The following is an 89391-nucleotide window of genomic DNA, read 5'->3' as shown; positions in this document are numbered from 1 at the left end:
AGCTTTCGGCTCAATGAATTCTGATTGCTTTATCAACCGAAGCTGACAAAGTCTTTGTACATATTACTATGAACATTCATCGTTGCATTGAGTTTAAATTTTTTGATTATCTAAAGCAGTTAAACTGATTTAAATAATTGTCGAATAACTCAATACCTGTGAATGCCCACACAGATTACTTGATAAATTGTTAAAGAGCGGACCTGGTAACTAGCGTTAAACGCTGCGTTCCGTGTCAGTGGGGTGTATTATAGGGAAAACTTTTTATAGCGCAAGAGCTTTCTACGGTTTTTATGACTATTACGACCCAACTGCATACTATTTGAACTTAAAGCCATATTTATTGAAGTTTTTGCTGACTTTATAACCATAAATGGCTCGCTACAACGAACAGCAAATTTATTTTATCTACCTATATAAGGCTTATTATGCGGCTCAGCGTGGTTTAAGTGGCTAATTTAGCTTGTTGAGACCAAAACATAACTGAAACGGCGTTAATTTCATGTTAACTTCGTAGCAACTTTTAGTAGCACGAACGATTTGGCGTTAATGGATGACATATCTTTATTTGGATTAGGGGTTTGTTAGCAACAAAAATATGCTGACTAGTATATAAAGGAAGAGAAAGTCTAAAACTAAGTAATTGTTACACTGAAAATCTCTGTTCATATATAAGTCGGTGAAAGCTTATATATGAACAGTTGAAATGATAGCTTTGCATTGGCTATTCTATTATTTTGTGAGTAATTGACTTAGCAGACTCGGAACGTCAGCGATACTGTCAACCACTGCACTGGCAAGTTCAACTCCGGCTTCGTCTACTACTTTACCTGAACGAACCAAAATGGCAGTGTTAATGCCAGCCGCTTTTGCTGCGCGCATATCATCAGCTTTATCACCCACCATTACAGACTGGCTCATATCGATTTTCAAGAATTCTGCAGCATCGAGCATCATGCCGGGTTTTGGCTTTCTGCAATCGCAATCTTGCTTATATCCACCTAGGCCTTTTTGTGGATGATGCGGGCAATAGTAGATACCATCAAGTTCGACACCTTTATCGGCAAAGTTCCAATCCATCCATTCCGTTAAATGATGAAAATCATCTTCACTGTACATGCCACGAGCAATGCCGGATTGATTGGTCACCACTATTAATAGGTAACCCATTTGCTTTAATGCAAGACACGCTTCAAATACACCGTCGATATACTCAAAGTCGTCCACTGTATGAACGTAACCATTGTCTTTATTGATCACACCATCACGATCGAGAAATACTGCTTTATTCAACCTAACACTCCTTAAACTCTTTCTTGTGTCGATTATCCCATTGAGATGAATTTGGGGCCAGATAATCTGAATATTTTTATTAATTTGTTTATTTACCCCCATTTTATGAGCTTAATCTGCATAATTGTATAGGTTTCACTTTATAAAGCGGCGGCTAAGCGTTACCCTTGCTCGAAGAAATTAGTGATTATTATAGAATACATGAGCAATATACCTCCTATTATTCATAAAACGCGTACGCAACTTGTTGTAGAGGCGCTCAGAGAACGGATCCTTTCTGGTGATATACAAGGAGGAGAACCGCTCAGGCAGTCTGCTATTGCAGAACAGTTAAATGTAAGTCGCATTCCCGTTCGTGAAGCGTTAGTTCAGTTAGAAGCTGAAGGCTTAATTAATTTCGAACCGCATAAAGGCGCGACGGCAACATTGTTATCTGTTGAGCAAGTCACTGAATTATTTGAATTGCGCGCTATGATCGAATCGGATTTGTTGGCTAAGGCCATCCCTAACCTATCTGACAATGATATTGCCGAAGCTGAAGCCGTACTGGTTAAACTTGAATTGGCATTTAAACTGAAAGAATCAGTAGCCAGTTGGAGTGAGCTTAATACTCGATTCCATACTCGTTTATACCAAGCGGCTAATCGACCTCATACAATGGAAGTGGTTAACGGTTTAAACACCAATTGCGATCGCTATATTCGTCTGCAGTTGTTATTTACTGGCGGGATCCCTATCGCCGAAAGAGAACATCGAGTGTTACTCGAATTATGTAAAAAACGTGACATCGCAAAAGCCACTACTTTACTGCGTGAGCATATCTTGCATGCTTCGGCTTCAATCACGAAACTGGTAGAACAAAAGATTAAGTCATAATAACAAATCTTAGTCATGACCATTTAAGCATTTAATATCAACAGATTAATTTTAAGCTGTTGTTTTTGTATATAAATTTAATTAACTATTGAAACGTATTGAGAGAACTTCTTATGCAGTATGCACACATTACCGGTTGGGGGAAGTCAGTTCCGCCCGCAACATTGACCAATGAAGATTTAGCCACATTCATGGAAACGACGGATGAATGGATTAAAACACGTACTGGTATTAGTAAGCGTAACATCAGTCACGTCAATACTTCTGAAATGGCGTCGGTTGCAGCTAAGCATGCACTTGCCGCTGCAGGGATTGATGGCAGTGAATTAGATTTAATTATTCTAGCCACCGCCAGCCCTGATACCTTGATCCCAAATATTGCATCTACGGTACAGGCAAATATTGGCGCTACCTGCGGTGCATTTGATATTAACGCTGCTTGCAGTGGATTTTTGTATGGCGTTGGCTTGGCTAGCTCAATGATAAAAAGCGGCCAAAGTAAGAAAATTCTGATTATTGGCGCTGAACGTTTATCTTTTTACCTTGATTGGTCTCGACGTGAAACCGCTGTGTTATTTGGTGATGGTGCTGGTGCTGTTGTGCTAGAAGCCAGTGACCAACCTGGTGGCGTATTAGGTTATGAATTAAATAACGATCCTGAAGGTCGCGATATTTTAAAGTCTAACTTTGGCACCCAGATGGATAGATTTGACAATGACTCATTGGATTTTTACATTCATATCAATGGTCAAGATGTGTTTAAACGTGCGATTCATGGCATGGGAAGTTTAAGTAATAAGGTATTAGACAAATGTGGTATCAACATCGATGATGTCGACTTTGTTATTCCGCATCAGGCAAACGAACGTATTATTGATACTTTAGTAAGCCGAATGAAAATTCCAAAAGAAAAAGCTTTCGTCAATATCGCTGATTATGGCAATACATCGGCTGCCACTATCCCGATTGCGATTTGTGATGCGTTATCTCAAGGTAGAATTGAAGCCAATCAAACGATTCTATCTTGCGCGTTTGGTGCTGGATTAACCTCGGCTGCCTTACTGCTAAAATGGGGCGAACGCACCACACCAATTAACACCAGTGATGCAGCATTACCGCCTTGCGATAAAACCGCACTTGAATTGATTAAACCTGCGGTTGATTATTTTTTCAATAAAGCTAAAAACGCAGAATAAGCGATATTGTGCGTTTAATAGAAAAGCCAGTCTCGATGACTGGCTTTTCTTTTCTAGCGAAATACATTAATTAAGTCTTTAACCGACAACTTTTTAATATCGCCCATCGCTGCCACTTGAGCCAACAATAACTCTGCACAAGATAATGCATCAATAAGCGCATTGTGAGCAGAATAAACGGGTAAACGGTAACGTTCACGGCTTGCATTCAAGCGTAACGAGCCTTCTTTCAATACCGATTGTTGCATTAAACAACGTTTTTTTTCTATGGCCAACGTATCGATAAATACCAACGGAATTGATTGACCAAAACAGCGTATCAACTGCTGCTGAATAAACTGTATGTCTAATGGTGCATGGTGCGCCACTAAAATATAGCCCTTTGTTTGTGATAAAAACCAATCAATTGCCTCGGCTAACGTTAACGCCATATGCAATTGATTATCCACAATACCGTGAACCGTCGCGCTATGACCCACACTGCCACTAATGGATATCATCATATGTTGTGCTTTTTCAAGCGGAATGACACCGTTGATAATTGGTACCAAACCGATACTGATGACTTGATCATGGATTGGATCTAAGCCAGTCATTTCAAGATCAATCGCCATCAATGGAGCATCTAGAAATAGGGTTGTTAATGCCGGCGTGATTGCTTCTAAATATGTATTTAATGGCGACGGTAAAGTGGTCATCTTTTTACGCCACAACACCGTTTTTACCCACCAAAAATTGACCACTAGAAACTCCTCATGAACTTAAGCTTTATTCCTGCTTGTGCATCGTGCACCACTTTAAATGCATCACGAAGCTGATGACGCATTAATGAAGAAAGATGTTGTGGTTTAAGATAATTGTTCACTGGTAAATTATTGGTGGCTTGGTAACCTTGATTAGCTAGACGCATGTGCGCAATGAACTCATGGGCGTCCGCCAAATTAAGTGCATCTTTACGATTAATAATATTAGCGTCCATTAACGCTCTGATCCGCTTAGCTGTATTAACCTCTTTGATACCTGCACTTAACGCATACACTCTGGCAATGTCATTAATTAATGCACTGCCCTTATGCTTTAAATCCATACCTTTCACTTCACTTCCATCACGCTCAAGGACAAACTTCCTAAAAAAGCCCAATGGCGGTGATTCAGTTAATGAGTTCCCCGCCATTCCGGCAAGGAAAATATCGTTATTTTGTGTAGCGGCTAAAACATCATCTTGCAGTTCACTGAATAAACTCAATGGCCCAAACACTGGGCGCATGTCGAAAAATATACTGGCATGCATTAAAGCTTTTGGTTCCGGCGTGTTTACCCATCTAGAGAAAAGCCCTTTCCACTTCACCAGTGACAAGCGCCATTTGGGATTTTGCGCCATAATGTCACCAGGGCAATAAATATAACCACATTCATCTAAGCCCTTACATACCGCTTTTGTTAATGCTTCAAAATAAGCACCAGCAAATTCATCGGGTTCATGTGCCAGCAATAAGCCATTATCTTGGTCAGAACAAGCAACCTGATCTTGCCTGCCTTGGGAACCAAAAGCCAACCAACAAAACGCCATTGGTGCCTGACCTAAAATCTGTTGATTCAATTCAATCAGCCGACGCGTTAATGCATCAGTTACCGAGGTTAATACTCTACCTATCTCTTCAGCTCTAGCATCGGCACTGATTAAATTTTGTAATAGTAGCGGGATTTGCTTACTCACTTGAATAAGTTTCTCTATATTTGCTTGCCGGCCTATTTCGCCAATAAGCAGTAGAGGTTGTGAGCTTTGCGAACGCAAAATATCAGTACTCGTGATCATCCCTAACGCACGGCTTCCATCAACCACAGGTAAGTGGTGAATATTATGTTCACTCATCGCCAACATTGCTTCGAATACTAGCGCGTTGGCATGAGTTGTCACGGGATTGATGGTCATGGCGTGACTCACCAGCGTATTGACATCTAAGCCTTCTGCGATAATTCGATTACGTAAATCTCGATCGGTCAAAATACCGGTTAATTTTTGATTATCGATAACGAGCACCGATGAGACCCGGTGTTCACGCATTAATTTAGCCGCATCCATAACACTGGCATGAGCGTCGATGATAATGGGCTGAGATGACATAATTGAAGTAATACGGCTAGTCGTGGTCAAGTCTTTAGCGGTAAATTTAGTTTCATTGCGTAAGCGTTTAGCAAAAGCACGAGCAAAAAATTGATCAAAGCTGCGATGTTCAGAACGTAATTGGGCAAATACTGATTGTGGTAAATGATAAACCAAACCATCTTCTAAAATGGCCACTTTATTAACGACCTTTTCACCCGATAATAAGGTGGAAAAACCAAAACATTCTCCTTCGCCAACACGGTCAACCAATACACCTTCAGGATCGCGCACTTCAAATGCACCGCTGCGCACAATGTACAATTTCGGATTGTCTTTATCGAACTCAACAAAGGCAGACGCTTTACTGTAATAACCGACGCTAATCTTTCTCGCACAATATTGAATACTATCTTTAGGTAGCGTGTCGAAAGGCGAATGTGCTGCTAAAAACTGCTCTACGGGTTGTAACTCACTGGCATCCATTAATCATTTCCCTATTGTGCATGGGCGAACAATATCACTATAACAAAGCGTTTCGCTTATCTGCTATAGGACTAAAGCCCAACAAAAAGAGCGCCTAAGCGCTCTTTTTAAACAGTGTAGATTACAGCAGTTTAATGATCGTGTGCTTCGCCTGACCCTTTAGGGAAACGAATAGACTCAACCATTGCGACTATTTCGTCAGGAATTTTAGCAGTAACTTTACTGACAGCAAAAGCGACACCAAAGTTAACCATCATTCCCACCATACCAATACCTTCTGGTGAAATACCAAATAACCAGTTTTCAGATGTATTCGATGCAGGATTAATAAACTTGAAGTAGGCAATATAACTAGCAGTAAATAATAGCCCGATCACCATACCTGAAATAGCACCTTCTTTATTCATGGTTCTAGAGAAAATCCCCATGATAATAGCAGGGAATAACGAGGCTGCTGCGAGACCAAATGCAATGGCCACCACCGCGGCTACGAATCCAGGAGGATTAATACCAAAGTAACCCGCCATAACAACCCCGAAACCAGCAGCTATCCGTGCATACATTAACTCTTTCTGATCCGAAATATCCGGCATTAGATTTTTCTTGAGTAAATCGTGCGACACAGAGGTTGAAATTACCAGTAATAAACCCGCAGATGTAGACAATGCTGCAGCTAAACCACCCGCGGCAACTAATGCAATAACCCATGCAGGAAGATTGGCAATTTCAGGCGTGGCAAGAACCATAATATCGCGGTCAATGTTCATCTCATTTTTTTCACCATTGGTGTAAAAAATCTTGCCATCGTTGTTCTTATCGTCCCATGTAATTAAACCCGTTTTTTCCCAGTTTTTAATCCACGTTGGCGCAGTTTCATAAGGCACGCCAGTTGATTCTGGTCCATTGATGGTTTCAATCATATTAACGCGAGAGAAAGCAGACAATGCAGGAATAGTGGTGTACATAATAGCGATAAAGACTAAAGCCCAGCCCGCTGAAATACGCGCGTCTTTTACTTTAGGAACAGTAAAGAAACGTACAATCACATGCGGTAAGCCTGCTGTACCAAACATTAATGCACCGGTAATAAAGAACACATCTATCATCGACTTGGAGCCTTCGGTATATTGGGAGAACCCGAGTTCTGCCGATAATCCATCGAGCTTATCGAGTAAATACACCCCCGTACCATTACCTGCGGCATCAATCATCTCAGCGCCAAAACCAATTTGCGGTAATATGTGACCTGTCATCATCACTGAGATAAAGATAGCAGGAACCATAAAGGCAAAAATAAGAACGCAGTATTGTGCTACCTGTGTGTAAGTAATCCCTTTCATGCCACCTAATACAGCATAAAAGAATACGACTGCCATACCAATGTACACCCCTGTTTCTACGTCAACTTCTAAGAAACGAGAGAACACTACGCCAACACCACGCATTTGGCCTGCAATATAGGTAAAACAAATAAAGATGGCACAAATAACAGCGACAGTACGTGCCGTCTGAGAGTAGTAGCGATCACCAATAAAGTCCGGAACCGTAAATTTACCAAATTTACGTAAATAAGGCGCCATACATAATGCTAATAGCACATAACCGCCGGTCCAACCCATTAGATAAACTGAGCCATCATAACCAGTAAAAGATACAATACCGGCTAATGAAATAAACGATGCTGCTGACATCCAGTCGGCTGCAGTTGCCATACCATTTAGAACAGGGTGAACACCACCACCTGCAACATAAAACTCTTTAGTTGAACCAGCTCGAGTCCAAATGGCGATCCCGATGTACAGCGCAAAAGTCGCGCCGACAATTAAATATGTTAGTGTTTGAACATCCATCTTAGTGCCCCTTAGTCTTCCTGAACATTGTATTTTTTGTCTAATGTATTAGCTTTCGCCACATAAACAAAAATCAGCGCCACGAATACATACATTGCACCCTGCTGCGCAAACCAGAAACCCAGTTTGAATCCCATAAAGGTAATTTCGTTTAACACATCTACTAATAGAATACCGCAGCCAAATGACACTGCAGCCCAAATTGCAAGCAAGCTAAGTACTAAACGTAAATTCTCACGCCAGTAACCCGCTGCCTTATCGTTATTTTCGAAACTCATTGCGACTCCCCTAAGTTATTTTTTGTAAAGCCATTGTTAATTTAGCAATTCAGGGGGCCATCACAATCAAGACCTTAGTCGTACTTGATTAACAAATGTTAACGTAAAATATTAAAATGCATACAAATCAGATGATTGAGAAATAATGAATTGAAATGAACTTCTTATTTTTCAATTTAATTAGACCAAGGTCGAACAAGATTTCGCCATTAAAAGATTGAGATCTGCATCACAAAAGATAAAAAGGAATATTTGTGAGTAAAAAAAACTTCGTTTGCGTTGAAATCTGTTCTATTTCCTGAGATAAATGCTTAGATAGGAATAAATCTTTTTAGAATACAAATAATAAGGATATTTTTTTGACATTGCCTCGCATTAATCAACAACACCTTTTATTCTCGATTATCTTGGGAGTAATAGGATTGTTCATCAATTGTTACCCGATACAATTTTTTGCTAACGTGCAATTTGTATTAGGTAACACGGTGACTGTCATTGCTGCTGTTTTATTGGGGCCTTGGTATGCCTTTTTGACCGCAATGATGGCATCAACAGGATTAATGTTGATATGGGATAGCCCGCATGTTTACTTATTTTTTGGGCTTGAAGCATTATTTTTAGGCTATGCCAGACGCCGTGATATCTATGCCTTATATGCCGATGCCGCTTATTGGTTATTTATAGGTGCACCAATGGTGTATTTATATGTGGTTCTATTGATGGATATACCGCCATCTCACTTAGGCTTTATTATTTCAAAGCAAGGCATCAACGGACTGATATATACCAGTATTGCATCATTACTTATTTTAGCTATTCCAAAGTTATGGTTTTTAAAAGACAAAGTTAAAGACCGCAACCGTAGACAATTAAGCGCGCAACTGACTTATTTCTTCACCTTAATGGTGACGTTAACATTATTGTTTTCAGCGTTAATCTTTAATTTTTACTTTTTAGAACGTCAACAAGTCATGTTAAAACAAAACATGACGGAAGCGGTCGCTCACCTATCGACCTCAGCACAAAATTATATCAAAAACCATCAAACCGTGATCCAAAATACAGCAAGTCAATTAGATTTAGTTGCCGATAAACCAGAGCAATGGCAAGGTATTTTATCAAGTTCACATCAAAACTATCCCGGTTTTATCAGTATGTTGATCGCCAATCCGGCAGCCAATATTGTGGCAGCCAGCCCAGTATCAAGACTATTAACACAGCAATTACCAGAACAAAGTATCAACATTAACGATAGAGATTATTTTATTGAGTCATTCTATAACCAGCGCCTATTCGTATCATCTGCCTTTCTGGGCCGCGGTTTTGGTAATGACGCGATTATTGCCATGAGCGCTCCCTTTTATCTCGATGAGCAACGCACACAAGTAGCAGGAATAGTAGAAGGTTCGCTTGATTTAACTCATTTTTCACATATTGATCAAGTTAATGAATATACCGAAGATGAATCTGTAGTGATGGTTGATGAACAAAATCAAATTATTTATGCTTCCAAAAAACTCGGTTTAAAACCACTTTCACAATTTAATTTTGCAATAAATAAAGGTGTGTATCGTGCCAATCTTGAGTTAATCAATATTCACAATACTACCTCAATTGTGCCTGAATATATGTATGCTCACCGGGAGCTCGATAATGGTTGGACAGTGTATATTTTAAAAGAATTTTCGCCGCTACTAAAACTCGCTGAAGAACAAATGTTCAGTAGTTTTATCATGCTGTTGATTGCATTATTGGGTACCTTCTATATTTCAAAAAAGCTCAGCGCGTTGTTAACGGTGCCATTAGAAGCTGTCGCCAATCAATTCAGTCAGTCATATTCAAGTCCAGAAAAAACCTCGGCAATTGACGATAGTTCACCCAGAGAAGTATTCAACCTGTATCAACGATTAGCAGCCAGTAAGCAACAACTCATCGCGCATCAAGTCGAATTAGAAGAGACTGTGGCTAATCGTACCGCGGAATTAGAAAAGGCCAACAAAAAACTCACCGAGCTGGTTGATAGAGATCCGTTAACTGGCTTATATAATCGCCGTTATGCTGAACGTAAATTTGGTGAGTTAGTGGATTTTTGTTTGCGAAGCGATCAGGCCATTACTGTTGTATTGCTTGATTTAGATTTCTTCAAAAAAGTAAATGACAATTATGGCCATTTAGCTGGAGATGAGTGCTTGCGGAACGTGTCGCATTTATTGCAGAAATACTTTAAACGCGACATTGATATTGTGGCTCGTTACGGCGGAGAAGAATTTTTGCTTATTCTGCCTTTGTCCAATACCTTACATATTGAACACCATCTCAATGGCTTTAGAGAAGCACTGTCGCAATTAGAAATCACCTCACCCGAAGATAAACAGTCATTCAACGTGACGGTCAGTATTGGTGCTATTACGGCCAGTGCTGATTATGAAGCTGAACTCGATAAGTGGATTAAAGTCGCTGATGATAATCTCTACCAAGCAAAACAACAGGGACGTAATAAAACAATTATTAGCATCATTAGCGACTAATGTTTACTGGTTTACTGGTTTACTGTCTAATGGTGACTCAGATTGATGCCCTTGAGTAAACTCATCAATGCGAGTCATCATATAAGGATAAAATGGATTCCACTTCTGACGCAACATGTCATCGGCCGTCACACTGAAAATGCCCCGTTCACCTTGATAAATTGCTCTGCCAATTTGGATTTTATCCGAATCAATACCTGGTAGAGGCCCGTAAAGGGTATCTTCAATCGGAAAACTTAACGCCACATGAGATAAAGAATACACATCATTAGGCCAAGTTAAACTTAACGCTAACACATCATCGGTTATCGATTTATCAGCTAGCTCCCTGACTTGAACATGATTATCCCGTTGCGGATCATTTTCAACCAAACTTAAACGGTAAGGTAATTGCTTTGGTAGCCAAAATGGAGCAAAAGTCGCCAGTGGATCTTGAAACAGTAATTGGTTGTTACTCTTCGTCCTATTGACATCAAAGAGCACCAATTGATGGCCTTTGTTTAGCGGCAATTTTTGATATAGCAAATCAACCACAGCAAGTGAAGAGACCGTATCATCAACAACTGACTGAAACGTTAATATTGCAGGAATAGCATCAAACTGTTGCGGCGATAATGACGCTAATAAGGTCTGGTTACGCTGAGTTAACTGATATACAACATCGCCAGCATTAACAGCAAAAGACCGATATTTAAAGGGATCATATTCCGTTTGAATGCTGTTCCAATACAGTTTATCTTGGCCGAGTAATTTACCCAGTTTAGCTTGCCAATAAGCGCCTGCTGCAATGGGAGCAAGACCAATGGCTGGTGATAACATGACCATACCGGCAAAGCTTGTAGGCTTATCTAAACTGATATTCTCAAGTTCATGGTTTAATGCTAAAGCAGCACCTGTCGAAAACCCGACCACATAAATCGGTTTACCGGGTAATTGGGCAGACAAGCGGGCAACAGCAAGTGATACCGCCCCAGCAAGATCAGGCCAAGTAATGTCGGTTAATCCTGACGGAATGGTACCGTGTCCTGGCAAGCGCAACCCTAAAACATAAGCCTGATGTTGATAATGCTGCGCAAAATGCGACATCACATAAGGTGAGTCGGACATGCCGTGTAGTAATAAAAGGCCAAACTCAGCTTGGGGGTTTTTCCATTCGAAAGAACGATTCCAATTTTGTTGCCATAACCCAGGATCAGACAGGCTATTACGCTCATAACGATTAATAGGGGATGCTATTTCAGGTTGATATTGACGGTAAACTTGCTTTTCTACTTCAGCAAAAAGTTTATCTTCTAATTGTAAATATTGGCTAAAATCAGTTAAACCAGACTGTTGATGGTATTCAGAGGTTAGATGTGTCGTGTGCCATAATGATAAATTAGGCCGCGCATTAAGCATCCAAACAGCAGTAATAATTAACGCTAACCCAATACCTAAAGCACCATAAAATGCGGCAAATAAAAAATGTTTTGTCGATCCAATCACGATTGCACGCATAATTACCTTAAAAAATAGATACCGAATACAAACAAAAATATAGCGTAACATTTACTGCTGAACTGTCAGGCACTTACTATTCATAACAATACTGGAAATAATATGTCATCAGGTTTATATAGCCATATATGGGGACCGATGAATCCCGATATCATTTTTTATTTACCTACGCCTCCAGAGCTACCCGCGCACTGGCAAGCCACGCATCCCGATGCAATCACACAGCTGGTCACATTAAATGGTAATCACTGGCGGAAAATTGTCACCATAATGGCGAAGATTTGCAGTTTAGAGCACGATATTAATGCTAATAAAGGGATTAATTGGAAACAGATCCGTGACCAATTATTTAATGAACATCATGATCCACAAACCGGAAAACACATCAACACTCCATCACGCTTGCATTGCCAATTACGTATTGTTAACCCCAATATTGAACATCACGACGAGGTAGTATTTCTTCCTGAATTTTGGCATATTTTATGTGGTAAAGAAGCCCAGCAACGTATGGGAATATCCGATCCTCGGCAGTATACATCACTAGATGAAAAGCAAAAAATACAGCACCAGCACACGGTGTTACTGACGCCATATTTAGATTATCGACAATATGCTAATGCGCTAATAGAACTCACCCGACAACACATCACCTTAAGCAAAGTGTAAGATATTAATCGTAAATCGTCGGAATAGGCTCACGTTTATGTTGGGTACGTTTATAGATACTCACCAATTTATCTTCCACAGACTTAGCAACATCTTTACCTTCTAAGAAGTCATCAATTTGATCATAGGTCAGCCCTAAAGCGACCTCATCTTCAAGTTGAGGCTTATTGTCTTCTAAGTCCGCCGTAGGGGCCTTTTTGACCAATATCTCTGGCGCGCCTAAATGGGCTGCTAATTGACGTACTTGACGTTTATTTAAGCCAAATAACGGCGCTAAATCGCAAGCCCCATCGCCCCATTTGGTATAGAAACCAGTAATATTTTCCGCACTATGATCAGTGCCCACAACAAGGCCGCCCATAGCACCTGCGATATCATATTGGACTATCATGCGCATTCGGGCTTTAACATTACCCTTGAGAAAGTCAGTCTTAGCAGCATCTGTTGATGCTAAACCCGCGGCGGTGAGACCCACTATAGTGGCATTATGGATGCCAACAACACCATCATGAACATTCACGGTCACCTGTTTTGAAGGCTGAATAAACTGACAGGCTAGCTGAGCTTCAGCTTCATCTTGCTGGACATGGTAAGGTAAGCGCACTGCAATAAACTGATACTCGTCACTGGTTTTTTCTTGATTAAGGCTATTCACTGCCAGTTGGCATAAACGTCCAGCAAGTGATGAATCAACACCGCCACTGATCCCCAAGACTAAAGTTTTGCTGTGAGCATCTGATAATTTTGCCTTAATAAAAGCAATTCTGCGTTGGATCTCAAACTCAGGCTCAATAGCCTTAAGTACATGCATCTCTCTTAAGATTTGTCCTTTCACGTGACGCTCCTGATTGCTTATTAATATTCTGACTTTCGGTGCCTATTCTATAAAAATCTACACAAAAAAAAACGATAATGATGCATCATTATCGTTTTATTTTTATCGATGACCAATCATCGTTCCCAATATGACTCTTCTAGACTGTCTTCTCGCTCTGGTAAACCACGAGATAAACGTGGACTATGCTGCGCTAACACTTCGTATGCAACGCGATTAGCGTATTTACACACTTGTGAAAACGACGAATAACATAAACCATCTCGTTTATGTTTACTCGAACCAGGCACATTGGTTTTATGGAACGTATTGGCTGATAAATCATGAAGCAACGCAGACAAAGCTCCATCACCAGCACCATTGGTATTACGAATTAATTCTGGTCCACCCATGTAAGGGGCAATGTGAGCGTACACTTTTATTGGCGTATCGCAATCCACTTGTAATTTAGGGCGAGAAAACTCATAACGGTTAAATTCAGGAATGGCGCCCGGTAATAAGGTATGGCTGGTTTCACGCTTTTCAGCATCTTCAGTATAACCCGCAGTATAAAGCCCTATCGCACCCGCCGTGGTTAGCACCATGTCACACCAATCTAGCGCCATTTCACTGGCAAGCAACGGGTCTTTAAAACCCGTTAACGCTTCACCTTCGTCTTCATTCATGGCTAAAATAGTGACATGCTCATTAATAAAATTTTGCCACCATTGCGGATCTTCTTGAATTAAAAAGCGTGTCCCTAAGGTTAACACCACTGGTACATCGGCTTCTTTAGCGTAATTAATGGCCGTCATTGCCGCATCAGTAATGCCATCACCTTCGCTTGCTCGCATCAGGTATGCCGTTAATACTAACGCCGAACTGCCTTGTATCACCTCTTTATCGATATACTCAGGTGTTAGCTTATCCATCGCGCCTTTACTGATAGCAAACGTGCGTTCACCACAATCGGAAATTAACGTAAAGCAGCGACCGATAGGACCATCGACAGGTTGTAAAAAGTTGAGGTCAACCTTTGAGGAAGTGTTACATAAATAGCGATATGCATAGCTACCCACCATAATATGCTGGCTCATAACCCCAAAAAGCACTGAGCGGTCATCGGCTAAAATCGAATAATTATGGACGGTGTTACCAATAGTGCCACCGGCAAATTCATCGCTGATCATCTCATTGGATTTAAGTTCATGGTACAAATTATGGGCTTGCTCATCATTAATGAGAGTAGAGTTGCCTTTAGGTAAGCCATATCGCTCAAGTAACTCGTCTTCTACTTTAGCCTCGATATCAACCAAGGTTTGATCGATACCGCAAATGTAAGTAGAAAAAGGTTGAGGCTGCTGCGTAAGTTGAGCCAATAACGGATCACGACTGTTTACAGGGAAATAGTGTTTGGACTTACGTTGACCAGGAAACTTCATATTGGGCTCTCATAGCTTGGCGTCCGTGCAAGTGTGAAATTAATTACCACTGACACTCATTCAATTTTATATGAGTCGTCATCCGCGAAAATGGCGGCAGATTTTATCATAGGTAAGCGTCAATCCTATATCACTTTTATCACATTCACGGCCTAAATATGTTCCGTTGAGGTCATCAGTCTTATTTTATTAGTTTTTGACCTACGCCGATATATTGCCTCTGGCTAAATCAACTGGACAATATTAGTCCGTTCAATCACACATTAGCCTCAATAGTGCTGTATTGAATAACTTAAGTTTGGGCTGATAGATTGGGTAAATCGAGTAAAAGGACTGTTCAACAGTCATGTGAAACTTGCCATTGTATGACTATCAAGGCGCATGAAGACTTCAATAGCGAGCCGATGCAATGGTGGCATTAGAATTTGATAATCGTGTTTACAATCTCGAGCGGAGGTTAAATAAACATTGATTAAATATCAGTGATTCAATATTAGTGAAAAGTATTCCCACTAATATACAGCAACGGTTAGGTTATTCTTTAGGCATAAAAAAAGCCTGCAAAGCAGGCTTTTAATGGCGGAGCTAATCAGCGATTATTTTAATACGCTGGCTAGTTGCTCACTCACTTTAGCGACAGATTGAGTACCATCATACTTGTTGTACTGAGTCTTACCGGCAGCAGCAACTTTGCCATAATAATCAACTAATGGCTTAGTTTGCTCATGGTAAATGCTTAAACGCTTGCGTACGGTACTTTCTTCGTCATCTGGGCGGATAGATAAATCTTCGCCAGTGACATCGTCTTTACCTTCCACTTTCGGTGGATTGAACACCACGTGGTAAACACGACCAGAACCAGAATGAACACGACGTCCGCTCATACGCTTAACGATTTCTTCATCAGGCACATCGATTTCGATAACATGATCAATCTCAATACCATTTTCAGCCATAGCATCAGCTTGAGGAATTGTGCGAGGGAAACCGTCAAGTAAGAAGCCTTTTACGCAATCTTCTTGAGCAATACGCTCTTTCACTAACCCAATGATAAGATCGTCTGAAACTAATTGACCTGCATCCATTACTTTCTTAGCTTCTAAACCTAATGGCGTACCAGCTTTAACAGCGGCACGTAACATATCACCAGTTGAGATCTGTGGGATACCATACTGTTCCATAATGAACTGAGCTTGGGTACCTTTACCGGCACCTGGGGCACCCAATAAAATAATGCGCATCTCAAAAGTCCTCTTTTAAGTTTGTGTTCTTTTTAGGGCGGCGATTTTCGCACATCTGCCGCACTTTTAATAGCGCTTTTGTTATGACATTAGACCAAGATCTAATAAGGGTTGTAACAAAACAGCTTCAATTTGTTTAATACAACAAGGTATACAATTTACGGCGATATTGATTGGCTAACGTATTGCCCTGACCTATCGCGGTTAGAATTTCCATGAAGACTTGTTTAACTTTGCCATCAGCAGCACTCATATCTTTTTGTAAAATAACAAACAATAATTCAAGGGCTTCTTCGTTACGTTGAGCAACATTTAATGCTTTGGCTAATATAACAACTGCGTCTAGATTATCAGGTTGCTCTGCGACATTTTGTTGCAGCTGACGAATTTCTGGAGTATCTGCCGCATCTTCCGCTAACGCTAATTTAGCCACTAAATTATGATAGTAACTATCTTGATCCGCTAAACCTATACGGGCAAGTAGCCCTTTGGCTTCTGCGAGTAAACCTTGCTGTAACGCCACATCAGTCATCACCAATGCAACTTCAGGTGCTTGTTGTGAATCGATAAAAATTGTTTTTAACTGGTCAGAAATTTTAGCTAAATCTTCTGGCGATAACTCACATTGGGCTAATTGCTGCTTAACATCATCAAACTCTTGTATCCACATTGGCGGTAAATGTTTGTCGAGCAAATCACTAATTTGTTCTTGGCTTTGCGCCCCAGAAAAACCATCAATGGGTCTACCTTTATCTAAAATCAATGTGGTCGGTACGTTCTGAATTTGGAAGTAATTCGCAATTTCTAACTCAGTTTCACAATCCACTTTAGCGAGAATAAATCGCCCACCTTGGCTATTGGCAAGATGCTCCAGCGTCTGCAACATTTGTACACTTTCGGGCTGTTGTTGCGCCCAAAATGCTAATACCACCATTTTTTGCATTGAGGTATCAACAACTTGTTGAATATTATCTTTAGTAAGATTAATGAGGTAGTCCATATTGCCTCCGCAGAATGACAAAAACAAAAGCGGACTTATTGTCCGCTTTTACTGCTTAAATCGAGTTTACTTTACACTCGCCAATAACATTTGATTGGTCAGTTTAATAAACGCTGAAGGGTCAGCCAAACTGCCTTTCTCGGATAACAATGCCTGTTGTAATAACAAGTTAGCCCAATCAGCAAACAATTGCTCGTCAGTTTCGTTATTCAAATGCTCAACCAAAGGATGCGTTGGGTTAATCTCAAATGTTGGCTTAGACTCTGGCACAGGCTGACCAGCTGCTTGCATTAGCTTAATCATCTGCGTCGACATTTCACCTTCACCCGCGACCACACACGCTGGCGTGTCAGTTAGACGTGAAGTAACACGAACCTCAGAAACGCTGTCTGCTAACGCAGCTTTAACACGCTCAATTAAACCTTTAGACTCTTCGGCTACTTTGTCATGCGCTTCTTTATCAGCTGCATCTTCAAGTTCACCTAACTCTAAATCACCACGTGTCACTGAATGCAACTTCTTGTCTTTGAACTCAGTTAAGTGATTAACTAACCACTCATCGATACGCTCAGACAATAACAATACTTCGATGCCTTTTTTACGCAGTAACTCAAGATGAGGACTATTAGCAGCAGCTTCATGACTGTCAGCAACGATATAATATATTTTGTCTTGACCGGCTTTCATGCGCTCAATATAGGCCTCTAATGACACTGTTGTTGCGGCAGAGTTGTCATGAGTAGAAGCAAAACGCAATAGTCCTGCAATGCGCTCTTTGTTAGCAAAGTCTTCTGCAGGGCCTTCTTTTAATACTTGCCCAAATTCAGCCCAGAAAGACTGGTATTGTTCAGGCTCATCTTTAGCCAGTTTTTCAAGCATGCCTAACACACGTTTGGTGATACCCACGCGCATTGCTGTTGTTACTTGATTATCTTGTAAAATTTCGCGAGATACGTTTAATGGCAAATCATTTGAATCGATTAATCCACGTACAAAGCGTAAGTATGTAGGTAAAAACTGTTCCGCTTCATCCATGATAAATACACGTTGAACAAACAATTTCAAGCCATGCTTATGGTCGCGATTCCACATATCCCAAGGCGCTTTAGCTGGGATGTACAGTAAACTGGTGTATTCTTGCTTACCTTCAACACGATTGTGAGACCATTTTAATGCGTCGCTGTAATCGTGAGAAATGTGCTTGTAAAATTCTTGGTATTCTTCTTCCGTGATGTCTGACTTATTACGAGTCCAAAGCGCTGTCGCTTTGTTCATCACTTTCCACTCACCTTCCGTTGCCGCGACTTTTTCGCCATCAGGGCCGTCTGACTCAGGCGTACCTTCATTCCACATTTGAACTGGAACAGAGATGTGATCAGAGTACTTAGTGATAATTGAGCGTAAACGGTAATCGTCTGCAAATTCAGTTTCTTCGTCACGTAAATGCAGCACAATTTCAGTACCACGTTCATTTTTAGTGATACTTTCTACATTGAATGAACCTTCGCCTTCAGATTCCCACAAGACACCTTCGTTAGCAGCATGGCCGGCAGCGCGAGTGCGTACAGTAACTTTTTTCGCCACGATAAAGGCCGAATAGAAACCCACACCAAACTGACCAATTAATTGTGAATCTTTTGACGCTTCGCCTGAAAGATTATTAAAAAACTCTTTAGTGCCAGACTTGGCGATAGTCCCTAAATGTTCGATAACGCTATCGCGGGTCATGCCAATACCATTATCTGAAATGGTGACTGTGCCCTTTTCTTTATTCGCACTCACACGAACGCGTAAATCACCGTTACCTTCATATAAGGTATCGTCAGTTAGTGCTAAATAGCGAAGCTTATCTGCTGCATCGGCCGCGTTTGAGACTAGCTCACGTAAGAAAATCTCTTTATTCGAATACAGAGAGTGGATCATCAATTGCAGAAGTTGTTTTACTTCGGTTTGAAAGCCATGAGTTTCTTGTTGTGACATGAGTATTTCCCTTGGTGTTACGTTTAAACAATCACGAGTCGAAAAATCCACTCGCCTAAAATTCTGTGTTAACCAAGAGATGGGGGACGTTACAATATTTTCAAGGGGCAACACCGCCTTGTTGAATAATAAATCATCAGATAAGACCAAATCGGCTCAATATGACACATTTTTGTAGCCTGTATTCCTCATGACTCATCCAAGATTGAATAAAAAAATGCCAACAAATCTAATTTTTGACTTGCTGGCATCTTGGTTTCTAATCAGCTATGGGGCTATTACAGCGGAATACGACCATTAAAAGATAATGCTAAAGTGGTGCTATCAACGTATTCAAGCTCACCACCCACGGGAACGCCATGTGCGATACGACTAATCACCACATTGTGTCTTCTGGCCATATCAGCAATAAAATGTGCAGTTGCATCACCCTCAACGGTCGGATTGGTAGCAAGAATAAGCTCGCTCACGTCATCTGATGTTAAATGGCGTTCAAGTAACGCTAACCCCAACTCTTCAGGACCAACACCGTCTAACGGCGACAAGTGCCCTAACAGCACAAAATAACGGCCATTAAAATGACCACCAGCTTCAATAGCAAGCACATCAGCAGGCGTTTCAACCACGCAAATGATCCCAGTATTGATGCGACGATGGCTACTGCATATAGGGCATAAATCTTGTTCGGTAAACGTACGACAACTTTGACAATGTCCCACCTCAGACATGGCTTTTTGCAACGAATCTGCGAGCTTAAGGCCCACTTTACGTTCACGCTCAAGTAATTGAAATGCCATACGCTGTGCAGACTTAGGGCCGACGCCAGGCAACGCACGTAAAGATTGAATTAATTCATCGACCAAAGGACTAAATTTCATAAAATTGCCAATACCTTAATAGCTAAACTCATTGTAATGTCATGGTGAAACCGTCTTGTGATCGGCTAAGCCAATATGCGGAAACACCAAAGCAGTGCGATTATTGTCTGTGCAGCGTTTGAATGCAAAGATTAATACCTCTGTTGCAATAAATGAAGCCACAATCGACGAATTAACAGTGTTCTTATTGAAAACGTTAACTCTATATGACCACAGCCATCGTAGGTAGGTGAATTGCTCAACGATTACTTTTAGTAAAAAATTACCGTGATTACGGGAGCAGATTAATAATGAAACAACCTGTATCTACATCAATTTAAAAACCAACTTAAAGACAACTCTATTGACTCATCTTTATGGCTTTAGACACAACCGCAAATAAGGCGTTAATTAACTTTTGAAAGCCATCACTTTTTTTGTTCAATCCATCTGATATTCTACTATTCAGAACTTAATATTGCCGGTGAGGACCTAAGGAGGTCATCCACGATAATATTAAAAACACCTCCAAAAACATGAGTTTTCAAATTAAAGTGTCACCTATGCAAGGACTCAATATGCAAGATAGTTTACCATTTTTAGCTAGTGGGTTGGTTATTTGCGGAGCGCTAATACTTGCAATGGCTATCACACCGGTATGGACGATATTTAGCCGACTTCCAACCGGCGAATTACGCCACAGTTGGGGATTTCTTATTCTGCTGATCCTGTTTTTCATCACAGGTTATGTCATTTACGCTAAATTTTGCTTGGTTACATTTTCTCAACCACTCGATTTAGTAGTGCCAGTGATATTTTTTTGCGGAGCTATTTTTGTATTTGTTGTGTGTAGCCTATCCCTCAAAACCACCAGTGACATTATGCAGATACATGCCCTTAAACAAGAAAACATCACCGACTCACTAACAGGGATTTTTAACCGTCGATACTTAGACCGTCGCCTCAAAGAGGAAACACAAAGGGCGCAAAGTTATTCTAAACCACTATCCATCTTCCTTATCGATATTGACCATTTCAAAAACATTAATGATAAGTATGGCCATCAGATTGGTGACTTAGTTTTGAAAAATATCGCCCAGAACATTAAAATGTCGTTAAGAGAATCAGATATAGTGGCTCGTTATGGTGGTGAAGAGTTTATCGTCATCCTTCCTCTAACCCAAGTCTCCACATCTTATACACTTGCTGAACGACTCAGAACGATTATCGAAAACACTCAGTTAGTACTGCCTGGTGAGTCTGAGATAGATATACTTCCCATTGGTGTCACTGTGAGTGTAGGTGTTGCTGGAATGACATCTGAATGTAAAGACTACCAGTGTCTGATTAAAAATGCAGACAGAGCACTCTATCAATCAAAACAAAATGGCCGTAATCAAGTGAGAGTGGCTTAGACAGGACGCAAATAACGTAACAAAAGGCTGTTTGAGGGGATTTTATTATCACGTGTTTAGGTTACTTACCTGAACGATAAGTAAAAACCTTATCCAACGGTAAATTAAACACCTCTGCAATTTTAAACGCCACTTCAAGTGTTGGAGAGTATTTATTTGACTCTATTGCCATCACCGTTTGACGCGTCACACCAATTTGTTCGGCCAGTTGCTTCTGCGTCATTTCGTTATGTAAAAAGCGTAACGTACGGATAGTATTTGAAATCCCTACTTTTACATCATCCCGATTATCCATAAATATCACCAGTGCGCCCCTTATACAATTGCACTCCGTAATGTGCCAGCTCAGCAGTTAGAAAAGCCACAATTAAAATATGCAGTGGTAAATACGGCACAGTCCGTTGTTGCATAAAATCAAAATCTTGGGCGGCGATATTATACTGAAAAATGGCAAATACAACGCCCACTTGCAAAATGATAGCCGAATATTTATAACCGACTAAACTGATTTGTTTTTCTCTCACATCCATCGGTTGTGATAACTCATCGTCGCTAATTAACGCTAATAAAACATAACTGACAACCATCAGTACAATTGAGTAAATGATGGTCTCAAGCAGTAAACTTGATAACCATTCAATAGATGCAAATTGCTCTGGGGTTGCATTAAACAACTGGCTCAAATAAAGATAGAAAATATAACCTGTTACCAAAAAATCTATCGATAGCGTTAGCTCGCGAAAGCTGGTTTCTTGCAACCATTGGTGTACTTTTTGTTTATTACTCATGTTAACCCCAGCGAACTCAAAGTAAAAAATATTTAACTCACCTCATGATAGTTTGATGTCAATCAATGTCAAATATTTTTTACTTTGAGTTAATATTTAAATGCTTTACATAAGGGTAATAGCAAAGTCTATGGCTGCATGAACCGACACAAGGTTGGTTATCTAAATAGATTGCTTAGATTGGTCAAACTCATAACTTAATGAGTAAAATAACTAAGTTACAGAATAGAGAATAAATAACTTATTGATTATATTTAGTTTTTATTTTGGCGTATAAATTGCTATAACTAGATGAGTTACTCATGGATTTATAGAATAATATTAAGGACATTATTGTGAAAAAATCATTCTTATTGTTGCTGTCGTCTAGGTTACTTTCTCAACCTCAAATTTGTTGAAATCGCATACTCATTAAGTTTCACTGAATTGAAAAAAGAAACTCTATTGATTGATGACCAAAAAATGAAAGTGAAATGTGACTCTTATGCTTGAGGTATTTTTGATAAAGTTAAACTTGAAAATAAGTTTCAGTAATGCACTAATGATTACTAAGCACAAGGCTATGTGATTATTGACCAACAAGCTGCGATGAAGGCGGTTTAGCGCTGCAAATAAAAAAGCTCAAGCATTAATGCTTGAGCTTTTTTATTAATTAACGACCCGATTAAAATGGCATTTTCATTCCAGGTGGTAATTGCATACCACCAGTCACTTCGGCCATTTTAGTCTTTTGATTTTCTTCTATACGACGGGCTGCGTCATTACACGCTGCGGCGATAAGATCTTCTAGCATCTCTTTATCGTCTTCCATCAAACTTGGATCAATTTCAACTTTACGCACATTGTGGTTACCTGTCATGGTTACTTTAACCAAGCCAGCACCCGCTTCACCCGTCATTTCTGTGCGTGCAATTTCTTCCTGCACTTTAGCCATTTTATCTTGCATCATTTGGGCTTGTTTCATTAAATTGCCCATACCGCCTTTTCCACCAAACATAGTCGTCTCTCTCTAATTAAGGTTGTTAGCAAGTCGTCATAATGGCGACAATCTTACTGAAATAAAATCGATTGGCAATATTACAGATACATTTTTGAGATGAAGATATATTCATTTTCTGTAAAACCACCCTATTTGTGTACTTATGAAGCGCTGATGAGTGCAATATCCTGCGCTATTTGCCCTAGTTGCTCCGATGGATATTCAATAGTGTCACTGTCTAACTGAGCCGATAAGTGCTGGATCATCCACTGAACTTTATCATCAAGCAAAATAGATTGTTGCGCTTGCGCAATAAGCTCCCGATGAAAACGTTTACGTAACTCAAGCGGTGTTTCTCGTTTTTGCACCACACCAATCTGTATCTCAACTTCAGTTGGTCGCTCAAGGTACTCAGATAACGCTACTTGTAATTGATCGATAGCAGTTTGCGCAGACAAATGTTTCTGGTCTGGTTTTAACACCAATACTATTGGGTTTGACAATGTTGGGCACACGGAGTTCACCCCTAATTGCCTAACCCTTCCGCCAACGGACACATTAGTCATTATTTTATACCAATGTAAATCAACTTCATCGCCTTGAATGCTGTGTGGTTCAAATTTGGCGAGCACATTAGATTGAATCACCGGCTCTGCATTAATGTTTTGCGGATCAGCAGCCAGTGAACGGGTTATTTGTGCGCTGGCCGGTTTTTGATGTTGATGACCAGCTTGCTGACTGACTGAACTCGATGGTTGAAATGTTGCTTCAACTGCTGGTTTAGTCTCTTGATTAATATCTGCAAACGCATTAACGATCTCACCCTCTTTGGGCGCGACCCAAGGAGGTCTATCATAATCGGCCACAACTTTAGACTTGTCTATTCCGTTGAGCGTTACAGATGATGCTTCGTTGGCTGTAGGTGCACTAAACTCAGCCTGTTCTGACTTATCAGAAGACTCATTAGCGGCCGTTGTTGATGTTGATGCCGCAGCCGCTTTGCTCACTCTAGAACTGATTGTTTTTGTAGACTCTTTTTTGGCAAGTTCTTCTTGTTGCTGTAATACACCAACATCTGCAATGAGAGAATCTCGGCTGGCTAACACTTCATCTAAAAAGTCGTCTAAGTTATCATCTTCACTAGCGAGGTTTTGACGTGCATCATCACTCATCAAGTCGCTGTTATCGTCAGCGAGATGATTAACCGTTTTCGGTTTAGACATCGACTCCGAAGCTTCAGTAACATGGTTAACGTCAGTTGCCTCACTTGAAGCAGAAAACGCAACATATTCGTCATGATCAGAGGGTTGATATTCCATTGACGGATCATCTGCTTCGTTATAATCCATAAAAGAATAGGCATCAAGTGAGCTATTATCTGCACTATCACTGGATTGACTATTTTCTACTGAATTGGTGTCTGCCGTACTTGGCGCCAATGCAGGTTGCTCTGCAACTTCTTCAGACTCGATAACATCGCTTGTCACATTTTTAGTACTGGATTCATCCGTTGCTTCAGCATCTGCGCTATGAACAACATTATCAGATGAAGTTGCATTAACAACGTCAGCTTCGGGATCATCATTAACAAGCTGGTCAGTGTGCATATCGACACTTTCTAGCGGCAATGAATCAAACCCTAAGCTTTGTGCTTGGTCCAACAATAAAGCTTGCTCAGCCACCAACGAAGGCTCAACAGCGATATCGTCGAGAGGATCAGCATCTTCAACTTCGGCAGTCGGCAACACTTCAGCCTGAATAGCGGTTGCTGCTGTCGTTAAACCATAATGCGCTTGAGGCAGAGCATCAGGCTTTGGGCCTGTTTCAATGACCTCTTGTGTTGAAGTTGATGCGTGATCGATAACGCTTAAATCAATATTAGCTGGTGTCGTTGTTACCCAACGTTTTACTTGTTTCTCGGGCGTAAAGGCTATCGCACGAAGCAGTGCCATTTCCAAGCCCGATTTAGGATCGGGAGCAAAGGGTAAATCTTTACGGCCGTTAAGCAGCATTTGGTAATAAAGCTGTACTTGTTCAGGCGCTAATTGCTGCGCGAATGCCACAATTTGCTCACTAAACAGCGATTGTTGTGCTGCGGCTGGGGCAAATTGAGTTAAGGTGATTTGATGTAATAATTCTAATAAGCTGCGTAGTACTTCTTCGGCATCTGCGCCAAATGCCAATACTTTTGCCACGGTTTGCATTAATGGCCCAACATCGGCATCACACAAGGCTTTTAATAACGCGAGCACATGTTGCTCATCAATACTGCCCAACATGGTTTGCACTTGTGTAAGCATCACTTGGCCACTGCCAAATGCTATGGCTTGATCCGTTAAACTGAGCGCATCACGCATACTGCCATTGGCCGCTTTGGCTAATAAACTCAGTGCTTGCGACTCAAATGGTAACTTTTCTTGAGTGATAACATACTCAAGTTGCTTGCTAATTTCGTCCTGCGATAAACTTTTCAAATTGAACTGTAAACAACGAGATAGCACAGTAACCGGCAGTTTGTGCGGATCGGTTGTCGCTAATAAAAACTTAACGTGCTCAGGAGGCTCTTCTAAGGTCTTTAGTAGTGCGTTAAAACTGCTGCGCGACAACATGTGTACTTCATCAATTAAGTACACCTTAAAACGACCACGGGATGGGCGATACTGTACATTGTCGAGAAGTTCGCGAGTATCATCAACTTTGGTGCGGGAAGCGGCATCGACTTCAATTAAATCAACAAATCGGCCTTGGGCAATTTCAATACAACTAGAGCATTCGCCGCACGGCGTAGCAGTAACGCCTGTTTCACAATTAAGACCTTTAGCAAACAAACGTGCCAAACTGGTTTTACCCACGCCGCGCGTACCGGTAAACAGGTAAGCATGATGTAAGCGTTGTTGGCTCAGTGCATTGGTTAATGCCATTAATACATGGGATTGGCCGACCATTTGTTCAAATTTAGCTGGACGCCATTTGCGGGCGAGTACTTGGTAAGACATGAAATTCCCCACAGAGAGCTATCGGGAGTCAATCCCTTTAAAGGGGTTAACAATAACATGCCAAGGGCCGGCATGCTATTGTTGAGCAAGCATTTGATAGAGCAAAATCTAGTTAACTGCTTAATAAAATGGCAGTTTATTTTACTTTACTTACTCGCCGTCAAACTCGCATAAACTTAACACTTCAATTCCCATACCTTGTAAGCGCTTCTCGCCACCAATTTCTGGTAATGAGATAACAAACGCAGCATGGCTCACTTCACCGCCTAATTGACGAATAAGTTTTACAGTCGCTTCAATCGTGCCACCGGTGGCTAATAGATCATCAATAACGAGCACTTTATCATTAGCATTAATCGCGTCGACATGAATTTCTAAGGTGTCTTTACCGTATTCTAAGTCATAAGTTTGGCTTATGGTTTTACGGGGTAATTTACCCGGTTTACGTACAGGTACAAAACCAACGCCGAGCTCTAACGCAAGTGGGGCACCAAATAAAAAACCACGCGCTTCAGTACCAACCACTTTAGTGAAACCTTTTGATTGATAATGAGCGACTAGAATCGCAATCGTGGCTTTATAAGCTTCTGCATTTTCAAGCAAACTGGTGACGTCACGGAACATGATGCCTGGTATTGGATAATCAGGAATGGTTTTAATGCTCTGCTTAATAAGCGCTAAACTGTCTTGGTTCATCATAATGTAGTTAACTCTATCTGAAAGTGATTACGCAATAAAAAAGTCCACGTCAATGGTGGACTCTGGTAAAAATACTGGTGTGATCTTATGCCCGTTTAATCTCAGTTGCAACAGGCATGCATTAACCAGGCTATTTATTATTCTAACTCTGGGATCCGCCACAAGAAAAATAATAAAACAAGCATCATGCACAACAACATAATTTTCACCCATATTATCGGTACAATCATAATACTAATCGTAAAACTAAGGCCGCTCATTAACATGGCTTTTCGCTTGAGCGATCGGCTCAACGCACGTTTCGATTGCCACTGAGAGATACCTTCAGCAAACCAAGGGTGATTGATTAGCCAATGATGAAGGCGATCACTAGATCGAGCAAAACAAAACGCAGCCAATAAAATAAATGGCACGGTAGGTAAAAGAGGCAGTGCAATGCCAATAATGCCTAACACTAGACTGCACAAACCAATAATGAGAAAAAATCCGCGTTTCACTGCCATATGCGCCCTCATACAAACAAAAAAACCACTCTATCCGAGTGGTTTAATAAGACAATATCATGACAGGTTAACCTGAAGTAAGCGTTAAATTAATCCTGTTGCTTTCAACCATGAAAGACTCGCGGGTAATGTTGGAATTAATAAAACCAAAATAAAACCAATAAAATAAAAGATGTTAAACGGGTCTTTAAACGGCTGACTCATGATTATTCCTAGATTAAGGTGATGTTGTGACTGCGATAACTCACGTCTTTCATTTGTTATATTATGCCAACTGTTGAGTGAGCATAGCGCACAACAGACGTGAAGCACATCACAAAAAGTGGCTTATTTTAGACCCATCTTCACAAAATAAAAACCTTAAATATATTAAGCCTATTATGACTCGATTGATGAAATAACAATGCCCTTTTGTGCCAGTTGTTGCAATAAAGGCAAGCAGCCTGACAACAAGGTGTCATTTGGCATTTGTGGATAATGCTCACTTAACCAACTTATAATGGCATCGACTGTTACACCCTGTTGAGAATGAGTCATTTGTTCAATGTAAGCTAACACTTGCGCACTTAATGGTGTCAGCTGTAAAAATGCGACGTCATCATCAGCACCTCTAAATACACAAAAAAAGTTCGCTTGTGCTGTCGGCTCTATAGGCTGGTAGTCAACACTAATATGTTGAACGTCAAAGGCATATTGCGCCACTTTGGCACAAGCTGCTAGGCATAACCTATGCTGGTTTAGTTCGATGGTATTGATCGATTGAGCTGCGGGAGTATCTGGCGCGACGGCGACACATAATTCTAACCATTCATAATGTGCTAACGGCAACATAAAAACAGGATCATCTTCTGTCATCTGGTATTCATGTTGTAAAAACGCTAAAAACTCACCGGCTATTTCAACAAATATTGGTGTCTTACAATCGTGGTTTACAAAAAATTGCTGTACTAAGGCCTGCCATTGGTCGTCCTCATATACACTTTTCAACACCGGAAACGCACTCGACACAAAACCTGCAATATTATTAAAAAATAATTCTCGATAGATTTTCATGCGCCTAGGTTCAATCCCCTCGGGCAATGGCAAACTAGGATCGCGGATATAGTCCATAAATTGTTGTTGTACTTCAATGAAACCCATTATGCCTTCCTCAATATTGACTGCTGCGTTAAGGCATTTTGTTGATACTGATGAATTTGATTAATCTCATTAAGAAGTATGTCTGTTTTAGGAATATTAAAGTCACGCTCAAGCAAGGTCGGGTGCACGCCATGTAATTGGTAACACTGCTGCAATAAGGCCCATACAGGATCGATAATATCCGCACCGTGAGTATCAACCATTAAGTCGGCCTCTTCTTCATAGTGCCCTGCAATATGCAGATAAGCGATTCGTTTGGTAGGCATAGCCGCTAAGTAAGCTGCAGCATCGTATTGATGGTTAATTGAATTAACGTAAATGTTATTTACATCAAGCAGTAAATTGCAGTCGGCCTCTTGCAGCACCGCATTAACAAACTCTTGTTCGGTCATTTGTGCACCTGGCGCCGCATAAAATGACACATTCTCTAAAATAAATGGACGCTCGAGTATGTCTTCAACTTGCTTTATCCGCTTAGCGGTATGGATGACTGCATCATCAGTAAATGGGATTGGCATCAAATCATACATATGGCCAGTACCAGAGCAATAACTTAAATGCTCTGAATACACTTCTATATTATGCTCATCTAAAAAGCGTTTTATATTTTGTACAAATTGACTATCAAGCGCTGCAGGACTACCAATGGATAATGAAAGCCCGTGGCAGAAAAAAGCATGTTGGTCAGTTAATGTTTTAAATTGACGCCCAAACTTGCCGCCTAATGTCATCCAATTTTCAGGCGCCACTTCGAAAAAATTAATGGCAGATGGTACCTGCTGACAAAATTCATCCAGCATTTCACGGCGAAGTCCTAAACCGACACTAGCCTGACCCTGTGCGTTGCGATGCTGAATAGACATAATGCGTCCTTAAAAATAAAAAACAGATAAAACTAAGGCCTGAATCTCAGGCCTTAATTGTGTCAGATAAGCCAAGGCATTATCAAATAGAAGTCATTAATTATTTCTGACCGCCACACTTACCTTCACCACACTTACCTTCTTTGGCTTTCTCAGCAGACTTTTTCATGTCACCGCCACATTTGCCTTCGCCGCACTTACCTTCAACCGCTTTCTCAGCGGATTTTTTCATGTCGCCGCCGCATTTGCCTTCGCCACACTTACCTTCAGCTGCTTTTTCAGCAGACTTCATTTTATCGCCGCCACACTTGCCTTCGCCACATTTACCTTCGGCCGCTTTCTCAGCAGATTTTTTCATGTTCTCGCCGCATTTGCCTTCACCACACTTGCCTTCTCCGCCATCAATTTGATAACCAGAAGTTAATTGTTGAAAACCAAATGGGTTAGCTTCTACTTGAGCAGAAAAGCCAGCAGTCATTACAACAGAACCTAATGCAACCGCTAAAGTAGTTTGTTTGATTGAATTCATAATAATTATCTTCCTATATCTTAATTGTGTATGGTGACCAACATCATTGCCGGCTTGGTTAAAGAGACCTGTAGTAAGTAAATTTTATTGCAAAAAAATTAAAAAAACGTGAAAAATGTCTATTTATTTAACACAAATACTTGCTAGGCAGCCTCAAAACTAATGCCATGTATATTTAACATAAATACAACAAAATCGCTATCAATATGATTATTAGCAATAATTTGATTAGTTAATCGACAAAAAAACGCGCATAGCAATTTAGTACTGATATCAAATAATAAACACGCTAAAATAGCGCACTTTTGACTTCAGCAAGGTGTACTGTGCGCGTTATTTTAGCTCCAATGGAAGGTGTGGTTGATGACCATATGCGTGAAATATTATCTGCCATCAATCCATTTGACCTGGTTGTGACGGAATTTGTCAGGGTCGTCAATCAACTCATACCAGATAAAGTGTTCTATAAATTGTGTCCTGAGCTACTCCATCAAGGGCTAACCGCATCAGGAACACCTGTACGTGTTCAGTTATTAGGCCAAGAACCTGAGTGGATGGCACAAAATGCCATAAGAGCTGTAGAACTAGGTTCAAATGGCGTTGATGCAAATTTTGGGTGTCCAGCTAAAACCGTCAATAAAAGCAAAGGCGGCGCAGTATTACTCCAATATCCTGAGAATATTTACAGTATCGTCAAAGCCATGCGCGACGCAGTACCGTCTGAGCATCCTGTTACTGCTAAAATCCGTTTAGGCTACGAAGACAAGTCGTTATTTATGGAAAACGCTTTAGCGGTATATGAGGCTGGCGCTACAGAGCTTGCAATTCATGCTCGTAGTAAAACCGACGGTTATAAACCACCGGCATATTGGGAATACATTACTGAGGTGAGACAGCGCCTGCCTATTCCTGTTATCGCTAACGGAGAGATTTGGAATGCCGCTGATGCTCAGAGATGCATGGATGTCACCGGATGTGACAGTATAATGATTGGCCGAGGAGCTATTTCTTTGCCTAACTTAGGCGATACGATTAAAACCGGCGCGACCCCATTCAGTTGGCAACAAACCCTAAGCTTACTTATGGCCTATACCGATAAAGAACTCAATGGGCGTAAGTCCGATTACTACCCTTCACGGATTAAACAGTGGTTTAGTTACTTGAACCGTCAATATCCCGAAGCAGATACTTTGTTTAGAGAATTACGAATATTCAAAACTACTGAAGAAATCGTTAAGGTTCTACAGCATGCTCATAGATCGCTCATATAAGCTTGCAACAACGCACCAACTATACTATTTCGGATTAAATCAACCTTGGTGAAAATGTGTCATCAAGGTTATAAACCGTATTAATCCTAAGTCATCACAAAATAGCGAAATTATCTTTTTTTGTGTTCAATCAGCTGCGATTAATTAACCATATATATGCGACAATCAATCATAGCTTATCGCTAAGACAGACACATAACGTTGGCTGAGATGAATAAATGATAAATTATTATTCATGTTTTTATCACAGAAATCTTATCGAGAATTGATCTTCGTCATAACGCCTGCTTTATTTGTGCCTAAAATAGATTACCTACATTGGCATAGTCAGTTAAGGTTATCTCAGTTGCACAACACTCAGGACATACAGCAAAAACTTCAACAACTTGAACTTATTTTGAGGCGTGAGTTAATGCTGGTTATCAAGGATTCATTAAAAGCTACTGAAGTTGCTCATATTTCAATGGAAACCCCTCTGGTGAAAGTGATTGATTACCTACCACAAGTCAAACTAATCAATACTGATATTTTTACTAAGTTCATGAAGCTAGATGCTGCTTATTGTCAGCTTGAACTGGGTTTATATGGTCTTTGCTCTGATTGTGAAATGGACATAGAACCGCCCCGCTTAATCGCCGATCCGACAGAACAACGTTGTACCGGTTGTGAACAGAAATTCCGTCGAGAACATCGACATGAATTACGCTTAAATCACTAGATTTCTATATTATTGACATAAAAATCAACGTAATAAAAAGGCCTACAATAATGTATAATGCTATTCGGATAAGCATTACTGTTTATATTTAAGTGGATAACGGCTAGGTATATAGAGCACTGAGCGTGGATACGTTCGGTGCTTTCTTTTATCTGGAAGGATAAAGTGTTTTATATCGGCTCGCATTTGCTTAAGTTTCGCTGGCAGCTTTCCATCTGGTGATAAAGCAAGCCACCTTAATTGTGTATCTATCAAGCTTATTGCCGCGGTAAAACTGATACGGGTTGGCGCAACTTTAGCTTCCTTTGCTATCGCTGTCATTTCTAAACGAACCAGATTATAAGCGATAAGCACTCCCCACAATTCTTGCTTAACACCTTCAACAAATTTGCTTCGTAACGTCACCTTGCTTTGTAGCTGGGTTTGCTTAAGTTCACCGTATCCTTCTTCTATTTCCCAGCGTTGCCAGTAGATATTAAGTAGCTTGTCCAGCGGATACTTAACGGGATCAACCAATGAGGTGACGAAGCCTTTTATTTCACCTTTTGGCTCTTGATAAGCAATAAAACGGGCACGCCATGTTTCGGGAAGCTCGGGGTTTTTCTTTCTCGCTTGGGGAGAGACTGGCATATCAATGAGCAAATCATTATTCGCAAACTCTTCGACCACCTCGTAACGCATTTTTGACTTTACGGGTGTCAGCCAATGTCGCTGTACTCCAGAGCTTTGCCAATTGACTAATAAGTCAGCAGAGAAATAACAACGGTCAAATAGGGTTAAGGAGTTATCAGGTGTATCTTGAACTAAACGCTGTGCGAGTGTGATCTCTCCTACGTGACAACCATCAAAGGCAGCACCTAATACCATTCTGGTTTCAGTAGATATAAGGCTGACTAATCGAAGTTGAGGATAGGGTTTGTGTGTTTTTGAAATAAAACCAAACTCATTGGCATTTTCTTCAGAGTCTTGGCAACGAAACACCGTTCCATCAACGGCAAGAGTGGTAAGCCCTAGTGTATTTTGGTCCCCTAACGCTTGCTCAAGCCAGGCTGATATAGTGGATTTAAATAAGTAAGACATTGGGGCTTCACCTAAGCGTCGTCGGCAATCCGTCAATACACTCGGTGCTACACGAGACCAGGTGGAGTCTCCAGATTGAAGTGCTATATCCATCGAGCTACAGACTTCTTTGATGGACTGGTTACGTATTAATCCCATCCAAAGCACTAGCCAGACTGCCTGCTGCGCAGGCAGACGGCGATTACGGATACTCGCCTTGTTAGCTGAAAGGAGTGATTGTTCGATCCACTCAGAATCAATAGCCTCCATTACAGAACCATAAGACCCACTTTCTTCAACAGACTCATGAACTAATTCAAGCTCTTGCTCAAACATAAAAAATCCCCACCAGAATACTGGTAGGGATTATCTTTCATCTGCAAGATCGGTCAAGTGCCCTTAAACGATCGGCATTGTACAATAATGTAGGCCTTTTTATGTCAGACAATGTAACTGTCACATTGTCTGATGTTTAGCTCAATAACTAAACGGTTATTTAGAACTTAACCGTTACACCACCGTAGTACTGGCGACCAATAGTGTCATACACTTCTGGTACCGTACCACCATCACTACCATTTGATACGCCTGATGGCTCTTCATCAGTGATGTTTTTCACACCAGCGCTTAAGGTAATCATGTCAGTAACATAATAAGTACCGGCTAAGTTGTGATAAAGAATCGAATCAACTTTATCGCCTGTATTTAGATCGTCCATTTCACCAATGTAACGGTTGAAGTAGTTAACACTCCAGCTATCTTGACCGGCTTGAATGCTGAAGTTGTTACGAACTTCTGCATAAGCACCAAAGTTACCATCGATCTTGTTGGTGTAATCATTGTCTTCTTGTTCAAAGTTCAACAAGTAAGTTGTGTCATTGCTGATTTTCCAATCTAACGATAAGGCTTCAAAGTTATAGGCTAAGTTGAAATCTAAACCGCTAGTGTCTTGGCTACCTACGTTTGTTAACGAGTTAGTAAGATTAGACAAATCACCGTTTGCGCCAATGTTAAAGGTTTCACATGCAGCAGCTGAAGCATTAGCAAAACATTCTTCTAAACCAGCTTGAACATCTAAACGAGTGATTGCGTTGGTCACTTTAAAGCGCCAGTAATCAAGTGTTAACGATAGACCTTCAACATAGCTTGGTGAGTAAACTAAACCAGCGGTATAAGAGTCAGACTCTTCAGCTTTTAGATCATCATCAGACGTGTAACGAACTAGAATCTGTGGGTCCTGAGCATTGCCCCATGGATCATCCAAGTAGTCGTAAGAACCAGTGTCACCACCAAATAACTCGCTGATGCTTGGTGCACGGAAACCTGTTGCCGCTACAGTACGAAGCATCAAATCATCACTAGCTTCATAAGTTAGACCTACTTTCCAAGTAGACGCTTTACCGAATGTTGAGTAATCGTCATAACGCAGTGCAAATTCACCGGTTAATTTTTCAGTGAAAGGAACACTGACTTCTTGGAATACAGACAATACATTGTAATCACCGTCTGTAGCATCTTGCTGTGCAGCAGTACTGTCGCCAGCAACTGTTACAGGATCTGGATTGTAAAAACCGCTTTCATAACGGTATTCAGCACCAATAGCGAATGCAACTGCACCAGCACTTACATCAAACAACTCACCATTTAGGCCAGCAGAAACAACATGTTGCTCATTTCCGCCGTCAGCATTATCAGTAAAGCTAATGTCATTAACGATTTCACCTGTTAATGGAACACCTGTGAACCATGCATCTTGGTTAGCATAAACAGATTGCTTAAGATTGGTTGCATTGATAGAGTTCTCAACACTTGAATCAGCCTTGTTTTTGCCATACGTGTAAGCGATATCCCAGTTCATGCCTGTATTGATATCAAGTTCACCCGCTAATGCAGCAGAGATACGGAAAGTATCAGTGTCTTGAGAATAAATACGAGGACCGGCATCGGTAGTACGACGACGATAATTTACACGACCAGTATCATCAGCAGCAATTTCACCGTCTGTCATAGCTTGGTCAAGTGTTATACATGCTGCACCAGCAGCAACACCTGGAGCACCACATACGTTTAACATAACGTCAGCAGGTTGCGGAGCTAATTGCTGATCAGACTTACGCTTGGTGTAAAGCACGTCGCCTGTTAGCACTAAATTATTGTCTAATTCTTGAATCATGTTTGCAAACAAGCTGTAACGCTCATTTGGTGTTTGGTAATAACTGCTAGTGGTGTAGTCATAACCTGTAGAACGAGCTACCCATTCACCAGCGTCATTGCGCACTTTTCCGCCTAATGAACCGGTAGGTAAAAATGAACTTGCACCTGGCTCTGTCCAACTACGATCTGACTGAATAACACTTTCACGCTTTGAATACGCAGCACCAATAGTGTAGTTACCACCATCGGTGTTGAAACCGTATAAACCACTTAACTCGCCAGTTTCACCATCACTTTCACTGGTAGTACTACCGTTAAGATCTAGTTGGAAACCTTCGAAATCTTTCTTGGTGATGATGTTAACAACACCAGCGATAGCATCTGAACCGTATACTGCTGATGCACCATCTTTTAAGATTTCAACACGAGAGATCATCGATACAGGGATAGAGTTCAAATCGACAGAGCTGTCTGCACCTGAACCAGAGTTAACCATCCGACGACCATTTAATAACACTAGCGTACGTTGTGAACCCATACCGCGTAAGTCAACTTGCGCAACACCGTCTGAACCGTTGTTTGAACTAGAACCTAGAGCAGCACCAGCCATTGACGTTTGAGCTTGAAGTAGTTGGTCAACTGAAGTGAAACCTTCTGCGCGAATAGCTTCAGCTGAAATGATGGTTACTGGAGAAGCAGTTTCCATGTCTTGACGTTGAATACGAGAACCGGTGACTTCGATTCTTTCAACTTTCTGTTCATCGGCAGCAAATGCTACTGAAGAAAATAAGCCTGTTGTCGCGACACTTGTTGCTGCTACAGCTAATAAACTGCGGCGAATTGCCTTAGCAGTTAATGTGACTGAACTCATGAATAAACTCCCTATAACTTGGAATGAAATAAAACAAGTCGTTATATTTTTAATTATGAATAATTGGTCAGTGCCAATTACTGAAAAACATTATTAATGAATAAAAAACCTTTAGTCAATAAGGGCAACATGTGAACAACATCACATTTAACATGTGGATTGATAATTAATTTGACTTAAACCGATTCATTTAAAATCAATCAGTTACTTAATTTAACGGTAATTATCAAGATTGTTAACATTTTAAATCGCAAATAAAAGCACAAACAAAACACCATTAAAAAACAAATAAACACACCAATAAAAACAAAAACAAAACATTATTAACAATTTAAAAACAATCGATCATTAAATGTATCAAAAATTAATTCTCAATATTTTAAATATAATTGACTATTTGTCGTAAAAATCGTCAGAATGACATTTCAATATTACTGAGTATTTATTCAGAAAATTAACTTGTTAGCATTTTTATAAGCTAATCTATTCAAAATAGCCCTAATATCGGTCCTGACAAGCCCTGTTTATTAAACGGCAAAAAAGCCTGTTTGGTGATATTTAGTATAAGATAAGGAACTTTCTGACGGAGTACAGATACCGTATTTAACACAACATCAACATACTAGGTCGCAATCTTATTGTTAATTAAATGTAAAATAGACATGGTGTTTTGACATGGACTTATTAGCGCATTAAAGAAAAAGATTAACTAGCTAAAGTGATAAACCTCTGAAGAGCGAACACAAAAAGGAGCCGAAGCTCCTTTTTTATCAACTTACAGCAACGATTAACGAGTGCGTGGGCACACTTCGTCAGCGCTGAAGAAATAAGCAATTTCGCGTGCCGCTGATTCAACTGCATCAGAACCGTGAACTGCGTTTTCGTCGATGCTTGCAGCATAGTCAGCACGTAAGGTGCCACGAGCAGCTTCAGCTGGGTTAGTTGCACCCATGATTTCACGGTTAGCTAGAACAGCGTTTTCGCCTTCTAACACTTGAACCATTACTGGACCAGAAGTCATGAAAGAAACTAAAGCACCAAAGAAAGGACGTGCGCTATGTTCAGCGTAGAAACCTTCAGCTTGTTCTTTAGATAGTTGTACCATTTTAGAAGCAATGATCTTAAGACCAGCTGATTCAAAACGGTTATAAATAGCGCCAATGTGGTTTTTAGCAACTGCATCTGGCTTGATAATAGAAAATGTGCGTTCGATCGCCATAACTAGCTTCCTTAATGTGAGCAAGTTTAAAAAATTCGCGCGGATTATACGTAATTTAGCCATATATTCCTAGCCTTATCCGCTTTTACGGTGATATTTCATCACTAAATTGAGTCATTTTTATTAACATGACCCAATTTCTGCTCTTTGGTAATCGCTAAATCTTATTGTGCTGACTTGATGGACTTGTTGGCATTCTTTTCCATAAAGCCAATAATGGCGTCGGCAACGTCTTTTTGAGTCGCTTTTTCAATGCCTTCTAAACCAGGAGATGAGTTAACTTCCATCACAACCGGCCCATGGTTAGAACGTAATAAATCAACCCCAGCAATATTTAACCCCATTGTTTTTGCAGCGCGAAGCGCGACTGATCGCTCCTCCGGAGTTAATTTAACCAAAGTAGCACTGCCGCCACGATGTAAATTAGAACGAAACTCACCCGGCTTTGCTTGGCGCTTCATCGCAGCAATCACTTTATCGCCCAGCACAAAACAGCGAATATCAGCGCCTTGTGCTTCAGCAATATATTCTTGCACCATAATATTAGCTTTGAGTCCCATAAAGGCCTCAAGCACGCTCTCTGCAGCTTTGCGGGTTTCAGCTAATACCACGCCAATGCCCTGAGTACCTTCTAACAATTTAACCACTAATGGCGCACCGCCGACCATATCAATCAAATCAGGGATATCGCTGGGTTTATTGGCAAAACCAGTGATCGGCAAGCCAATACCTTGACGTGATAACAGCTGCATTGAACGCAATTTATCTCGTGAACGCGCAATTCCAATTGAACCATTAACCGCATACACACCCATCATTTCAAATTGACGTAATACTGCAGAACCGTAGAAGGTCACTGAAGCACCAATACGAGGGATGACAGCATCAAAATGACCCAGATCTTTACCCGCCATATGAATGCTAGGTTTGGTCATATTGATATTCATATAACACTTTAATGGATTAATAACTTTGACTTCGTGTCCGCGGGCGACAGCAGCTTCAACTAAGCGTTTAGTAGAATATAATTGCGGGCCTTGAGACAGTATTGCGATGCGCACAGAGTGCTCCAAAATTGGAATTTTCGCGCATCATACGCTGAGTTTATTTAAAATCAATGACTGGAATGACCACAGATAAAAAAAGAGCCAATCTAGCAAGATTGGCTCTTTTTTTTGTGATCAATTACCCGCTATAAATGGGATTATTGATACACTAATACTTCGGCAAACACTAACCTTCGCTGACCATATTGACTGTGTATTTAGGAATATCGATAATCATATCGCAATCCACCACTTTAGCTTGGCAAGATAAACGACTTTCAGGCTCAAGTCCCCATGCTTTATCTAGCATGTCGTCTTCTAGCTCATCACTTTCGTCAAGCTGTTCAAAACCTTCACGCACAATGACATGGCATGTAGTACAAGCACATGACTTTTCGCACGCATGTTCAATATGAATACCGTTACGCAGCGCAACGTTTAAAATGGTCTCACCCACTTCTGCTTCAAGTACTGCGCCGTCTGGACAAAGTTCTTGATGGGGTAAAAATACTAACTGTGGCATCATTTCACCTATATGTTGTCGACCGACTGCCCTTTTAGCGCCGCTCTAATAGAATTATCCATACGTCTTGACGCAAAATCTTGGGTTTTATCATCGAGATTTGCAATCGCTTTTTCAATGGCATCAATATCATCTTGCTGTGCTACGGCATCAAGTTGGGCAATCGCAACGACTAACTCTTCGCGTTCTTGCTCATCTAGAAGCGCTGCATCTTTTGCCAAAGCAGCATTAAGCGATTCGATCACCCGCGCCGCTTCAACTTTTTGTTCAGCCAGCATACGACGAGTAATGTCATCTTTAGCATACTTCATCGAATCTTTTAACATGGTTGCTATTTCAGTATCAGATAAACCAAATGACGGTTTAACTTGAATCGATGTCTTAACCCCGGTGGACTTTTCCATCGCGGTAACACTAAGCAAGCCATCAGCATCCACTTGGAATGTCACCCGGATATGTGCAGCACCTGCCGCTAGAGGCGGAATACCGTGTAAGGTAAAACGGGCCAATGAGCGACAATCATCAACGAGTTCACGCTCACCTTGCACCACATGGAATGCCATGGCCGTTTGACCATCTTTAAACGTGGTAAACTCTTGTGCGCGAGCAACGGGAATAGTGGTATTACGAGTAACCACTTTTTCAACCAGGCCGCCCATGGTTTCAACACCTAGGGATAATGGAATCACATCTAATAGTAACAAATCCGATTCAGGCTTATTACCAACAAGAATATCTGCTTGAATCGCGGCACCAATAGCAACAACACGATCAGGATCGATTGATGTCAATGGTGTCTTTTTGAAAAAAGTTTCAACTTGTTCACGCACCAATGGCACGCGAGTTGAGCCACCGACCATGACGGTTTCAATAACCTCATCCACACTCACGCCAGCATCACGTAAAGTACGACGACAACTGCCGATAGTTTTTTTCACCAACGCGCCAATTAACTCGTTAAGTAAGCTTTTATCGACAATGCAGGTTAATGTCTTTTCAGCTATGACGACAGAAGCTTCAACGCTGTCATTGTCAGTCAACGCTTCTTTAACTCGGCGAGCTTCAATCAGTAATTGACGTGCTAATTGACTGCCTGGTTCTGTTATCTGCCATGCCTGTTGTAAATGGCTCACGAGTAAGTGATCGAAATCATCACCACCCAATGCAGAATCACCACCTGTGGCTAACACTTCAAATACGCCACGGTTTAATCGTAAAACCGAGATATCGAAAGTACCGCCGCCCAAGTCGTAAATGGCAATCACACCTTCTTGCTTTGAATCTAATCCATAAGCAATGGCTGCAGCAGTGGGTTCGTTCAATAAACGTAATACTTTAACACCCAATAATTCAGCAGCGTCTTTGGTACCTTGACGTTGTGCATCATCAAAATACGCAGGTACGGTAATCACAACGCCTTCTAATTCACCACCTAACGTGGTTTCAGCTCGCGCAATTAAAGGTTTTAAAATTTCGGCAGACACTTGAATAGGATTAACTTGTCCCATCGGCGTAGTAAACACTGGCAAGCCGTTTTCACTCGCGTGTAATGCGTAGGGTAAACGATGTACACCAGACTGAATATCAGTGAGGCTACGTCCCATAAAACGCTTCACAGAAACGATGGTGTTTTGTGGTTCTAAAGCCGATTTGTCTTGAGCTTCATAGCCCACTAACACATTGGTTTCGCCATAATGCACCACAGACGGCAATGAATGACGACCTTGCTCATCAGGCAAAGTTAATGCTTGAGCACTTCTTACCGCAGCAACAAGTGAGTTGGTGGTACCAAGATCAATTCCAACCGCAAGACGATGCTGGTGCGGTGCGGCGCTTTGGCCAGGTTCTGCAATTTGCAACAGTGCCATAGTGTTCCAACTTGTTGTGTTATCGATTAGCCAAGCTAATCATAAATAATAAGGTTTAGAATTTAGGGCCAATTAGTCGAGCAAGCCATCTTCAATACGGGCTAACTCATCATGTAATTTTGCCATAAACTTTAGCTTACGAATTTGATCTGCCGCTAATAAAGCATCTGAACTTTCATCACTAATCAATAGCGTCGCTAGCTTAGTGAATAATGTTGACTCAAATTCAGCAAACGAATCATACAATTCATCAATTGATGACTGTGGTTCACTACTATCTTTGATGTCTTCAAGTGCTTCACGCCACTCCATTTGCTGCATCAAAAATGCACCATCTTTCAATGTTGTGGTTTCATGACTTAATTCAATTCCGCGCAAGCTCAACATATGTTCAGCACGGCGTAAGGGATTCTTTAACGTTTGATAGCCATCATTAACTTGTGCAGTACGCTGTACTGAAAGGAGCTTTTGTTGCTCGGTATCATTAGCGAATTTATCGGGATGAACCGCCCTTTGCAGGTCGCGATAGCGCTCTGCAAGTAAGGCGGTGTCGATATCAAAGGCAGGTACTACATTAAACAGATCGAAATAATTCATGGGCAGATATCATGCTTACTGTTTGATATAAAACGGCTTAATTAGATGAACAATGATTAAACGGTGAAACTTTCACCACAACCACACTCACCCTTTGCGTTAGGGTTATTGAACTGAAAACCTTCGTTTAGGCCTTCTTTGACAAAATCAAGTTCAATACCTTGCAAATAAATGAAGCTTTTTGCATCGATGATGATATTCACACCTTCGATATTATAAAGTTCATCATCGTCATTGAGATCGTCAACGAACTCAATGACGTATGCCATTCCTGAACAACCTGATGTTCTCAACCCAAGGCGCAAGCCGAGGCCTTTCCCGCGATTAGCAAGAAACGATCTAACTCGATCAGCCGCAGCGGGGGTCATTGAAATTGCCATCTTAACTCCAGGTATTACTTAGCTTGTCTGCTTTTGTACTCTTCAATTGCTGCTTTAATGGCATCTTCAGCCAAAATTGAGCAATGAATTTTAACCGGCGGCAATGCTAACTCTTCGGCGATGTCTGCATTCTTAATCGTCGCTGCTTCATCAACGCTTTTGCCTTTGACCCATTCTGTTACTAATGAGCTAGATGCAATTGCGCTACCGCAACCATAGGTTTTGAATTTTGCATCTTCAATAATGCCGTCAGCATTAATTTTAAGTTGCAATTTCATTACATCACCACAGGCGGGTGCACCAACCATACCAGTTACTACTGATGGATCGTTCTTATCAAATGAACCTACGTTACGTGGGTTTTCATAATGATCGATTACTTTTTCGCTATAAGCCATGATACTGCTCCAAAATCTGTGTCGTTATCAGTTTACGATTTAATGGTATTACACTCATTTAATAAGATTAAATTAGTGATGTGCCCATTGGACTTGCTCTAAATCGATACCATCTTTGAACATCTCCCATAATGGAGACATTTCACGTAACTTATCGATAGATTCAGTTATCGTTTTGATAGCGTGGTCAATTTCTTCATCAGTCGTAAAGCGACCAATAGAGAAACGAATCGAGCTATGTGCCATTTCATCATTTAAACCCAAAGCACGTAATACGTAGCTTGGCTCTAAACTTGCTGAAGTACAGGCTGAACCTGAAGAAACCGCTAAGTCTTTCAAGGCCATCATTAACGACTCGCCTTCAACAAAGTTGAAGCTCACGTTAAAAATACCACTATAGCGTTGTTCCATATCACCGTTGATATAGGTTTCTTCAATGTGTTTAATACCGTTCCACAACTTATCGCGTAGATGAGTAATACGTGCGCTATCAGCTGCCATGTCCTGTTTTGCAACAACGGCAGCCTCACCTAAACCAACGATTTGATGTGTTGCTAGTGTGCCACTACGCATACCGCGTTCGTGTCCACCACCGTGCATTTGCGATTCAAGACGAATACGTGGCTTACGGCGAACATATAATGCGCCGATACCTTTTGGTCCATACATTTTATGGCCAGAAATCGAAATCAAATCAACTTTGGTGGTTTGAACGTCAATTGGTATTTTGCCAGCACTTTGTGCCGCATCCATGTGGAAAAAGATGCCTTTTGAACGACATAATTCACCAATTGCGTTGATATCATGGATAACACCAATCTCGTTGTTAACGTGCATAATGCTGACTAAAATAGTGTCATCACGCATCGCCGCTTCTAAGCGTTCCATTGGGATAATGCCGTTAGCATCGGGAACAAGATAAGTGACTTCATAACCTTCACGTTCTAACTGACGGCACGTGTCTAACGTTGCTTTATGTTCAGTTTTACTGGTGATGATGTGCTTGCCCTTTTTATGATAAAAATGGGCAATACCTTTAATCGCAAGGTTACTTGACTCTGTCGCACCTGATGTGAAAACAATTTCACGGTGATCAGCATTAATTAAATCGGCAACTTGATTACGGGCGACATCAACCGCCTCTTCTGCTTGCCAACCATAACGATGTGAACGCGATGCTGGATTACCAAACACACCGTCCATTGTCATGTGTTGCATCATTTTTTCTGCGACACGCGGATCTACAGGGGTTGTTGCGGCATAATCTAAATAGATAGGAAGCTTCATAACACACTCCGTACTTAGCAGTCTCAGATGAGGCTACATACAACGTACAAATAATAATTATATATCAATCAACATAGCTGAGTTACAAACTCACTCTATGTTCCTTTTGTATTTCATCTTGCTTTAACGAGATAAATCTTACATCTCGCTTTTGCATTAAACCTGCAAGAGAAATACTGTTTAAAAAATCTGAAATTTGTTTACTTAAGTCACCCCATAAAGAATGGGTTAGGCAACGAGTACCGCTTTGGCAGTTACCTTTTCCTTGACAACGAGTGGCATCTACAGATTCGTCAACAGCATGCACGACCATGCCAACTGAGATATCGACGGCTTCTAAACCTAATCGATAACCACCACCGGGTCCGCGGACACTCGACACTAGACCATGTTTACGTAACTTAGCGAAGAGTTGTTCAAGATAAGACAAAGAGATACCTTGTCTTTCAGAAATATCGGCTAAAGGTACAGGACCAGTAGCAGAGTGAATCGCAACATCCAGCATAGCTGTCACTGCATAGCGACCTTTTGATGTAAGTTTCATAACTTGTACTGCTCCCAAAAAGTATGCAGTAATTTCAACATACCCGAGTAATTTAGTCAAGTATTAATCCTACTAAAACACTCGGGTATTATGGCATTGCTTATAACCAAAAGGTCCATGTTTTCGCAGGGCGTATTTAACCTTTTTATCTTGTAAGATTCAATGCCGACACGGAAATTAATCGCATTATCGGCCATTTCTTTGACTTGAATCTACAATGACTTACGGATTATTAAATACTCGGGTCGAACTTATCAATGTCATGTTTACGATTAGTGGCCGCTTCTCGAGAAGCTTCATCGAATGCATCAACGGTTAACTCTGGCAACTTTTTAGTACAGACTTCACCGCCCATTTGTTGAATGGCATTACACAGTTCTTGTACTTTAGAGTCCATCAAATGCATATGGTCAAGCATTTGCCCAATCGCATTAGCGACCGGATCTGGATTGTCTGGTGACACAGCGTACGCATCAAAACCGTACTTTTTGGCCATTTCGGTGCGACGTTCAGTTTTTTCTTTTGACTGGTTGGTCGGCGAAGCCACTACACGTCCAGGAATACCTACGACGGTATGATCGCTTGCGACATCTTTAACAACCACAGAATTAGAGCCAACACGTGCACCATCATGCATAGTGATAGGTCCAAGTACTTTGGCCCCTGCACCAATAACCACATTATTACCTAATGTAGGATGACGTTTGCCTGGCTGCCAGGTGGTCCCACCCAAAGTAACGCTATGATAAAGTGTGCAATCATCACCGATTTCAGCGGTTTCACCAATAACGACACCCATACCATGGTCAATAAAAAAACGTCGACCAATCGTCGCGCCAGGATGAATTTCAACACCCGTTAACCAACGCGAAAATGTTGATAAACAACGCGCAGTAAAGCGCCAGTTGGCAAGCCAGAGTTTATGACTAATACGGTGGATCCAAATCGCGTGCATACCGGGATAATTAAATATTATCTCTAAGGTACTGTTTGCGGCTGGATCTCGATGATATATCGATTCAATGTCTTCTTTTAGTCTATCGATGACGCCCATGGTATGTTCCTTTACTGCTTAATCTTGTTTATCCATTTTCTTATCAATGGAAGTCAAAATACCACGAAGAATATTCATCTCTGGTGCTTCAATACGTGCACGAGTGTATAAACGACGAAGTTTAGTCATCACTTGTCCAGGATGATTCTTAATCACAAACCCTGTTTTAGACAACGTCGACTCTAAATGGACAAAGAAACGTTCTAGCTCAGAGGTTAATGGATATTCATCCGTTACAGCGGGTGTTTCTGTTTGCGCTAGATGGGCAACTCGAGTTTCATAACAAATAATTTGTACTGCTTGAGCCAAGTTTAGCGAGCTATATTCTGGGTTTGCCGGAATAGCTACATGGTAGGTACATTTTTGTAACTCTTCATTACTTAAGCCATGATTCTCACGACCAAAAACAATAGCAACAGGGCCATTTAAGCTTTCTTTAGTGAGTTTCAAACCCGCTTCACGAGGATCAAGCATCGGCCAATCAAGAGTACGGCTGCGTGCACTCGTGGCAATGACTAGACTACAATCGGCTATGGCTTCTTCTAACGAATCAACTCGCGTAAGGTTTTTCAGAATGTCTGACGCACCAGCAGCTAGTGCTATCGATTGCCCATCAGGCTCTGTTCTTGGCTCTGCAAGATATAAATTTGATAAGCCCATGGTTTTCATCGCTCTAGCAGTAGAGCCAATATTACCAGGGTGTGAGGTACCAACTAAAACAACACGAATATTACTGAGCATGTAGCACTTTCTTTTAGCTAAAAATATTATCCGTATATTATCACAATCGTTAAAAATTACGTTATATGAAAATCTGCATTTGATATAACTGTCAAATTAAGTATAATGCGGGCGCTATTTTACTCGTTCTTTAACATCCAGGGGATTGCAATGCATCCGATGCTGACTATTGCCACGCGCGCTGCTCGCGCCGCGGGCCAAACTATTATGCGCGCCTATACTGAACTTGACCGTGTTGAGGTAAGCAGTAAAGGTATTAATGATTTTGTGACTAGTGTAGACAAGGAAGTAGAAGCAACTATTACATATCAAATTCGTAAATCTTATCCAGACCACACCATTATTGGTGAAGAAAACGGTGAAAACCGTGGTACTGATAAAGACTACATTTGGATTGTTGATCCTTTGGATGGCACTAACAACTTCGTTCGTGGTATTCCTCACTTCGCGGTATCTATCGCATTACAATATAAAGGCAAAATTGAAGTTGCCGTTATTTACGATCCTGTCCGTGAAGAATTATTTTCAGCAATTCGCGGCAAAGGCGCTAAGCTCAATGATTTCCGTTTACGTGTAACCAACGTAAATGATTTGAGCAGCACCATGATTGGCACCGGTTTCCCATTCAAAGCACGTCAACACACTGAAAGCTATATGGCTATTTTGGGTGAAGTATTCCCATTATGTGCTGATATCCGTCGTGGTGGTTCTGCTGCATTAGATTTAGCTTACGTCGCTGCAGGCCGTTTAGATGGTTTCTTTGAAATTGGTCTTAAGCCGTGGGACATTGCTGCGGGCGACTTAATTTGTCGTGAAGCTGGCGGTACTGTTACTGACTTTATGGGCGGACACAACTATATGGTTTCAGGAAACATTGTGGCTGGTAGTCCAAAAGTGACCACGCAATTAGTTAAAACTATGCGTCCCCTACTAAATGAAGGTTTAAAACGTTAATCGTTTACCTTTATTTAGACAAACCGCTAGAGCATCGCTTTAGCGGTTTTTTTATGTCTATTGAATGGCATGACTCTAGCCTCGTGAAGGATTAATCTGAGCCTAGTAAAGATAAAACGCTAACTAATGACTCATAACGGCGTAAATCATACTATATCGATATTGAGTGGAGAGTATATTAACCACTTATTCTGCAAACCACAGTTTATCTCAAAAAATCGACCCAGATCACTGGGAAATTATGCGGAAGTCGTCAATAATAGTGTTTTGATTTTATTAATGAAGATGACTATGCCATTACTGCGAAAAGTAGGACTAAAATCCTTAAAAAATATCGAACATTTAGTATTATTAATTATCGCACTGGCAACGGTATTTGCTATTGGTGAAGAAATTCTCCACATGATTGCCATTCGAACCGTCGAGCTGGCCGATTTACTATTACTGTTTATTTATCTTGAAGTTTTAGCGATGGTCGTTAATTATATTGAGTCCGGTAAATTACCTATTCGTATGCCGCTTTATATTGCAATTGTTGCATTGGCTCGATACTTGATTTTAGACATGAAAGGCATGGAAGATTGGCGTATTTTAGCCATTTCACTGTCGACAATTTTACTGGCTGGCACGGTAATTGTGATCCGTTGGGGTCAGTTGAAAATGCCTTACCCTAAAAACCAAGACTACGATAATTAATCGCCTTAACTGCCACTCAACATACCGAGTATCGATGGCTCAGCATTATAATGATAATTTTGTCTTGCTTAACAAAGCAGTTATGCTAAAAATTACTAACAGCATAGAAAGGTAAATTTATAAGTCGATGTAAAACGTTAACACTCAGCACTGAATGTTAACGACAACAATAATGAGCTAAACAATAGAATGTTGTAAGGCTAGCGGTAATTAGGCATCTATAGTCTTGATGTTGAATTATCGCCAAACAACAGTTCAAGATGCCGATAGACGGATCATTTCAAGGAGAAACAGGATGGGCCAAGAGCCAACAGGATTCGAAGAGAAACGCGGTTCGTTACGTGTAGATATGGAAGCTGAGCGGATCCGCCTAGATTGGATTAATGCTCATGGAGAATCATGTGTCGACCATGGTATCTGCATCGATCTTGCTCGCAAAGGGGTATTATTTGACTTTAAAACCTCTTTTAAAGTGGGTGATTTGATAGCCTTAACGTTCAATGAAAACACCGATAAACAAAATACCATTAAAGGCCAAGTTTGCCGTTGCACCGAATGCTCACCTCATAGTTACCATATTGCTTTACAGCTAATTTAATTGATTATTTTCATGCAGTCCTTTATGGCTGCTCTATACTCAAGATAAAATACTAATCGATATTTTCGGTGCTACAAAGCGCCTAGCATCAAGGATCACAACATGATATTGCTGGTTGGTGGAGAAAAAGGTGGCAGTGGCAAAAGCTGTTTAGCACAAAATATTGCTGTACATATTAGCCAAAAACACGATGCGAATGTACTTATGGTTGACTGCGATCCGCAACGAACTACATCCGACTGGATCCAAGCTCGTAATAATGACCCCAGCCTAAAAGCCATCAATTGTATTCAGCTTTATGGAAAAATCCGTAATGATCTACTGAGTCTTAATGATCGGTTTGACTATGTCATTGTTGATTGTGGTGGCCAGGATAATCTAGCAATGCGAGCTGCCATGTCTGTCGCAACCTATGTTGTTATCCCACTTCGTCCTAAGCGACGCGATCTTAAAACCTTACCTCATATGGAAGACATGCTCAGTACTTGTAAAATGGTCAATCCTAAAATGATTGCCGCCATTGTGATAACACAATGCCCTGCACTGCCATCTCAAGGTAAACGGATTTTAGAAGCTAAGGAAGTGGTTGAGTCTTTTGGTTTACGCGCACTCAATTCAGTGACGTTTAGTCGTAACATCTATGATGACAGCGAAGAAAGCGGCTCTTCAGTGCTTGAAATCGATCCTAGCGGTAAAGCGGCAGATGAAATTAGAGCCATTGCCGATGAGCTTTTTGCCATTCCACCAGAAAATAGTTATGAGTTTAACTGATCTTAAGCGCAAGAAACCCAAAGATACCCGAGTAAAGGTATCTGTAGACGACTTTATCGAAGATGCTAATAATTATGCGTTAGGTCTTGGGGCATCGCATGGTCAACCCGATATCACTTCAACAACTCAAGAGTTCTTAAAAGGGCTCGATAAAAAAAGCACTAAAATTTATCGTCATGCCACTTTCACACTGACCGAAAAAAGCATTTCACAATTGGATGAGATAGCCAAAACCAGCAAAGTTGCCAAATCCAAAATTCTCAGAATACTCATTGATGAGTTTTATCAGCAAAGTAGTGTGAAACAATCTGATTTATTGCGTAAAACATCACGTTAACAGCAACAGTTTTTGGTTAATATCTTCAGAATATACTGGCATAGATGCGGTCCTGTGATGCACCAAATACCGAAGTTATAGCGTATTACCGATTGTGAGCAATGATATGTTGAGACAACTCATCATGGTCGACTCATTAGTCGTGACAAAACGTGGTAGTTCAGCGATGCATCGAAATACAATATCCCAGTTCTAAAACAACCTTAGTTGATAACCTATTGTTACTATTGATGGCTTTTTAACAACAGACTGAAATTGAAATAGTATGGTTTTATATTACATTCACATTCTGAAAACCAGATGCTGAGAACTAGACTTGACTAACCTGTTAATACACGCTCACAAGAGTCAATAATATATCCACCACAATTTGACTGCGTTTAATTAATCCAAAGAGAATATATGTCGTTAATAATACTGCTAACACAGCAAATGTGTGTTTACTTAGTTATCGTTTACTTAGTCAGTAAAACGCCATTGTTTAAACTTTTCGCAGAAACATCAAAAAGATTACCGCACAAAATTTTTATCTATCTGGTGTTCTCAAGCTTTTGCATTATGGCGACTTACTTTGGTGAGCAAACATCTGGAGCCATCGCCAATACTCGTGCTATGGGCGCTGTGTTGGGCGGATTATTAGGTGGACCAGTCACTGGTCTACTGGTTGGGTTAACTGGTGGATTACACCGTTATTCAATGGGTGGATTCACTGATATTGCTTGCGCCATATCCACCACCTTAGAAGGCTTATCCGCGGGTATGATCAGTTATTACTTCAAAAAAGCCGGTAAATCAGAAATAGTTTATCAGCCAATTGTGGTATTTGGTGTGACGTTTATGGCTGAAATAATGCAGATGTCGATAATTGTATTAATCGCAAAACCCTTTGACCAAGCCTGGGAATTAGTCAAACTCATCGCCCCGCCAATGCTACTGATTAACTCACTAGGCGCGGCGATGTTTATGAGTATTGTTCGCGACCAAAAGGCCATGTTTGATAAACTTTCTTCCAGCTTTTCGACTAAAGCACTCAAAATAGCTGAGCGCAGTGTCGGCTTACTGTCTAAGGGGTTTGATTTAGAGTCGAGCCAAAAAGTCGCCCAGATAGTAATAGAAGAAACCCAAGTCGGCGCAGTCGCCATTACCGACACCACTAAATTACTGGCATTTATTGGGCTTGGTGCCGATCACCATATACCTAATACGCCTATTTCCTCAAAAATCACTCTCGAAGCCATCGCACAAAATAGTGTGATGTTTGCTGATGGTGTCGATACCACTTATTCCTGTTCTATATCGCCCAATTGCAGTTTAGGCTCAAGCCTAGTTATTCCGCTGCGCAGTAACGACGAAGTCATTGGCACCATTAAATTATACGAGCCTAAAAACAAATTGTTTTTAAACATTAATCGTACTTTAGGCGAAGGTATTGCCAGGTTACTGTCTAACCAAATTCTTTATGGCCGCTTTGAACAACAGCAAAACTTATTGATGCAAGCAGAGATAAAATTGCTACAAGCTCAAGTTAATCCGCACTTTTTATTTAATGCACTCAATACAATCAGTGCGATTATTAAGCGTGACCCGCAAATGTCTAAACAATTATTACAGCAGTTATCGCAATTTTTACGCATCAACTTAACCCGAACGACTGGACTTGTGACAATGGCTGATGAACTTGAGCACATAGACGCTTACCTAGCCATTGAACGCGCCCGTTTTATCGACAAACTGCACGTCAACATAGATATTGCTATGATTTATCATCACCAAAAAATGCCTGCATTTACCTTACAGCCTTTGATTGAAAATGCAGTTAAACACGGTACGTCGCGGATGCTCGATGCTGGTGTTATTGATGTTAAAGCCACATTAGACGGCGATGACTTATTGCTTAACGTGACCGATAATGCCGGTTTATATCAACCCTCTAAAAACACAGATGGTTTAGGCATGAACTTAGTCCACAAACGAATTCAAAATTTATTTGGCAGCCAATACGGTATTGAAGTTGAGTGTGAACCCGATGTATTCACCCGCGTTAGTGTGCGTTTACCGTTAAAGGAAATTGACCAATGATCTCGTGCTTAATCATTGATGATGAACCCTTCGCCCGCCAAGAAGTGGCAGATTTACTCGACAAACATCCTGATATCAAAGTCCTTGGACAGTGTAGTAATGCTATTGAAGCACTACAACAAATTAACCTGTTAAAGCCCGATCTGATTTTTGTTGATATTCAAATGCCACGGATAAATGGCATGGAGTTAATCGCCATGCTTAATCCTGAAAAAATGCCACGAGCAGTATTTATTACCGCATTTGATGAATATGCGATCAAAGCATTTGATAACAATGCATTCGACTACTTACTTAAACCCATCGATGAAAAACGCTTTAACCAAACTTTAGACAAAGTACGCACCAACATGACGCCGCAACTAATGACGCAGATACTGCCAACGCAATTAGCCCATTTACCCTGCTACAGTGGCAATAAACTCAAAGTTGTCGCTACCGCTGATGTAGAATTTATAGTCAGTGATGTAGGCGGTATTCACGTGTGCTCCAATAAAGGTTTCAGTCACACCCAATTAACCCTTAAGGTATTAGAACAAAAAACCGCGCTATTTCGTTGCCATAAACAATACTTACTGGCCACAAGTGCTATTTCAGAAATTGAAATCACCGACACGGGTGCAGAAGTCACCACCCATAGCGGGGCAAAAGTACCTGTGTCACGTCGTTATCTTAAAGAGTTAAAGCAGTTGCTTGGATTTCAATAACTAGGTATACGCCACATAAAGCGTGACATGCACCACATTTGCCCAACCACCAACACCGCTCAGGATGACTATTTACCGCTTACTCAGCCTTTTTAACCTGTCACTCAGTTAGTCCCAAATACCCTATTTTGATGTTTTAAAATGATGTCACTATAAAAATGGGGAGATAACAAAATGACGTGGTTTTTACTTTGTGTAGGCCTGCTAATTGGCGGCTATTTTATTTATGGGGCTTTTGTCGAAAAAGTGTTCGGCATTAACACCCAAAGACAAACGCCTGCTTTCACTCAGACAGACGGTGTCGACTTCGTACCGATGTCTAAAGGGAAAGTATATTTAATTCAACTGTTAAACATTGCTGGTGTCGGTCCAATTTTTGGTCCGATCCTAGGTGCCCTTTATGGCCCGGCGGCGATGCTATGGATAGTATTTGGTTGTATTTTTGCCGGTGCGGTTCACGATTATTTTTCGGGGATGTTATCGGTACGCAATAACGGTCAATCAGTTCCTAACTTGGCTGGTAAATATTTAGGTAAAAATGCCAAACACTTTATGAACTTGTTTGCCATTATCTTATTGTTGCTAGTTGGCGTGGTGTTTATCTCTGCTCCTGCAGGATTACTAAGCAAACTTACCGGACTAGATGTCACCATCTTTGTTGGTATCATTTTTGTGTATTATTTAATTGCTACCATCGTGCCTATCGACAAGATTATTGGTCGCTTATATCCATTCTTTGGTGCATTACTGGTCTTTATGTCACTCGGACTGATTATAGCGTTAGCATTATCAACCGAACATACCATGTTACCTGGCTTTGAAATGGGTGACTTCTTTAGCAACTTAAACCCAAATGACATGCCATTATGGCCAGCCTTGTTCATCACGATTGCATGTGGTGCAGTATCGGGATTCCATGCAACACAATCACCTTTAATGGCGCGCTGCGTTGAAAATGAATCAAACGGCCGCTTTGTGTTTTTTGGCGCCATGATTGGTGAAGGTGTTATTGCATTAATTTGGTGTGCAATTGCATTATCATTCTTTGGTGGTGTTGAAGGATTGAATGTCGGTATGGCTGGTAACCCAGCAAATGTTGTATACGAAGCATCTAATGGGCTATTGGGTACATTTGGTGGCTTCTTGGCTATCTTAGGTGTCATTGTATTGCCTATCACCTCTGGCGATACCGCATTTCGTTCAGCGCGATTAATTTTGGCAGAGTTCTTTAACATCAAGCAAATTGAGTTACCGAAGCGTTTAATGCTCGCGTTACCATTATTTGTCGTCGGTGCCGTATTGACTCAAGTCGACTTTGGTATTATCTGGCGCTACTTTGGTGTCGCAAACCAGACTACTGCTGTATTAATGTTATGGACCGCTTCAGCTTACTTACTGCGCTACAATAAATTCCATTGGATTTGTACTGTACCGGCTATGTTCATGACCTGTGTTGTGATTAGCTTTATGTTGAACTCATCAACATTAGGTGCAGGTCTACCGATGACGGTGTCAACCATTGCAGGTTTAGTCACTACCGCAATCATTGCGACAATGATTATTATTAAAACCAAAGGCAAAGGGGATATTGACACTGACGAAGATGACAAAGTTGAACTAGTCAACGAGCTATAGAGGTTAATATCATCAATAAACGGCAGCTTCGGCTGCCGTTTTTGTGTTGATATCACTTTGGCAACAATGTGGGTATAATATTGCCAAACTTAATTAGCTCGCACGGCTCATGACACAAGCAAACAATCCGCTTCACGGCATAAAACTAGAAACTATCGTGACTTCACTCGTTGAAAAGTACGGCTGGGAAGAGCTCGCATCTAGGATAAACATTCAGTGTTTCAAAGATAACCCGAGTGTAAAATCAACCTTGAAGTTTTTACGTAAAACGCCTTGGGCTCGTGACAAAGTTGAATACTTATATCGTAAAGCAAACAAGCTGCCATTACCGCCGCCTAAAGAAGATAGCCGTGGATCATTTTCCGCTAAATCTCGGCCAGCCAAAGCCAAAGTGAATGCGGCTAAACCTGCAGCAAATAAAGTCGTTTCTGCTAAAGCTAGCTCAGAGACTGCATCGACAGAACCTGTGAATGCCAATATTTGGGGAACTAGCTCAAATTAATGTATTCACCTATTCACATTGGTAGGGCTTATAGCGGAAATTCAAAAATTAAGCGCCACACTTTAAGCCCACCACCGACTTGATAACTTAATCCAAAATGTTCAATTTCGACACTGTCTAAGCCTATCGCACTCAAGTTGATAGGTTTAGAGAATGCTAGCGTTGCGCCTATTTCATAGGTGTATGAGGTTAGAACATCTTTCCCAACTGGGGTAACAAATTTTAGTTTATCGAAATACCAGTGTCCGGCAATAAACAATCTCGGTTCAACCCGGACATCTTGCCACTGCCAATCATAATTAACCCCAAAATCTACACCTGTTTTAAAAACCGAATAGCCTTCTGTGCTGTCGTTTTGATTACTTTGGTAACCTGCATAATAAATCCGATTTACCCAAATAGGGGTAAACAAAGGCGCATCAAGTTTATAGAGTGCAGAAACGCCAGTGGAAAAAATACCCACATGACTGTAAGTTGAAAAATTATGTCCATAGCCTAAATCAACATAGCTCTCAAGCGTTAACTTGTCGTCCACCAGCCAGTGATATTCAAGCCCAGGGGTTAGAGTAATTGTGCCGACATTGTTAGGAATGCTGCCTTGAGGTAGGTCATTAAAGGAGTAATCAAAAAAACCAAATGATGCAGTAAAGCGTAACTTCAATAAATAGTCATCTGTTGAGTCAAGCACAAATCCCATAGGAATATTGGCGACAGCAGCGCTTTGGCCAGAAGTTCGATACACACCGCTGCCTAGGTAATTGGCAAATGCATAATGAGACGCGTCAGGTTCAGTGATAAGCTCAGGTGGTGTAGTCGGCGTTAATTCAGCAGCATGACTCATACTGCTACAAACAATAAGCAATATCATCAAAGATAAGCGGAAGGTTACATCTATAAAACGCAGGTAATCAAACAATGATGATTCAATAAGCGGTAAGTTCTGCCTTTGTTTCATCATCATTTAGACTATTATTGTTGCAGACTATTCATCGTGGAAATGGTATTCCGACATCATATGGCCCAACTCTGTTGATTTGGTCTTTAAGTATGATTCGTTATAGCGATTCTTTCCCACTTGTAACGGAATACGTTCTGCGACTTCGATACCCATATTTTGCATCGCCATCACTTTACGCGGGTTATTGGTCATCAACTTTACTTTAGTCACGCCAATTTGCGTTAACATCGGCAAAACCATGTCGTATTTACGCATATCAGCTTCAAAGCCTAAACGCTCATTCGCTTCAACCGTATTAGCACCAGCATCTTGCAGCTCGTAAGCTCTTATTTTATTAAGCAACCCAATACCACGGCCTTCCTGGCGCAAGTACAGAAGAAACCCCTGCCCTTGTTCAGCAATACTCTGCATTGCTGCTTGTAATTGAAAACCACAATCACAACGTAAACTAAATAATGCATCACCGGTCAAACATTCAGAATGAATACGACCTAACATGGGCTCTGTGGGATCCAGTTGACCAAATGTCAAAGCAACGTGTTCTTTACCTGTCGCGGTTTCTTCAAAACCGTGCATAGCAAAAACACCCCAAGGAGTGGGTAACTTAGATGTTGCGATATACTTTACCGACATGAATTAACCTTACGACAACTAACTGTAAAAGAAAATATTAGAACTTAGCAGGCGCAAAACCCGTCACATCTTTTATGCCCATTTCACGGCCTAATGCCGTTAAAGGATGCACAACGACTAAACCTTTAACCGACTTGTTTAACTTACCCATATCGGCTTGTTCGGCTTTAGTCAGCACGCGCTTAAATCCTAACGCTTTCAGCGCCACACCTTCTTTGCTGAACTCGCGAGTTTGCTGGCCTTTAATGCTGGCGATTCGCTTAGTCACTGTCGCCACTTCTTTCTTAAACTGCAGGACAATCGTGGCATCGCCACGTGCTTCAGCCGCAGCTAACTTGCGACGAAACTTGTCTAATTTATCATTCAATGTCTGCAGTTCTAGCTTTAAATTCATTTGATTACCTTAAGTGCTTTGGCGTGTTAGTGAATCGTTTACGCTTATACGTTTATCACAACACCGTTTCGGAGGCAGATTATATACCCAAAACCACCTAAGATGCGAATAGCAAACGCTTCATATATGAATGTACAGGCAAAGTTTTTCACCCTGTACAAACAATCTGGATATTATCGCATTACAATTAATCATCAGCGTGAGATGCGGTGCACTTATTGGATAACAAATACTAATGTGTGCTTAAGCCACTTAATACCTAAGCTTTACCATGATTTATGCCCTTTATTGGCAAGTTAACCATGCTCATTCCTCACTCAAATTGTGCAATTGATCAGCAATCAAATCACCAAAATCCATTCTTTGCCACATTTATCACAACACACCATTGCAATACTTATGATAATCATTATCATTCGCAACATTGTTAATAAAGAGCCTAACCCGTTATGACGCCATTACGTTTATCGCTACTCGCCCTTGCTTGTCAAAGTGTACTGTTTCCCGTTTATGCTCACGCACAAACGCCTACTTCCCAATCTGAGGTTACAACACAACCTGCAGATGATACGACCAATGCATCATCCTCTACCAATTATGAACGAATAACAGTTTATGGCAGACAAAACCAAGTAGTGATGAACTCCGGCTTAGCAACCAAATCTGATATGTCGCTGATGGAAACGCCTGCCGCGGTGGTGATTGTTGATGAAGCATTAATTGATGCCCAAGGCATCACCAACATGCAAGATTTGGTTCGTAACATCAGCGGCGTAACTCAAGCGGGTAATAATTATGGTATTGGCGACAATTTAGTCGTGCGCGGATTAGGTGCCAACTACACTTACGATGGTATGTATGGCGGTGCTGGATTAGGTAACACCTTTAATCCAACTCGTTCACTAACCAACGTGAGTTCCGTTGAAGTACTCAAGGGCCCTGCTACTGGTCTGTATGGTATGGGCAGCGCGGGTGGCGTGATTAACCTTATTGAGAAAAAACCTCAATTTGACAGTAAACAGTTGTTTGAAGCTGAAGTGGGTCAATGGGATAGTTATTCTCTCATGGCCGATTCTACGGGCGGAATAACTGACGATTTAGCCTATCGCCTCGTGGCAAAAACGGCTCGTAGTACAGGTTATCGAGATCTTGGTACCGACCGCGATGAAATATATGGCTCGCTTAAATATGTATTGAATGAAAACCAAAATATTATGCTATCAACAGCATATATTAGCGATGCGATCCCCGTTGATTCAATCGGCCATCCTATCCGCATTTATAACGCAGCTTCAGTCGAGGGGAAAACCGCTGGTGAAGTCAGCTGGCAAGACTTAGTCAACGACCCTACCAGTAATGGTTTACAACTCACAGACGATCAGCGCCAACAATTAACCGACTCGTTAAGCGCAAATGATGGCCTAACACCGTATGAGTTTGGTCATAACGGTCTTATTTCACCAATGGCGAAAGACAATGAAGGCGAAGAGTTGCGCTTTAAACTAAGTCATAATGTGTACTTAACCGATGACTTATTTTTAAACCAACAACTGCAATACCGTAATTACGAAACCAGCTTTGCTCGTCAAACAGGGGCTTATAATTATGTTTATTGGCAACGTAGTGGCGTCATTAACGCTGACCCACGTGCGCCCTTGGTTGAAGATGGCACTCTATACCCTTATGCGGCACGCCGTCAGGAATACCGTAAAGTCTCGGCAGAAGAAAAGTCATGGCAGTATTTTGCCGACTTACGTTATGACTTCGACATTGGCAATATCAGTAACGAATTATTGGTTAATGCTAACTTTGAAGATCGCGATATTCGCTTTAAACAGTATTCAATTTACGACGCCGATTATACCTTGAAAGATGCCGATGGTAATTTGTCATATCAAGGTTCACTACCGTATATTTATGATATCCGTAACCCCAATTGGGGCGAAGGTGAATTTGAAGACTACGATCCATTATTAACCAGTAACTACAATAAATCTGTCACAGCTTGGGGCTTAGGCTTACAACATGTGGGTTATTTAGGTGGCGGGTTTACTAGCCGTATTGGTGTCGCATTCAATGAAATTAAACAAAGTTATGAACACTTGGGTGTCGATGCTCGTTACAGTAGTAGCTTAGCAGACCCTCAACCAGAAGCGGATACCACAGATAACGGTGTAACCTACAATTTAGGCCTAACTTATATGCCTACTGACGATATCTCTATTTTCGTTAATCATTCTAAAGGCCGTACAGCATACAGTGTGTTAGGCGATGTAAAAGGCAATGAAGCAGACCGTGAAGATTCTCAATCTATCAGTAATGATTTAGGTATTCGTGCCAAAGCATTTGATGATCAATTGCTCGCATCTTTGGTCTTTTTCAAAACATCACGTACTAATGTGGCTTATACCAATCCAGAATACGAAAGCAGCGAAGCAACACCTGATATCTTCCCGTATTTTTACGACGGCAGCGAAGATACTAAAGGGGTCGAGTTAGATCTGAATGCATATTTAAGTGACCAATGGAAAGTCAACGTTAACGCGGTTTACCAAGATGCTAGAGACAATCAAAATCCAAATAGTAGTGATTATGGCCAACGCCAAAAAGGTGTACCTTACGTCACAGCGGGCGCTTGGGTAACTTATGCCGCAGAATTTGCCTTACCAGCACCGGTATCAATCAGTCTTGGGGCTAAATATGTCGATGAACGCAGCACACACTCTAGCTCATTTGGTATTCCAGATGGTTATGTGCCAAGTTATACGGTAATCGATTCAGCGATTAGTTATGACGTTGAACGTTATAAAATCCAATTGAACATTAATAACTTATTTAATGAAACATATTACGATAAGGCGATGTTCTTAGGCGGATTACCCGGCGAAGAGCGTAATGCGAAGTTAACCCTAACTTATCGTATTTAAAAACATATCAATCTGGATTTTGTTTGCTCGAAATCTAGATCTCAATTTAGCGCTAAATCTAACGCTAAATAGAGTAACGAGATGATGAAAGCACTGCCTGTGGCAGTGCTTTTTTTATCGCTATCAATGAGGATAATTGACTATCTAGGCTACTTGTAGGATAAACAACACATTAATTCAGCGGCTTACCTTAGGACATTATTTCATGGCTCATACCATTTTCACACCATACACATTGAGCAATGGTGCCATCATCCCCAATAGATTGGTTAAAGCCGCAATGGAAGAAAACCTTGCTAACACCTTACAACAACCTGATGACGCATTGTTCAACTTGTATGAAACATGGGCAAAAGGCGGCGTCGGATTAATGATCACTGGTAATGTGATGATTGATCCCTTAGCCATGACAGGTCCTGGCGGAGTGGTATTAGATCCCAACAGCGCACTTGAGCCGTTCATCCAATGGGCCAAAACAGCTAAGCAAAATAGCGCCAGAATATGGATGCAAATCAATCATCCAGGCCGTCAGGTGTTTAAAGCGATGGGCGGTAAAAACCTAGCCCCTTCTGCCATCGCACTCGATTTAGGCAAACACTCATCAATGTTCTCTCAACCAAAAGCGATGACAACAGCAGACATTGAAGAGGTTATCCAACGGTTTGTTACCACGGCACAATTGGCTCAACAAGCTGGGTTTGATGGGGTGCAAATTCATGCTGCACACGGATATTTGCTAGCTCAATTTTTATCGCCGTTAACCAATCAACGTAATGATCAATGGGGCGGAAAGCTTGAAAATCGTGCCAAGTTATTACTCGAAGTGGTTAAGCAAGTAAGACTTCAATGTGGTGCCGATTTCGACATAGCAGTAAAACTCAACTCTGCCGATTTCCAACGCGGTGGCTTTGATGTCGACGACGCCGAAACCGTCATTAATATGTTGGCACAGTATCACGTTGAAATGGTGGAATTATCAGGTGGCAGCTACGAAGCACCAGCCATGCAAGGTCGCAGTGCTGATGAGCGAACGTTAGCTCGAGAGGCTTATTTTTTAAGTTTAACAGCGCAATTGGTCCAGCGTAGCCCTATTCCATTAATGTTAACCGGAGGTATTCATCGCCTGCCTGTGGCTCAACAAGTTATTGATGCTGGTTTTGCATTATGTGGTATCGCTAGCGCCCTCGCCTTCTATCCTGACTTAGCCAATAGATGGCAAATTCAGCCAGAGTTTGTCCCGTCAATTCCAACAGTGAATTGGCAGAGTAAACCTTTGGCTGGACTGGCGACGATGGCCGTCATTAAACGCCAACTTCGTCGTGTAAGCCAAGGTAAGTCGCCACACACTAATGATTCACCATTGTGGAGTTTATTAATCGATCAATATAAAACCAAACAGCGCACTAAACGTTATCGCCATATTGTGGGTCTTTCTAATCATTAACGGGTTAACGATTAGCGGATTAAACATTTATTTGCTAACGATTAGCGCGCTGACAGTTAACGTGCTGGACATTAAGCGACTCGTCTTAACGCCTTCATATAAAACGCTAGCGCATAAAACGATGGATCTGTTGATTGCTACTGCCGCGCCATAATAGCGCGGGGTCGGCTTTGTCTTGCTCATACTTACCGTCAATCAACACATCCACAAAGTTCACCACAGTTTGTTGCTGCGGTGTAAGTTCAGCCAGTTGATAACCGGTCCACAGCCAAATATCTTTATCGGGACATTCCAGCTTTACCCGCGTAACCAATTTTAGTACGCCTTCAAAATTGGCGGGATGCAGCGGATCGCCACCACTTAACGACAAGCCTCGACGGTAAATACGAGTATCGGTTAAATCATCAATAATCTGATCTTCTAGTGCTTGGCTAAAAATATGGCCAGCATCTACACGCCAAGTACTTTGGTTATAGCAACCTTTACAACCATGCTCGCAACCGCTGACAAATAACGTACAGCGGGTGCCTTCACCGTTAATCACATCAACGCTATGATATGCACTGTAATGCATTATAAATGCTTCACTCTACGCTTAACTTCTTCTTGCTTACCGAAGTTAAATGGTCGTGCATCTGGGCTACCTAAATAACCACACACGCGACGAGTAACAGACACTCGGCTTGGCTCATGATTACCACATTTAGGACACACAAAGCCCTTACTAGTACAATTAAATTCACCAATAAAACCGCAATCGTAACACTCATCAATGGGAGTATTGGTGCCGTAATATGGCACTCGGCTATAACTGTAATCCCAAACGTTTTCGAGCGCTTCAATATTGTGCTGCATGTTGGGATATTCGCCGTAACAAATAAACCCACCATTGGCGATCGCTGGATAAGGTTGTTCAAAATCAATCTTATCAAAAGGATTTACTTTCTTTTCGACATCTAAGTGAAAACTATTGGTGTAATAGCCTTTGTCGGTCACACCTGCCACTACGCCAAACTGGGTAGTATCAAGCTGACAAAAACGGCTGCATAAATTTTCACTTGGGGTACTGTATAAACTAAAGCCATAACCTGTTTGTTGTTTCCAAGACTCAGTGGCTTGCTTTAAATGACTAATAATGGCGACAGCTTTATCACGTAATTGTGTGTTATCAAACACATGTTCAGCATTGCTATATAAAGCATTAATGGTTTCGTGAAGACCAATAAACCCTAACGAAATTGATGCCCGGCCATTTTTAAAGATTTCGCTCACATCATCATCCGCATTTAGGCGCACACCACAGGCGCCTTCCATATAAAGGATTGGTGCCACTCGTGCTTTGACTCCGGCTAAACGGGCAATACGCGTTTCTAAGGCTTTGCGGGCAATTAACAAACGCTCATCGAGTATTTGATAAAAACGCTGTTCATCTTTACCTGCTTCCAACGCTATACGCGGTAAATTAAGACTGACAACACCTAGATTATTGCGGCCTTCATGGACCAATTGACCATTTTCTTCATAGGCGCCCAAAAATGAGCGACATCCCATTGGGGTTTTAAACGAACCGGTGACTTTCACGACTTGATCATAATTGAGAATATCTGGGTACATGCGCATACTTGAACACGTTAAGGCCATCTTTTTGATATCGTAATTAACATCAGTCGCTTTATGATTCACGCCATCTTTAATGGCAAACACCAATTTTGGAAAGACTGCTGTTTTACGATTTTTACCTAAACCCGCCATACGTACAGTTAACATCGATTGCTGAATTAAACGCGACTCCCACGACACGCCTAAACCAAAACCAAATGTGACAAATGGCGTTTGCCCATTAGCGGTATGCAAGGTATTCACTTCATATTCAAGTGACTGGAATGCGTCATGACACTCTTTTTCGGTTTGCGTCATCGCATAACCTTCTACGTCAGCCACTTGCCATTTTTTAGCGACGCTAAGGTGCTTTTGGTAACTGATTTGCACAAACTCAGCTAACACTTCGTCGATACGGTTAATCGTGGTACCACCATAAATATGGCTCGCGACCTGGGCAATAATTTGCGCCGTAACAGCAGTGGCAGTTGAGATAGACTTAGGCGGTTCTATTTCAGCATTACCCATTTTAAAACCATGCGTTAACATGCCGGCTAAATCAATTAGCATGCAGTTAAACATCGGGAAAAAAGGCGCATAATCTAAGTCGTGATAGTGAATTTCGCCTTTTTCATGGGCGGCTACCACATCTTTTGGCAGTAAATGGGTTTTGGCATAATGCTTGGCCACAATGCCCGCTAATAAGTCTCGCTGGGTCGGGATGACTTTGGCATCTTTATTGGCATTTTCGTTTAAAATCGCACTATCCGATTGCTCAACTAAACCGCGAATAGCACAATTTAATTTACTCTGGGTTTCACGGTGTTTATCTCTATCGTGACGGTACTCAATGTAATGACGCGCCACCGACTTAAACGGGCCCGACATTAATAAATTTTCAACTGCATCTTGTAGTTCGTGAATATCAACTTCGGTCTTCACAGCCATTTGCTGCTCTACCGTCTGCGCTAACTGCTGTGCATATTGATGGTCGGCTATACCTGCAGACTCCATTGCTGCCACAACAGCCTCTTTGATTCGACATCCATCAAACGCAGTTCGGCATCCATCCCTTTTCACTACTACAAGCATACAACCATCCTTTACAAGCACTATATATAGCGCTTTAATACACGCACAACACAAGATAGAGTGTATTAGACACATTTACGCGGAGTAATACCTTGATCCAGATCATAATTGTCGGCAGTACTTAATATTGAAAAAACACTTGCTATCAACGATAGATATTGTAGGAATAGCAACTAATTTTGACAGGCTAATACAAGGGGATAAAATCGACATAATTTAGCGATTTGGGATGCTTTGCTGAATCGATAATCTGATGTGCAAACGCCATAAGGGTTGTATTTGACAACTTAAAATGGTGCTGAATGACGGTATTAAGTCATTGATCGAACCTTAAATGGCTAGATCAACAACATAAATAACGTACCCACTGTATCTAATGACTCGGTAGTTATCGTTAGATAATTGCGGGTAGACCATTGCGGATAGATCATTGCGGGCAAGTCACTACTAGATAACTACTCGATAACTACTAGATAATGACTAAAACACTATGAGAGAACCATGAGATAACTACTAGATAACGATGAGAGAGTGAATAATCTTATCAACTACATCAGACTGCGCAGGTTAGACAATGCCCTAGTTGAATAACAAACGCGGATTTAATGACAAATACCGATAAAATAGCAAGCATTCACTTAGCGGCAATCAACGGGTGTATTTATCATAAACACACCACTATACTTGATACCGCTTCAACATTTCTTTAAGGTCGCTTCGATTAAATGTTTAATATCACTTACAGCCTGCTCACCGGCTTTAATCGCTTCTTTAGCGCGATGAAACTCCATGGTGCCAATATCACCCACATCAGGTACGATGCAAATATCAGGAGGCTCGCCCATTAGGCGTGAACGTTTATGGCGTTGTTCTAGAATATCCATCGATTGTGACATCACCGCCAGCATACCCGGATGGGATTTTGAACTTCCTAAAGAGAATTTATCGGTTAAGCCATTCATATAATCTTTGCCTTTACCCCATAGGTCCATAAAGCCAGATTCAAGCTCGCGCTTTTCATCAATAGGTTCAGACTTAGTGGCTTTGCGGCTTTTTACTTGCTCTGGGATTAAGTGCATTTGGCCACGACGATGGCCATTTAAATCCACCGCAATAACCACATCAACGCCCATAGAGCGAGCTAATGATACCGGCACAGGATTCACTACCGCACCGTCCACAACCCAGCGATGCCCTTGCTGTACTGGGGGTAAAAAGCCCGGCATTGAACATGAAGCCCTAACCGCATGGCGTAAGTCACCTTCTTTAAACCAAATCTCTTGCCCAGAATATAAATCTGTCGCGACTGCAGCAAAGGGACGATTCAGCTGTTCAATGTTAAGGTCGCCAATACGATTAGCCAATACATCAAATACTTTTTCACCACTGATAAGTCCGCCTTTGCGCCAGCCTAAATCCATTAACCCGAGTACATCCCAACTTGAAAATCCACTCACCCAGGTTTCAAGTTCACCCAAATGATTATTGGCATAGGCAGCACCCACTAATGCACCTACCGAACAACCTGCCACTTTGTCAGGATAAATATCTAACTTGGCTAAACCATTCAATACCCCAATATGTGCCCAACCTTTAGCGGCTCCACTGCCTAGCGCTAATCCCACGGTGAGCTTTGTCATCTTTCGTTCCTTCCATGCTCGGTATTCAATTTTACGATACGCCCGCCTGAATCGTCCCATAGCGACGTCGAACTCAGGCAATAATATAAAGCTAAAAAATAGCATAACTAAAGCGACTCTTGTTGGCTATAGCAAGGTGAAACAGCTATAATCGTCGGCTATCATTTTTTAGGGGATTTACCTTTGCAATTTACCGATTTTTCGTTGGACAAGCGCCTGCTTGACAGTCTAAAGCACCTTGGCATTTCTACGCCTACCGATGTTCAAGCGCAAGCACTTCCCATTGCCTTATCAGGTAAAGATTTAATGGCATCGTCTAAAACCGGCTCAGGTAAAACCTTAGCGTTTTTATTGCCCGCAATGCAACGCGTGATATCCACTAGAGCATTGTCGAAAAAAGATCCTCGGGTACTTATCTTGTTACCGACTCGTGAATTAGCCCAGCAAGTTTATGGCCAATTACGTTTATTAGTCGCCAATACCCAATATAAAGCCATTAGCGTACTCGGCGGTGAGAACTTTAACGACCAAGCCAAAGCATTGGCCAGAGATCCACATTTCATTGTTGCCACACCGGGACGTATTGCGGATCACTTACAACAGCGCCACTTATATTTAAATGGCTTAGAATTACTGGTTCTTGACGAAGCTGACCGTATGCTCGATTTAGGTTTTGCGCCACAGCTAAAAGCCATTAATGATGCAGCTGATCATAAGCGTCGCCAAACGTTAATGTTTTCAGCTACGTTAGATCATGAAAGCATCGGTGACATTGCAACAACATTGCTCAAAACACCAAGCCATGTCTCTATCGGTGAGTCTTACACTGAACATAAAGATATTGAGCAAAGAATTATTTTGGTTGACCATTTAGACCATAAACAAGCCTTGCTACAGCATATCTTAAGCCAAGAGCAACACAAGCAAGTGATTGTATTTACCGCTACGCGTTCAGATACCGACCGTTTAGCCACGCTATTGGCTGCGCAAGGTTTTGCCACCTCAGCACTCAGTGGTGATTTAAAGCAATCGGCTCGTAACCAAATTATGGATCAATTTGCTCGTGGCCAATCAAAAATATTAGTGACAACCGATGTGGCATCACGCGGCCTTGATTTAATCAACGTATCATTAGTGATTAACTTTGATATGCCAAAGTTTGCAGAAGAGTACGTCCACCGTATTGGTCGTACTGGCCGTGCAGGCGCTAAAGGTGATGCGGTTTCATTTGTAGGTCCTAAAGATTGGGACAGTTTTAAAAAAGTACAATTGTTTTTACGTAAAAATTTCGACCTCACGGTGATTGAAGGCTTAAAGGCCAAATTTAGCGGTCTAAAAGATAAGCCTCAGGCAGGCAAAGCTGGTACCAGTGCAAAAGCAGCTGTGATCAGCAATAGAGTTAGCGCACCTAAAAAACCTAAAGCGGCACCAAAGAGTGATAAACGCTTTATCACTGGCGTCGATGTCGGTGATGCGCCAGTTCGCCGTAAAGTTAAGCCTATTGTCATTATCGAAGACGACGGCACAGCAGAAGACTAAATAGCCCATAAATCGCAGGTAATCTGCAAGTAGATGACCAACAAACTGCGATGACAGAATAATGAATGTAGGGCAGTACACTGCCCTGCAACAAATGAACGATAACGAGCATGCCAACGGCACACTCGTATGAATAAACCAGTAAGGATTAACATGAAAATTTGTGGTGTGGAATTAAAAGGCGGCGAAGCCATTATCTGTTTACTGACCTATGAAGGCGAAACCTATAACGTGCCAGCATGTCGTAAAGTTTCATTCAGTATTTCACAATCAGCTAGCACGGACTCAATTCGTGAGTTTGATTTTGCGTTTAAAAAACTAATGAGCGACTACAAAGTCGATGAAATAGCTATTATTGAACGTGAACAAAAAGGCAAGTTTGCCGGCAGTGCCACCAGCTTCAAACTTGAAGCGGTACTTCAATTAATGGACCTTCCAGTTTCGCTTATTTCTCCATTGATTATTAAAGAGCAATTAAAGCGTAACCCGCCACAAGTTGACTTTGAATCATTGGATCTAAAACGCGTGCAGCTTAATGCATTTGATGTTGCTTATGTTCAGCATAACCGACTCATCTTCGGTAAAGTGTAACCCACCGCTTTCACCGTTCTATATTGGCGTTATCGATACCGACTCAGATAACGGTAACGCCAAAAAATCAGTTGAACTACAACCATGTCAGATACTAAAACTAAAAAACCTAAAGCCCCACCTAAAATGCCAGTCAAGTCGGCAAGCCAATCATTAAAGCCAAAAACAGATCTCAGCCTGTTAGTCACCAGTGCCGACATTAAAAAGCAGCAAAGTGAACAAAGTGCATTGCGTTATTTGAATGGTTATCGTCCTGACGTGGTCGAGAAAATTCGCCAACTCGTTGACGCTAACGCCTTAGCTGCCCACTTTTTAACACGCTACCCAAAAATACACGACGTTCGCACAGACAAAGCCTTATACGATATGGCGCTGACATTAAAAAATACCTATATGCGTCAGTCAGACCCATTAGCCAAAGTCATTTTTGACGAAAAAATCAGCTTAAGCCACCATGCCCTGGGTTTGCATTCTTATGTTAATCGCCGCCAAGGTAATAAAGTGAAAGCCAAAAATGAAATTAGAATTGCAGCACACTTAAAACACGTTCCGTTTGAGCTATTACAAATGGTAGTGGTGCACGAATTGGCCCATCTGCGGGAAAAGGAACACAACAAAGCTTTTTATCAACTATGCAGCTTTATGTTAGCGGATTACCACCAATTAGAATTTGATATGCGAGTATGGTTAGTAGCTGAAGAAGTCGGACAATCGCCCTACGCGAAGTAATCGATAAGCTATTGGCTCAATATTTTGTTTTAAAAAGACCCAGATACTGAGGGCTTGCAAACAGACCCCTCCATACTGAACAGAACAAATTAATCCATAAGTTAAGCACCGACATATTCAAGTTTGATTGTGTTGTAACTCATTTATGGACAAAGGTTAGTTTAAGATCTGGCCTGCAGCCACTAACGTCGCAAATAACCGGATATCAAAAGCCGCATGGCGCGAAGCGGCGCAGTTCTTGACAGTCCGAGTTAATTTGCCTTGTTAGATTTTTGCCTTGCCGGCTTCTGTTGCCTCTGGAACTTCTACAAGGCTTCCAGATTTACAGTCATAAATATAGCCATAAATTGGAATATCACCTGGAACCATTGAGTTACTTCTGATTCGCTGAACATCCTCCAAAACACTTTTTTCTTGATCACTGATAGTTAACCAATTGATGTATTTACCATCGGTTGTACCACCACCAGCATTGCTATCGTGCCAACCCGAGGCATCAACGCTTGCGGTTTTGAGACTACCAGACAACAAACCACCCATAATTTCATTGTTGAATGTTTCCATCCCACAATCCGTATGGTGAATTACAAACCATTCTTTCGTTCCAAGTAACTTATATGAAATTACCAAGGAACGGATGGCATCATCACTTGCTCGGCCACCCGCATTACGAATCACATGGGCATCACCTTCAGCAAGACCTGCATATTTTGCAGGATCTAAACGAGCATCCATGCATGTAAGTATTGCAAACTGCCTTCCCGGAGGCATTGGTAGATTACCTTTATCTCCAAAGTCAGCCACGTAATTAGCATTTGCAGATGTTACTTCCTCTACTATTTTACTCATCATCATTCTCCTTTGTTTTGCCGCCAATTTTTCTCTATTGCTAGTTTCCACGACAGATTATGAAAACCTAACATTTTAGTCTTTATGCGTTGTGTTATTTGCGACGCATTAATCGCTTGTTGGACTTAGCCGATGCCTAGTCAAAGCTAATTGACATACTTAATGCTATTTTTGATGCGGGCTCTGGGCTACAGAGCCGTTTTTTGGTCAATTGATATCGAGTAGTGGGTAAGTTTTCATTGAAATCACTTTTCATAGTATTTTTCTATCATACATCTTTAAGCTTGGCTGATTCAATGAGGGTTATAAACTCAATTGAAACCGAGAATTTTTATGATTACATAACGAGAAACAAAACGGCTAATTTACAAAAGGCAAATTATAACTGTGCTTATGCACAGCATTAAAGGTCTATGCCTTCTATGGTATTTGTTGAAAAAAATAGCATGAAGCTCACATGGTTGTGAGCTTAGCTTTCGCGGTACAGGTCGTTATTTGGCATCCATGCCACCACGACATTAGTGAATCCATTCACATCAGATTCCAATCGAAATCGAAAGCGTTAGCATTTTCACTCTTTACAACAAAATGGGCCGAAGCCGTATTCAAATGAGATTCAACGCTGAATTAATCCCTATGGCGACCTTTTCGCTCTGTTGTTTAAGTAAATAAGGAAAATATTGCGGGGCAGCGGGGCCAATTATTTTGTAAACTATAAGAGGGAACTACCGTTGGTTTCCTCTTGGTCTGGTGTGGTCGAAGCGCCACGTTCGTAGTGGCCGCAGGCCAGGAAATTAACCATGATCCCTATTTCTATAATGAATTAACATAACTACTTTTAGCTTTAATTACGATAGCTTTAATTACGATAGCTTTCAAGATGATACAACTGTATAAATTGAACAGGAATTACTCACAAGCAGAGCGTTAGATAGAAAGTTCTGTCCAATTCAGTAGATTCAAAGCAGTGCTAGTGGTTTGATCCGCCTTGTGGCTTCATCACGGCCAATACTAGCCCTTTTATCACGAGTCCCTTATCACCAACCTAATGCCGCCATTTTATTATTCGCTATGCGCTTATTAGTAACATGCTCAAACATTAATAACTGAGTCACAATTTTCGCACCTAAGTCCAAGGCAAGATATATACAAACTGTAACCACTGTAACTACTGGTATATGCTGCAAACCACTGTTAAATCAATTCCTTATTCGATTTATTCTAAGAGAGTTTCATCATAATGACTCTTTTCAAATAAGCAGTTTGTTACAAAGGTTATGACTGGTAAACATTTCAATTTATATCATCTTTATTGAAAGCATTTATCACAATATTTAGAGTAAATATTGTTCGATTTCAGTGCAATGCTGCTCAGCATTGTACCGCTGTAAAACTAATCTAAACTGCAAAACCAAAAGCCACACTCTCAACATGCTGATTTATAATATAAAAAAATAATAACCACACTTGGCATAAATCTTCCTTTCATATTGTTTGTCAGTGAAATGTGCAAAACGCAGGTTACATCAGCGTTAACCAACGTCGTTTCTTGCAACAACATCGCCCAGTTCTGTCCCAAAGAGCACTATAAGCAGCGTCAACACGCGGTATTAATAAACTAAAACACGCTTTAATACCTGGGTAAATTCGGAGTTCATTACAATCAATCTTGGTTATTAGCTGTGTGAATTGGTGACGTATCACACACAAAACCTATTGGAGTGACATGTTAAACGCGTTAATCCCACTTTCAGCATTACTCATATCTAATGCATTCTTAATTCTTGGCCATGGTTTATTACTGACTCTGCTCCCCATTGCGGCGAGTGAATCTGGTTTTAGCGATACTCAAGTCGCTTTAACCGGATCGGGTTACTTTTTAGGATTTGTTTCCGGCTGTTTAGCCACACCCTATATGCTAAAACGAGTTGGGCATATTCGTAGCTTTGCTGTATTGGCAACATGTTACTCGGTGGTCATCTTACTATTTCCTTTATTACCCGTGTTTTATAGTTGGATGTTATTAAGGTTTTTAATCGGGGTGATGATTTCTGGTTTATACATGATCATTGAAAGCTGGCTAAACGGCACGTCAACAGCGAATAATAGAGGAACAATACTGTCTATTTATACCACGCTAAATTTAATCATGGTGATGTGTGGCCAACAACTGTTCAATTTAGGCAGCGAGCACGAATCGATGCTATTCGGTCTAGCCGCTATATTTATCTCTATCGCAATCATTCCGGTGTCACTGACACGTTCATCAGCACCTGCGGTGGTAAATCACGTTAAGTTGAATATGGCCAAGGTATGGCGGCACTCTCACGTTGCACTGATTGGAGCCGTGGTTGCTGGTTTTGTCACAGGTGCATTTTGGGCATTAGCGCCTATTTACGCTAAAGATAATGGTTTTGACAGTATTCAACTCGGTACATTTTTATCTGCTACCGTCCTTGGCGGAGCTTGTTTTCAAGTACCACTAGGTAAGTTATCCGATAGGTTTGATAGGCGCAGTGTTTTGATGTTTACTGCCTTAGGTGGCTCCTTGGTGTCATTACTCTTCGTCACTCTTCCTTACGTAGTCACTACTTTTGGCGGTTGGCCAGCAGCAATATCAGCCTTTTTTTGGGGAGGGACATGTATGACGCTATACGCAATATGCTTAGCCCATGCTAATGACAACGCCACCGCTGAAGATTTTGTTGAAATAAGCAGTGCCATGCTTATCACTCTTGGGTTATCGTCGGCTATTGGTGCGCCTATGGCTTCACTTGCGATGGGATTATTTGGCGCCAAGGGTCTATATGCCTTTACCAGTTCATGTTTGGCGATTTTCTTCGTGATAGTATTATTAAGACGCCGCAGCCATATTGCCCCCTCAACACTTGCAACAAAAGAAAGTTTTCGTGCCGTCACCGATATGGCAAGCCCAACAGCATATGAAATGGACCCCAGAACTGAGATAGATCCACAAGCGGAAGCACTGCAACGATAAGTAATAACAAGGGACAACCGTTACCGCTAGTATTGAGCACTCGTTAAGTACTGTGATTTAACAACAAAAAATGCAGCCTATATAGGCTGCATTTTTATCGTTCAGAGTTCGCTTACACGCGTTGTGATTAGCCTAAATCCATCATCATGCTACGGCTATGCACCAAAGCTTGAAACGCTTGTAGTTGCTTTTTAGGTAATACAGTAGCTTCTGCAATATTGGCTTTCATTGCGTCGATAGGACGACCATTTACAATAAACTCATAATGTAAGTGAGGACCTGTTGAAGCACCAGTATTACCCGACAATCCAATCGGTTGACCGCGAGTTACACGTTGGCCTCTTTTAACTAAAAACTTCGATAAATGCAGGTAGCGTGTGCTGACCTTATTGTCGTGTTGAATCACAATATAGTTGCCTGCATAAGGATGTTTAGTCACCATAGTAACTATGCCATCTCCCGGTGCTACGACTTGCGTACCTATTGGGGTAGCAAAATCAGTGCCGTTATGTGGACGAATACGACCAGTAATTGGGTGTTTACGGTTAGGGTTAAAGCGCGAACTTAAACGAACTTTTCGATTAAGCGGAATACGTTGAAAAGCAGGCGTTAAACTTTGACCTTCAATGTCGTAATAATTGCCATCGACATTTTGAAACGCGGTAATGTCGCGACGGCCGGTATTAATACGAATGCCTTCAATCGATGTTGTGCCTGTTGGTTCACCTTCAACAAATTGGTCGTTAACCAAAACCGAAAAAGTATCACCTGCGCGCAACTCACGAGAAAAGTTTAATTTCGTTTTTAACAGAGTTTCAACTTTTTGAATTTCAGCGGCACTTAAACCAGCGTTTTTAGCCGATACATAAAAAGAGCCGTTAATTTCTCCGCCAACGATGCGATTTTGCCAAATGCCATCGATGTTAATGTCATTAACACCGTAAGTTCCGTCTTTAAAACGGGAGAATACCACTTGGTGAGCAGGGCTAAAGTACAGTTCTAGCTTATCAAGCTCGCCATTAGCGTTGTCCCAAAATTGGATTCGGTTACCCGGCAGAAGTGTATCTAGTGCTAAGACTTCTAAATCAGCCTCAAGTACTTTATACATGGTTCGTTGGTCGATACCGGCTAATTCAAATAAATGACTTAAGGTATCACCACTTTCAATCACGCGATTTAAAATCGGTGAAATAGGCTTTACCAGCTTCAAAGCGCTATCTTGTTGAGCTATGTGTGGCAATAACGAATCGATATCGATTGCCACTGGAATACGTTGTGATGAAAACTCTTGTTGTGTTGGCCATAATAAAGCCGCCCCGACAACAAATACACTCGCTAGCAAGACTTTCTTGTGCAAGTTTGGCAAGTTCAATTGACTTACCGCTGGCCTTTGGAAGCCCATAATTTTACTCATTAGCAATGTCTAATCCACCCTAAAAGATGACGCTTTATATTTTTTATTTTTCTTTTACTGCAAATTGTTATTGCGATATTGGGCATAAATTCAGTTAACTCTATGCCTTCATGTCGTTTTTTATGGTGAATATGACCCAATATTTGATACTACGGCATCCGGTATAAACAGCTAAAAATACGGACTTTTGCACTCAAATTGCATATCAACGCTCTTTTATATCAAAAAATAATCATTTTACAAATATAAAATGATATTTAATTAATAATTAATTTGAACTCGATTACAGTAATCATGGGAGTTTGAGGCAGATCAAGACCCACTTACAGCAAACTCACCCTGCAATTTACTGATACCAAGACCGTTCATTTTAGTCACTTTTATCTGTACATCGATCCGCTCTTTCATGGCTTCAATGTGGCTAATGACACCAATCATTTTGCCCGATGCATTTAAATTATCTAATGCGTCTAGTGCGGTATCTAATGTTTGGCTATCCAACGTACCAAAGCCTTCATCTAAAAACAGTGAGTCAATGCTCGTTTTATGACTAACAAGGTCAGATAATGCGAGCGCAAGGGCTAAGCTCACTAAAAAGCTTTCACCACCCGACAAGGTTCTGGTGTCTCGCACTGCATCACCTTGCCAGGTATCGAGTACTTGTAGCTCTAAATCAACCGACTCTTTGCGTTCAAGTAAGTACCGGCCTTGCAAACGTTCTAGCTGCCTGTTCGCCAATGCCACTAAATGGTCTAAAGTAAGCCCTTGAGCAAACTTACGGAACTTATCGCCCTTTTGTGAGCCAATTAACGAATGCAGGTACGCAAGATCGTCGTAATCTTGTTGCATTTGAGCTTGTTCCGCTAACAGTTGCTGTTGCCCTGCCCGCTTATTGGTATCTTGCTCTAACTCATGACTTAAGCGCCACAGTGTTTGCTTGTCTTGTTGGTGCTTAGCTTCCATCGTTTGATATTGCAGCATTGTATCGCCGTGTTGAGTAATATCGTATCCGTGTTGCTCTGCCAGCTGCGCTAACTCCGTTTGTTTTGTTAAGGCTTGCTCAACTAACGTATTGGCTTTGACAATGTCGTTATCAAGTTGCAGTTTTAATTGCTGTAAGGTGTGACGCTCTTGTGGCGTCAATAAGGCTTGCTCAAATGATTGTTGATCTGCAAATGGACTTGATTGTAATGCCACTTGCCATTTTTCCTGCAACTGTTGTAACTCTTGATTAGCCTTGGTTGTTTGCTGCGTTGTCGATTGCAGCTGTACTTGCAAACCAGCAAAATGTTTATCCGCCGCTTGCAGTTGTTGTTGAATTGAGACAAATACCTGCTGAGCTTGATCTACTGCGTGTTGGCTAAGCAGCTTTTCATCTTCAACCACTTTCTCTGCAAACACGGCTTTACGCTTTGTGAGTACCGAATCGAGTTGCTCGTTAAGCGTAACCACTTGCTTAGTCACTTCCGCTAGCTTGGTTGCTATTTCAGAGGTGTGTAGATTGTTTGCGGTGAGTTTTTCTGCGGTGACACTGAGCTGCTGTTGGTTATCGATAGCCTGCTGCTGCGCTTCAATCCAACGTTCAAGTTGTTGTTGTAAATGATGCAGCCAAGCGTCGGCATTCTCTAGTGTCGGCGGCGTTAATCCTGTGGCAATAATGTGTGCATCCAGTGCGCTGCTAAGTTGTTGTAGTTGCTTGTTAACAGATTCAATTTGCTGCTGATGACTCACTAAACCTTGGGATAAATTATCAAGCTGTTGTTGCAATAATCCTTGCTGATTAACCAACACTGCCAACGCTTGCTCTGCTTGGGTAGCATTGTGCTGATGTTGATGTAAGGTTTTTTGGCATTGGTTAAGCTGGCTTATCGTTTGGGCAAGTTGCTGCTGTTTGGCTTCTGACTGGTCAATATAATCAGTTAGTTTATGTTGTTGCTGCTCATGTAATTCAAGCGTTACTGCAAGCACCTGAGTATGTTGTTGCCACTGTTGCTCAGTTAATTGTAATTCAGTTTGCGCTAGGCTCAATTGCTTGAGCGAATTGTCATAGTTAACTTGCAATGCCGTTTGTTGATTTTTAAGCTGCTCACCTTGCTGTTTAATCGCATCAAGTTCAATTTGTAGTTGCTGCATTCTTTGCTCGGTAACAGACACATTCAATGCTTCATAACGCTCAACTAACGGGTGCTCTGTCGAACCGCACAATGCACAAGGCTCACCGGCTTTAAGCTTGGCACGCTCTAAGGTTAAATTGGCTATTTGCTGTTCTTGCTGCAATATGGTTTGCAGATCTTTTACTTGCTGATTTTTTTCACTCCACTGGGTTCTTACCTGCGAAAGTGAATGCGCTAAAGCCTGTAAATCAGTGTTAAATTGCACCGATTGACTGCTTAATTGCTGGCATTGTTGCTGCTGACGCACATAGTGACTAAATAGCTGGGTTAACTGATAACGCCCAGCTTGCTGCTCGACCAGTTGTTGGTAGACATGATTAATCTGACTTTCGTCTTGGCCAGCCAATAATGCCGTTATTGCTTGCTGGCTGTCGGCTTGTTGAGCCAACGCTTGGGTGACCGCCGTTTTGGCCAGTTCTATTTGTGGCGAAAGCTCAGATAACGTTGTTTGAGTTTGCTCGATATTATGTTGTTGCTGAACTCGTTGAGTGTCAAGTTGGCTCAACTGCTGGTTTAATTGCAACACTTGGCTATATTGCGTCTGCCAAGCCGCAAACTTTTTGGCCACTTCTTGGCCTTGTGGCAAACTATCAAGTTGTTGCTGTATGTCTTGCTTTGCCGACGTGAGTTGCTGTTGCAACGCCATCAACTGTTGCTGTTGCTCAATCGTTTTGTGTTGTTGCTCAGCCGTTTGCTGATGGCTTAATCTGACCTGAGACAACTGATAGTTCAATTGGCTAATGTGTTGGTCTAACGGCAACACCTGTTTGTCGATAAGATTAAGCAAATCTTTGTGTGCTTGATTGGTTTTATCAACGCCTTGCTCAGCTTGCGTTTGCTTGTGGGTGTGCTGTTGCAGTGTTTGTTCAGCTACACCAACCTGTTCCGTTAACTGTTCAATCTGTTCCGATAATACTCGGGTGCTTAACTGGGCTTTTTGTTGCTGTTCAAATAGAGGCTGGATTTGCTGTGCTGGCTCACTATGTTCAAGTCGAGTTAGTTCATCGCTATGTTGCTGTACGCGAGACAGTGCTAGTTGCTGTTGAGCCTGAACGTTAACTAATGTCTGCTGCGATTGCTCAGTATTGTCCGCCCAGGTAATAAATTGGCTTAATTGAGCTAATTGCTGTTGATCGATCACAAGCGCCTGATTGAGTTGTTCAATCTGTAGTTGCTGCGCCACAACTTGTTGTTGATCAAATAACTCAACACTGCCAAGCTTAGCTTCAAGCACTTTTAGGTTAGTTTTGGCATCAGAAAAATGCTGATGCACTCGCGCTGAAATTAAGCTGTAAATTTCAGTACCCGTTAGCTCTTCCAATAGTTCTGCGCGCTCATTGGCTTCGGCATTTAAAAAAGCGGCAAACTGGCCTTGTGACAACATCATCGACTTAGTGAAACGAGCAAAGTCGAGTCCGGTGATTTCTTCAATTAATTCGGTTTTACGTTTTATCTGACTGGCAAGGATTTTACCGTCACTGAGTTTAGCCAATTCGACTTGCGCATCTTGTAAATTGCCATCGGCTTTGTCGCGCGAACGACGCTGACTCCAAAACGCTCGGTAAGCGACACCTTTAACTTCAAATTCAACTTCAGCTAAACATTCTGCAGTGCCACGAGTCATTAACTCGTTGGTGGTTTTAGAAATATTACTTAACCGCGGAGTACGATGGTAAAGCGCTAAACAAATCGCATCGAGAATGGTGGTTTTACCTGAGCCTGTAGGACCTGTAATAGCAAATAAACCGTTTTCAGCAAATGGCGATTGGGTGAAGTCGATTTTCCACTCATTTTTAAGTGAGTTAATATTTTTAAAGCGAAGGCTTAGAATTTTCATTATTGCTCACCCTCGGTAGCACTTTTTGTAGCAACGGCTTCTGTCGACGTTTCTTGTAACACATGGCTCGCAGCCGTTTCTTGACTGTTTCGCTCAGACTCCACTTCGGCATACACTTGGTTAAAGCGTTGCTTTATTCGTCCTAACTGTGCCTGTTGCGATTCACTCTCAAACTCTTCTTGCGACAAACGTCGCCCAAATACCTCGTCGACGCTGAGCTCAGATAAGGTTTCATTATCGAGCTGCTTAATGTGTTGCTGTCGTTGACTGCGGGCACGCTTTAACTGCAATACTTCAACCGCTTTGTCTTGAGTCATGTCGGCAATACGCGATTGCAAATCAGACAAATAATCTTGTTGTGACACCTCAATGCTCAACCAAGTCGTTTTTGCGGATTCTGCTTGCAAAGCAAATGCGTTTATCTGCTGCTCAATACTATCTAAGTCGCCTTTTAACACCTGCATCGGCTGGAAAACTGGCACCATTAATGCTGTGATTTGAGATAATTTGGCATCACTAAATTCGACCAAGAATACGGATTTATTAGTGGTATTATCTGTCGCGAGTTCATCAAAACTTAACGCTATCGGTGAACCGCTGTAACGAATATGTTCAGATTTCGCCACCACTTGGGGGCGATGAATATGACCTAATGCAATGTAGTCTGCGGCAGGAAACAGCGCTGCATTAAAGGCATCTAAACTGCCAATATAGATATCACGCACGGATTCTGAAGTACTTGCACCCACTGTGGTTAAATGACCTGTCGCAATAATGGGTACTGGCGTAGTAAATGTATTATTGAGTTGTTCAGCTTGCTCAAAACAGCGCTGATACAACTCGCTAATGGCATCACCCAATTTACGTTGTTTATCAATTGATGACTCACCTGATTCACTTAGCACCACATCACGCGGGCGTAAAAAGGGTAAACCACATAAAATAGCACCCACTTCACCTTGGCGATTTTTGAGGGTAAATACATGCTCTTCAACATGCTCGAATGCACCTGGAATAACCACAGTATTTAGGCAAGCAAGGAGATTTTTAGATTCATTCAACGTCGACACAGAGTCGTGATTACCGCCCAATAAAATTAGCTGGCAACCTGTTTGTTGAATTTGAACAATAAATTGATTGTATAGCGTACGGGCATAACTTGGCGGTGTGCCAGTATCGAAAATATCGCCCGCGACAATAAGCGCATCAACTTGGTGGATGTTGATTTGCTCAAGTAACCACTGCATAAAGGCCTGGTGCTCAGCTGCGCGACTTTTACCATAAAAATATTGGCCAAGATGCCAATCTGATGTGTGAATAATGCGCATAACATCCCTTCAATAAAAACAAACACGTACACCACATAATGCTGGCGTTAATAAACCCAAATTATCGCTACTATGATCACATGTACCGCGATCACATGCACTGCTATCACATATATTGCGACCACAATAATTTGCCGCTCATGCCCAATGACATCACTACCACCAAAGGTTTAATGATTTTAACGCCTTTGGTCACCACTAAACGTGAACCTAACGTAGCACCAATTGCTTGGCCGACCAGCATAATTAATCCCAATACCACTGCGACTTGACCACCGATTAAAAAGAAAATTAACGACGCAATGTTAGTGGCAAAATTGAGTAGCTTTGCATGCGCGGTTGCCTTGGCCAAACCAAAACCAGCCAATGACACAAATGCTAAAGCAAAGAAACTTCCAGTACCGGGGCCAAAGAAACCATCATAAAAACCAACGCCCAATGCGGCAGTAAAGGCAAACACACTTGGAGTAAGGACTTGTTGGCGATCTTGTTCACTTATTTTTTTAGAGAATAAAAAATAACAACCAATGGCTAGAATTAAAAATGGCAGCACGACCTCCAATAATTTAGCGTCGATCATTTGTACTAATATTGTGCCAATTGATGCACCAATAAAAGCGCATATCAACGACAGTTTGATACTGCGTAAATCAACCATCCCTTTACGTACAAAATATAAGCTCGCAAAAAAGCTGCCACCGCACGCTTGCAGTTTATTAGTACCCAATGCCGCTGCTGGAGGTAACCCTGCCCACATTAATGCGGGAATGGTCAGTAAGCCTCCGCCGCCAGCAATCGAGTCGATAAACCCCGCAACCAGAGCAACAAAAAATAAAATAACCGCGAGTTGGAGCGTGAGTTCAAGCATGGGGAGTCTCGTTATTAGGAATAGCGTGAAGTCGGCTGACATAATATAAGGCGTTATTAGACAATCTTTATCGTCAAAATACAAAGCGTTCTGTGTAATTTATTCAGCTTTACCCAACTAATTTCAGCTTGGGCTAATAAACACTGACCAAATAACGTATTACCCATTAATAAGCTTATATTGACTTAAACATCAGATTTGAAAATCGATTTGAGAAATGGACTACAACCGCTTTGCTGTTCACTTAGGCATTGTTATAGTAGTCGGCCTAGTAAATATTGAGCTGAAGGTTTTATTATGATTGTTATTACCGGCGCAAGTAGCGGCTTAGGTGCTGCACTAACACAACTGTATGCTGCAGAAAATCAACCGTTATTGGTGACAGGTCGCAGTGAGCAAAAATTAGCAGGTGTAATGGCTGGCCTAACTCAACCAGAGCAAGCTAACGTACAAACTCACACAGCAGACTTGTGTGTGGCCGAAGATGTCAGTGCATTATTTTCGCGTTTATCAGCGCCGCCAAGCAAGGTTATTCATTGTGCTGGCAGTGGTTATTTTGGCCCTATCGAACAACAAGCACCTGAAGCGATTAATCAGTTAATACACAACAATCTCACTTCAAGCATTCTAGTGCTGCGTGAACTTATTAGTCGCTATCGTGATCACAACGTTACTGTAGTAGTCGTGATGTCGACCGCAGCGCAAGCTGGCAAAGCAAATGAGTCGACTTACTGTGCCGTAAAATGGGCCATAAAGGGATTGGTAGAATCGTTACGATTAGAATTGAAAGGCAGCCCGATGAAATTGATTGCGGTATATCCAGGAGGAATGGCAACGGACTTTTGGCAAACCAGTGGCAAAGACATTAATACATCAAGCTTTATGACGGCAACAGAAGCCGCCACCATGCTCAAGCAAGCCTTAATAGCGACAGAACATGGATATGTCTCTGATATCACCATTAACCGAGGTTAATATTCCATAAATTAGTTAACCTAAAATAGAACGAACAGTTTATTATCCCTAGTTAGTTATTCGTGCCCAAGTTAGCTATTCGTGATGTTCTTAAGTTTAGGTTTATTTGGATAAAAACGGTTTGGTTGACCAGTACCAGCAATATATCCACCCAGCAGGGGCAAAAATGAGATTTAACACAAGAGCGTAAAAACCCACCAAGGGTAAATTTGTGGTTTTCCCCTTGGCAAATCTTAAGGTGAAGAACACCACAACTAAGGTTAAAACGAAAATAATTTGGCCAATCAATGTGCCATTTAACTCCATGATTACACCCTTTAACCATCAAACCCGTTATGCTGAAATAGCAACGACGCTAAGCTGATGATACATCTAATATTAGATTATTGATAAGGCTACTACAATGTGTAAAAAAATCATCGTAATACTGATATCGTTTAGCTTTATTCTATCTTTGTCCGCCTGTGCTGAATTAAAACAGACTGGCAAAGAAATCGGTCACACCACAAAAAAAGTGACCACAGCTATCGGTCACGGGACGCGCGATACCGTTAAAGCTATTGGACATGAAACCAAAGAAGTCATTAATGAGATAAAAGAAGACTAAACCACGTCGCTTTGTATAATCAAAAAGCCGTTAATGCTGGGCATTAACGGCTTTTGTTCAATTGAATAATTCAATCTATAGTGAAGACTATGTTAGTTGCTGGCAATGTTAGTGCTTACAATGCTCAGTGTGAACATGGTCATCATCTGCAAATTCATTATCGCTGGCTTGGTTTTGCATCACGCCCCAACCATCAGAAATACCGTCAAACTCTTTGGCAAAGTTATTTAACTCAGTTTCTTTAGCCACAAGCGTTGCGTATTCAGGTACCATTTGCAGGCAAACAATCACTTCCCACTTGGTGCTTTCTTCATCAAAGTTAAGCTCAAGCTCACCTTGGATGTCTTTTTGGCTTAATGCTTCTAAGGCTGACTCGGCATCACGTTGATCGTCAAACACCAAGAAGAAATCGACTTCTATTGATTGAGTAAGGTCAATACCGGCATCTGCCATTGCAGCCAACATTTGGCCATTATCATCTTCTGGGAATTGCATTTATCAATCCTTACTGTGCAGGAACAATTTCAATTGTCGCGCCATTGAACGAAACGACATCGCCAACAACACACTTTTTACGTTTACGAGTATCAACTTCACCGTTGACGGTAACTTGACCTTCGGTAATGACATGCTTTGCTTCGCCACCACCGTTCACTAGACCGAGTACTTTGAGTACTTTGTACAGTTCTACGAATTCATCACCTTGAAGTAATGCAAACGCTTGAGTTTGAGTCGTCACAATAATCGCCTTTTAATCAAAATATTCTGGCTATTATAGCCTATGCCAGTTTAGCAAGCATCAAGCATTTTGAATGGATTATTAAACGCATATGTAAACCCTAACTGATGACAGATTAACTGCCCATCGATAGTTTTATTGGGTTGTTGTTGTTGATTAAATTCTGGCGCACTTAACCCAAGATGTTCAGCGGCAGCAACATAAAACTCACCACGAGTAGGATGAACGTTTGCAGCAAGATTATAAATAGCTAAAGTATCGTTGCGAGAAAGAATTAAGCTAACAGCAGCAACACAGTCATCTAAATGCACCAGATTAACCGCAACATTGGCGCCACTGACATCCGTTTTTCCGGCAAAAAAACGTCCGGGATGTCGCTTAGGTCCAACCAAGCCTGAAAATCGTACAATACAGCTATTTTTCATAGCTGAAAACATCGCTTCTGCTTGTAATAATGTACCACTGGTATCATTAAAAACAGCAGCATCTTGTTCGGTTACAGTTTGATCTAGCGAAGGATAAACCCCAGTCGTACTGATGAAAATAATTTTTTGATATTGGCGTTCACCCATCAAGTTTATTAACTGAGTTAAATAGCCAAGATAATCAGTTTCGCCTCGTCTAAGTCCCGGTGGTATGTTAATCACGATAGCGTCTGCATCGAATAAAGACGAGTTTTTTGCTTGGTTAGTCACATTGGCCAAATCTAACTGATAAGCATCAATACCGGCTTGCTGTAATTGGACTAAATCCTCAGAGTGACGTTTTGAAGCCTTTACCTTAATACCTTGCTTAACTAATTGTGTCGCGAGCGGCAAACCGAACCAACCACATCCGATAATAGTAACTGTATTCATGTATTCTCGATATTACGACGTTAAATTTTAATGATTGAAGTTATTGAAGTAAAAACTAATTGGACTATTGGCTTGCAATGTTTTAATGGCACCCTCAGATAATTCGTCTAATTTCATCACTTCTTGAACTTGAACATCTTCGTTAATTAAAAAACGAAAACTAGGTTCCCCCCCACTGAGGTTACATGACCACACATGTGGCTGTTTTACATCGGCAGTTGTCATCATCACCTTAGCGATGCTTTCGTCGGTTAAGCGCACTATAGTGCCTGGAGGATAAATACCTAATATTTTAACTAAAACCGAAATTAAATTATCACTGTGTTTACTGCTGTGAGTTTTAAATAAAATACCCAGTGCAACTTGTGGCGTTTGGTATTGATGTAACAGGGTTTCATAGTCATTAGCTAATGACACTATTTGGGTGGTGGGTAAAATTTTAGCTTCGGTCAGATTATTAGGAAAACCGCTACCATCAATAAACTCATGATGATGTAACACTATGTCTAACATGGCTTCAGGAAATAATCCGGTGCGGTTAAGCATCTCGTGGCCAAAGTTAGGGTGCATTTTTAAAAAGTTAATTTCATGGTCAGTTAACTCACCACGTTTTTTACGCCGGATTGCCTCTGGGACTTTTAACTTACCAATGTCATGAAACAAGCTGCCTAATGCAATGTCACGAACCTCTTTTTTAGACAGTGATAATGTGTGGGCAATCATCATAGAGATCACCGCAACTGAAATACCATGTTGAGTAACACTAACATCTGTTTCGCCACTGCCCACGAGCGTTAAATGAGGGGTTTCACTTTCATACAAATGATCGACTAAATCTTCAACTAAGGTGGCCGCTTCACGATAAGCACCTTCAGGATCACTGACTATTTTACCAAAAACGGTTCGACTATCGTTAACCGATTTTACAAAGCGCTGTTGGCTAACTCGCATACTTTTTTTAGCCAAAGGTCGATAGTCAATTTCTTGTTCAACAACCTCTTCTGGTGGCTCAATTTCAACGGGTTCATCAACTTTAGGCAGCAAATCATGGCCATCAATCACGTACACAAATGACACATCGAGACCTTTGATCATCTCGATTTGCACTTGTTGTTCAAGCTTTACTTTACTGCGAAAAAAAGGATGGCTTGTCCATGACAAAGGCAGCTTAACGGTTAACCCGATAACCATTTGCGAAACAGGTATTTGTGTTAATTCTGTTTTAGCCAAAGTACTGATCCTTTTTCACATTAGCCAAGTTATGGCCGAGATGATAATGTCATTTCTACGCTAACATTTTTGAAATAGAGCTATGTGTATCAAAGTCATACATTTTAATGTTTTTGGAAACTAATAAATAATAGTGCATTTATACCAAGTCGTACATTATTTCGTATCTGGCTTAATCTCATCATCAGATATGGTTTCGACTTGCACAGTACTATCATCAGGGGTCCAGTCGGTAAAATAGTAATATAGCCGCTTTGATTTGAAGACATAAATAACTGACCAAAACAGAAAAAGTGCATCAATCGAATAGCCAATTTTAAACAAATAGTCATCGTGCATCATACGTTGGAACAAAAATAGTCCATCAATAATGAGTAATCCCCACAAAAACCAAGCACTACGTCTAAACAAAGGTATTAATATCGGCCAGCTGCGTTTACGCTCGGCAATAATAAGTCCATAAATCAGTATCGCCCCGACACCAGCAATTAGCGCCGATACAAAATCACTTTTTTCAGGATAAAATAACCTTACTAAACCAGCACGGTCATTAAACTGGGTTAAGGATGCAATAAAAATACACCAACCACGGGCTAAAAAGACCAAAATCAAATACAAAAATAATGGCGGTTTTATATGACCACGATCATCTAACCAAGTAATATTACTAAAATTCACAATAAACTCTTATCGGCATGCACCAGCATAAATAAAGCAATACTAGTTTTTATGTTAGTTAGCCGCATTTAATAAATCCATTAGAGCTTGTTCATCTATCACCTTAACGCCCAACTCTTCAGCTTTGGCTAACTTAGAGCCAGCAGCCTCGCCAGCGACAAGGCAATCAGTATTTTTCGAGACACTGCCAGCCACTTTGGCGCCCAAAGCCTGTAATTGGGCTTTGGCATCGTTACGATTAAGTTGAGTTAGCGTACCAGTTAACACCCACGTTTGCCCTTTAAGACTAAGCTGCGATTCGTCAGCTTGTTCAATAACAGGCCAAGTAATGCCGGCTTCAAGCAATTGCTCTATTACTTCAATGTTATGTGGCTGTGCAAAAAATTGTCGAATGTGTTTTGCTACAATGTCACCAACATCAGCGACTTCGAGCAGTTGTTCAACGCTAGCTGTTCGAATACGCTCAAATTCGGCAAAGTGTTGGGCTAAATTAGCGGCGGTAGCTTCGCCGACTTCGCGTATCCCAAGACTATATAAAAAACGCGCCAATGTAGTGGCTTTAGCGTGTTTAATCGCCGCGACAATATTTGTGGCTGACTTCATCGCCATGCGATCTAACATCGTGATGCTAGAAGCGGTCAGGGAAAACAAGTCTGCTGGCGTTTTGACCAGTTCTTTATCAATTAATTGCTCAACGATTTTATCGCCCATGCCATCAATATTTAATGCTTTACGGGATGCAAAATGTTTAATCGCCTCTTTACGTTGCGCTTCACAAAAAAGTCCACCACTACAACGCGCTACAGCTTCACCTTCTAAACGCTCAACAATGCTTTGACACACCGGACAATATTGCGGAAAGATAATATCTTGCGCATCATCTGGACGCTGTTCTGGCACGATAGCAACAATTTGTGGGATAACATCACCTGCGCGGCGAATAATCACTGTGTCGCCTATTTTCACTCCAAGACGGGCAATTTCATCAGCATTGTGCAAGGTCGCGTTAGACACGGTCACGCCACCGACAAATATCGGTTTGAGACGGGCAACAGGGGTAACAGCACCCGTTCGGCCAACCTGAAAGTCAACAGACTCTAACAAGGTCATTTCTTCCTGGGCTGGAAATTTATAGGCTATGGCCCATCGAGGAGCTTTAGCCACAAAACCAAGTGTTTGTTGCTTGGCAATGTCATTAACCTTTATGACGACGCCGTCGATTTCATATTCAAGCGCACTTCGTCTGGCCATAATATCGGCGTAATATGCATAGACTTTTTCTAATGAATCAGTCACTTTCACTTCGCTACTGACGGGGACACCCCATTGTTGCAGCTGTGTTAGTTGGCCATAGTGGCTTGTTTGCATCGGTTGTGACTCGCCTTCGACCACACCTAATGCATAAGCATAAAACCCAAGAGCCCTTGAAGCGGTAATTTTACTGTCTAATTGGCGCAAACTACCGGCTGCAGCGTTACGAGGATTAACAAAGACTTTGTCACCTTTGCTGATTTGACGCTGGTTTAATGCCTCAAATGCCGCTTTAGGCATAAACACTTCGCCACGGACTTCAACTAAATCTGGAAATCCTTCACCGCGTAACTTAAGAGGAATTGAACGAATAGTGCGTACATTTGCAGTAATATCTTCGCCAACGCTACCATCACCTCGCGTTGCGGCGCGTTCAAGAACGCCAAAACGATAAGTAATACTCACGGCCAAACCGTCGAGTTTAGGTTCGCAAACATAATCAACGCTATCGACTTTATCCGTTATACGCTTATTAAAAGCAGCGAAATCAGTTTGTTCAAATGCATTGTCGAGACTTAACATCGGTTTAAGGTGGGTAATTTGAGCAAATTTTTGTAATGCTATACCACCGACGCGTTGTGTCGGTGAATCTACCGATTTAAATTGCGGATAGTCACGTTCTAACTCAGTTAGGCGCTTAATTAATCTGTCGTATTCAGCATCGGGTATTGACGGAGCATCATCAACGTAATAACGAATATTATGTTGGTTAATGGTGTGAGTAAGTTGATCCATTTCAGTTTGAATAGCGTGCATTGTGGCATCCGTCATACAGGTTGTAACCGTGATTTGCTTGATAAAGTGTAAAGGTATAAAACAATTAAGGCCGCTGCTGCGGCCTTAATAAAAACATCAACCTACGCCGCATTGAGTCGTCGTAAATAATCTTTTTTGGTTGCATCTGACCAAGTTTGGCGTTGTCCATCCAATAATTCAGCACCGAGATCCTCGGCAATTTGATAAGCCGAGTTCAGCATAATGGTGAAGTTCATCAATGGATCGCCATAGCCAGGTAAGGTCATAAACAACACCACACCTTGGGTGACAAATTGTTCCATATTATCCGGGTCAAATATCCCAGGCTTTAACATGTTAGCGAGTGAAAATAGCACCTTGCCAGTACCAGCATTGTCGATGTGGCGATGAAAAATATCCATATCACCAAATTTGAAATTGAGCGACAACAAACTTGGCAATAATTCTGCGCCTTGGATTTGCTCGCCTGCTTTAGCAACAATGTGCAGTACTAATACATCGGTCGGCTCTACAGGTTCATTTACTGGAGCATCTGCTTTAGAGGTAATAACCTCAGATTTAACCTCTACTTCAGCTTTAACCGCTACTTCAGGGCTAACATCCACTTTTGGCACCGCGGCTTGTACCGTTGGCTTAGTGGGTTCTGGTCTGGCGGCGACAGGTTTACCTGTGTAACTTTCTAATTTGGCTGTACTGGTTGAAGTATTGAATATCTTTTTAGGGGTATTCATTGACGTACTTGCCGTAGGAGCAGGTTTAACATCGTCTTCAACAAATAAGCTTTGTTGCGCAGGCTGTACTACTTTAGGTTGAATATGTTCTGGCTCAGTTTGGTGCGGACCAGGCTGACGCAGTGAGTCTTGTAAAGGAGTATCGGTGAGCTTAGTTGCACCTGAGTGTGGTTTTTGACTTAAATTGGTCTTTAATACAGGCTTAATGACTACATCTTCAACCTCACCGGGTTTACGTACACGCACTTTGCCAATGCCATCGGCATCAAAACCTTCAGAGTCTCGACGTTTAGCTTGGTCTTTATAAAATCCTGCCATCGGACTTTGTTTCATAGATTTAGGTTGTTGTTTGCGAATCGACCAAAAACCGTGCACTAACACCGCAATAATTGCGATCGCGCCTAATACGAACAACACCAGTTGTAGATCTTTCATTAGATTCCCTGTCTTGCAAATTTATACCGCGTCTGCCATGGCGACGGCGGCTTCAATGTCCACTGCGACTATTCTTGAAACGCCAGGTTCATGCATAGTAACGCCAATAAGTTGATCAGCCATTTCCATTGTTATTTTATTATGACTGATATAGATAAATTGCACACTTTGTGACATTTCTTTCAGTAACCGACAAAAACGTTCGACGTTGGCGTCATCCAAAGGTGCATCTACTTCATCTAGCATACAAAAAGGTGCTGGATTCAGTCTAAAAATGGCAAAGACTAATGATAAAGCGGTTAACGCTTTTTCTCCACCACTAAGTAAATGTATGGTGCTATTCTTCTTACCTGGCGGTTGCGCCATAATAGTAACACCCGTTTCAAGCAGGTCATCACCGGTTAATGCCAAATAAGCTCTTCCCCCACCAAAAACTTTAGGAAATAGCAGCCCTAAATCATGGTTTACCGTTTCGAATGTGGCTTTAAAACGGCTTCGGGTTTCTTTATCTATCTTACGGATAGCGTCTTCTAAAATCGCTAATCCTTTATTTAGGTCGTCATCTTGACTGTCTAAATAAGCTTTTCGCTCTCGTTGCGATTCAAATTCTTCAATGGCTGCAAGGTTGATAGCACCTAAACGTATAATGTTCTGTTTTACTTTTTCAAGCTGTTGCGACCAAACATCAACAGATGCATGTTCAGGTATGTCGGCAATGACCTGTTGTAGCTGAATTTGCTGTTCTTGCAGCAATTGCAGCTGCCCATTAGCCTGCCCTTTTAAGCCCTCACGACGTAACTTTAACGTGCTTATCTTTTGAGTCAAGTCTTGTAACACTACAAGCTGTTGTTTTTGCATCAATACTAAACGGTCTAAACTGGTTTGAAGCTCTGCTTGTTGAGACCGATTTTGCTGTAATTGCTGCTGTAATGCTTGTTGCTGCTCGAGTGCTTGCGCCAGTTGTATTGATAATTGACTTAAATCATGTTGACCTTGTTGTTGCTGATTGTCGAGCAACATTTGTTGTAACTGAGTCAATTGACTGACTAATTCTGTCTGTTTTTCATGTTGTTGCTTTAATTTTTGTTCACTCAATGCTTGCTGGGTAGCATGTTGTTGCACTTGTGCTTGCAGCTGTTTAACGCTATTTGCAGCATCGGTGCGAGTAACTTTGGTTTCACGCAATTTAGCTTGGCTTGTTTGCCAAGCTTGTTGAGCAACATCGTGTTGATTCATTGCTTGCAACAATACATCTTCTTGCGTTAGCACTTGTTCTTCAAGGGCATCGACATGTATTTGTTTATCACCAATTTGCTGTTCAAGCTTGGCGATTGATTGGCTGCATTGCTGTTGCTTATCGCGTTTCTCAACGGCTTGTTGAGTTAAACTCGTCACCAAAGAGTGCAGTTTTGTCTGCTCTATTTGCAACTGATGACAAGCCTGTTGGCATTGATTCAGCTCTACCTGAGTGGTCGCGGCCCGTTGAGTTAACGATGTCAGAGATTGTTGAGACAATAGCTGTTGTTGCTCAAGTTCTATTAATTGCTGGCTTAAGCTTGCTCGCTCTTGGCTCAGTACAATAGCGGATTGCCCTGCCTGAGTATGATTGAGCACAAAACCATTGCCTATCAAGTAACCTTCTTGAGTGGCAATATATTGCTCAGGAAGCAATGTTGGTAATAACTCCTTTGCTTCACTGAGACTGGACGCCCACACAACATGTTGTAACCATGGCGTTAAATTAACTGGGGTTGTTAAAGCAGGATACGTCACTTGATGCTGTGGTTCAAAACCCACTGTAGGCGGATAAACGCTCAATGAAGATGTTTGCCCCAACCCTAGAACAGGTAATTGACTTAAGCCTTGTAACACTTTATCGACCGCTTTCTCCCAGCCAGGCACAACCTCAATAACTTGCCATAATTGTTGGCCATCATCTTGAGTATGATCGGCCAGTAACTCATCAATAAATTGCAATCGAGAATGATGACGAGTGACAGTTTGCTTAAGGGTTTGATAAGCATCA

Annotated in this window: 77 protein-coding genes (1 of these 77 only partly in view); 24 read left to right on the top strand and 53 right to left on the bottom strand. The window is 41.4% G+C overall.

Going from position 1 to position 89391, the window contains the following annotated elements; translation table 11 throughout:
* Positions 1–732 precede the first annotated feature (732 nt).
* Complete coding sequence (gmhB, locus tag CXF88_RS18275; RefSeq protein WP_101088188.1) at positions 733–1293, bottom strand: D-glycero-beta-D-manno-heptose 1,7-bisphosphate 7-phosphatase; 561 nt, start codon at positions 1291–1293, stop codon at positions 733–735.
* Positions 1294–1494: 201 nt separating this feature from the next.
* On the opposite strand from gmhB, the gene CXF88_RS18270 reads away from it, so the two are divergent.
* Positions 1495–2169 carry a GntR family transcriptional regulator gene (locus tag CXF88_RS18270; protein WP_101088186.1) on the top strand — a complete coding sequence of 225 codons (675 nt, stop codon included), beginning with the start codon at positions 1495–1497 and terminating at the stop codon, positions 2167–2169.
* Between the two features lie 113 nt (positions 2170–2282).
* Positions 2283–3365 (top strand): ketoacyl-ACP synthase III, encoded by a 1083-nt coding sequence (locus CXF88_RS18265; RefSeq protein WP_101088184.1) that lies wholly within the window; start codon positions 2283–2285, stop codon positions 3363–3365.
* Between the two features lie 53 nt (positions 3366–3418).
* Here CXF88_RS18265 and CXF88_RS18260 read toward each other — a convergent pair whose 3' ends face one another.
* From CXF88_RS18260 to CXF88_RS18245, 4 genes are all read right to left on the bottom strand, one after another.
* Positions 3419–4108 carry an exonuclease domain-containing protein gene (locus CXF88_RS18260; protein WP_101088182.1) on the bottom strand — a complete coding sequence of 230 codons (690 nt, stop codon included), beginning with the start codon at positions 4106–4108 and terminating at the stop codon, positions 3419–3421.
* Positions 4108–5955 (bottom strand): DUF294 nucleotidyltransferase-like domain-containing protein, encoded by a 1848-nt coding sequence (locus tag CXF88_RS18255; RefSeq protein ID WP_101088180.1) that lies wholly within the window; start codon positions 5953–5955, stop codon positions 4108–4110. Before CXF88_RS18255 ends, CXF88_RS18260 begins: the two co-directional genes overlap by 1 nt.
* Positions 5956–6086: 131 nt before the next feature.
* On the bottom strand, positions 6087–7805 hold the full coding sequence (locus CXF88_RS18250) for a sodium:solute symporter family protein (protein WP_101088178.1): 1719 nt from the start codon (positions 7803–7805) through the stop codon (positions 6087–6089).
* Between the two features lie 11 nt (positions 7806–7816).
* Positions 7817–8083: a DUF4212 domain-containing protein gene (locus tag CXF88_RS18245; protein ID WP_011637017.1), complete on the bottom strand. Its 267-nt coding sequence runs from the start codon at positions 8081–8083 to the stop codon at positions 7817–7819.
* A gap of 359 nt (positions 8084–8442) precedes the next feature.
* Between CXF88_RS18245 and CXF88_RS18240 the strand changes: the two genes are divergently transcribed.
* Positions 8443–10611: a diguanylate cyclase gene (locus tag CXF88_RS18240; RefSeq protein ID WP_347400442.1), complete on the top strand. Its 2169-nt coding sequence runs from the start codon at positions 8443–8445 to the stop codon at positions 10609–10611.
* A gap of 3 nt (positions 10612–10614) precedes the next feature.
* Here the strand turns inward: CXF88_RS18240 and CXF88_RS18235 are convergent, their stop codons facing one another.
* On the bottom strand, positions 10615–12108 hold the full coding sequence (locus CXF88_RS18235; RefSeq protein WP_101088176.1) for an alpha/beta fold hydrolase: 1494 nt from the start codon (positions 12106–12108) through the stop codon (positions 10615–10617).
* 102 nt (positions 12109–12210) lie between these two features.
* Between CXF88_RS18235 and CXF88_RS18230 the strand changes: the two genes are divergently transcribed.
* Entirely contained in the window at positions 12211–12777 is a 567-nt protein-coding gene (locus CXF88_RS18230; protein ID WP_242445196.1) for a hypothetical protein, read from the top strand.
* 4 nt (positions 12778–12781) lie between these two features.
* Here CXF88_RS18230 and nadE read toward each other — a convergent pair whose 3' ends face one another.
* The 6 genes from nadE to recR all read right to left on the bottom strand — a co-directional run bounded on the left by nadE (position 12782) and on the right by recR (position 20132).
* Positions 12782–13612: an ammonia-dependent NAD(+) synthetase gene (nadE, locus tag CXF88_RS18225; protein ID WP_101088172.1), complete on the bottom strand. Its 831-nt coding sequence runs from the start codon at positions 13610–13612 to the stop codon at positions 12782–12784.
* Positions 13613–13728: 116 nt separating this feature from the next.
* Complete coding sequence (locus tag CXF88_RS18220) at positions 13729–15033, bottom strand: inosine/guanosine kinase (RefSeq protein ID WP_101088171.1); 1305 nt, start codon at positions 15031–15033, stop codon at positions 13729–13731.
* Between the two features lie 596 nt (positions 15034–15629).
* Positions 15630–16274 (bottom strand): adenylate kinase, encoded by a 645-nt coding sequence (gene adk, locus CXF88_RS18215; RefSeq protein WP_101088169.1) that lies wholly within the window; start codon positions 16272–16274, stop codon positions 15630–15632.
* Positions 16275–16410: 136 nt separating this feature from the next.
* Positions 16411–17274, bottom strand: coding sequence for a tetratricopeptide repeat protein (locus CXF88_RS18210; RefSeq protein WP_101088167.1), 864 nt, complete (start codon positions 17272–17274; stop codon positions 16411–16413).
* A 66-nt stretch (positions 17275–17340) separates the two neighbouring features.
* Positions 17341–19254: a molecular chaperone HtpG gene (htpG, locus tag CXF88_RS18205; RefSeq protein ID WP_101088165.1), complete on the bottom strand. Its 1914-nt coding sequence runs from the start codon at positions 19252–19254 to the stop codon at positions 17341–17343.
* 278 nt (positions 19255–19532) lie between these two features.
* Positions 19533–20132, bottom strand: coding sequence for a recombination mediator RecR (gene recR / locus CXF88_RS18200; RefSeq protein WP_101088163.1), 600 nt, complete (start codon positions 20130–20132; stop codon positions 19533–19535).
* Between the two features lie 557 nt (positions 20133–20689).
* Here recR and CXF88_RS18195 point away from each other — a divergent pair.
* Positions 20690–21526, top strand: a complete 837-nt coding sequence (locus CXF88_RS18195; RefSeq protein ID WP_101088161.1) for a GGDEF domain-containing protein — start codon at positions 20690–20692, stop codon at positions 21524–21526.
* A 61-nt stretch (positions 21527–21587) separates the two neighbouring features.
* Here the strand turns inward: CXF88_RS18195 and CXF88_RS18190 are convergent, their stop codons facing one another.
* From CXF88_RS18190 to CXF88_RS18145, 9 genes are all read right to left on the bottom strand, one after another.
* On the bottom strand, positions 21588–21821 hold the full coding sequence (locus tag CXF88_RS18190) for a helix-turn-helix transcriptional regulator (protein WP_101088159.1): 234 nt from the start codon (positions 21819–21821) through the stop codon (positions 21588–21590).
* The gene (locus CXF88_RS18185; RefSeq protein WP_101088157.1) at positions 21814–22314 is read right to left on the bottom strand and encodes a hypothetical protein; all 501 of its coding nucleotides are present in this window, start codon (positions 22312–22314) and stop codon (positions 21814–21816) included. Before CXF88_RS18185 ends, CXF88_RS18190 begins: the two co-directional genes overlap by 8 nt.
* Positions 22315–22978: 664 nt before the next feature.
* On the bottom strand, positions 22979–23311 hold the full coding sequence (locus CXF88_RS18180) for a YbaB/EbfC family nucleoid-associated protein (RefSeq protein WP_011637860.1): 333 nt from the start codon (positions 23309–23311) through the stop codon (positions 22979–22981).
* Between the two features lie 143 nt (positions 23312–23454).
* Positions 23455–26289 carry a DNA polymerase III subunit gamma/tau gene (gene dnaX, locus CXF88_RS18175; protein ID WP_101088155.1) on the bottom strand — a complete coding sequence of 945 codons (2835 nt, stop codon included), beginning with the start codon at positions 26287–26289 and terminating at the stop codon, positions 23455–23457.
* 150 nt (positions 26290–26439) lie between these two features.
* Positions 26440–26991 (bottom strand): adenine phosphoribosyltransferase, encoded by a 552-nt coding sequence (apt, locus tag CXF88_RS18170; protein WP_101088153.1) that lies wholly within the window; start codon positions 26989–26991, stop codon positions 26440–26442.
* A gap of 134 nt (positions 26992–27125) precedes the next feature.
* Entirely contained in the window at positions 27126–27491 is a 366-nt protein-coding gene (locus CXF88_RS18165) for a YbaN family protein (protein WP_101088151.1), read from the bottom strand.
* A gap of 378 nt (positions 27492–27869) precedes the next feature.
* Positions 27870–28631, bottom strand: coding sequence for a putative DNA-binding domain-containing protein (locus CXF88_RS18155; protein ID WP_101088149.1), 762 nt, complete (start codon positions 28629–28631; stop codon positions 27870–27872).
* Positions 28631–29494: a DUF692 domain-containing protein gene (locus CXF88_RS18150; protein WP_101088147.1), complete on the bottom strand. Its 864-nt coding sequence runs from the start codon at positions 29492–29494 to the stop codon at positions 28631–28633. Before CXF88_RS18150 ends, CXF88_RS18155 begins: the two co-directional genes overlap by 1 nt.
* Before the next feature lie 100 nt (positions 29495–29594).
* Positions 29595–30023 (bottom strand): hypothetical protein, encoded by a 429-nt coding sequence (locus CXF88_RS18145; protein WP_101088145.1) that lies wholly within the window; start codon positions 30021–30023, stop codon positions 29595–29597.
* Positions 30024–30349: 326 nt separating this feature from the next.
* Between CXF88_RS18145 and dusC the strand changes: the two genes are divergently transcribed.
* Positions 30350–31294 (top strand): tRNA dihydrouridine(16) synthase DusC, encoded by a 945-nt coding sequence (dusC, locus tag CXF88_RS18140; RefSeq protein ID WP_101088143.1) that lies wholly within the window; start codon positions 30350–30352, stop codon positions 31292–31294.
* Positions 31295–31640: 346 nt separating this feature from the next.
* Positions 31641–32012, top strand: coding sequence for a TraR/DksA C4-type zinc finger protein (locus tag CXF88_RS18135; protein WP_157822830.1), 372 nt, complete (start codon positions 31641–31643; stop codon positions 32010–32012).
* A gap of 75 nt (positions 32013–32087) precedes the next feature.
* On the opposite strand, the gene CXF88_RS18130 is transcribed toward CXF88_RS18135, so the two are convergent.
* The 13 genes from CXF88_RS18130 to trmJ all read right to left on the bottom strand — a co-directional run bounded on the left by CXF88_RS18130 (position 32088) and on the right by trmJ (position 45753).
* Positions 32088–33407, bottom strand: coding sequence for an IS4 family transposase (locus CXF88_RS18130; protein ID WP_101085470.1), 1320 nt, complete (start codon positions 33405–33407; stop codon positions 32088–32090).
* A 160-nt stretch (positions 33408–33567) separates the two neighbouring features.
* Complete coding sequence (locus CXF88_RS18125) at positions 33568–36096, bottom strand: TonB-dependent receptor (RefSeq protein WP_101088139.1); 2529 nt, start codon at positions 36094–36096, stop codon at positions 33568–33570.
* A gap of 787 nt (positions 36097–36883) precedes the next feature.
* Positions 36884–37315, bottom strand: a complete 432-nt coding sequence (gene ndk, locus CXF88_RS18120; RefSeq protein WP_041413046.1) for a nucleoside-diphosphate kinase — start codon at positions 37313–37315, stop codon at positions 36884–36886.
* Between the two features lie 164 nt (positions 37316–37479).
* Entirely contained in the window at positions 37480–38376 is an 897-nt protein-coding gene (gene rimK / locus CXF88_RS18115; RefSeq protein ID WP_101088137.1) for a 30S ribosomal protein S6--L-glutamate ligase, read from the bottom strand.
* A 172-nt stretch (positions 38377–38548) separates the two neighbouring features.
* On the bottom strand, positions 38549–38884 hold the full coding sequence (gene fdx / locus CXF88_RS18110; protein WP_101088135.1) for an ISC system 2Fe-2S type ferredoxin: 336 nt from the start codon (positions 38882–38884) through the stop codon (positions 38549–38551).
* An 8-nt stretch (positions 38885–38892) separates the two neighbouring features.
* A complete protein-coding gene (gene hscA / locus CXF88_RS18105; RefSeq protein ID WP_101088133.1) occupies positions 38893–40752 on the bottom strand; it encodes a Fe-S protein assembly chaperone HscA in 1860 nt (619 codons plus the stop codon).
* A gap of 72 nt (positions 40753–40824) precedes the next feature.
* Positions 40825–41349 carry a co-chaperone HscB gene (gene hscB / locus CXF88_RS18100; RefSeq protein ID WP_101088130.1) on the bottom strand — a complete coding sequence of 175 codons (525 nt, stop codon included), beginning with the start codon at positions 41347–41349 and terminating at the stop codon, positions 40825–40827.
* 56 nt (positions 41350–41405) lie between these two features.
* The gene (gene iscA / locus CXF88_RS18095; RefSeq protein WP_011637876.1) at positions 41406–41729 is read right to left on the bottom strand and encodes an iron-sulfur cluster assembly protein IscA; all 324 of its coding nucleotides are present in this window, start codon (positions 41727–41729) and stop codon (positions 41406–41408) included.
* A 14-nt stretch (positions 41730–41743) separates the two neighbouring features.
* The gene (gene iscU, locus CXF88_RS18090) at positions 41744–42127 is read right to left on the bottom strand and encodes a Fe-S cluster assembly scaffold IscU (RefSeq protein ID WP_011637877.1); all 384 of its coding nucleotides are present in this window, start codon (positions 42125–42127) and stop codon (positions 41744–41746) included.
* Between the two features lie 72 nt (positions 42128–42199).
* Positions 42200–43414, bottom strand: coding sequence for an IscS subfamily cysteine desulfurase (locus tag CXF88_RS18085; RefSeq protein ID WP_101088128.1), 1215 nt, complete (start codon positions 43412–43414; stop codon positions 42200–42202).
* An 82-nt stretch (positions 43415–43496) separates the two neighbouring features.
* A complete protein-coding gene (gene iscR, locus CXF88_RS18080) occupies positions 43497–43958 on the bottom strand; it encodes a Fe-S cluster assembly transcriptional regulator IscR (RefSeq protein ID WP_101088228.1) in 462 nt (153 codons plus the stop codon).
* A gap of 232 nt (positions 43959–44190) precedes the next feature.
* Entirely contained in the window at positions 44191–45012 is an 822-nt protein-coding gene (cysE, locus tag CXF88_RS18075) for a serine O-acetyltransferase (protein WP_011637880.1), read from the bottom strand.
* Between the two features lie 18 nt (positions 45013–45030).
* Entirely contained in the window at positions 45031–45753 is a 723-nt protein-coding gene (gene trmJ, locus CXF88_RS18070; protein ID WP_101088126.1) for a tRNA (cytosine(32)/uridine(32)-2'-O)-methyltransferase TrmJ, read from the bottom strand.
* 150 nt (positions 45754–45903) lie between these two features.
* Between trmJ and suhB the strand changes: the two genes are divergently transcribed.
* From suhB to CXF88_RS18025, 9 genes are all read left to right on the top strand, one after another.
* Positions 45904–46707: an inositol-1-monophosphatase gene (gene suhB, locus CXF88_RS18065; RefSeq protein ID WP_011637882.1), complete on the top strand. Its 804-nt coding sequence runs from the start codon at positions 45904–45906 to the stop codon at positions 46705–46707.
* A gap of 291 nt (positions 46708–46998) precedes the next feature.
* Positions 46999–47403 carry a phosphate-starvation-inducible PsiE family protein gene (locus CXF88_RS18060; protein ID WP_041413049.1) on the top strand — a complete coding sequence of 135 codons (405 nt, stop codon included), beginning with the start codon at positions 46999–47001 and terminating at the stop codon, positions 47401–47403.
* Between the two features lie 295 nt (positions 47404–47698).
* Entirely contained in the window at positions 47699–48001 is a 303-nt protein-coding gene (locus CXF88_RS18055; RefSeq protein WP_101088124.1) for a PilZ domain-containing protein, read from the top strand.
* 102 nt (positions 48002–48103) lie between these two features.
* Entirely contained in the window at positions 48104–48772 is a 669-nt protein-coding gene (locus CXF88_RS18050; protein WP_011637885.1) for an AAA family ATPase, read from the top strand.
* Positions 48759–49109, top strand: coding sequence for a replication protein RepA (locus tag CXF88_RS18045; protein ID WP_101088122.1), 351 nt, complete (start codon positions 48759–48761; stop codon positions 49107–49109). The genes CXF88_RS18050 and CXF88_RS18045 overlap by 14 nt, the downstream gene beginning before the upstream one ends.
* Before the next feature lie 402 nt (positions 49110–49511).
* Positions 49512–51188: a sensor histidine kinase gene (locus CXF88_RS18040; RefSeq protein WP_101088120.1), complete on the top strand. Its 1677-nt coding sequence runs from the start codon at positions 49512–49514 to the stop codon at positions 51186–51188.
* Entirely contained in the window at positions 51185–51895 is a 711-nt protein-coding gene (btsR, locus tag CXF88_RS18035) for a two-component system response regulator BtsR (protein WP_101088118.1), read from the top strand. The genes CXF88_RS18040 and btsR overlap by 4 nt, the downstream gene beginning before the upstream one ends.
* 174 nt (positions 51896–52069) lie before the next feature.
* Positions 52070–53530, top strand: coding sequence for a carbon starvation protein A (locus tag CXF88_RS18030; RefSeq protein ID WP_101088116.1), 1461 nt, complete (start codon positions 52070–52072; stop codon positions 53528–53530).
* Positions 53531–53639: 109 nt separating this feature from the next.
* Positions 53640–54032 (top strand): VF530 family protein, encoded by a 393-nt coding sequence (locus tag CXF88_RS18025; RefSeq protein ID WP_101088114.1) that lies wholly within the window; start codon positions 53640–53642, stop codon positions 54030–54032.
* A gap of 28 nt (positions 54033–54060) precedes the next feature.
* Here CXF88_RS18025 and CXF88_RS18020 read toward each other — a convergent pair whose 3' ends face one another.
* From CXF88_RS18020 to CXF88_RS18010, 3 genes are read right to left on the bottom strand one after another with little or no spacing between them, the layout of a single operon-like run.
* Complete coding sequence (locus CXF88_RS18020; RefSeq protein ID WP_101088112.1) at positions 54061–54993, bottom strand: hypothetical protein; 933 nt, start codon at positions 54991–54993, stop codon at positions 54061–54063.
* A gap of 21 nt (positions 54994–55014) precedes the next feature.
* The gene (ribA, locus tag CXF88_RS18015) at positions 55015–55623 is read right to left on the bottom strand and encodes a GTP cyclohydrolase II (RefSeq protein ID WP_101088110.1); all 609 of its coding nucleotides are present in this window, start codon (positions 55621–55623) and stop codon (positions 55015–55017) included.
* A 37-nt stretch (positions 55624–55660) separates the two neighbouring features.
* Positions 55661–56017 carry a YibL family ribosome-associated protein gene (locus CXF88_RS18010; protein WP_059746680.1) on the bottom strand — a complete coding sequence of 119 codons (357 nt, stop codon included), beginning with the start codon at positions 56015–56017 and terminating at the stop codon, positions 55661–55663.
* Positions 56018–56466: 449 nt separating this feature from the next.
* Here CXF88_RS18010 and CXF88_RS18005 point away from each other — a divergent pair, with 449 nt between their 5' ends.
* A complete protein-coding gene (locus tag CXF88_RS18005; RefSeq protein ID WP_101088108.1) occupies positions 56467–58944 on the top strand; it encodes a TonB-dependent receptor in 2478 nt (825 codons plus the stop codon).
* Between the two features lie 205 nt (positions 58945–59149).
* Positions 59150–60388 carry an NADH:flavin oxidoreductase/NADH oxidase family protein gene (locus tag CXF88_RS18000; RefSeq protein WP_101088106.1) on the top strand — a complete coding sequence of 413 codons (1239 nt, stop codon included), beginning with the start codon at positions 59150–59152 and terminating at the stop codon, positions 60386–60388.
* Positions 60389–60494: 106 nt separating this feature from the next.
* Here CXF88_RS18000 and nrdG read toward each other — a convergent pair whose 3' ends face one another.
* From nrdG to rssA, 3 genes are all read right to left on the bottom strand, one after another.
* A complete protein-coding gene (gene nrdG, locus CXF88_RS17995) occupies positions 60495–60962 on the bottom strand; it encodes an anaerobic ribonucleoside-triphosphate reductase-activating protein (protein ID WP_101088104.1) in 468 nt (155 codons plus the stop codon).
* Positions 60962–63079 carry an anaerobic ribonucleoside-triphosphate reductase gene (nrdD, locus tag CXF88_RS17990; RefSeq protein WP_101088102.1) on the bottom strand — a complete coding sequence of 706 codons (2118 nt, stop codon included), beginning with the start codon at positions 63077–63079 and terminating at the stop codon, positions 60962–60964. Before nrdD ends, nrdG begins: the two co-directional genes overlap by 1 nt.
* Before the next feature lie 695 nt (positions 63080–63774).
* Complete coding sequence (gene rssA, locus CXF88_RS17985; protein WP_101088100.1) at positions 63775–64719, bottom strand: patatin-like phospholipase RssA; 945 nt, start codon at positions 64717–64719, stop codon at positions 63775–63777.
* Positions 64720–64902: 183 nt separating this feature from the next.
* Between rssA and CXF88_RS17980 the strand changes: the two genes are divergently transcribed.
* From CXF88_RS17980 to CXF88_RS17970, 3 genes are all read left to right on the top strand, one after another.
* Positions 64903–66258 (top strand): DEAD/DEAH box helicase, encoded by a 1356-nt coding sequence (locus CXF88_RS17980; protein ID WP_101088098.1) that lies wholly within the window; start codon positions 64903–64905, stop codon positions 66256–66258.
* Between the two features lie 153 nt (positions 66259–66411).
* Complete coding sequence (locus CXF88_RS17975; RefSeq protein ID WP_101088096.1) at positions 66412–66849, top strand: DUF3010 family protein; 438 nt, start codon at positions 66412–66414, stop codon at positions 66847–66849.
* Positions 66850–66975: 126 nt separating this feature from the next.
* Complete coding sequence (locus tag CXF88_RS17970) at positions 66976–67578, top strand: YgjP-like metallopeptidase domain-containing protein (RefSeq protein WP_101088226.1); 603 nt, start codon at positions 66976–66978, stop codon at positions 67576–67578.
* A gap of 264 nt (positions 67579–67842) precedes the next feature.
* On the opposite strand, the gene CXF88_RS17965 is transcribed toward CXF88_RS17970, so the two are convergent.
* Positions 67843–68427, bottom strand: a complete 585-nt coding sequence (locus tag CXF88_RS17965; protein WP_101088094.1) for a carbonic anhydrase — start codon at positions 68425–68427, stop codon at positions 67843–67845.
* A 1726-nt stretch (positions 68428–70153) separates the two neighbouring features.
* Between CXF88_RS17965 and CXF88_RS17960 the strand changes: the two genes are divergently transcribed.
* Positions 70154–71425, top strand: coding sequence for an MFS transporter (locus CXF88_RS17960; protein WP_101088092.1), 1272 nt, complete (start codon positions 70154–70156; stop codon positions 71423–71425).
* A 127-nt stretch (positions 71426–71552) separates the two neighbouring features.
* Here the strand turns inward: CXF88_RS17960 and CXF88_RS17955 are convergent, their stop codons facing one another.
* From CXF88_RS17955 to CXF88_RS17940, 4 genes are all read right to left on the bottom strand, one after another.
* Positions 71553–72839: a peptidoglycan DD-metalloendopeptidase family protein gene (locus tag CXF88_RS17955; protein ID WP_101088090.1), complete on the bottom strand. Its 1287-nt coding sequence runs from the start codon at positions 72837–72839 to the stop codon at positions 71553–71555.
* A gap of 312 nt (positions 72840–73151) precedes the next feature.
* The gene (locus tag CXF88_RS17950; protein ID WP_101088088.1) at positions 73152–76850 is read right to left on the bottom strand and encodes an SbcC/MukB-like Walker B domain-containing protein; all 3699 of its coding nucleotides are present in this window, start codon (positions 76848–76850) and stop codon (positions 73152–73154) included.
* On the bottom strand, positions 76850–78178 hold the full coding sequence (gene sbcD, locus CXF88_RS17945; protein ID WP_101088086.1) for an exonuclease subunit SbcD: 1329 nt from the start codon (positions 78176–78178) through the stop codon (positions 76850–76852). Before sbcD ends, CXF88_RS17950 begins: the two co-directional genes overlap by 1 nt.
* A 106-nt stretch (positions 78179–78284) precedes the next feature.
* A complete protein-coding gene (locus CXF88_RS17940; protein WP_197708466.1) occupies positions 78285–79046 on the bottom strand; it encodes a TSUP family transporter in 762 nt (253 codons plus the stop codon).
* Positions 79047–79343: 297 nt separating this feature from the next.
* Here CXF88_RS17940 and CXF88_RS17935 point away from each other — a divergent pair, with 297 nt between their 5' ends.
* Together CXF88_RS17935 and CXF88_RS17925 are read left to right on the top strand one after the other, a co-directional pair.
* Complete coding sequence (locus CXF88_RS17935; RefSeq protein ID WP_101088082.1) at positions 79344–80021, top strand: SDR family NAD(P)-dependent oxidoreductase; 678 nt, start codon at positions 79344–79346, stop codon at positions 80019–80021.
* 403 nt (positions 80022–80424) lie between these two features.
* On the top strand, positions 80425–80628 hold the full coding sequence (locus CXF88_RS17925; RefSeq protein ID WP_101088078.1) for a hypothetical protein: 204 nt from the start codon (positions 80425–80427) through the stop codon (positions 80626–80628).
* Between the two features lie 108 nt (positions 80629–80736).
* On the opposite strand, the gene CXF88_RS17920 is transcribed toward CXF88_RS17925, so the two are convergent.
* The 8 genes from CXF88_RS17920 to CXF88_RS17885 all read right to left on the bottom strand — a co-directional run.
* Complete coding sequence (locus tag CXF88_RS17920; protein ID WP_101088076.1) at positions 80737–81123, bottom strand: ribonuclease E inhibitor RraB; 387 nt, start codon at positions 81121–81123, stop codon at positions 80737–80739.
* A 10-nt stretch (positions 81124–81133) separates the two neighbouring features.
* Positions 81134–81367: an RNA-binding S4 domain-containing protein gene (locus tag CXF88_RS17915; RefSeq protein WP_101088074.1), complete on the bottom strand. Its 234-nt coding sequence runs from the start codon at positions 81365–81367 to the stop codon at positions 81134–81136.
* Between the two features lie 50 nt (positions 81368–81417).
* Positions 81418–82224 carry an SDR family oxidoreductase gene (locus CXF88_RS17910; RefSeq protein ID WP_101088072.1) on the bottom strand — a complete coding sequence of 269 codons (807 nt, stop codon included), beginning with the start codon at positions 82222–82224 and terminating at the stop codon, positions 81418–81420.
* Positions 82225–82251: 27 nt separating this feature from the next.
* Complete coding sequence (locus CXF88_RS17905) at positions 82252–83454, bottom strand: HD-GYP domain-containing protein (RefSeq protein ID WP_101088070.1); 1203 nt, start codon at positions 83452–83454, stop codon at positions 82252–82254.
* 156 nt (positions 83455–83610) lie between these two features.
* Positions 83611–84132, bottom strand: coding sequence for a DUF2919 domain-containing protein (locus CXF88_RS17900; protein WP_101088068.1), 522 nt, complete (start codon positions 84130–84132; stop codon positions 83611–83613).
* Between the two features lie 54 nt (positions 84133–84186).
* A complete protein-coding gene (gene ligA, locus CXF88_RS17895) occupies positions 84187–86199 on the bottom strand; it encodes an NAD-dependent DNA ligase LigA (RefSeq protein ID WP_101088066.1) in 2013 nt (670 codons plus the stop codon).
* Between the two features lie 101 nt (positions 86200–86300).
* Positions 86301–87365 (bottom strand): cell division protein ZipA, encoded by a 1065-nt coding sequence (zipA, locus tag CXF88_RS17890; protein WP_101088064.1) that lies wholly within the window; start codon positions 87363–87365, stop codon positions 86301–86303.
* A 21-nt stretch (positions 87366–87386) separates the two neighbouring features.
* A protein-coding gene (locus tag CXF88_RS17885) for a chromosome segregation protein SMC (protein WP_101088062.1) crosses the window boundary here: on the bottom strand, positions 87387–89391 show its 3' portion. 1430 nt of this gene lie beyond the right edge of the window; the window shows 2005 of its 3435 coding nt (coding positions 1431–3435); the start codon falls outside the window, past its right edge — the gene reads right to left on this strand; its stop codon occupies positions 87387–87389.

The organism is Shewanella sp. ALD9 (genome assembly GCF_002836315.1).
Lineage (GTDB): Bacteria > Pseudomonadota > Gammaproteobacteria > Enterobacterales > Shewanellaceae > Shewanella.
The sequence above is the reverse complement of the archived record's forward strand: the minus strand, read 5'-3'. Positions and strand labels throughout refer to the sequence as shown.

Excerpts from the sequence above, each read along its gene's own strand:
- btsR (WP_101088118.1), top strand. The coding sequence starts at position 51,185 with ATGATCTCGTGCTTAATCATTGATGATGAACCCTTCGCCCGCCAAGAA.
- CXF88_RS18005 (WP_101088108.1), top strand. The coding sequence starts at position 56,467 with ATGACGCCATTACGTTTATCGCTACTCGCCCTTGCTTGTCAAAGTGTA.
- CXF88_RS18195 (WP_101088161.1), top strand. The coding sequence starts at position 20,690 with ATGCAAGATAGTTTACCATTTTTAGCTAGTGGGTTGGTTATTTGCGGA.
- CXF88_RS18230 (WP_242445196.1), top strand. The coding sequence starts at position 12,211 with ATGTCATCAGGTTTATATAGCCATATATGGGGACCGATGAATCCCGAT.
- CXF88_RS18190 (WP_101088159.1), bottom strand. The coding sequence starts at position 21,821 with ATGGATAATCGGGATGATGTAAAAGTAGGGATTTCAAATACTATCCGT.
- CXF88_RS18045 (WP_101088122.1), top strand. The coding sequence starts at position 48,759 with ATGAGTTTAACTGATCTTAAGCGCAAGAAACCCAAAGATACCCGAGTA.
- CXF88_RS18145 (WP_101088145.1), bottom strand. The coding sequence starts at position 30,023 with ATGAATTCAATCAAACAAACTACTTTAGCGGTTGCATTAGGTTCTGTT.
- suhB (WP_011637882.1), top strand. The coding sequence starts at position 45,904 with ATGCATCCGATGCTGACTATTGCCACGCGCGCTGCTCGCGCCGCGGGC.
- rssA (WP_101088100.1), bottom strand. The coding sequence starts at position 64,719 with ATGACAAAGCTCACCGTGGGATTAGCGCTAGGCAGTGGAGCCGCTAAA.
- CXF88_RS18125 (WP_101088139.1), bottom strand. The coding sequence starts at position 36,096 with ATGAGTTCAGTCACATTAACTGCTAAGGCAATTCGCCGCAGTTTATTA.
- CXF88_RS17965 (WP_101088094.1), bottom strand. The coding sequence starts at position 68,427 with ATGAGTAAAATAGTAGAGGAAGTAACATCTGCAAATGCTAATTACGTG.
- recR (WP_101088163.1), bottom strand. The coding sequence starts at position 20,132 with ATGAAATTTAGTCCTTTGGTCGATGAATTAATTCAATCTTTACGTGCG.
- hscA (WP_101088133.1), bottom strand. The coding sequence starts at position 40,752 with ATGGCACTGTTGCAAATTGCAGAACCTGGCCAAAGCGCCGCACCGCAC.
- CXF88_RS18130 (WP_101085470.1), bottom strand. The coding sequence starts at position 33,407 with ATGTTTGAGCAAGAGCTTGAATTAGTTCATGAGTCTGTTGAAGAAAGT.
- ligA (WP_101088066.1), bottom strand. The coding sequence starts at position 86,199 with ATGCACGCTATTCAAACTGAAATGGATCAACTTACTCACACCATTAAC.
- htpG (WP_101088165.1), bottom strand. The coding sequence starts at position 19,254 with ATGTCACAACAAGAAACTCATGGCTTTCAAACCGAAGTAAAACAACTT.
- CXF88_RS18180 (WP_011637860.1), bottom strand. The coding sequence starts at position 23,311 with ATGTTTGGTGGAAAAGGCGGTATGGGCAATTTAATGAAACAAGCCCAA.
- ribA (WP_101088110.1), bottom strand. The coding sequence starts at position 55,623 with ATGTCGGTAAAGTATATCGCAACATCTAAGTTACCCACTCCTTGGGGT.
- CXF88_RS18025 (WP_101088114.1), top strand. The coding sequence starts at position 53,640 with ATGACACAAGCAAACAATCCGCTTCACGGCATAAAACTAGAAACTATC.
- CXF88_RS18050 (WP_011637885.1), top strand. The coding sequence starts at position 48,104 with ATGATATTGCTGGTTGGTGGAGAAAAAGGTGGCAGTGGCAAAAGCTGT.
- fdx (WP_101088135.1), bottom strand. The coding sequence starts at position 38,884 with ATGCCACAGTTAGTATTTTTACCCCATCAAGAACTTTGTCCAGACGGC.
- CXF88_RS17910 (WP_101088072.1), bottom strand. The coding sequence starts at position 82,224 with ATGAATACAGTTACTATTATCGGATGTGGTTGGTTCGGTTTGCCGCTC.
- CXF88_RS17925 (WP_101088078.1), top strand. The coding sequence starts at position 80,425 with ATGTGTAAAAAAATCATCGTAATACTGATATCGTTTAGCTTTATTCTA.
- CXF88_RS18010 (WP_059746680.1), bottom strand. The coding sequence starts at position 56,017 with ATGAATTTAAAGCTAGAACTGCAGACATTGAATGATAAATTAGACAAG.
- nrdD (WP_101088102.1), bottom strand. The coding sequence starts at position 63,079 with ATGCTTGTAGTAGTGAAAAGGGATGGATGCCGAACTGCGTTTGATGGA.
- CXF88_RS18155 (WP_101088149.1), bottom strand. The coding sequence starts at position 28,631 with ATGGGTTTCATTGAAGTACAACAACAATTTATGGACTATATCCGCGAT.
- nrdG (WP_101088104.1), bottom strand. The coding sequence starts at position 60,962 with ATGCATTACAGTGCATATCATAGCGTTGATGTGATTAACGGTGAAGGC.
- iscR (WP_101088228.1), bottom strand. The coding sequence starts at position 43,958 with ATGAAACTTACATCAAAAGGTCGCTATGCAGTGACAGCTATGCTGGAT.
- CXF88_RS18030 (WP_101088116.1), top strand. The coding sequence starts at position 52,070 with ATGACGTGGTTTTTACTTTGTGTAGGCCTGCTAATTGGCGGCTATTTT.
- CXF88_RS18185 (WP_101088157.1), bottom strand. The coding sequence starts at position 22,314 with ATGAGTAATAAACAAAAAGTACACCAATGGTTGCAAGAAACCAGCTTT.
- CXF88_RS18055 (WP_101088124.1), top strand. The coding sequence starts at position 47,699 with ATGGGCCAAGAGCCAACAGGATTCGAAGAGAAACGCGGTTCGTTACGT.
- CXF88_RS17935 (WP_101088082.1), top strand. The coding sequence starts at position 79,344 with ATGATTGTTATTACCGGCGCAAGTAGCGGCTTAGGTGCTGCACTAACA.
- CXF88_RS18250 (WP_101088178.1), bottom strand. The coding sequence starts at position 7,805 with ATGGATGTTCAAACACTAACATATTTAATTGTCGGCGCGACTTTTGCG.
- iscA (WP_011637876.1), bottom strand. The coding sequence starts at position 41,729 with ATGGCAATTTCAATGACCCCCGCTGCGGCTGATCGAGTTAGATCGTTT.
- zipA (WP_101088064.1), bottom strand. The coding sequence starts at position 87,365 with ATGAAAGATCTACAACTGGTGTTGTTCGTATTAGGCGCGATCGCAATT.
- hscB (WP_101088130.1), bottom strand. The coding sequence starts at position 41,349 with ATGAATTATTTCGATCTGTTTAATGTAGTACCTGCCTTTGATATCGAC.
- CXF88_RS17975 (WP_101088096.1), top strand. The coding sequence starts at position 66,412 with ATGAAAATTTGTGGTGTGGAATTAAAAGGCGGCGAAGCCATTATCTGT.
- CXF88_RS18255 (WP_101088180.1), bottom strand. The coding sequence starts at position 5,955 with ATGGATGCCAGTGAGTTACAACCCGTAGAGCAGTTTTTAGCAGCACAT.
- trmJ (WP_101088126.1), bottom strand. The coding sequence starts at position 45,753 with ATGCTCAGTAATATTCGTGTTGTTTTAGTTGGTACCTCACACCCTGGT.
- sbcD (WP_101088086.1), bottom strand. The coding sequence starts at position 78,178 with ATGCGCATTATTCACACATCAGATTGGCATCTTGGCCAATATTTTTAT.
- CXF88_RS17970 (WP_101088226.1), top strand. The coding sequence starts at position 66,976 with ATGCCAGTCAAGTCGGCAAGCCAATCATTAAAGCCAAAAACAGATCTC.
- CXF88_RS18270 (WP_101088186.1), top strand. The coding sequence starts at position 1,495 with ATGAGCAATATACCTCCTATTATTCATAAAACGCGTACGCAACTTGTT.
- CXF88_RS18210 (WP_101088167.1), bottom strand. The coding sequence starts at position 17,274 with ATGGACTACCTCATTAATCTTACTAAAGATAATATTCAACAAGTTGTT.
- CXF88_RS18165 (WP_101088151.1), bottom strand. The coding sequence starts at position 27,491 with ATGGCAGTGAAACGCGGATTTTTTCTCATTATTGGTTTGTGCAGTCTA.
- CXF88_RS17920 (WP_101088076.1), bottom strand. The coding sequence starts at position 81,123 with ATGCAATTCCCAGAAGATGATAATGGCCAAATGTTGGCTGCAATGGCA.
- CXF88_RS18245 (WP_011637017.1), bottom strand. The coding sequence starts at position 8,083 with ATGAGTTTCGAAAATAACGATAAGGCAGCGGGTTACTGGCGTGAGAAT.
- ndk (WP_041413046.1), bottom strand. The coding sequence starts at position 37,315 with ATGGCGATCGAACGCACATTTTCTATTATCAAGCCAGATGCAGTTGCT.
- CXF88_RS18060 (WP_041413049.1), top strand. The coding sequence starts at position 46,999 with ATGCCATTACTGCGAAAAGTAGGACTAAAATCCTTAAAAAATATCGAA.
- CXF88_RS18150 (WP_101088147.1), bottom strand. The coding sequence starts at position 29,494 with ATGTCTATTCAGCATCGCAACGCACAGGGTCAGGCTAGTGTCGGTTTA.
- CXF88_RS18020 (WP_101088112.1), bottom strand. The coding sequence starts at position 54,993 with ATGATGATGAAACAAAGGCAGAACTTACCGCTTATTGAATCATCATTG.
- CXF88_RS17940 (WP_197708466.1), bottom strand. The coding sequence starts at position 79,046 with ATGCTTGAACTCACGCTCCAACTCGCGGTTATTTTATTTTTTGTTGCT.
- CXF88_RS17955 (WP_101088090.1), bottom strand. The coding sequence starts at position 72,839 with ATGAGTAAAATTATGGGCTTCCAAAGGCCAGCGGTAAGTCAATTGAAC.
- CXF88_RS17950 (WP_101088088.1), bottom strand. The coding sequence starts at position 76,850 with ATGAAAATTCTAAGCCTTCGCTTTAAAAATATTAACTCACTTAAAAAT.
- CXF88_RS18265 (WP_101088184.1), top strand. The coding sequence starts at position 2,283 with ATGCAGTATGCACACATTACCGGTTGGGGGAAGTCAGTTCCGCCCGCA.
- CXF88_RS18000 (WP_101088106.1), top strand. The coding sequence starts at position 59,150 with ATGGCTCATACCATTTTCACACCATACACATTGAGCAATGGTGCCATC.
- iscU (WP_011637877.1), bottom strand. The coding sequence starts at position 42,127 with ATGGCTTATAGCGAAAAAGTAATCGATCATTATGAAAACCCACGTAAC.
- CXF88_RS18085 (WP_101088128.1), bottom strand. The coding sequence starts at position 43,414 with ATGAAGCTTCCTATCTATTTAGATTATGCCGCAACAACCCCTGTAGAT.
- CXF88_RS17960 (WP_101088092.1), top strand. The coding sequence starts at position 70,154 with ATGTTAAACGCGTTAATCCCACTTTCAGCATTACTCATATCTAATGCA.
- CXF88_RS18040 (WP_101088120.1), top strand. The coding sequence starts at position 49,512 with ATGTCGTTAATAATACTGCTAACACAGCAAATGTGTGTTTACTTAGTT.
- cysE (WP_011637880.1), bottom strand. The coding sequence starts at position 45,012 with ATGGGCGTCATCGATAGACTAAAAGAAGACATTGAATCGATATATCAT.
- CXF88_RS18235 (WP_101088176.1), bottom strand. The coding sequence starts at position 12,108 with ATGCGTGCAATCGTGATTGGATCGACAAAACATTTTTTATTTGCCGCA.
- dnaX (WP_101088155.1), bottom strand. The coding sequence starts at position 26,289 with ATGTCTTACCAAGTACTCGCCCGCAAATGGCGTCCAGCTAAATTTGAA.
- CXF88_RS18220 (WP_101088171.1), bottom strand. The coding sequence starts at position 15,033 with ATGAAGTTTCCTGGTCAACGTAAGTCCAAACACTATTTCCCTGTAAAC.
- adk (WP_101088169.1), bottom strand. The coding sequence starts at position 16,274 with ATGCGCATTATTTTATTGGGTGCCCCAGGTGCCGGTAAAGGTACCCAA.